Source organism: uncultured Alistipes sp., assembly GCF_949296715.1.
GTDB lineage: Bacteria > Bacteroidota > Bacteroidia > Bacteroidales > Rikenellaceae > Alistipes.
In genome coordinates this window covers 1-112,133 of the sequence record NZ_CASFQD010000015.1, presented here as the reverse complement: position 1 = coordinate 112,133, position 112,133 = coordinate 1, and the positions used below count along the sequence as shown (strand labels likewise).

General features: G+C 62.2%; 83 protein-coding genes, 1 tRNA gene and 2 pseudogenes. 49 read left to right on the top strand and 37 right to left on the bottom strand.

The genetic code is table 11. The features are described from left to right. Positions 1-388: 388 nt before the first annotated feature. The 3 genes from Q1Y33_RS02630 to Q1Y33_RS02620 are packed head-to-tail and all read right to left on the bottom strand — an operon-like array spanning position 389 to position 4,227. A complete protein-coding gene (locus Q1Y33_RS02630) occupies positions 389-1,537 on the bottom strand; it encodes a DUF6043 family protein (RefSeq protein WP_300797972.1) in 1,149 nt (382 codons plus the stop codon). A 46-nt stretch (positions 1,538-1,583) separates the two neighbouring features. After that, positions 1,584-2,915, bottom strand: coding sequence for a tyrosine-type recombinase/integrase (locus tag Q1Y33_RS02625; RefSeq protein ID WP_178243228.1), 1,332 nt, complete (start codon positions 2,913-2,915; stop codon positions 1,584-1,586). A gap of 13 nt (positions 2,916-2,928) precedes the next feature. Further along, positions 2,929-4,227 (bottom strand): site-specific integrase, encoded by a 1,299-nt coding sequence (locus Q1Y33_RS02620; protein WP_300797970.1) that lies wholly within the window; start codon positions 4,225-4,227, stop codon positions 2,929-2,931. A 283-nt stretch (positions 4,228-4,510) separates the two neighbouring features. On the opposite strand from Q1Y33_RS02620, the gene Q1Y33_RS02615 reads away from it, so the two are divergent. From Q1Y33_RS02615 to Q1Y33_RS02605, 3 genes are all read left to right on the top strand, one after another. Then, complete coding sequence (locus tag Q1Y33_RS02615) at positions 4,511-5,185, top strand: hypothetical protein (RefSeq protein WP_300797968.1); 675 nt, start codon at positions 4,511-4,513, stop codon at positions 5,183-5,185. Positions 5,186-5,353: 168 nt separating this feature from the next. Further along, on the top strand, positions 5,354-5,908 hold the full coding sequence (locus tag Q1Y33_RS02610) for a hypothetical protein (RefSeq protein WP_300797965.1): 555 nt from the start codon (positions 5,354-5,356) through the stop codon (positions 5,906-5,908). Positions 5,909-5,921: 13 nt separating this feature from the next. Beyond that, positions 5,922-6,356: a hypothetical protein gene (locus Q1Y33_RS02605; protein WP_300797963.1), complete on the top strand. Its 435-nt coding sequence runs from the start codon at positions 5,922-5,924 to the stop codon at positions 6,354-6,356. 333 nt (positions 6,357-6,689) lie between these two features. On the opposite strand, the gene Q1Y33_RS02600 is transcribed toward Q1Y33_RS02605, so the two are convergent. The 6 genes from Q1Y33_RS02600 to Q1Y33_RS02575 form a co-directional block, all read right to left on the bottom strand. Beyond that, on the bottom strand, positions 6,690-8,009 hold the full coding sequence (locus Q1Y33_RS02600) for an acetyl-CoA hydrolase/transferase C-terminal domain-containing protein (protein WP_300797961.1): 1,320 nt from the start codon (positions 8,007-8,009) through the stop codon (positions 6,690-6,692). A 34-nt stretch (positions 8,010-8,043) separates the two neighbouring features. Next, on the bottom strand, positions 8,044-10,902 hold the full coding sequence (gene infB / locus Q1Y33_RS02595) for a translation initiation factor IF-2 (RefSeq protein WP_300797960.1): 2,859 nt from the start codon (positions 10,900-10,902) through the stop codon (positions 8,044-8,046). Between the two features lie 30 nt (positions 10,903-10,932). Beyond that, positions 10,933-12,165: a transcription termination factor NusA gene (gene nusA / locus Q1Y33_RS02590; protein ID WP_300797959.1), complete on the bottom strand. Its 1,233-nt coding sequence runs from the start codon at positions 12,163-12,165 to the stop codon at positions 10,933-10,935. Between the two features lie 34 nt (positions 12,166-12,199). Further along, on the bottom strand, positions 12,200-12,667 hold the full coding sequence (gene rimP, locus Q1Y33_RS02585; protein WP_300797957.1) for a ribosome assembly cofactor RimP: 468 nt from the start codon (positions 12,665-12,667) through the stop codon (positions 12,200-12,202). A 129-nt stretch (positions 12,668-12,796) separates the two neighbouring features. Further along, a complete protein-coding gene (gene lpxA, locus Q1Y33_RS02580; RefSeq protein ID WP_300797955.1) occupies positions 12,797-13,591 on the bottom strand; it encodes an acyl-ACP--UDP-N-acetylglucosamine O-acyltransferase in 795 nt (264 codons plus the stop codon). A gap of 6 nt (positions 13,592-13,597) precedes the next feature. Next, a complete protein-coding gene (locus Q1Y33_RS02575) occupies positions 13,598-14,989 on the bottom strand; it encodes a bifunctional UDP-3-O-[3-hydroxymyristoyl] N-acetylglucosamine deacetylase/3-hydroxyacyl-ACP dehydratase (RefSeq protein ID WP_300797953.1) in 1,392 nt (463 codons plus the stop codon). 87 nt (positions 14,990-15,076) lie between these two features. Here Q1Y33_RS02575 and Q1Y33_RS02570 point away from each other — a divergent pair, with 87 nt between their 5' ends. Both Q1Y33_RS02570 and Q1Y33_RS02565 read left to right on the top strand, forming a co-directional pair. Next, positions 15,077-15,886, top strand: a complete 810-nt coding sequence (locus Q1Y33_RS02570; RefSeq protein ID WP_300797951.1) for a TonB family protein — start codon at positions 15,077-15,079, stop codon at positions 15,884-15,886. Between the two features lie 947 nt (positions 15,887-16,833). Then, positions 16,834-18,327: a potassium/proton antiporter gene (locus tag Q1Y33_RS02565; protein ID WP_300797950.1), complete on the top strand. Its 1,494-nt coding sequence runs from the start codon at positions 16,834-16,836 to the stop codon at positions 18,325-18,327. A gap of 134 nt (positions 18,328-18,461) precedes the next feature. On the opposite strand, the gene Q1Y33_RS02560 is transcribed toward Q1Y33_RS02565, so the two are convergent. From Q1Y33_RS02560 to Q1Y33_RS02525, 8 genes and pseudogenes are all read right to left on the bottom strand, one after another. After that, positions 18,462-20,180, bottom strand: a complete 1,719-nt coding sequence (locus tag Q1Y33_RS02560) for a fimbrillin family protein (protein ID WP_300797987.1) — start codon at positions 20,178-20,180, stop codon at positions 18,462-18,464. 36 nt (positions 20,181-20,216) lie between these two features. After that, positions 20,217-21,112, bottom strand: a pseudogene (locus Q1Y33_RS02555) (fimbrillin family protein). A gap of 57 nt (positions 21,113-21,169) precedes the next feature. Continuing rightward, the gene (locus Q1Y33_RS02550; RefSeq protein ID WP_300797949.1) at positions 21,170-22,063 is read right to left on the bottom strand and encodes a FimB/Mfa2 family fimbrial subunit; all 894 of its coding nucleotides are present in this window, start codon (positions 22,061-22,063) and stop codon (positions 21,170-21,172) included. Positions 22,064-22,087: 24 nt separating this feature from the next. Continuing rightward, positions 22,088-23,143 (bottom strand): DUF3575 domain-containing protein, encoded by a 1,056-nt coding sequence (locus Q1Y33_RS02545; protein WP_300797947.1) that lies wholly within the window; start codon positions 23,141-23,143, stop codon positions 22,088-22,090. Between the two features lie 180 nt (positions 23,144-23,323). Then, a pseudogene (locus Q1Y33_RS02540) lies at positions 23,324-24,441 on the bottom strand (AraC family transcriptional regulator); the annotation flags it as partial. Between the two features lie 230 nt (positions 24,442-24,671). Then, the gene (locus Q1Y33_RS02535) at positions 24,672-25,082 is read right to left on the bottom strand and encodes a hypothetical protein (RefSeq protein ID WP_300797945.1); all 411 of its coding nucleotides are present in this window, start codon (positions 25,080-25,082) and stop codon (positions 24,672-24,674) included. A 342-nt stretch (positions 25,083-25,424) separates the two neighbouring features. Beyond that, positions 25,425-25,601: a hypothetical protein gene (locus Q1Y33_RS02530; protein WP_300797943.1), complete on the bottom strand. Its 177-nt coding sequence runs from the start codon at positions 25,599-25,601 to the stop codon at positions 25,425-25,427. Positions 25,602-25,765: 164 nt separating this feature from the next. After that, a tRNA-Ala gene (locus Q1Y33_RS02525) sits at positions 25,766-25,839 on the bottom strand. A 174-nt stretch (positions 25,840-26,013) separates the two neighbouring features. On the opposite strand from Q1Y33_RS02525, the gene trxA reads away from it, so the two are divergent. Beyond that, the gene (trxA, locus tag Q1Y33_RS02520) at positions 26,014-26,472 is read left to right on the top strand and encodes a thioredoxin (RefSeq protein ID WP_300797941.1); all 459 of its coding nucleotides are present in this window, start codon (positions 26,014-26,016) and stop codon (positions 26,470-26,472) included. Between the two features lie 220 nt (positions 26,473-26,692). On the opposite strand, the gene Q1Y33_RS02515 is transcribed toward trxA, so the two are convergent. Continuing rightward, positions 26,693-27,724 (bottom strand): 2-oxoacid:ferredoxin oxidoreductase subunit beta, encoded by a 1,032-nt coding sequence (locus Q1Y33_RS02515; RefSeq protein ID WP_300797939.1) that lies wholly within the window; start codon positions 27,722-27,724, stop codon positions 26,693-26,695. Positions 27,725-27,728: 4 nt separating this feature from the next. Further along, positions 27,729-29,573 (bottom strand): 2-oxoacid:acceptor oxidoreductase subunit alpha, encoded by a 1,845-nt coding sequence (locus Q1Y33_RS02510; protein WP_300797937.1) that lies wholly within the window; start codon positions 29,571-29,573, stop codon positions 27,729-27,731. Positions 29,574-30,114: 541 nt separating this feature from the next. Between Q1Y33_RS02510 and Q1Y33_RS02505 the strand changes: the two genes are divergently transcribed. Beyond that, positions 30,115-30,393, top strand: coding sequence for a LysO family transporter (locus tag Q1Y33_RS02505; RefSeq protein ID WP_300797935.1), 279 nt, complete (start codon positions 30,115-30,117; stop codon positions 30,391-30,393). Next, the gene (locus Q1Y33_RS02500) at positions 30,390-31,022 is read left to right on the top strand and encodes a lysine exporter LysO family protein (RefSeq protein ID WP_363322789.1); all 633 of its coding nucleotides are present in this window, start codon (positions 30,390-30,392) and stop codon (positions 31,020-31,022) included. Before Q1Y33_RS02505 ends, Q1Y33_RS02500 begins: the two co-directional genes overlap by 4 nt. 214 nt (positions 31,023-31,236) lie before the next feature. On the opposite strand, the gene Q1Y33_RS02495 is transcribed toward Q1Y33_RS02500, so the two are convergent. The 3 genes from Q1Y33_RS02495 to Q1Y33_RS02485 form a co-directional block, all read right to left on the bottom strand. Then, positions 31,237-32,031 (bottom strand): gluconate 5-dehydrogenase, encoded by a 795-nt coding sequence (locus Q1Y33_RS02495; RefSeq protein ID WP_300797933.1) that lies wholly within the window; start codon positions 32,029-32,031, stop codon positions 31,237-31,239. A 25-nt stretch (positions 32,032-32,056) separates the two neighbouring features. After that, complete coding sequence (gene kduI / locus Q1Y33_RS02490) at positions 32,057-32,899, bottom strand: 5-dehydro-4-deoxy-D-glucuronate isomerase (RefSeq protein ID WP_300797931.1); 843 nt, start codon at positions 32,897-32,899, stop codon at positions 32,057-32,059. Positions 32,900-33,185: 286 nt separating this feature from the next. Continuing rightward, positions 33,186-33,857, bottom strand: coding sequence for a helix-turn-helix domain-containing protein (locus tag Q1Y33_RS02485; RefSeq protein ID WP_300797929.1), 672 nt, complete (start codon positions 33,855-33,857; stop codon positions 33,186-33,188). 140 nt (positions 33,858-33,997) lie between these two features. Here Q1Y33_RS02485 and Q1Y33_RS02480 point away from each other — a divergent pair, with 140 nt between their 5' ends. The 3 genes from Q1Y33_RS02480 (at position 33,998) to Q1Y33_RS02470 (ending at position 37,498) form a co-directional block, all read left to right on the top strand. After that, complete coding sequence (locus Q1Y33_RS02480; protein ID WP_300797927.1) at positions 33,998-34,285, top strand: hypothetical protein; 288 nt, start codon at positions 33,998-34,000, stop codon at positions 34,283-34,285. 684 nt (positions 34,286-34,969) lie between these two features. Next, positions 34,970-36,298: a phage terminase large subunit gene (gene terL / locus Q1Y33_RS02475; RefSeq protein WP_363322788.1), complete on the top strand. Its 1,329-nt coding sequence runs from the start codon at positions 34,970-34,972 to the stop codon at positions 36,296-36,298. A gap of 84 nt (positions 36,299-36,382) precedes the next feature. Then, positions 36,383-37,498: a nitronate monooxygenase gene (locus tag Q1Y33_RS02470; protein ID WP_300797924.1), complete on the top strand. Its 1,116-nt coding sequence runs from the start codon at positions 36,383-36,385 to the stop codon at positions 37,496-37,498. A 207-nt stretch (positions 37,499-37,705) separates the two neighbouring features. Here the strand turns inward: Q1Y33_RS02470 and Q1Y33_RS02465 are convergent, their stop codons facing one another. The 3 genes from Q1Y33_RS02465 to tsaD are packed head-to-tail and all read right to left on the bottom strand — an operon-like array spanning position 37,706 to position 40,190. Continuing rightward, positions 37,706-38,191 (bottom strand): pyridoxamine 5'-phosphate oxidase family protein, encoded by a 486-nt coding sequence (locus Q1Y33_RS02465; RefSeq protein ID WP_300797922.1) that lies wholly within the window; start codon positions 38,189-38,191, stop codon positions 37,706-37,708. A 41-nt stretch (positions 38,192-38,232) separates the two neighbouring features. Then, on the bottom strand, positions 38,233-39,138 hold the full coding sequence (locus Q1Y33_RS02460) for a BACON domain-containing protein (RefSeq protein ID WP_300797920.1): 906 nt from the start codon (positions 39,136-39,138) through the stop codon (positions 38,233-38,235). A 29-nt stretch (positions 39,139-39,167) separates the two neighbouring features. Beyond that, on the bottom strand, positions 39,168-40,190 hold the full coding sequence (gene tsaD / locus Q1Y33_RS02455; RefSeq protein ID WP_300797918.1) for a tRNA (adenosine(37)-N6)-threonylcarbamoyltransferase complex transferase subunit TsaD: 1,023 nt from the start codon (positions 40,188-40,190) through the stop codon (positions 39,168-39,170). Between the two features lie 258 nt (positions 40,191-40,448). Between tsaD and Q1Y33_RS02450 the strand changes: the two genes are divergently transcribed. From Q1Y33_RS02450 to Q1Y33_RS02425, 6 genes are all read left to right on the top strand, one after another. After that, entirely contained in the window at positions 40,449-45,023 is a 4,575-nt protein-coding gene (locus tag Q1Y33_RS02450; RefSeq protein WP_300797916.1) for a translocation/assembly module TamB domain-containing protein, read from the top strand. A 122-nt stretch (positions 45,024-45,145) separates the two neighbouring features. After that, a complete protein-coding gene (locus Q1Y33_RS02445; RefSeq protein ID WP_300797914.1) occupies positions 45,146-45,820 on the top strand; it encodes a MotA/TolQ/ExbB proton channel family protein in 675 nt (224 codons plus the stop codon). Between the two features lie 6 nt (positions 45,821-45,826). Then, positions 45,827-46,234 (top strand): biopolymer transporter ExbD, encoded by a 408-nt coding sequence (locus Q1Y33_RS02440; RefSeq protein ID WP_300797912.1) that lies wholly within the window; start codon positions 45,827-45,829, stop codon positions 46,232-46,234. 3 nt (positions 46,235-46,237) lie between these two features. Then, a complete protein-coding gene (locus tag Q1Y33_RS02435; protein ID WP_300797910.1) occupies positions 46,238-46,918 on the top strand; it encodes a TonB family protein in 681 nt (226 codons plus the stop codon). Between the two features lie 12 nt (positions 46,919-46,930). Continuing rightward, a complete protein-coding gene (locus Q1Y33_RS02430; RefSeq protein WP_300797908.1) occupies positions 46,931-47,443 on the top strand; it encodes a DUF1573 domain-containing protein in 513 nt (170 codons plus the stop codon). A 141-nt stretch (positions 47,444-47,584) separates the two neighbouring features. Beyond that, complete coding sequence (locus tag Q1Y33_RS02425) at positions 47,585-48,892, top strand: amidohydrolase (RefSeq protein WP_300797981.1); 1,308 nt, start codon at positions 47,585-47,587, stop codon at positions 48,890-48,892. A gap of 214 nt (positions 48,893-49,106) precedes the next feature. On the opposite strand, the gene Q1Y33_RS02420 is transcribed toward Q1Y33_RS02425, so the two are convergent. Then, complete coding sequence (locus tag Q1Y33_RS02420; RefSeq protein ID WP_300797906.1) at positions 49,107-51,143, bottom strand: alpha-amylase family glycosyl hydrolase; 2,037 nt, start codon at positions 51,141-51,143, stop codon at positions 49,107-49,109. Positions 51,144-51,235: 92 nt separating this feature from the next. On the opposite strand from Q1Y33_RS02420, the gene Q1Y33_RS02415 reads away from it, so the two are divergent. From Q1Y33_RS02415 to Q1Y33_RS02390, 6 genes are all read left to right on the top strand, one after another. Then, positions 51,236-52,924 (top strand): peptide MFS transporter, encoded by a 1,689-nt coding sequence (locus Q1Y33_RS02415; RefSeq protein WP_300797904.1) that lies wholly within the window; start codon positions 51,236-51,238, stop codon positions 52,922-52,924. 149 nt (positions 52,925-53,073) lie between these two features. Then, on the top strand, positions 53,074-53,703 hold the full coding sequence (locus Q1Y33_RS02410) for a TetR/AcrR family transcriptional regulator (protein WP_300797902.1): 630 nt from the start codon (positions 53,074-53,076) through the stop codon (positions 53,701-53,703). Between the two features lie 19 nt (positions 53,704-53,722). Then, entirely contained in the window at positions 53,723-55,051 is a 1,329-nt protein-coding gene (locus Q1Y33_RS02405; RefSeq protein ID WP_300797900.1) for a TolC family protein, read from the top strand. A 25-nt stretch (positions 55,052-55,076) separates the two neighbouring features. Beyond that, positions 55,077-56,090: an efflux RND transporter periplasmic adaptor subunit gene (locus tag Q1Y33_RS02400; protein ID WP_300797898.1), complete on the top strand. Its 1,014-nt coding sequence runs from the start codon at positions 55,077-55,079 to the stop codon at positions 56,088-56,090. A gap of 55 nt (positions 56,091-56,145) precedes the next feature. Beyond that, positions 56,146-59,289: an efflux RND transporter permease subunit gene (locus Q1Y33_RS02395; protein WP_300797896.1), complete on the top strand. Its 3,144-nt coding sequence runs from the start codon at positions 56,146-56,148 to the stop codon at positions 59,287-59,289. A gap of 14 nt (positions 59,290-59,303) precedes the next feature. After that, positions 59,304-59,597, top strand: coding sequence for a PG0541 family transporter-associated protein (locus Q1Y33_RS02390; protein ID WP_300797894.1), 294 nt, complete (start codon positions 59,304-59,306; stop codon positions 59,595-59,597). Positions 59,598-59,804: 207 nt separating this feature from the next. Here Q1Y33_RS02390 and Q1Y33_RS02385 read toward each other — a convergent pair whose 3' ends face one another. Next, the gene (locus tag Q1Y33_RS02385; RefSeq protein WP_300797892.1) at positions 59,805-61,058 is read right to left on the bottom strand and encodes an AraC family transcriptional regulator; all 1,254 of its coding nucleotides are present in this window, start codon (positions 61,056-61,058) and stop codon (positions 59,805-59,807) included. A 30-nt stretch (positions 61,059-61,088) separates the two neighbouring features. On the opposite strand from Q1Y33_RS02385, the gene Q1Y33_RS02380 reads away from it, so the two are divergent. From Q1Y33_RS02380 to Q1Y33_RS02345, 8 genes are all read left to right on the top strand, one after another. After that, positions 61,089-61,448, top strand: coding sequence for a hypothetical protein (locus Q1Y33_RS02380; RefSeq protein WP_300797890.1), 360 nt, complete (start codon positions 61,089-61,091; stop codon positions 61,446-61,448). A gap of 10 nt (positions 61,449-61,458) precedes the next feature. Beyond that, on the top strand, positions 61,459-62,265 hold the full coding sequence (locus tag Q1Y33_RS02375; protein ID WP_300797888.1) for an MBL fold metallo-hydrolase: 807 nt from the start codon (positions 61,459-61,461) through the stop codon (positions 62,263-62,265). A 4-nt stretch (positions 62,266-62,269) separates the two neighbouring features. Continuing rightward, the gene (locus tag Q1Y33_RS02370) at positions 62,270-63,085 is read left to right on the top strand and encodes an SDR family oxidoreductase (RefSeq protein ID WP_300797886.1); all 816 of its coding nucleotides are present in this window, start codon (positions 62,270-62,272) and stop codon (positions 63,083-63,085) included. Positions 63,086-63,353: 268 nt separating this feature from the next. Further along, positions 63,354-64,544: a glycoside hydrolase family 88 protein gene (locus tag Q1Y33_RS02365; protein ID WP_300797858.1), complete on the top strand. Its 1,191-nt coding sequence runs from the start codon at positions 63,354-63,356 to the stop codon at positions 64,542-64,544. Between the two features lie 30 nt (positions 64,545-64,574). Beyond that, positions 64,575-67,493 carry a heparin-sulfate lyase HepC gene (gene hepC, locus Q1Y33_RS02360; RefSeq protein ID WP_300797856.1) on the top strand — a complete coding sequence of 973 codons (2,919 nt, stop codon included), beginning with the start codon at positions 64,575-64,577 and terminating at the stop codon, positions 67,491-67,493. Between the two features lie 22 nt (positions 67,494-67,515). Beyond that, the gene (locus Q1Y33_RS02355; protein ID WP_300797854.1) at positions 67,516-69,615 is read left to right on the top strand and encodes a surface glycan-binding family protein; all 2,100 of its coding nucleotides are present in this window, start codon (positions 67,516-67,518) and stop codon (positions 69,613-69,615) included. 21 nt (positions 69,616-69,636) lie between these two features. Further along, positions 69,637-72,792 carry a TonB-dependent receptor gene (locus Q1Y33_RS02350; RefSeq protein ID WP_300797979.1) on the top strand — a complete coding sequence of 1,052 codons (3,156 nt, stop codon included), beginning with the start codon at positions 69,637-69,639 and terminating at the stop codon, positions 72,790-72,792. A 13-nt stretch (positions 72,793-72,805) separates the two neighbouring features. Next, complete coding sequence (locus Q1Y33_RS02345; RefSeq protein ID WP_300797853.1) at positions 72,806-74,446, top strand: RagB/SusD family nutrient uptake outer membrane protein; 1,641 nt, start codon at positions 72,806-72,808, stop codon at positions 74,444-74,446. Between the two features lie 427 nt (positions 74,447-74,873). Here the strand turns inward: Q1Y33_RS02345 and Q1Y33_RS02340 are convergent, their stop codons facing one another. From Q1Y33_RS02340 to hepC (Q1Y33_RS02330), 3 genes are read right to left on the bottom strand one after another with little or no spacing between them, the layout of a single operon-like run. Beyond that, on the bottom strand, positions 74,874-76,001 hold the full coding sequence (locus Q1Y33_RS02340; protein WP_300797976.1) for a heparin lyase I family protein: 1,128 nt from the start codon (positions 75,999-76,001) through the stop codon (positions 74,874-74,876). A gap of 48 nt (positions 76,002-76,049) precedes the next feature. Then, positions 76,050-78,059: a heparin-sulfate lyase HepC gene (gene hepC / locus Q1Y33_RS02335; RefSeq protein ID WP_300797850.1), complete on the bottom strand. Its 2,010-nt coding sequence runs from the start codon at positions 78,057-78,059 to the stop codon at positions 76,050-76,052. A 24-nt stretch (positions 78,060-78,083) separates the two neighbouring features. Next, positions 78,084-80,048: a heparin-sulfate lyase HepC gene (gene hepC / locus Q1Y33_RS02330; protein WP_300797848.1), complete on the bottom strand. Its 1,965-nt coding sequence runs from the start codon at positions 80,046-80,048 to the stop codon at positions 78,084-78,086. A gap of 313 nt (positions 80,049-80,361) precedes the next feature. Here hepC (Q1Y33_RS02330) and Q1Y33_RS02325 point away from each other — a divergent pair, with 313 nt between their 5' ends. The 7 genes from Q1Y33_RS02325 (at position 80,362) to Q1Y33_RS02295 (ending at position 94,173) form a co-directional block, all read left to right on the top strand. After that, a complete protein-coding gene (locus Q1Y33_RS02325) occupies positions 80,362-81,777 on the top strand; it encodes a sulfatase-like hydrolase/transferase (RefSeq protein WP_300797846.1) in 1,416 nt (471 codons plus the stop codon). Positions 81,778-81,823: 46 nt separating this feature from the next. Next, entirely contained in the window at positions 81,824-83,491 is a 1,668-nt protein-coding gene (locus tag Q1Y33_RS02320; protein ID WP_300797844.1) for a sulfatase, read from the top strand. 47 nt (positions 83,492-83,538) lie between these two features. Continuing rightward, positions 83,539-85,182, top strand: coding sequence for a Tat pathway signal sequence (locus Q1Y33_RS02315; RefSeq protein WP_300797842.1), 1,644 nt, complete (start codon positions 83,539-83,541; stop codon positions 85,180-85,182). 2 nt (positions 85,183-85,184) lie between these two features. Further along, a complete protein-coding gene (locus Q1Y33_RS02310; protein ID WP_300797841.1) occupies positions 85,185-86,117 on the top strand; it encodes an ROK family protein in 933 nt (310 codons plus the stop codon). Further along, positions 86,114-87,379: an MFS transporter gene (locus Q1Y33_RS02305; RefSeq protein WP_300797839.1), complete on the top strand. Its 1,266-nt coding sequence runs from the start codon at positions 86,114-86,116 to the stop codon at positions 87,377-87,379. The genes Q1Y33_RS02310 and Q1Y33_RS02305 overlap by 4 nt, the downstream gene beginning before the upstream one ends. Next, positions 87,376-89,919 (top strand): DUF4962 domain-containing protein, encoded by a 2,544-nt coding sequence (locus Q1Y33_RS02300; RefSeq protein ID WP_300797837.1) that lies wholly within the window; start codon positions 87,376-87,378, stop codon positions 89,917-89,919. The genes Q1Y33_RS02305 and Q1Y33_RS02300 overlap by 4 nt, the downstream gene beginning before the upstream one ends. Before the next feature lie 198 nt (positions 89,920-90,117). Then, entirely contained in the window at positions 90,118-94,173 is a 4,056-nt protein-coding gene (locus Q1Y33_RS02295; RefSeq protein ID WP_300797835.1) for a two-component regulator propeller domain-containing protein, read from the top strand. Between the two features lie 442 nt (positions 94,174-94,615). Here Q1Y33_RS02295 and Q1Y33_RS02290 read toward each other — a convergent pair whose 3' ends face one another. The 5 genes from Q1Y33_RS02290 to Q1Y33_RS02270 form a co-directional block, all read right to left on the bottom strand. Further along, a complete protein-coding gene (locus Q1Y33_RS02290) occupies positions 94,616-95,557 on the bottom strand; it encodes a ribose-phosphate pyrophosphokinase (RefSeq protein WP_300797833.1) in 942 nt (313 codons plus the stop codon). Between the two features lie 85 nt (positions 95,558-95,642). Then, positions 95,643-96,236 (bottom strand): ribosome biogenesis GTP-binding protein YihA/YsxC, encoded by a 594-nt coding sequence (gene yihA / locus Q1Y33_RS02285; RefSeq protein WP_300797831.1) that lies wholly within the window; start codon positions 96,234-96,236, stop codon positions 95,643-95,645. Positions 96,237-96,312: 76 nt separating this feature from the next. Beyond that, complete coding sequence (locus Q1Y33_RS02280) at positions 96,313-97,908, bottom strand: acyloxyacyl hydrolase (RefSeq protein WP_300797829.1); 1,596 nt, start codon at positions 97,906-97,908, stop codon at positions 96,313-96,315. A 141-nt stretch (positions 97,909-98,049) separates the two neighbouring features. Further along, positions 98,050-98,574 carry a hypothetical protein gene (locus tag Q1Y33_RS02275; protein ID WP_300797827.1) on the bottom strand — a complete coding sequence of 175 codons (525 nt, stop codon included), beginning with the start codon at positions 98,572-98,574 and terminating at the stop codon, positions 98,050-98,052. Between the two features lie 262 nt (positions 98,575-98,836). Next, on the bottom strand, positions 98,837-100,231 hold the full coding sequence (locus Q1Y33_RS02270) for an arginine decarboxylase (RefSeq protein ID WP_300797825.1): 1,395 nt from the start codon (positions 100,229-100,231) through the stop codon (positions 98,837-98,839). Positions 100,232-100,504: 273 nt separating this feature from the next. Between Q1Y33_RS02270 and Q1Y33_RS02265 the strand changes: the two genes are divergently transcribed. Genes Q1Y33_RS02265 through secG form a run of 5 tightly spaced genes read left to right on the top strand, consistent with a single transcriptional unit; the run spans position 100,505 to position 103,974 of the window. After that, positions 100,505-101,293 carry a hypothetical protein gene (locus Q1Y33_RS02265; RefSeq protein WP_300797823.1) on the top strand — a complete coding sequence of 263 codons (789 nt, stop codon included), beginning with the start codon at positions 100,505-100,507 and terminating at the stop codon, positions 101,291-101,293. Further along, the gene (locus Q1Y33_RS02260) at positions 101,290-102,558 is read left to right on the top strand and encodes a sigma-54 dependent transcriptional regulator (protein WP_300797820.1); all 1,269 of its coding nucleotides are present in this window, start codon (positions 101,290-101,292) and stop codon (positions 102,556-102,558) included. Before Q1Y33_RS02265 ends, Q1Y33_RS02260 begins: the two co-directional genes overlap by 4 nt. Before the next feature lie 14 nt (positions 102,559-102,572). Continuing rightward, positions 102,573-103,082, top strand: a complete 510-nt coding sequence (locus tag Q1Y33_RS02255) for an LptE family protein (RefSeq protein WP_300797818.1) — start codon at positions 102,573-102,575, stop codon at positions 103,080-103,082. 13 nt (positions 103,083-103,095) lie between these two features. Further along, positions 103,096-103,581, top strand: a complete 486-nt coding sequence (locus Q1Y33_RS02250) for a hypothetical protein (protein WP_300797974.1) — start codon at positions 103,096-103,098, stop codon at positions 103,579-103,581. An 18-nt stretch (positions 103,582-103,599) separates the two neighbouring features. Further along, entirely contained in the window at positions 103,600-103,974 is a 375-nt protein-coding gene (gene secG / locus Q1Y33_RS02245; protein WP_300797816.1) for a preprotein translocase subunit SecG, read from the top strand. 577 nt (positions 103,975-104,551) lie between these two features. Here secG and cdaA read toward each other — a convergent pair. Together cdaA and Q1Y33_RS02235 are read right to left on the bottom strand one after the other, a co-directional pair. Further along, positions 104,552-105,352 carry a diadenylate cyclase CdaA gene (cdaA, locus tag Q1Y33_RS02240; protein WP_300797814.1) on the bottom strand — a complete coding sequence of 267 codons (801 nt, stop codon included), beginning with the start codon at positions 105,350-105,352 and terminating at the stop codon, positions 104,552-104,554. 305 nt (positions 105,353-105,657) lie between these two features. After that, positions 105,658-106,254 carry an OmpH family outer membrane protein gene (locus Q1Y33_RS02235; protein WP_363322787.1) on the bottom strand — a complete coding sequence of 199 codons (597 nt, stop codon included), beginning with the start codon at positions 106,252-106,254 and terminating at the stop codon, positions 105,658-105,660. Positions 106,255-106,445: 191 nt separating this feature from the next. On the opposite strand from Q1Y33_RS02235, the gene ruvA reads away from it, so the two are divergent. The 6 genes from ruvA to dnaK form a co-directional block, all read left to right on the top strand. Continuing rightward, entirely contained in the window at positions 106,446-107,036 is a 591-nt protein-coding gene (ruvA, locus tag Q1Y33_RS02230; protein WP_300797810.1) for a Holliday junction branch migration protein RuvA, read from the top strand. Between the two features lie 99 nt (positions 107,037-107,135). Next, a complete protein-coding gene (locus tag Q1Y33_RS02225) occupies positions 107,136-107,285 on the top strand; it encodes a hypothetical protein (RefSeq protein ID WP_300797808.1) in 150 nt (49 codons plus the stop codon). A 112-nt stretch (positions 107,286-107,397) separates the two neighbouring features. Then, positions 107,398-108,006 (top strand): FKBP-type peptidyl-prolyl cis-trans isomerase, encoded by a 609-nt coding sequence (locus Q1Y33_RS02220; RefSeq protein WP_300797806.1) that lies wholly within the window; start codon positions 107,398-107,400, stop codon positions 108,004-108,006. A 37-nt stretch (positions 108,007-108,043) separates the two neighbouring features. Further along, positions 108,044-109,564 (top strand): hypothetical protein, encoded by a 1,521-nt coding sequence (locus tag Q1Y33_RS02215; RefSeq protein ID WP_300797804.1) that lies wholly within the window; start codon positions 108,044-108,046, stop codon positions 109,562-109,564. Between the two features lie 171 nt (positions 109,565-109,735). Next, positions 109,736-109,981, top strand: a complete 246-nt coding sequence (locus Q1Y33_RS02210; protein WP_300797802.1) for a DNA-binding protein — start codon at positions 109,736-109,738, stop codon at positions 109,979-109,981. 516 nt (positions 109,982-110,497) lie between these two features. Beyond that, a partial coding sequence (gene dnaK / locus Q1Y33_RS02205; protein WP_300797800.1) for a molecular chaperone DnaK occupies positions 110,498-112,133 on the top strand: 1,636 nt, incomplete at its 3' end.

Here is a 112,133-nt window from a genome sequence, read left to right as displayed (position 1 = left end):
TTTGTATTGAGATAAGTCTCCTCCGCTTCACGCAGTATCGCGGCTCTCTGTTCTTCCTGTTGCGCCATGATGGTACGCTGCACGATGGATTCAGCGAACATTTTAAGGTCAGCGGGAGTAACTTCCAGTTTCACGTTCGCTCCTTGCTCGACCAGACTCTCTATGGTAATCATAAATATCAGTTTTGAAGTTTGTGATGACCATCTTCAAAAGTTCCCTGGTGCCCCGCTTCCGATGGCTTATAAAAGAGAAGCACCGCCAGCCCTCGGGAAAGGATTGACGGTGCAAATGTATGTGTAAATTGAAAGTGGTTGATATATAATGATTTGTCTTAAATTGTCATGACAATATAAATCCGTGTGACAACGTGAAAAGGTTATAATTGGCCTTATTTCTCTGCAATGGCCATCGTGCCTGTACCTGGGATATTACTGATAGCCTGTGCCAATTTCTGGAACAGTTCCCGGTTCTCGTCACTCTCTATCAGGGGTGCCATCTGGTCTTTGCCGTCCTTGATCACATGTTTTGCCGTTCTCAGGAACCCGACCGACTGCCGTATGGCGCTCTCGCTTTTCAATGACGGCAAATCCGTGAACTGCAATGTCAGCCCCATGCTGTACTCCTTGGCTGTATGCATACCGGCAACCAGACCGAGCTCCTTCAATACATAGAACGGTAATGCCTGATGAATGGCACTTGTATTGACGGAAATAAAGTCGCGGATATGATGTAATACAACTTCCTTGTTCTCGTGATCAAGATAATCGGCGAGTGGCCGTTCCTGGATTTTTTTCTTTCCGGCCACGCGTTGTACAACAGGTCCCCTGACGCTGTCTTCGGTCCGGGTTGTAATCGTATCCCTGCTTTCTTCATCGGTTTCCATGTCAGCCGTGATGGTCTGCAAGGCCCATTCGCCGACATGGCCTTTTTCAATGGCGCTGTTCATGGCAAAATACCTGTCCCAGTCTGCCCGGGTTCGGAAACTGTTCCTGATGGATACGTTTATTATCTGCTTGACGACAAGGGAACAACCCAGCCTGTCTGCATTGTCAGCTTTCGGGTTCTTCATCTGTTTCTCTATCATGGAAACCATCGCCTCAAAGCTCTTTCCGTAATACAGCCAGCTCAACACGAGCGGTGCCGAAAGGGTGACACCCGGCTTGGAAGATTTGCCGCTAAAAAAGGATTTTATCCTGCCCCAGAATGTGACCGGCGGAACGTTGTCGGGCAGAGGATTGTTTTCCTCCCTCTGTTTCCTGTACAGATCCACGATCTGCCCGGGTACCGCGTTCTCCGCGAACTGCATGTTTATATTTGCAAGGCCATCCGTACTGTCATCGTTCCAGGACAATTCCCATTCCCGCCTGATACCGGGGAGCTGCCTGAATATGGCTTTGCAGATGGCAAGATACTGCCTCTCGTCACCGTTTGTCATCAGGCGCGAGAAGCGATTGTATTCTTCACGGTGCGTGTTCTTCCACTGGAGAATATCCTCCTTGAATTGTTCGTATGTCAACTTCTGCTCGTCCATATTCATATTGCATTATCGGTGAATGTAAAAGGATATGTGAAAAAAAGAACGGTCAGTCCAGAAGGTTTACCAGCTCTTTCTTCATTTCATCGTCTATCTTGCGGTACCGGGCAAAGGCACGGCTACCTTCAGAGTGCCCGGACATGGAGGCAATCAGGTTCGGGTCCTTGACCTGCTTGTACAGGTTCCCGATGAAGGTCTTCCTCGCCGTGTGGGTGGTGGCCACCTCGTACAATGGTCTTGCCACATCCTCGCGCGTCTTCGGGTCGAGCACCCTGACCATACGGTCGATTCCCACGTATTTGAGAATCTCCTTTATTTTCTTGTTGTAGCCGAAATGCGAGAATCTCGGGAGCAGCGCTTCTTCCAGGTCCTTGTACCTTTCCAGTATATCCAAGGCCTTTTGGTTAAGAGGGACCCGTACCGTGCCCGCGTGCTCCAGCTTGGTCTTCTGGGGGATGTACTCCACGCAACCGTCCACGATATTCGCCTTGGTCAGCCTGTTCAGGTCACTGACACGGCAACCGATCAGGCACTGGAACATGAAGATGTCACGATAGACCGGATAGCTGGCACCCATGCCGCTTAAGTCGGCATAATATACCTTGTCACGTTCTTCAAGTGTCAGGTAGAACGGGTCTCCGTACATGGGCTGCGCGATCTGGTACTGGTCGAAAGGATTATTTCGTGTAAGGCCACGCTTGATGCACCATTTGACGACGGTGCGTATGCGATACAGGCTTCCCGACATGCTGTTCTCGGAACGTACCTGCTCGACATTACGGCGGACCTCGTTCTGGTAAAACACGGGATACATGTCAACGTACTTGTGCTCCTCCTGCAGCCAGAATTTGAAATCCCTTATGTCATCTGCCGTGATGGAGTCAATGCAAAGATGGAAGCCCCTCTGGTGCATGACCTCATGGCGGAAACGCTCGTAACGGAGTACCTTGTTGAGATTGTCAAGATGATGTTTCCGGCTCTCGAACGCGAGTGGGGTCTCGTCAACATATTTTTGTATCTGGTATGACAACAGGTATTCCTCTGCTTTGTTGCCGCCCCTTGCATTGATGTTGGGGTGATGGTATTCTTCTATCAGTCCCTTGAGCCAGTTTCCGTCAACTCCACGGCTGTATTCCCTGGTGATCAGGTGGGTAATTTGCTGGATATCCCTGTCGAAAGCGTTCTTCTTCTCTTCCGAGACAAGAGCCACACGTGGTTTGTAGCCTTGTCTCTCCGGACTCCAATGGTTCGGGTTGATGGACAGCTCGCTCGCGGCCTTTATGTCCACACCACCGATATCCCGGACACGGAAATAGACCCGGGCAAGATCCGTCACGTTGTTTTTCGCCGATGTTTTTCTGATAAATGCTGTTACTTTCATGTATATATCCTCCTCAGTTTATCATTTCCACAAGTTTTCGTTTCATGTCATCATCTATCGTCCGGTAACGCCGGAAGGCCCTGCTGCCTTCCACGTGGCCTGACATGGAGGCAATCAGGTTGGGGTCCGGAACCTGCCTGTACAGGTTACCTACAAAAGTCTTGCGTGCCGTGTGGCTGCTGGCCACCTCGTACAAGGGTTTCTGCACGGTATTGTAGCCGTGCGTGTCAAGAATGGTTACCACGCGGTTGATGCCACAATGTTTCAGCAGTTCCCGTATACCCAGATTGTAAGTGTTGATGGGCTTGAAGGGAAGTAGCTTGCCGGTATTCCCGCTATAGCGTTCCAGTATTCTGACCGCCATTTCATGCAATGGGACCCTGATGGTTTTCGCCTGACACTTCTTGGTCTTTTGAGGCATATACTCCAGAAAACCGTCCTTGATGTTCTCCTTGGTCATCCTGTAGAGATCACCGACACGGCAACCGACATAGCAGTGGAACACGAAAATGTCCCGGATGACAGCCAGTTTCGGGCAGTCGCTCAGGTCCGCGTCGTACAGGACATTCCTCTCTTCCGATGTGAGGTAGAACGGGTCGCCGTAGGTCGGCTCCTTGCATCCATAGACAGCATAGACTTCGTTGTCGGAATACTTCATTCTCTTGCACCAGTGCAGGAACGTGCAGAAAAGGTTCATGATATTGATGACGGTCGTGTTGGAGAGAGGCTTGGGCTTGTGGTTGATGAGCATACGGGGAATATAAAAGTCAGGATACTCCTGGCGGAGCAAGTACTCGTTGGCGACGTACTCCCTGAAGTCGTTCATCTGCCCCAGGGTGACAGTTTCAACGAAGAGAGTGAAGTCTGTATCGCTCAATAATTCACGCCGGTACTCGTGATACCTGGTCATCGTTCGCTCGAAGCGGACGATGTGCTCCTTGGTTCTTTCCGCACCGTCATATTTTTCCAGGTACTCGTGGATGCGGTGGAGCAGGTTCGGGTGATCACGCTCAAAAGCTCGCGTGGGATGCAGGACATCCTCGATGACCTGTTTCATCCATTTGCCGTCAGCCTTCTCCGAGAAGGTCTTTTCCGCTCTCTCGATGATGGCAGCGATCTGTTCGGGCACCCGCTTCTGTTCAATGGCCGTCACGGCAGTCGTTCGCCTGTAACATAAGGTATCGGCATCCCAATACTTGTCATGGACCACGATGGGTGAAACCACTTTGATATCCACGTTCTTCTCCCGTACCCGGAAGCAGATGTTTGAAGTGGTCGCGGAACATTTTTTCAGATAGACGGAAATTTTCATTTGCTATACCTTTTTGATTACATGACAAAGGTAAATAAATTCCCGAATATGTTCCCATATATCCCGAGGAAACTTGCAACGAATTAAGACAAATTAAAAAGTCATTCCCGAATTTGATACCACATAAAATGCAGTATATCAACGGTTATATTTGCACTTGTTTAGCTCTTTTTTTCATTTTGGCCTTTATTCGACTTACCTGATATCAGATATTGCAGTTCCACACTTTCTTTTTGTTGTAATCGCATCACAGGAGTCGGGGTGTACCCTAATTCTTTGTATTATGAGGAAACTCACAGTTTCTTTCGTGCTTGCGGGTATCGCGCTGTTTTCGTGCAGTTACTCGTTTGCTCAACGCGGTACGTCGAAGACCATAACAACGACCCGTTTGGCCGGTGTGCAGGAGACCTTCGAACATACCGAGGCCTTCAGTCTCGAAGTGGGCCATGAAATGCTCGTAACGCCGCTGGTCGCCTCCGTCAAGGTGCTTTCCAAAAACAATGACGGAAAAACGTATGAAAAGGCGACCTTTACCGGTTCGGCCCGGACGGACGTTCCGTCGGGACTGTCCGGAAACGAATACCTCGTCGGCAAGCTGATGGACGGCAAGCAGGTGGCAGCCATCGACGTGAATCTGCTGAAGGCCCAGGCTACGTATGATTTCTGTCGTGAGACGAACGCCGATCTGATCGTGCTTCCGCAGTTCAATATCCGGCACAAAATGCATGCGGTGCAGACAACCGACGTCGACGGCAACCCCGTGCAGGTCGAGGAGCCCGTGGAGCGGGACGGCAAGTATGTGATGATCGTCGAGATGGTCGGTTTCCCCGCGGTCTATACGGGATTCCGCGAAGGCACGCGCAGCGACGGCTGGATCAAGGAGCTGTTCAAGGAGGGACAGATCGGAAACGAAGATGCACTGATCCATGTCGAAGAGACCGTCAGTCGGACAAAGTAGCGACTTTTTCAACAATCATTTATTCACCATCAAAACTTTTGTACCATGAAAAAAACATGTATTCTGCTTCTTGCACTCCTGTGTGCCATTCCTGTCGCAACGTTTGCACAGAAGACGACGGTTACGCGCGTAAATCGCGAAAAAACCTACAAAACCAGCACGCATTCCGTGGATATCTGGTACCAGGGAGAGCTCAATGTCGGCTTTGCCACCAGCGGCAAGCTTACGTGGGAGGATGGCGGCGATACCGAGAAGACCAACTACTCGCGTCCGTTCATCTCGACCGTTCACGGCGTGCGGATCACGCAGTACGGATTTGTCGGCCTGGGTGTCGGCGTGCAGTATGCCTACGGCAAGATGGACCCCGAATACGATGATACTCCGAACTGGGAGACGCTGATGATTCCCGTATTCCTCAATCTGAAGGGGTATTATCCCGTGACGGAGGAGTTCGCGCCCTACATCTCGGTCAGCCTCGGCAGCAGCATTTGCGCCACGTCGTCCTATGGTGATTCCGGCAGTGACTACGATGTATCCTGGAAAACCCGGCTCAAGGGCGGATTTTACGGCGAGTACGGCATCGGATTCAACTACCGGCAGTTTAATTTCGGGTTCGGCCTTCAGCATCAGTCGATGAAGTTTTCCGAAACCTATGACGGCAGCACCGACGACGAGAAGGCCTCGATCAATTCATTTTTCGTCAAGGTAGGTCTGAAATTCTGATTTGCACAAGGAGATGAAACGTTTTTTTGCTTTTCTATTTTGCATGGTCCCGCTCGTCTGGAGCGGCTGCTCGAAGGATGACCAAGCCTCGATCGATGCTTCCAAACTAATTGGAACTTGGGAATTGACCAAAGATTACGACGGAGAGGATGATTATTGGGATGAAGAGTGGGGTGAGGAATATGGTTTTGTTTTGATAAAGAAATTCCAGGCAGATGGAATTATGAAGAAAATCAGGCAAGAATATTATGGCGATTTCTCTACGCGGGACTATCTCTATTCGGTCGAATCAAATAGGCTTATCCTATTGGATATTAGTGATAATTATGATCGGATAGTCTATCGTATTGAGAAACTGACCTCCACCGAACTGATCCTTGCTTATGACTACAGGGGTGACAACGGCAGAACCTGTACGGACAAGGAGTATTATAAACGAATCGACTGACCGGACTGATCTGAATGCATGACAGCTTGTCCGAGTGAAAAATTCTTTGCCGGTTTTATTGTTGTCCTGATGTGAATCGGAGGAGAGGGGGTGAGCGGACAACTTCGATGAAACGACAGAATTTTTCGGATGGCTGATGGCCTGCCGCGGTGCCGCTGCGCCGTGACAGATTGGTTGCTTTTTGGCGGCGGACGGAACCAATATGCGGTTTCGTCCGCTTTTTTGTCTTCCGGTCCGACTCCGGGTACAAGCCTGTCCGGACCGAATGCCTCCATGCAAAAGACGCCTTCCTGCATCCGCAGGAAGGCGTCTTCATGTACTGCACGGAAACAGTTACTTGCCCATGTAGCTCTTGATGTAGTGGTGGTGCGATCCCCAGCGCTCGAATGCCGCACGGTCGAGCTCCTCCTGAGCCGACGGGTGCGCAATCGAGATCAGCAGCCGCGCGCGCTCCTGCATCGTCTTGCCGTAGAGGTCCACGGCACCGAACTCGGTGACGAACCAGTGGATGTGGTTGCGCGTCGTGACGACACCTGCGCCGTCGAGCAGCGTCGGGCAGATCTTCGAGACGCCCTTGTTCGTGATCGAAGGCATGGCGATGATCGCCTTGCCGCCCTTCGAGAGCGAAGCGCCGTAGACGAAGTCGATCTGACCGCCGACGCCCGACCAGAACTTCGTACCCAGCGAGTCGGCGCACACCTGACCCGTGAGGTCCACCTGCAGGGCCGAGTTGATGGCCGTCATGCGGTCGTTCTTCGCGATCACGTAGGGGTCGTTCGTGTAGCCCACGTCCATCATCAGCACGCCCGGGTTGTCGTCGATGAAGTCGTAGACGCGCTGCGAACCCATCAGGAACGTCGAAACCATCTTGCCCGGGTCGGTCTTCTTGGCCTCGCCGTTGATGACGCCCTTCTCGACGAGCGGAAGCACGCCGTCGGCGAACATCTCGGTGTGGATACCCAGGTTCTTGTGGCCGCCCAGCTGCGACAGCACGGCGTTCGGAATGGCGCCGATGCCCATCTGCAGCGTGGCGCCGTCCTCGATCAGCGCGGCGCAGTGCTTGCCGATGGCCGTCTCCACCTCGTTCGGCTCGGAGAAATGGGCCTCCATGAGCGGCGTGTCGTCCTGCACGAAGGTGTCGATCTTCGACATCGGGATCATGGCCTGACCGAAGGCGCGCGGTACGTGCTTGTTCACCACGGCGATGACGTGGTCGGCGCACTCGACGGCCGCCAGCGTGGCGTCGACCGACGTGCCCAGCGAAACGTATCCGTGCTTGTCGGGCGGGCAGACCTGGATCATCGCCACGTTGCACGGCACGGCGCCGCAGCGGTACAGACGCTGCGTCTCGCTCAGGAAGACCGGAATGTAGTCGGCATAGCCGCTCTGGGTCACCTTGCGGACGTTGCCGCCCACGAAGAACGAATCGAGCTGGAAAATACCCTCGAACTTCGGATCGGCATAGGGTGCCGGACCCTCCGTGTGCAGGTGGTGGATGTGGACGTTCTTCAGCTCGCCGGCCTCGCCGCGGGCGCACATGGCGTTGATGAGGCATTGCGGTGCCGATGCAACCGAACTCAAATGCACGTGATCGCCCGACTTGATGACCTTGACGGCCTCCTCCGGCGTGGTAAAGTGAATGGGAGTTAACATACCGTGTAGTTTAGTTTATAGGGTTAGTTGATACTTATTTGCGTTTTACTTCGACCTGTTCGTATCCTTCGACGATATCGCCGACGCGCACGTCGTTGAACGACTCGATGTTCAGACCGCAGTCCTGACCGACCGTCACCTCCTTGACATCGTCCTTGAAGCGCTTGAGCGAGCCCAGACGGCCCGTGTAGATGACGATACCGTCGCGGATGACGCGGATCGGCGTCGTGCGCGTGAGACGTCCTTCGCGGACGATACATCCGGCCACCGTGCCGACCTTCGAAATCTTGAAGATCTCCATCACCTCGACCGACGCGACGATCTCCTCCTTCATCACCGGCTCGAGCATGCCCTCGATGGCATCCTTGATGTCGTTGATCGCATCGTAGATGATCGAGTAGAGGCGGATTTCGATCTCCTCCTTCTCGGCGAGCTTGCGGGCCGAAGCCGAAGGACGCACCTGGAAGCCCACGATGATGGCGTTCGAGGCGGCGGCCAGCAGCACGTCGGACTCCGAAATCTGACCCACGGCCGCGTGGATGACGTTGACCTGCACGCTCTCCTTCGAGAGTTTGATGAGCGAGCCCGACATGGCCTCGATCGATCCGTCGACGTCGCCCTTGACGATGATGTTCAGCTCCTTGAACGAGCCGATGGCGATGCGGCGTCCGATCTCGTCGAGCGTCACGTGCTTCTGCGTCATGATGCCCTGCATGCGCTGCAGCTGCTCGCGCTTGTTGGCGATTTCGCGCGCCGAGCGGTCGTCGTCCATGACATTGAACGTATCGCCGGCCTGCGGAGCGCCGTTCAGACCCAGCACCTGCACGGGTGTCGAGGGGCCTGCTTCGGTGACCTTCTTGCCGTTCTCGTTGAACATCGCCTTCACGCGGCCCGTGTAGGTGCCCGAGAGCACCACGTCGCCGATATGCAGCGTACCGCTCTGCACGAGGATCGTCGAGACGTAGCCGCGGCCCTTGTCGAGCGTCGACTCGATGACCGTGCCCACGGCCTTCTTGTTCGGGTTGGCCTTCAGGTCGAGCATCTCGGCCTCGAGCAGCACCTTCTCGAGCAGCTTGTCGAGGTTGATGCCCTTCTTGGCCGAAATCTCCTGATCCTGGTACTTGCCGCCCCACGACTCGACGAGGTAGTTCATCTGCGAGAGCTGCTCCTTGATGTGGTCGGGGTTGGCGTTGGGCTTGTCGATCTTGTTGATCGCGAAGACCATCGGCACGCCGGCAGCCTGTGCGTGGTTGATTGCCTCGATGGTCTGCGGCATGACGTTGTCGTCGGCCGCCACGATGATGATCGCCACGTCCGTGATCTTCGCACCGCGCGCACGCATGGCCGTGAAGGCTTCGTGGCCCGGCGTATCGAGGAACGTGATCTTCTGACCGTTGAGCTCGACGCTGTAGGCGCCGATGTGCTGCGTGATGCCGCCGGCCTCGCCCTCGATGACGTTCGTCTTGCGGATGTTGTCCAGCAGCGACGTCTTGCCGTGGTCGACGTGTCCCATGACCGTGACGATCGGCGGACGCGGTACGAGGTCCTCCTCCTTGTCGCCCTCGTCGGCGATCGCCTCCTGAATCTCGACGGAGACGAACTCGACCTTGAAGCCGAACTCCTCGGCCACGACCACGAGCGCCTCGGCGTCGAGACGCTGGTTGATCGAAACCATCAGTCCGAGGTTCATGCAGGCCATGATGACCTCCGTGGGCTGGACGTTCATCATCGTCGCCAGCTCGCTCACCGTCACGAACTCCGTGACCTTGAGGATCGAACGTTCCTGTTCCTCGCGTTCGAACTCCTCGTTCATCCGCTCGTGGACGGCCTCGCGCTTCTCCTTGCGGTATTTCGACGCCTTGGTCTTGGCACCCTTGGCCGTCAGGCGGGCCAGCGTGTCCTTCACCTGCTTCGAAACCTCCTCGTCGCTCACCTCGGGGCGCACGATCGGTTTCGGGGCGTTGTTCTTGTTCTTGTTGCGGCGTCCTTCACCCGGCTTGGGCTGGCTGTTCTGGCCGGGGCGGTTCTGTCCGCCGCCCTGTCCGGGACGGTTCTGGCCTCCCTGGCCGCCTTGTCCGCCCTGCTTGCCGCCGCCCTGCGAGCCGCTCTTCTGGGCCTTGCTGACGTCGACCTTCTCCTTCTGCAGGCGCTTGCGCTTGTGCTTGCCGCCCGGGACGAAGCCCGAGACATCCATCGTGCCGAGCACCTGCGGGCCGGTGAGCGTGGCCACCGTCGGACGGAAGATGTTGTCCTTCGGGGCCTCCGGCTGCTGCGGTGCGGCGGGTGCCTCCGCGGCGGGACGGAGCGTCTCGGCGGCGGGTGCCGGTTCGCGGACGACCTCCGGCTCCGGTTTGGGTGCCGGAGCGGCGGGCTTCTCCTCGACGGCCGCCTTCAGCTCCTCGCGCTGCGACGCCGTCTCTTGCGGCGCGGGGGCCGCGGTTACGGGCGCAGCGGGGGCTGCTGCCGGCTTCTTCTCGGCGGAACGGGGCGTCTCGGCGGCGGGGGCCGGCGCTGCGGCGGGTTTCTTGGGTTTGGGCGAGAGGTCGATCTTGCCGAGGAACTTCGGCTGCGGAATCTCGTCCTTGACGCTGATGACGTTGCTCTTGATGACAACCTCCTTCTCCTCCTCGCGCTCGTGCTTCCTCGCTTCGTCGAGCGTGATGGTCGTCTGCTTCTGGGAGATGCGCTCACGCACCGAGTTGCGCGCGCCCGCGGCACTGCGGTTCGATCCGAACTCCTTTTCCAGCACGGCATACGTGGCGGCGTCGACCAGCGTGTTGGGCGACCCGTCGCTCTTGATGCCCTTCTTGTGCAGGAAGTCCGTGATGGTGTTCAGTCCCACGTTGAACTCCTTGGCAACCTGAATGAGCCTTAATTTTCTTTCGTTACCCATATTTGTGTGTTCTCGTTTTTGTCTGTACGGTTACTCTTCGAATTCGGCCTTCAGGATTTCGACAACCTTCTGCGCCTGCTCCAGCTCCAGGTCGGCGCGTGCGGCAATCTCCTCGACGGGCAACTCCAGCACGCTCTTCGCCGTGTCGCAGCCGGCGGCCTTCAGCGCGTCGATGATCCAGCCGTCGATTTCGTCGGCAAATTCGGTGAGCGCCACGTCCTCCTCCTCGACCTCGCGGTAGACGTCGATGTCGTAGCCCGTGAGCATCTTCGCGAGGCGGATGTTCAGACCGCCCTTGCCGATGGCCAGCGATACCTGGTCGGGCTTGAGGTAGACCGAAGCGGTCTTCTTCTCCTCGTCGATGGTAATCGACGAAATCTTCGCGGGGTTCAGCGTGCGCTGGATCATCAGCTGCGGGTTGGCCGTGTAGTTCACCACGTCGATGTTCTCGTTGCGCAGCTCCTTGACAATCGAGTAGATGCGCGATCCCTTCATGCCGACGCAGGCGCCCACGGGGTCGATGCGCTCGTCGTAGGACTCGACGGCCACCTTCGCGCGCTCGCCCGGGATGCGCACAATCTTCTTGATGGTGATAAGCCCGTCGAAAATCTCCGGAACCTCCTGCTCGAAGAGCCGCTCGAGGAACTGGTTGGCCGTGCGCGAGAGAATGATGCGCGGCTGGTTGTTGTTCATCTCCACGGACTTGACAATCGCCTTGATCGTGTCGCCCTTGCGGTAGAAGTCGTTGGGTATCTGCTCGGCCTTCGGGAGAATCAGCTCGTTCTCGTCGTCGTCGAGGATCAGCACCTCCTTCTTCCACACCTGGTAGACCTCGCCCGTGACGATCTCGCCGACCTTGTCCGAGTACTTCTCGTAGAGGTTGGCCTTCTCGAGGTCGAGGATGCGCGAGGCGAGGTTCTGGCGCAGCGACAGCACGGCGCGGCGGCCGAACGACGCGAGCTTGATCTCATCGGCATATTCGTCGCCGATCTCGTAGGTCGGGTCGATGGCCTTGACCTCCGATACGGCGATCTGCATGTTGGGGTTCTCGACGGCGCCGTCCTCCACGACGGTGCGGTTGCGCCAGATTTCGAGGTCGCCCTTCTCGGGGTTGATGATGACGTCGAAATTCTCGTCGGTTTCGTACTGTTTCTGCAGCGCGTGGCGGAAGACATCCTCCAGCACGCCGATCATCGTCGATTTGTCGATGTTCTTCAGCTCCTTGAACTCGGCAAAGTTGCTGATGAGATTGAGATTTTCCATTGCTTGTCGTTTATCTTTTTTTCGGTTTTATGCGTTATTTGAAGTCGAGGTACTCCTTCGTGTATTTGATTTCGTCGTAGCGGTAGCTGCGCGTGACCTTCACCAGCTGCTTGCGCTTCCTGCCCTCGACGGCCTGCTTCTCCTCGTAGGAGAGGGTGATGCCCTCTTCGTCGGCCGCGTCGAGCTTGGCCAGAATCTTCACGCCGCTGGTGAGCAGCACCTCGACCGACCGGCCCACCGTCTTGCGCAGCTGGCGCAGGCACCGCAGCTCGGAGCCGATGCCTGCCGACGTGACGGTCAGCGAGAAATCCTCCTCGTCGCGGTCGAACTGCTCTTCGATGGCGCGGCTCAACGCCACGCAGGCGTCGATGTCCACCGACGTGTCGCTGTCGATCGTCAGCTCGATGTCGTTTCCGGGGGTCGCCGTGCATCCCACCACGAACATGTCCGTGCCTTCGAGGTGTCGCCGGGCCGCTTCGATGATCTTGTCTGTCTCTATCATTGGCTTGGTTTTCAGTCGTGTATCTGTACGAAATAAGGGGACTTTGCGTCCCCTTACCTCGATGCGTCCGTCTTTCGACAATGCAAAGATAGAAAAAAAATCCGATATGCCAATATCCGGACGGAAAATTTATTCCTCTTTCGTATGCGATTCGTAGGGCTTGATGATGCCGCGCTTCGACTCGCGGATGAATTGCAGCAGCTTGTCGCGCTCGGGGCTCTGCGGCACCGTTTGTTCGACCTCGTTGCAGCCGTTCAGGTAGTTCATGCCGCTCTGGAAGAGGATGCGGCACGCCTCGTGGATTTCGGCGATGCGCTCGTGCGTGAAGCCGCGGCGCGAAAGCCCCACGCGGTTGATGCCGGCGAAGCGCATCGTGTCGTTGCGCACGATGACGTAGGGCGGGAGGTCCTGCGTGAGCAGCGCGCCGCCCTGAACCATCGAATGCTCGCCGATGTGCGTCCACTGGTGTACGGCGGCGTGTCCGCCGATGACCACCCAGTCGCCGACATGCACCTCGCCCGCAAGCGAGACGCGGTTGGCGATGACGCAGTGGCTGCCGATCACGCAGTCGTGTCCCACGTGCACGTAGGCCATCAGCAGGTTGTGCGAGCCGATGCGCGTCGTGCCCGTCGACTTGGTGCCGCGGCTGATGGTGACGCACTCGCGGATGTCGTTGTAGTCGCCGATCTCGCAGGTCGTCGTCTCGCCCTCGAACTTCAGGTCCTGGGGCAGGCCCGACACCGATGCGGCGGTGTGGATGCGGCATCCCTTGCCGATGCGGGCTCCGTCGTGGATCACGGCGCCGGGACCGACCCAGCAGTCGTCACCCAGCACGACGTCGCCGGCGATGTAGGCGAAGGGCTCTACCGTTACGTTGTTCCCGAGTTTGGCATCGGGATGGACATAGGCCAGATTGCTTATCATGCGTCTCTATTTTTTGTTTTTGACGATCTGGGCCATCAGCTCGGCCTCGCAGGCGAGCGTCTCGCCGACGAATGCCTTGGCCTCGACGAGTGCCACGCCGCGGCGGATGGGCTCCAGCAGATGGATTTCGAATTGCAGCGTATCGCCCGGCACGACCTTGCGCTTGAACTTCACGCCGTCGATCTTCATGAAATAGGTCGAGTAGTTCTCCGGGTCGGGCACGCTGCGCAGCACCATGATGCCGCTGCACTGGGCCATGGCCTCGACGATCAGCACGCCCGGCATGACGGGCTCCTCGGGGAAGTGTCCCACGAAGAAGGGCTCGTTCATCGTGACGTTCTTGATACCGGCCACGGAGTTCTCGTCGCAGTGGAAGATGCGGTCGACGAGCAGGAACGGCGGGCGGTGCGGCAGCATGCGGCGGATGGCGTTGATGTCGTAGAGCGCCGGTTTGCGGCAGTCGTAGGTGAAGCGGGGCTTCTCACCGGCCTTGCGGATGGCGTGCTTGAGCTGCTTCATGAACTCCGTGTTGGCGAAGTGGCCCGGACGCGTGGCCCACACGCGGCCCTTGATGCGCACGCCCAGCAGGGCGAAGTCGCCCAGCAGGTCGAGCAGCTTGTGGCGCGCCAGCTCGTTGTTGCAGCGCAGCTCGAGGTTGCTCAGGTAGCCGGCCTTGATCTCGATGTCGGGCTTGTTGAAAATCTGCTTGAGGTGGTTGAGCTGCTCCTCCGGAATGGGGTTTTCCACGACGACGATGGCGTTGTCCAGGTCACCGCCCTTGATGAGGTTCATCTTGATGAGCGGCTCGAGCTCGTGCAGGAAGACGAACGTGCGGCACGGTGCGATTTTGTCGGTGTAGTTGTCGCCGGGGTTGAACGTGGCGTACTGGTTGCCGATGACCTTCGAGTTGTAGTCGACGTGTACCGAGACGGAGAACTCGTCGTCGGGGTAGAGGATGATTGCCACGCCCTTCTCGGGAATCGTGTAGACCATCTTTTCGGTGACGTGGTAGTAGTTGCGCTCGGCCTCCTGCTCGACGGTGCCGACCTCGGCGATGGCGGCGGCGTATTCGCGGGCCGACCCGTCCATGATGGGGGTCTCTTGCGCGTCGATGTCGATCAGGGCGTTGTCGACGCCCGAGGTCCAGAGCGCCGACATGATGTGTTCGATGGTGCAGACGCGGTGTCCGCCGGCCTCGATGGTCGTGCCGCGCGACGTGTCGACCACGTTGTCGCAGCTGGCGGGGATTATGGGTTGCCCCTCGATGTCGGTGCGGCGGAATGCGATTCCGAAGCCTGCTTCGGCGGGATTGACGGTCATCGTGACCTTAACTCCCGTATGGAGGCCTTTTCCCGAGAACGAGATGGGAGCCTTGAGCGTTTGTTGTTTGGTTGACATAAGCAGGGTGTTTATTTTATTTGCGCGCAAAGTTAGCAAAAATTCGGTAAAAAACGCTACTTTTGCCCAAAATTCCGACGTACCGCAATGACACAGACCCCGACCGACGAGAAGCGGAAACCCGTGCGGCGTCCGCGCCTCAACCTGCCGTTCGACAACCGGCGGCAGGATGCCGGCACATGGGCATACGAACATCGGATCGGACTGTGCGTGACGTTGATAGCCTATCTTCTGCTGATGATTGTCTTCGTGTCGTCGAAGATTGTCATCGGACGCCGCGCCTCGACGCAGGGCATGTATATCGACGTGGAGACCCTGACCGAGCTCGAGCAGGAGCGCGACCGCCTCGAGGAGGAGGTGCGCCGGCGCCAGGAGCAGCAGCAGACCGTCGACTGGCGGAGCATCCGCAACCGCGTGTCGAACGAGAACGCGCTGCTCGACGAGCAGCTGCGCGACGACCGCGGGACGAACGTCGCGGAGATCAACGATGCGGCGGCCGAGGTGGCCGAGCGCATGCAGGCCAATCGCGAAGCCTACGAGCTGGGGCTGGCCGAGGAGCGGGCCATCTGGGAGCGCCGCGGCCGCGAGCAGGGCAGCGAGGCCCGCGACAGCAAGGCCAAGGGGCGCGTCACGGTATCGTTCTCGCTGGTCAATCCCGTGCGGACGTCGCGGCGGCTCGACATGCCGGTCTACCTGTGCGAAGGGGGCGGCGAGGTGACGGTCTCAATCACGGTGGACCGTGCGGGCAAGGTCGTCGGGGCGAAAATCGTTGAGGGGGGCGACGACTGCATGCGCGAGACGGCGCTGCGGGCCGCCCGCAATTCGTTGTTCAACATCGACCAGTCGGCTCCCGCCCGGCAGCAGGGGACCATCACCTACATCTTTATCCCACAGTAGCCTGCATTATCCCGCAGTAGCCTGCGCGGCAGAGGCCCGTTGCGGCGCCTGCCGCCCGGTTCCGTGCCGATTCCTTATCCGGCACCTGCCGCTATGCCGATACGCCCGGCTGCTCCGGAGGTTTTGCCCGGTTGCTCCGGAAACTCCGCCCGGTCGCTCCGGAGGTTTCGCCCGGTCGCTCCGGAAGCTCTGCCCGGTTGCTCCGGAAACTCCGCCCGGCCGCTCCGGAAGCTCCGCCCGGTCGCTCCGGAGGTTTCGCCCGGTCGCTTCGGAAGCTCCATCCGGTCTCTCCGAACGTTTCGCCCGGTCGCTTCTGATGTTTCGCCCGGCCGCTCCGGAAACTCCACCCGGTCTCTCCGAACGTTTCGCCCAGTCGCTTCGGAAGCTCCGCCCGGCCGCTCCCGAAGCTCTGCCCGGCCGCTCCGGAAGTTTCGCCCGGCCGCTCCCGAAGCTCCGCCCGGTTGCTCCAGAAGCTCCGCTGGCCGCTCCGGAAACTCCGCCCGGGCCCTTCCTCTCTCCCCGTCGATCCGTCGGCCGCTCCGCACCGCCGTTTCTCCCTCCTGCCCGGTCCGTTTGCCCGGCACGTTCCCGGCTCTCCGCGAGGAGGGCGGTTCCGCAATCCGGAACAGATTTAATCCGTTTCCTGCGCGATTTTTGCGGGAAATTTTTTTAACTTTGCATTCGTTGTATCCGCCGCGCTGCGGTGACGCCGCGGCGTCATCCCGTATCGTATCGCTCCCCGAACCGGCCGCTGCCGACCCCGGCATCCGGCTGCTGCGGGAATTTGCGGTCCGTGCGGGGCCTTCCGGGGTCCGATTCCCGCAAAGGGACGGACCGTGCGGAGGACCGTGGCGCAGGAAGGCGGTACGTGGAGGAGGGGCTGACGGAGCCCCCTGAACAGGTGCCCGGGAGACGAAAGGCCCGGAACCGGAAGAATTGAAGACAGAATGGTTATCACAAGTGAAAATTTCGTGCTGGTAGGCGCGCTGCTCCTCTTTGTGGCGGTGCTGGCCGGCAAGGTGGCCCACCGTTTCGGCGCCCCGGCCCTGCTGCTGTTCCTCGGCGTCGGCATGCTCTTCGGCTGGGACTTCATCTCGTACCGCTCGGCCGACATGACGCAGTTTCTGGGCATGGTCGCGCTGTGCGTCATCCTCTTTACGGGAGGCATGGATACGAATTTCGGGGAGATACGGCCCGTAATCGGCCCGGGCATCGTGCTGGCTACGGCCGGAGTGATGATGACGGCCTTCATCCTGGCCGCCTTCGTGTGGCTCGTCGCACCGTGGATCGGCGTGGAGATGCCCTTTGCGCTGGCGCTACTGCTCGCCTCGACCATGTCGTCGACCGATTCGGCCTCGGTCTTCTCGATTCTGCGAAGCAAGAAAACGGGCCTCAAGCAGCACCTCCGCCCCCTGCTCGAGCTCGAGAGCGGTTCGAACGACCCGATGGCCTACATGCTCACCGTGCTGCTCATCGGCGTATTGTCGAGCGGCTCGAGCCATGTGGGGCTGGGCGCGAGCCTGCTCTATTTTCTCGTACAGATGGTCGTCGGCGCCCTGTCGGGCTACCTGATCGGCCGTCTGGCGGTGTGGACCATCAACCGCATCGGGCTGGTGAACCATTCGCTCTATTCGGTGCTGCTGCTGGCCTTCATCTTCTTCTCGTTCGCCTTCACGGACCTGATTCACGGCAACGGCTACCTGGCCGTCTACCTCTCGGGCCTGGTCGTCGGCAACCACAAGATTGTGCAGAAACGCACGCTGACGGTCTTTTTCGACGGTTTCACGTGGCTCATGCAGATTATCATGTTCCTCACGCTGGGCCTTTTCGTCAACAGCAACGAACTGCTCCAGCCCGAGGTGCTGATTCTCGGCGGCGCCGTCGGGGCGTTCATGATTTTCGTGGCCCGTCCCGTGGCGGTCTTCGCCTGCTTGGCGCCCTTCCGCCGCTTTACGGCCAAGGCGCGGCTCTACGTCTCGTGGGTGGGACTGCGCGGTGCCGTGCCGATTCTCTTCGCCATCTATCCGCTTATCGACAATATCGAACATGCCGAACTGCTCTTCAACGTGGTCTTCCTCTCGACAATCATCTCGCTCGTCGTGCAGGGAACGACCGTCAGCGGCATGGCCAACCTGCTGGGGCTGGCCTACGAGGAGAAGGAGTCGGCCTTCGACGTGAACATGCACGAGGACATGAAGTCCGCGCTGACGGAGGTCGAGGTCAACGAGACGATGCTCGAAGGGGGCCATACGCTCAAGGATATCACCCTGCCGGAGAACACACTCGTGATGATGGTCTGCCGCAACGGCGAATACTTCGTGCCGCAGGGCAAGACGGAACTTATGCTGGGCGACAAGCTCCTCGTGATTACGGACCGCAGCGAGGAGCTGGAGTCGACTTACCGCGACATGGGCATCGACGACGTGATGAAGCTTGGATAGAGGCCGGAGCCCGCAACGCAGTCCGGCCGGGTGCAGCCCGCATCGGTCCGTAACGCAACAGCCCGTCCACCGAAAGGTGGACGGGCTGTTGCGTTTGCACGGTTGGCCGGGCGGAACGACCCGGTCATCCGGAATCAGTTTGCCGTTGCCAGCGTCGGCGGGGTCGTCGCCGTGGCGCCCTCGTAGTGACAGTTGCACGGGTTGCCGGAATGGCTGTTGTTCCACGCGTCGATGGCTTCGTTCATGCCTGTCTGGGCATTCTCCCAGGTAACAGCCGTGCCGTCGACCTGCGTGACGTCGCCGCTGCCGTAGCCGATACCCGTTCCGAGGTTGTTGCGCCAGTAGCAGGCGGTCACGATGCCGGCGTAGTTCTCTCCCACCACGCCGCCGACATATAGATTGCCGGAGACGGTGCCCGACGCGGTGCAGTCGGTCAGGGTGCCGGAGTTGTATCCCACCACGCCGCCGACACCGTCGTTTCCGGAGACGGTACCCGAGGTAAAGTGGCAGTTTTTGACGGTGCTGCGTTCCTCAATGTATCCCGCCACGCCGCCGACACAGTTGCCCGTCCCCGTGACATTGCCCGAGGTAAAGTGGCAGTTTTCGACGGTGCCGCCGTCAATGTATCCCGCCACGCCGCCGACATACCAGTTGCCGTTAATTTTCGCCCCTGCAAGCGTCAGGTGCTGCACCGTGCCTTCTTTGCCAACCACGCTGAACAGGCCCACATAATATTGACCCGGGAGGTCGACGGTCAGCCCCGTGATGGTATGGCCGCCGCCGTCGAAGGTGCCGGTGTACCCGACGGATACACCGCTATCATAATAGCCTACCGGTGTCCAGTTGCTCTTCTCGTCGGCCACCGCGGGCAGGGTGATGTCGGCGGTGAGGGTGCAGTTCAGCGTGAGGTCGTTCCGTGCCGCCTCGTTCCACGCCAGCAGACCGTCGGCATTATGGACGGTGTAGGTGTGGGTGGCGGCGTCGTAGGTGTAGCCCGTGTCCTCCTCTGCTGTGCCGTCCTCGCTGCCGCCGTAGCTCCAGTCACCGATGGTGCAGCCCACCAGCGTCAGTCCGGTGGTGTTCACACGGATGATGTAGGTATAGCGGTTGCCCGCCGCCAGCTTGATCTCTTTCTCCGGACGGAAGTTGAAGGTGCCGCCGTTCAAGTCCACCACGATGAATGGCTCGCCTGCCGTGACGGACTGCGGGAGGACGAGGGCCTCGTGGGTGTCGTCCGCGGGGTAGGTGTCGATGGTGGCGGGGTTGCCGTAGAGGGTGGAGAGGTTCGCGAGGCTCACCGTGGCGCCCGAAACGTCGGTGAGGCCGACGCCGGGCTTCAGCTCGACGGTCACGCGCGCCGTGCGGTGGGTAAATTCAAGAGTCGGGTTGTCAAATTCAACCGTCTGCTCCTCGGCAGAGATGAAGTCGCTTCTCTGGAACGCGTCCAGCGTGCTCTGGTCTTCGGCCACCACGACGGCAGGCATCCGTGTGATGTCAGCATCATCGAGGGGCCACCAGGCCGAGACGCTAATCGGTTTGCGGCTCGTCCACCAGAACGGGTCGTTCTCGCGTGAGAGCGTGGCGCTCTTGTAGCCGTCGGCATCGGAGGCCGCCACGGTGTATTCCTTTACCGCGTCGCCCATCTTGAGTGCCACGGTCTGCACGCCCTGCCAGTCGCCGTCGACGGTGGCGCGCGATGCGGGCGTTGCCACGGCGGAGAGCCCGGTGGTCCGAATGACAACCGGGTATTCTCCTTCGGGCAGACGGTAGTCTGCCTCCTCGCTCTTCGTGCAGGCCGCAAGGCCGAGCAACAGGGCAAGGAGCGCCGAAAGCCGATAGAATGTATGTCTGATATTCATATCCCTTATCGTTTATCGGTTCGTATCTGATTACAGGTCGGCATTATATTCGCCGTCGGCCGGTACGTCGTTCCACGCTGCAATCGTGGCTCCGCTGACTTCGAGGTCGCGGTTGTTTATCCTGACCGGATAGGTATAGTTGTTGCCCGCCTTCAGTGCGCCTTCGGGCACGGTGAGCGTGGCATAATATTCCTCGTTGTTGTAATTCACAACCAACGGCAGCGATGCCACCGTCTGCGGGAAGAGAATGACCGACGACGTGAGGCTGCCGCCAGTCAGTTCCATGGCCAGCGATCCGGCCTGCGCCTCGTCGCTTGCGGCGGCAGTACCGTCAGCCGGGTCGAACGTACCGGTGAATTTCACTCCGCCCAGCGTGTATTTGTCGGGCTTGACCCGACTGAAATCCACGCCGTTGCCCGCCTCGAAGGTAAGGGTGATTTGGCTCATGCAGTGGTGGAAGGAGTTGTCCGGGCGCCTTCCTTCGTTTTGTCGGTGAACTCCACCTCCGGGTTGTGGGTGCTGCCCGTGGCTCCCGAGGCAAAGAGGAAGTCGATGGATGGCTGATCCTGTTGCGCCGCGGCGTCCGCCGTGGCGGTTATCTTACCATTCGTCAGTTCGCTGTCATCCTTATAGGGATAGTAGGCGCTGAAGATGTTGTCATTAGTGTTGTTGTAGAAGATGGCCATGCCCTTCGGGACGAAATTGCCGTCCCCTTCCGTCACATAGGGAATGTTCTTGTAGCCCGCACCGGTGATGCCGATGCAGTCGCCGTTGTCCCACGTGGTTCCGCTGGCGCGGGTGGCAGACGTGATGTCGGATATAAACCGGGCGGCTACGGGACCGTTGTCCGGGTTCTCGTCGTTGCCGTTGTTGCAGGCTGCGCATGCCAGCGCACACGCCGCCAAAACCAAAAATCTCGTTTTCATGGTATCTATGCTTTAATTGTTTATTTATCGGTTCTATCGCCGTTTACATCCCGGCATTTACATCTCGGCATTTACTTCTCCGCTCTCGATCTCTTCCCAGCCGTTGATTTCGGCGCCCGGGAACTCCGCCTCTTCGGGCGTCTCCACAAGCGTGCCGCCCAGCGTCAGCGGCTCGGTCTTCTTCGCGTTGAACTCCTTGAGTGCCGCCGTCAGGTCGCTCGTCAGCGTCGTGGGAAGCGGGTTGCCCTCCGCATAGCGGACTTCGCCCTGCAGCTGCTGTGACGTCCCGGCCACACCCAGCAGCCGCACCGTGGCCGTCCACTTGCCGGCATCGTCGCCGGAGGTGATCTTCGTGAAGTCGAGCGCCACGTTCGAAGGGGTGCCGTGGGTGTCGGTGGCGAAGTCCAGCGTCCCGGCCGCCCCCGTCAGGCAGGCGACAATCTCCGTAATGCGGTCGGCGGCGTCGCCCACAGGCTCGACGACGAGGGTCAGCTCACGCGTCTGCTGCCGCATCACGGCCGTGAAGGTGTGGTCCTTGTCCTTCTCGATCTGCACCTGCTGCACGCTGGTGAAGAACCACACCGGCCGCGGCTCGATGAACGACCTCGCAGCAGACCCGTTGCCCGGAACCGTCGCGACGGTGGCCGTGGTGCCGGCGACGGCGATCTTCTCCATGGGGTTCCACGCCGCAAGCGTATACTCTCCCGGCGTGAAAAGCTGCTCGGGAGCGTGCGTGGCCGAGCGCTCCGTACCCGTATAGTCGCCCAGCGACACCATCCACAGCGCCGGCAGGTCGAGACCCGCGCCGCGGCCGCTCCAGTCGACCGTGACCGCAATCTTCCCGTGGTTGGGGTGCGGCGTGTTGTAGAGCGTGTTCTTCACGCAGGAGGTTGCCAGCAGCACGACCGCTGCGGCAACGGTTGAAATCGGTATGAATCGCATGTTTTTCATAATCTTCTAACGTTAAAACAGGTTTCACACAAGACTTACGCCCGCATTCACGGGTCCCCACCAGTTCGTCGTCGCGGCGCCGCGGCGTACCCGGACACCGTCGATGACCACGTATTTGTCGTAGTCGGCATGCAGGCAGCCCAGACCTACCGTGAAATCGAGCGATACGGACTTGCTCAACGGCAGGACGTAACCGCCCGTCACGCCGCCGCCCACGAGATTGCCCTGGCGGCCCGTGTCGGAGAGCTTGTAGTTGAACTGTCCGACCTTGAACATCGCGCCCACGTAGCCGCGCTTCTGCGCACCTATATAATGTCGGGCTTCGGGTGCCACCTCCCACAGTGCATAACGGCGCTCCTTGTCACGCCACGTCAGCGACGTCCAGCTGCCGTTCACCTGCACGCTCCAGCGCTCCGCGATGCGGTACTCGATACCCAGGTCGGGCGTGAGCGTCACCCACCGCAGCAGGTTCGTGCGCACGGAGAGCCCCGTCGTGCGCGGCCCCGCCGCTGCGGCTGCCGGCGTGTCGTCAGGCTCCTCCAGCACGGGCGCAAGGGCCTCGGTCCCGGAGGTCCCGGCAGGCTGCGGCGCCGGCGCGGCGGATGTCTCCTCCGCGGGCTTCGCGGCCGGCTCGGGTGCAGGAGCCGGTGTCGGGGCCGGTTCGGCGGCGGGCTTGGCCGGGATGACGATGCGCACCGTCACGCAGTTCCCGCCCGTCGTGCGGTTCTTCGTCCTGAAGCATGCTTCGGTAAGCCCTCCGCGCAGGATCAGCTCCGTCTTGACGCGGTTGGCGCGGATTTTCGCTATGGCGAGGTCCCCGGATGGGTCGGCGGCCGAACGGCTGCAGCCGACGACCTCCACGGGTATGTCTCCGTTCAGAATGGGGTCGCGGTATCGCGCCACGCAGTCAAGCAGGCGCTCCAGCTCCTCGTCGTTTCCGTTCCAGGGTACATAGAACATGTCATCCCCCGGTACGAAGCGGAACAGGTAGGTGGTGTCGGATTTTGGCTGTGCCGAGGCCGGAAGAGACGTTGTCGTCAGCCCCAGCAGACAGATGAAAAGAAAGATTCGTTTGCCCATATTTTATCTGTTTTTGGTATTCCATTCCGGATTCCGAACAGATAAAATAAGCAAAAATAATCGAGATATTCGCTATATTTTATTACAAAAACTGTGCTATTTGTCGGGATCGCACAATTTTGTTGTTTGGGGCGTTTTTATTTTGTCGTTTGGGCATATTTTTGTCGTTTGGACACTTTTTTCAGCCTGTGCTTTCCGCCATTTTGCAGGCGAACACCCCTCCTTTTCCTTGAATATCCGCATGAAATGGCTCGGAGACATGAATCCCGAATTCTCCGAAATCTCGGCGATGGTCTGCTGCTGCGCCCCGAGCAGCCGCTGCTTCGCATACTCCATGCGAAGCCCGGTGATCCAGTCGCGGAACGAAAGCCCGTATGCCGTTTTGATGTATCCCGAAAGATAGGTGCGGTTCGTGTGCAGAATCTCCGAAAGGTCCTTTATCGTCAGCCCCGGATGCAGATAGCGTCCGTGCGGATCCACTCCCTGATCTTGCCGGCGATTTCGGCGTAGCACGACGGCGCTGCCGGCTCCTTCGGCTCTTCGGGTGCGTCGTCGAGGAACTCCGCTTCGGAGGAGATTTCGGTCTCCATTGCGTTTTCCACCTGCTCGTAGAAGAGCAGGTAGTTCTGATAGCAGTGGAACAGGTAGATATAGAACGGAACGGAGGAGAGAATCCAGATGAAGATGCAGCTGTCGGGCAGGAATGTCAGCAAGCCGCAGCCGACACCGAATATGAGCGCCCAGTAGGTGAAGACGGACAACCACCGGATATAGGCTCCGATGTCGTCCGAATGCGTGTTGTCGAAGAGCCTGACGGCGCGGTGGTAGGCCCGCAGCAGCCTGCGTGCCAGGACAAGCCCGTAGACGACCAGCCACAGGGCCATTGCGAACATCCCGATTCTCTGGATCGTCCCTTCCGGCAGCAGCAGCAGTACGATGGCGGACAGGATGGAAAAGAGGGCCCATTGGCCGATGTGCGTCCACGTGCGGCGCGGGGTGATGTAGAACCGGTCGAGCAGCGAGATGAGGGCCGAACTGAAGAGCCAGTAGCACAGAAAATAGGTGGTCAGGTTGATCAATATGGCGGCATTGACGTTCTGAAACCTGATTTCGAAGAAGAAATGGGCCGAATAGTTGGCGGCAAGCAGCAGCATGGCTGCTCCCATGATCCGCCGGGACCGCAGATAGTTATCGAAGATGGCTTTGTCGGGTGTCCTGGCGAACAGGAAGTAAAAACCGAAAAATAACATCAACGGCAGTGCGATACATAATGAGTAGCTGTACATTAAATGGTTCATGGCGCCCGACTCCGATTTGTTTGCCGTATACAAAGGTATAAAAAATATCGGTTGTGCGGGGCGTGCGCGGATTTTTTGTTCCGGATACGGCCGGGCGGGATTCACATCGGAGTGTCGGTAAAACGGCGGGTCCGGAGGACTTGTCGTCATTCCTGCATGGGGTCCCGACATGGAAAACCCCGACCGAAAGGCCGGGGCGCTCTCTTTATAGAAAAGCTGTCAAACAAATACTACAAAGAGATGGATGATAGTTCGGCTCCCAGTTTATGCAGGGCCTTTTCGATTCGTTTCACCTGGGCTCCCCGCGGCTTGGATTTCCCGTGGGCATAGCTCCAGAGTTGTTTGGGATTGATTCCGGACAAGCGCCCCAAAGCGGCCGGGGTGATGATCCCGGCGTAATACTGGAGCAGCGATTGGGTGTCGAACCTATACACGATCTCGTATTCCCCGTCGAGCCATGCCGGGTATTGATACCCGTCCTTGCGGCTTGATTCGACAAAGTGGCGGATGGATTGTTTCATATCCTCTTTGGCTGCTTCAGCTGTATCGCCCATGCCGGAAAACATCTCGTCGGTACAACGGGCGCTGAATCCGCCGTCGCTGTTCTTTTCAATAACAGCTTCAATCTTTCTTATTGCCATGCTTCTTATACTATCCTTATATGGGAAAAGGCAACCGGTACCCCTCCTATTTTGTTTTTACGGAAGGACCTATTTCAGCCCCATTTCCCGTTTGATTTTTTCAAGCCCGGTATATCCTCTTCTTTGCCTCCGTGAAACGCAGTCAGGGACCTGTCTCCGTCTTTTCTCATGGATCACGTGGCTTCCGCTTTGTCGGACGATTCGCCATCCGTTTGCGAGGATTAGCTTTTGCAATTCGCCCGATTCTATTCCAGTACTTGTTTGACAGTGCAAAGATAGATATTTTTCTATTGTTTGCAAAATATATTAATGGATATTTTTCTATTATTTGTGAAATTGATGCTACAATACCGTCCTGCCGGCCGGATTGATCTTGATGCGCTTGCGTCGCATTTCGCCCCTTGCCGGGTCGAAGGCGTAGAAACTGATATACCAGCAGGAGCCGGTATGCAGCCGTGGATAGGTGTACGAGAGAATTTCGTCGAGCGCTTTGCTTCGCGCGGTTCTGACAAGCGACATTTTTTTACATTTTCGTGCACGGAATCCGGACAAAAATGTAGAAATATTGATATCAGACTATAAGAAGGCGATTCGGTGAAAATGTCCTGTCCCGTTTCTGTCCCGCCCGTTTATGTGAAAACGCTCGCAACTTGTTGATATCCAACAGATTGCGAGCGTTTGAGTGGAGAATACGAGATTCGAACTCGTGACCTCTTGCATGCCATGCAAGCGCTCTAGCCAGCTGAGCTAATCCCCCTTTGCGGGTGCAAATATAAGTCATCTTTTTGATTCCTGCAAGCGTCTGCCGAAAATTAGCCGATTTTTTTTCAACGGATGCGCATGCGGGAAGAATCGCCAACCTTTCCGGCGGTTTGTCCATTTCCCCGACGACGGAAATGTCCGATCTTTGCACTGAAAACAAAAACGAAACATGAAAAACATAAAAACGGCATTCGCGGCGCTCTTCGCCCTGCTCGGTGTAACGGCCTGTGCGCAGAACCGCTCCGGATCGAAAAACGAAACGACTATGAAAGCGATGGAATTGAATGCGGCGGAGTTCCGCAAACTGATTTACGACTACGAGAAGAACCCCACCCGATGGAAGTATGAGGGCGACCTGCCCGCGGTGATCGACTTTTACGCCACGTGGTGCGGACCCTGCAAGATGATGGCGCCCGTGATGGAGACGCTGGCCGACGAATACGAAGGCCGCGTGCGCATCTACAAGGTCGATGTCGACAAGGAGCAGCGGCTCGCGGCCCTGTTCGGCGTGCGGAGCATCCCGACCTTCCTCTTCATCCCGCGCGGCGGTGATCCGCAGCACGCCACCGGCGCCATGGACATCTCACAGATGCGCCGCATCATCGACGAGGTGCTGCTCAAGAAGTAGCCCCTTCCGATGCCGTCGTCCCGGCAGACAAAACGACGAAACGGACCCGAAAAAGCCCGTTTCGTCGTTTTCAGTGTCTGTATCTTCGGGGCTGCGGATGACTTTAGCCCAGCTCCCAGCTCCCGGCTCCTCGCCCCTCGAACCTTGTGGCCGCAGCCCGCGCGTAAACTGCCGTGCCGGGATGTCGGCCGACCCGCGGACCCGCGGAACAAGCAGGTGATTACTCGACCTCCCAGGTCTCGCCCGAGTGGAGCAGCTCGTCCACCGAGTGGATCTTGCTGGCGGCCTTCACCTCCTCGACCTGCCGTTCGACGGCCAGGTCGTAGACGGCGTCGTCCTCCACGGCGCGGATCACGCCGAGCGCCACCGGATAGTCCGGGTACTTCATCGCGGCGAGCATCACGTGCAGCGTCGTGTCGCGCTCGTGTGCGTCGTGCGTCAGGATGTCGTCGATCGTGTAGCCGTCCTGTCCGACGGTCACGACCTTGAGTTTCATGTTCTCGAAGACGAGGCCCTTCTCCCTGTTGGCGCCGAAGAGCATCTTCTCGCCGTGGCGCAGCGTGATCGTGTGCTCGGCGCGCGTAGCCTTGTCGCCGGCGTATGCCGCATGGGTCTTGTCGTTGAAGATCACGCAGTTCTGCAACGCTTCGACCACCGACATGCCCTTGTGCATCGCGGCGGCCACGAGGCACTCCTTCGAGAGGTTGACCTCCATGTCGACCGTGCGGGCGAAGAACGTACCCTTGGCGCCGATGACCAGCTCGCCCGGGTTGAAGGGCTTTTCGACCGTGCCGTAGGGCGAGGTCTTGGTGATCTTGCCCAGCTTCGAGGTGGGGGAGTACTGGCCCTTGGTCAGACCGTAAATCTCGTTGTTGAAGAGGATGACGTTCAGGTCGACGTTGCGGCGGATGGCGTGGATGAAGTGGTTGCCGCCGATGGCCAGCGAGTCGCCGTCACCGGTCGTCACCCACACCGCGAGGCGCGGGTTGGCCACCTTGACGCCCGTCGCCACGGCGTTGGCGCGGCCGTGGATCGAGTGGAAGCCAAAGGTCTTCATGTAGTAGATGAAGCGCGACGAACAGCCGATGCCCGATACGAACGTGAAGAGGTTGTGGGGCGTGTCCGTGCGGTCGGCGATCTCGGGCAGTGCGCGCTGCACGGCGTTCAGGATGGCGTGGTCGCCGCAGCCGGGGCACCAGCGTACCTCCTGGTCGCTTTTGAAATCCGCAGGGGTGTATTTGAAGTCTGCCATGGCGTTATTTCAATAAGGATTCAAATTTGTCGCGAAGCTCGACCACCGTGAAGGGCTGGCCTTCGCACTTGTTGTACTGTTCGTAGCGGAACTCCTGCAGCGAGGAGCGCAGGTAGGAGGCGAACTGCCCTTCGTTCAATTCGCAGACCACGATGCGGCGGAAGCGGGCGAAGATCTCGCGCACGCCGCGCGGCAGCGGGTTGATGTAGTTGAAGTGGCAGAGCGAGACGCGTTTGCCTTCGCGGCGCAGCTCGTCGACGGCATTCTGCAAATGTCCGCGCGTGCCGCCCCAGCCGACAACCAGCAGGTCGCCTTCGGGGTCGCCCCAGACCGTCTGCTCGGGAATGTCCTCGGCGACGCGGGCCACCTTTGCGGCGCGCGTGTCGACCATCTTCTGGTGGTTGGCAGGGTCGTGTGAGATCGAACCCTTGATGCTGTCCTTCTCCAGACCGCCCACGCGGTGCTCAAGGCCCGTCTTGCCGGGGAAGGCCCAGCCGCGCACGAGCTTCTCGTTGCGCACGTAGGGCATGAAGCCGCCTTCGGGGGCCTCGTCGACGATCGGCGGGCAGATCGTCGGGTAGTCCTTCATCGAGGGGATGCGCCACGGCTCCGAGCCGTTGGCGATGAAGCCGTCGGTGAGCAGCACGACGGGCGTCATGTGCTCCATGGCCAGACGTCCCGCCTCGAAGGCGTAGTGGAAGCAGTCGCTCGGCGACGAGGCGGCCACGACGATCACCGGGCACTCACCGTTGCGGCCGTAGAGGACCTGCAGCAGGTCGCTCTGCTCGGTCTTGGTCGGCAGACCCGTCGAGGGGCCGCCGCGCTGTACGTCGACGACGACGAGCGGCAGCTCGGTCATGACGGCCAGGCCCAGCGCCTCGCTCTTGAGCGAAAGACCCGGTCCCGAGGTGGTCGTCACGGCGAAGTTGCCGGCGTAGGCGGCGCCGATGGCCGTGCAGATGCCGGCGATTTCATCCTCGGCCTGTACGGTCTTCACGCCGAGGTCCTTGCGCTTGGCCAGCTCCTCGAGGATGACCGTCGCCGGGGTGATGGGGTACGAACCGCAGAAGAGCGGCAGCCCGGCCTTCTCGGCGGCGGCGCACAGACCCCATGCCGTGGCGACGTTGCCGCTGATGGAGCGGTAGGTGCCCTTTTCGAGCTTGGCCGGCGCCACGCGGTAGTTGTTGGCGAACTGGTGGGTGTTGGCCGCATAGTTGTATCCCGCGTCGATCGCCAGTTTGTTGGCGGCGGCGATGGCGGGGTTCTTTTTGGCGAATTTCGTTTCGAGGTACTTGTAGGCGTGGTCCTCGGGACGCTCGAAGAGCCAGAAGCAGATGCCCAGGGCAAACATGTTCTTGCACTTGACGATGGCCCGGTTGTCGAGTCCCGTCTCCTTGAGCGCCTCGCGCGTCATGGTGGTGATGTCGGGGATGACGACGTTGTACTCGTCGAGCTTGAGCTCGGCAATGGGGTCCGTCGTGGCGAATCCGGCCTTCTTGAGGTGCTCCTCGGTGAGCGAGTCCCCGTCGAGGATCACCGTGGCGCCGGGCTTGAGCCATTTGCGGTTGGCCTTCAGGGCCGCGGGGTTCATGGCCACCAGCACATCGCAGTAGTCACCGGGATTGAGTTCGCGGCGGTTGCCGAAATGGACCTGGAATCCCGAGACGCCCGCGACGGTTCCCTGCGGGGCCCGGATTTCGGCGGGGTAGTCGGGGAAGGTCGAGATGCCGTTTCCCAGCAGCGCCGAAGTGTCGGAGAAGAGCGTGCCCGTGAGCTGCATGCCGTCGCCCGAGTCGCCCGAAAAGCGAATCACGACGTCCTGCAACTCCCGCACCATGTTTTCGTTCATGTTAGTTTTGGGTTTGGTTTTAAAAACGATAACACAAATATATGAATTTATTGTTATATTGCTAATAAAACGCAAAAAATTTTAATGGATTGAAACTTTTTGTGCCGTTTTTTCTTCCGGTGCAGCTGTCGCGGCAGGTTGCGGACGATTGTCTGGTGCCGTGCCGCTGTGAATAAGTAGTGAGGGGTGTTCCGCCCGGGCGCAAGTGTGGCCGATACGGGTGCGGGGGCTTCTGGTATTTGGAAATTTCGCGGCGAATAGCTATCTTTGCAGCCGCAAAAATTTTGGACCATGCGATTCTCGGGTGGACATATCTATTTCGGAGCACGGTGCGTCGTGGCGCGCGCCTTCACGCTCGTGCATGTCCACTGGTTCAGCGGCTTTATCTGACTGGCTTGAACCGCGGCCGGGGCGACGTGTCGCCGGCCGGCGGTGGCTTCTCCCTTTTCGAGTCTTTTTTCATTGTTTCACGGCCGCTTTGAGTGTCTGCGGTCCGGGGCGGATTGCGCTGCGCCCGGCGGCCTCAAAAAGTCAGTCAACCATGTTCCGCATACTGTTGTTTCTGTTGTCGGGAATCGGTGCAGGGTATCTGCTGCGCTGCCGTCCCGTCGTCCGGCTCTCGGGCTATGGCACCCGTGCGGCCGTCGTCGCCCTGCTTTTCGTCTTCGGAGCCTCGATCGGCGCGAACCGCGAGCTCATTGCGTCGCTCTCGCGCTTCGGCCTGCAGGCCGTGGTCTTCGCCCTGCTGGGTGTGACCGGAAGCCTCTGTGCCGTGCGTGTTGCGCGGCGCCTGCTTACCCGGAAAGGAGGTGCGCGATGAAGGGGATGATGGAGTCGCTGCCTGTATTCGCCGCCTTTCTGGCGGGGCTGCTGCTCGGCGTTGCCGGGCTTGTTCCGGCGTGGCTGCTGGCCTCGGGGCTGCCCATGCTGCTGCTCTCTGCGCTGGTCTTTCTGGCCGGCATGGGGCTCGGGGCCGGGGATGACCTGCCGCAGCTGCTGCGCGGGTTCGATTTGCGGTTGCTGCTCCTGCCGCTCTGCACCATTGTCGGGTCGCTGCTCTTCTCGGCCGCCGGGGTGTGGCTCTTTGCCGGGCGGGGGCTGACCGACTGCCTGGCCGTCGGCAGCGGATTCGGCTATTATTCGCTCTCGTCGGTGCTCATCGCCGAGATGAAGAGCGCGACGCTCGGGGTGGACGGAGCTGCCGAACTGGCGACCGTAGCCCTCGTGGCCAATGTGGTCCGCGAGATGGTCGCGCTGCTCTTCCTGCCGCTCTTTGCCCGCTGGGGCGGGCGGCTCGCCCCGATCTCGGTGGCCGGGATCAACTCGATGGATGTCTGCCTGCCGATGATTGTCCGCTGTGCCGGCGACCGGCAGGTCGTGCCGCAGGCGCTGCTGCACGGGATTGTCCTCGAGGTGAGCGTCCCGGTGCTGATCGCCGCCTTCTGCTGACCTGCGGGCGGCGTGTCGCTCCGCCTGCGGGCCTTGCTGCGGCCGCTCCGGGGATAGAAAAAAATGCCGGGACCCGAAAAGGTCCCGGCATGCTGTTGTCGGCAGGGTAGTACGGCTTGCGGCCTCTCTCGTCGGGCCGGATGAAAAGACGGCCCGACGAGAGAGGCCGGCCATTCGGCGCGGCGGGCTGCTCACCCTCTCCCCTGAGGGCCGACTACTGCGGCTGCTTGCCGATGTAGGCCAGAATACCGCCGTCCACGTAGAGGATGTGGCCGTTGACGAAATCCGAAGCGTCCGAAGCGAGGAAGACGGCCGGACCCATCAGGTCTTCGGGCGTGCCCCAGCGGGCAGCCGGCGTCTTCGCTACGATGAACGAGTCGAACGGGTGGCGCGAACCGTCAGCCTGACGCTCGCGCAGCGGTGCGGTCTGCGGCGTGGCGATGTAGCCCGGGCCGATGCCGTTGCACTGGATGTTGTACTCGCCGTACTCCGAGGCGATGTTGCGCGTAAGCATCTTCAGACCGCCCTTTGCGGCAGCATAGGCCGATACGGTCTCGCGGCCCAGCTCCGACATCATCGAGCAGATGTTGATGATCTTGCCGTGGCCCTTCTTGATCATCGACGGAATGACGGCCTTCGATACGATGAACGGACCGTTGAGGTCGATGTCGATCACCTGGCGGAACTCGGCGGCGGTCATCTCCGTCATCGGGATGCGCTTGATGATGCCGGCGTTGTTGACCAGAATGTCGATTACGCCGACCTCCTTCTCGATCTGTGCAACCATGGCGTTGACCTGCTCCTCGTTCGTGACGTCGCAGACGTAGCCCTTGGCCTCGATGCCCTCGGCCTTGTAGGCTGCCAGGCCCTTGTCGACGAGCTCCTGCTTGATGTCGTTGAAGACGATTTTGGCGCCCTGCCGTGCGAAGGCCGTAGCCAGCGCGAATCCGATGCCGTAAGAAGCACCCGTTACGAGTGCCACCTTACCTTCCAATGAAAAGTTTACCATAGGTGTATTGATGTTTTGAATCGGTTTATTTCAGATCGGTGATTTTCGAGAAGTCCTGGTCTCCGTAGTCGAGGTTCTCGCCGCCCATGCCCCAGATGAAGGTGTAGTTGTGCGTGGCGGCGGCGCTGTGGATCGACCACTCGGGCGAGAGCACGGCCTGGTCGCCCTTCATCCAGATGTGGCGCGTCTCGTCGACCTGGCCCATGAAGTGGCAGACGGCCTGGTCCTCGGGTACCTCGAAGTAGAAGTAGGCCTCCATGCGGCGCGAGTGCACGTGGGCCGGCATCGTGTTCCAGACACTGCCCGGGCGCAGTTCGGTCATGCCCATCTGCAGCTGGCACGTCGGCAGTACCTGCGTGACGAGCATCTTGTTGATGTCGCGGTCGTTCGAGTACTCGAGTGAGCCCATGTGCGCCACCACGGCGTCGGCCTTCGTAACCTTCCTGTCGGGGTAGTTGCGGTGGGCCGTCACGGAGTTGAAGTAGAACTTGGCGGGGTGTGCGGCGTCGACGCTTTCGAAGGTCACCTCGCGGTCGCCCGAACCGAGGTAGAGGGCCTCCTTGTAGTCGAGTTCGAAGACGGCATCGCCGGCCTTGACGACGCCCTTGCCGCCGACGTTGAAGATACCCATCTCACGGCGCGTGAGGAAGCAGGGGGCCTTCAGCGGGTCGATGGCCTCGAGCTTGAGCACCTCCTTGACCGGCATGGCGCCGCCCACGAGCATGCGGTCGTACATCGAGTAGACCATGTTGACCTCGTCGGCCGCAAAGACCTTCTCGATGAGGAAGTCGCGGCGCAGACGCGCCGTGTCGTAATGTTTCGCATCCTCGGGATGGGCTGCGTAACGGATTTCGTAGTTGGTTTTCATCGTGTTATGGATTTTTGTTTTCTGGTTTTCTCCTTTGCTTGAAATTGGCTAACCAATTCTATCTTTGCAAAGATAAGAAAAAAATCCGAATTGCGTATGCAAAATCGGATTTAATTTACAGCCATTTGTGCGGTGCCGCACGTCATCCGCGCGACAGGGCCTGCTGTCGTGTTTCACGTTCCGGAGCCGGTCTGTGTGCGGGGGGGATGGGGCCGCTCCGCCCCTATATATATAAGTTGCATTCTCCCGCGGCGGGACGGGCGGTATCCTGCGGAGCCGCCACCGCTCACCGCATGGAGTTCATGCGGATGCTCGCCTTCACGAGCGCCAGGGCCCGGATGCGCGACATGGCCACCTCCTTGTCGGCGTGGTGGGGGTTCTGGCTCACGAGCCTGACGTAGCCTTCGCGGTCGGACTTCTGGATGTATTTGACCGTGACGTACTCCTCGCCGTCCATGTCGATCGAAAGCAGGTACATGTCGCCCCAAAAGATGTCGTTCAGGTCGTGCAGCTGCTTGTAGAGCACGATGTCGCCGCTCTTGAGCAGCGGGTACATCGAGTCGCCGACGATATAGATCGCCCCGTCGCACTTCGGCAGGTTGGGGATGTGGATGAAGTTCACGGGCTTGGTCTGCGAACGGTCCGTGAAGAGCGGCACGAGCCCCGCGGTCCCCTCGATCGAGTAGAGGGGCACGCTCTGCAGCGGCACCGAATTGTCCGTGCGGCGCATGTAGGCCGTCAGGTCGGGCTCGGCGTTGAACATTTCGCCCTCGCCCGTCTCGAGCCACTCGGGATTGACGTTCAATTCCTGAACCAGCATGTTGCGGTTGCGGGCCGACAGCCCCGCCTTGCCCGTCTCGATCATCGAAAGCGCCGCCTTGCCGATGCCAAGTCGCTGTGCTAGTTGCTCCTGCGTCATGCCGAGCTGCTTGCGTATCAACTTTACCCGTTCGTTCATAATTTTCTATTGGAAAATATTATATAAAATATTTTTAACTTTTTTGTACAAAATTCAAAATTTGAACTTATCTTTGTCCTGCAAAGTTAAACAATTTATTCCGATCCGCAAATCGTTTTTGCGAAAAAACATCACGTCCAATGATCTATTCCGTATCACCTGAACTTTACCGGGAGACTGCCGGACGGCTCGTGGAGGCCATCGGTTCGGAGAACTACTTTTCCGGGTCGCTCTGCTTTCCGTTCGACGGGACCGACTGCCGCCTCACGGCGTCGGTGATCGTCTACCGCCGGCGGGTTTCCTACCCCGAGGGCGAGGCGAACGCCGTTGCGGACCTCGTGCCCGTGTGGTGGGAGTTCCACACCGTCGGCGACGGGGGAGAACGGCTCAACGACTTCTCGTTCTCCGAGCTGAAACGCTGGCTGTAGGGCATGCGTGCCCGCCGCGAGGCGGTGCCCGTGGGCCCCTACGTCCTCTTTCCGTCCGCTCATCGCGGTCTCTCCGTTCCGGCCTCTTCCCCTCTGCGGGTTCGGCGCGACCTGCCGGAACCTTTCTGGAAAACCTCCCGCCGCGGCGCCGCGCACCGGGTTTTCACCACTCAATTTTCTCTTTTCATGGACAAACCAACCGTCCCGACCTCTGCGGAGAACCCCTCCGCAGGGGTTTCCGTGTCCGGAAGTCTCCCGGACCCTTCGTCCGCCGCAGTCGCCTCCGGCGCGGCGCCTGCGACCGCTTCCGATGCGGTGCCTGTGGCCGCCTCCGGCGCAGCATCTGCGGCCGCTTCCGATTCCCGACCCGCCCGCAAATCCCGGTCGCGGTCCAAAGCGGCCTCTCAATCCGGGTCTCAATCCAAATCCCGGTCCAAATCCCGAACCCAACCGGAGCCCCGGCCCGATCCCGACACCGGTTCCCGCTCCGCTTCGGGTGTCGGCTCCGGGGATGTTCCCGACCCTGCCTCCGGGCCCATCTCCGCGTCCGAACCGCTCTCCGGACCTGAATCCGGCAGCGCAGGCGGTCCGGTTCAGGCCACCGCGCTGCCCACTTTTGCGGACTTTGCGCAGACGGTCTATCCCTTTCTCGAACTGCAACCCTTCCATCGGGTCTACTACCGCGTGCTGGAGGCCTTTGCGCAGGGGCGCATCCCGCGGCTCATCGTCACCATGCCGCCCCAGCACGGCAAGAGCGTCGGGGCCACGACGCTGCTTCCGGCCTACCTGCTGGGGCTCGATCCCGACTGCCGCGTGGCGATCGCCTCCTACTCCGGGGCGCTGGCCTCGAAGTTCAACCGCCGCGTGCAGCGCATCCTCGACTCGCGCGAGTACGGGGCCTTTTTCCCTGCCACGACAATCAAGCAGGGGACCCGGCCGCCGAGCTACATCCGCACGGCCGACGAGGTCGAGATCATCGGGCGCCGCGGCAGCCTGCTCTCCGTCGGGCGCGAGGGCTCGCTGACGGGCAACCGGGTCGACTGCTTCATCCTCGACGACCTCTACAAGGATGCCATGGAGGCCAACTCGCCGCTCGTGCGCGCCAACTGCTGGGAGTGGTACACCTCGGTCGTCCGCACGCGCATGCACAACCGCTCGCGCGAGCTGGTCGTCTTCACGCGCTGGCACGAGGAGGACCTCATCGGTTCGATCGCGGCACGCGAACCGGTCGAGGCGCTGCACACGTGGGCACAGCTCGATGCGCCGCCTGCCGGGGGCTGGCTCCACCTGAACTTCGAGGCGCTCAAGGCCTCGCCGCCCACGGAGCTGGACCCCCGCGCCGAGGGGGAGGCGCTGTGGGAAGAGCAGCAGGGTGCGGCGCTGCTCGCGGCGAAGCGGCGGCTCGACCCGCTGCAGTTCGAGGCGATGTACCAGGGGCATCCCACGGCCCGCGAAGGGCTACTCTACGGCCTGCACTTCGCCGAGTACGACACCCTGCCGCGCGAGATCGTCCGCCGCGCCAGCTACACCGACACGGCCGACACGGGCGACGACTACCTCTGCTCGCTCGCCTACGTGGTCGACGTCGACGGCGTGATCTACATTACCGACGCCGTCTACACACGCGATCCGATGGAGGTGACCGAGCGGCTCGTCGCCGAGATGTTCGTGCGCTCCGACACGCGGCAGGCGGCCGTCGAGAGCAACAACGGCGGCCGCGGCTTCGCACGCGCCGTGCAGGCGCTGGCGCCCGACGTGCGGGTCGAGTGGTTCCACCAGAGCGGCAACAAGGAGGCCCGCATCCTCTCGAATGCCGCCACGGTACTCCATCTGGTGCGTTTCCCGCGCGGGTGGGCGCTGCGCTGGCCCGAGCTGTACGGTCATCTGACCACCTACCGCCGCACGTTCCGCGCCAACCGCTGGCACGATGCCGCCGACGTCGTCACGGGTATCGTCGAACGCGAAGCGGCCGACCGCAGCCGCCGCCGACTGCGGGGCGTGCGCTTTCTGTGATGTGAATTATTCCGAATGACATAATTTTTCGTCCGGAAATTCCTATCTTTGGGGCCGGTTAGGTTACTAATATCACATACGGACATGAAAGCATTGAAAATCGGCGATTTGCTCGCCCCGGTACCCATTGTGCAGGGCGGCATGGGCGTCGGCATCTCCCTGTCGGGACTCTCGTCGGCCGTGGCGCGCGAGGGCGGTATCGGCGTCATCTCGTCGGCAGGCCTCGGGGCCATCTACAACGACTATTCGAAGGACTATCGCGAAGCCTCGGTCTGGGGACTGAAGCAGGAGCTGCGCAAGGCGCGCGAAGCGACGCGCGGCATCATCGGCGTGAATGTCATGGTCGCCATGTCGAACTTCGCCGACATGGTGCGCACGGCCGTTGCCGAGCGTGCCGACATCATCTTCTCGGGGGCGGGGCTTCCGCTCAACCTGCCGTCGTTTCTGACGGAGGGGGCCCGCACGAAGCTGGCCCCGATTGTCTCGTCGGCGCGGGCTGCGGCGCTGCTCTGCCGCAAGTGGTTCTCGGAGTACCGCTACATCCCCGACGCCATTGTCGTCGAGGGCCCGAAGGCCGGCGGCCACCTCGGCTACAAGGCCGAGCAGATTACCGACGAGCACTATGCGCTCGAGGCGATTGTCCCGGAGGTCGTGGCCGAAGTCCGCGCCTTCGGGGCGGAGCACGGCTGCCACATCCCGGTCATTGCCGGGGGCGGCATCTACACCGGTGAGGACATCTACCGCATCATGGCGCTGGGCGCCGAGGGTGTGCAGCTGGGCACGCGCTTCGTGACGACGGAGGAGTGTGATGCCGATCCGGCCTTCAAGCAGAGCTACATCGACGCCCGGCCCGAGGATATCGAGATTATCCAGAGCCCGGTCGGCATGCCCGGGCGCGCCATCCGCAACTCGTTCCTCGACCGGGTGCGGGAGGGGCTCAAGCGTCCGAAGAACTGCCCGTTCGACTGCATCCGGACGTGCGACGTCACGCACAGCCCCTACTGCATCATGCTGGCACTCTACAACGCCTTCCGCGGGAAGCTCCGCAACGGCTACGCCTTCTGCGGGGCGAATGCGTGGCGGGCCGAGAAGATACAGACCGTGCATGAGCTGATGACCTCGCTGCAGGCCGAGTACGAGGCCTTTGCGGAGAAATGTGCGAACTTCTCCCTGCGCGAACGCCTTTTCGGCCGCAAATAGGAGGACGGAATCTCCCTTTCCCGAAAACGAAAACCCCTGCCGCATCCGAGGCAGGGGTTCTTTCGTATGTCGTTGCGGATGCTGACCGCGTTGTCGCCGCAGCGGCTGCCGCCGGGACGTTTCCGTGCCGGCAGTTTTCGGGTGGGCAATCTTTCCGTGCGGGCGTCTTTTCGGCCGCCCGGTGGCGGAATGCCCGAAGGCGGCGCATCAGAGCGCCACGCGCTTGCATTTGCCGCTGAAGGTGCGGATGTCGAGGCGGATGATCTGCGTGCGGTGGAACGACTTCTCGGCATACTTGCGGCCGATGGCCTTCAGCTCCGGGGCATATTTCGCCACGAGCAGTTCCAGCGCCCGCATGCGCTCCGCTTCGGGCAGCCCGAGGTGCGCCTCGCACTCCGCGACGACGCTTTCGTAGGCCGTCGTGAAGCGTTCGGGCACCACGTGCGTGCGGCCCGTCACGCAGAACGAGACCTGCGGCGCGGCTTCGAGACAGCGCAGCTTCCGCCCCTCGGGGGCGCAGTGGATGTAGAGGCTCCCGTTGCCGTCCCACACGTAGTTCACGGGAATGCCGTAGGCCTTTCCGCCGTCGCACATCGAGAGCACGCCGTATTCGCCCGCGGCAAGAAGCCCGCGCGCTTCGGCTTCGGTCAGCAGCCGGTCCTGGCGGCGCACGCCGCTGTTGTCGTAAATCATCTCCTCCGTCTGTTTGGTGCTGCGGATTCCGTGGCGGGCGGTTACCGTTCGGGTGCGGCGTAGGTCAGCTTGAGCTGCGAGACCTGGGCGTTCTTGGTGTTGAGAATCGTGAGCCGGCAGGGGGTGGCCGTCACGTCGTCGAGCAGCGTGAAGGTCATGCTCATGCCGTCGTCCGAGAAGTCGAGCGCGTGGTTGAGAGCCGCTCCCGTGTCGGTCATAATGTCGAACGAGGGCAGCTCGCCGGCACCCGTCGAATTGACGTAGAGGATGCTCTCCAGGCTCAACCCGTCGATGGCCGGAAACTCCACGTAGGCCCCCTCCTTGCTGAAGTAGAGCGCCTTGTTCGGCTCGGGCGCATCGTAGTACTGTGCCTGGTCGTTCCAATAGAATTTGCCGTTGGCGGCCGCATCGGCGTAGATGGCCAGCGTGTAGCCCTCGAACGTGTATTCGTGGCGTCCCGTGAGGGCGTCGGCCGAGGCCGAGGGGAGGGCCGGGGTCAGGATGTCGGGTCCGGCGGTGAAGTCGAGCGTGAGAGTCACCGGATCGGGTGCCGGGGCGGGCTCGGCGCCCAGCTGGCTTATGCGGATTGTCCGCGGCGTGTCGGCGCCGGAGGCCGTGATTGTGACGCTGCCGAGTTCGCGGGCTTCGGTGTCGGGGTTCGCCTCCGTGGCGCTGATGCGGAGCGTGGCATTGCCCGTGCCGGCCTGCGGGTCGAGTGCGAAGCCGCTGCCCGAGACGGCGGCGCTCCACGTGGCCGTCGTCGTGATGCCGACCGTGGCTGCGACGCCCGATTCGGCACCCAGCGTCACGGCGTCGGCCGAGACCTCGAGCGTAGCCTCGGGACCCTTGTTGTCGTTGTCGTTCTTGTCGTTGCAGGCGGTGGCGGCGACGAGCAGCACCGTCGCAAGCAGCCCCAGCGGGGCGCGCAGGAATCGGGAAAGTCGCATGTCTTCTCTTTTTGGTTGGTCGGTTTGTGTCAGAGCTCCTCGAGACGCGCCACGGGCGAGACGTCGAGCGAGGCGAAATCGCCGTGCTGGTAGCGGTAGTAGCCGGCCATGGCAATCATGGCGGCGTTGTCGGTCGTGAACTTGAATTCCGGGAGGAACGTGCGCCAGCCGCGCCGCTCGCCCATGCGGACGATGCCGTTGCGCAGGCCCGAGTTGGCCGATACGCCGCCTGCGATGGCGATGTCGCGGATGCCCGTCTCCTTCGATGCGCGGACGAGCTTGTCGAGCAGAATCTCCACGATTGTCCCCTGCAGCGAGGCGCACAGGTCGGCCTTGTGCTTCTCGATGAAGTCGGGGTCTCCGGCCACGGCGTCGCGCAGCATGTAGAGGAACGAGGTCTTCAGCCCCGAGAACGAGTAGTCGAAGCCGTCGACGCGCGGGTGGGCGAGGCGGAATGCCTCGGGGCCACCCTCCTTGGCCAGGCGGTCGATGACCGGGCCGCCCGGGTAGGGCAGTCCCATCACCTTGGCGCACTTGTCGAAGGCCTCGCCTGCGGCGTCGTCGATCGTCGTGCCGATAATCTGCATCTCGAGGGGCGAGTCCACGCGCACGATCTGCGTATGTCCGCCGCTGACGAGCAGGCACAGGAACGGGAAGTCGGGGTGGGGCAGCTGCCGGTCGGGCAGGTCGATGAAGTGCGAGAGGATGTGTCCCTGCAGGTGGTTGACCTCGACCATCGGGATGTTGCGGGCAATCGAGAGCCCCTTGGTGAACGACACGCCCACGAGCAGCGAGCCCAGCAGGCCCGGGCCGCGCGTGAAGGCGATGGCGTCGATGTCGGAGGCCGTGAGGCCCGCGTCGCGCAGCGCCGTGTCGACCACGGGGATGATGTTCTGCTGGTGGGCGCGCGAGGCGAGTTCGGGAATGACGCCGCCGTACTTCATGTGTACGGCCTGCGAGGCGATGACGTTCGAGAGCAGCACGTTGTTGCGCAGTACGGCCGCCGAGGTGTCGTCGCACGAGGATTCGATACCGAGTATTGTGATGTCCATATTCTGTTTCGCTCCGAAGTTTTGGGTCGCAGGGCGGGTTTCGGGTCCTGTCCGGCTGCAAAGGTACGAAAATATCGCAATCTGCGACGCCCCGCGCCGTCCGTTTTTTCGGCCGGTCCCGTTTCCGTGGGCGGCAATCGGTGCGGAAGCGGCTCTTTGCGGCAATATCGGGGCTCGGATTTTCATTTTTTCGACGATTTTGGTTAACTTTGCAAGTTAAAAGCCCCGCCCGTGCGCAAAGGAGTCAAAATAGTGGGTATGTTGCTCTCGGCAGCCGTTTTGCTGCTGATGGTCCTTCCCGTGTCGCTCTCGATTCTGCTCGACATCCCCGCCGTGCAGAATTATGTCGTGCAGGTGGCCGTCGGGATTGTTTCGCGGCGGCTCGAGACCACCGTGTCGATCGACCGCGTGGAGGTGGGCCTCTTTTCGCGCGTGCGCGTGTATGGATTCTACGTCGAAGACTACCAGAAGGATACGCTGCTGTATGTGGGACGGCTCGATGCCCATCTCTCCATGACCGGGCTCTTCGGCGGCGGGATCGAGCTGAGCCGCGGCGAAATCGGCGACGCGAAACTCTACCTGCGCGAGACGCCCGAGGGCGAAATGAACATCAAGCAGGTCGTCGCCCGCATGAGCGATCCCGACCGTGAGCGCAAGGGCAACTTCAGGCTGCGCCTGCGCAAGGCCTCCATCGCGGACATGGACCTCTGCCTGGAGCGGCTCGAACACCGCAATCCCCCCTCCGGCATCGACTACGGGCACATGCACCTCTACGGCATCGACGCGCGCGTCGAGGATTTCACAATCGACGGGCAGGCCATCTATGCCTCCGTCGGGGAGCTCTCGGCCCGCGAGCGCAGCGGATTCGTCCTGGAGCGGTTCGCCGGGCGCTTCTACGTGACGAACGGCTGCCTGGGATTCCAGGACGTGCAGATTGTCACGCAGCATTCGAACGTCTCGATTCCCTATATCTCGCTTGTCGGCGACTCGTGGGCCGAATACCGGGACTTCCTCGGCAGCGTGCGCATCGACGGGACGCTGCGCAGCTCGGCCCTCTCGAGCGACGACGTCGCCTGCTTTGCCCCGGCGCTGCGCGACTGGCATCTCTCCTTCTCGGATGTCGACGTCGAAATCGCCGGCGTGGTCTCCGACTTCACGGGGCGGGTCCGCAGCATGCGCATCGGCGGGGAGACGTGGCTCACGGCCGACGCTTCGGTTCGGGGGCTGCCCGACGTGGCTGCCACGCATTTCGATTTGCATGTTCCGCACCTGATCTCTTCGGCCCCGGCCGTGGACCTGCTCTCGTCGGGGGTCGTGCGGCGCGACCTGCCCGACAACCTGATCGAGGTGCTCTCCCGGACGGGACGCGTCGATCTCTCGGCCCGCTTCAAGGGGCTGATTTCGTCGTTCGACGTGCAGGCCGACGCCGAAACCGACGTGGGCAACGTGACCTGCAACGTCACGCTGCGGCCTCTGGCCGGGGGGCGGCGCAGCGTGCGCGGTGTCGTCGCGGCCCGTTCGCTCCGGCTCGGCGAACTGCTCGGGCGCCGCGACTTATTCGACCGGGCCTCCGTCTCGGTGCGGGTCGACGGCTCCGTCGGCCGGGGATCGGCCGAAGCCAACATCGCGGGGGACGTCACGCGCCTCGGCTTCAACGGCTACGTCTACGATTCGCTGCGGCTTGACGGCCGCCTGCGCAACCGTGAATTCAACGGCCGCATCGCATCCCGCGACCCGAACCTCGACTTCGATTTCCTGGGCATGGTCGACTTCAACGATTCGATCCCGCTCTACGACTTTACGATGAACCTCCGCCATGCCGACCTGGCGCGGCTGCATGTCAACCGCCGCGATTCGGTCTCGCAGCTCTCGGCCCGCATCGTGGCCAAGGCGGGCGGGCGTTCGCTCGACGACCTGAACGGCCGCATTCAGGTCACCAATGCCGTCTACCGCTACAACGACAAGCAGTTGGAGGCCCGCAACGTAACCGTCACGGGCGAGAACTCCGCGTCGAGCAAGTTCGTCGAGCTGCGTTCGGACTTCGCCGATGCCACGTTCCGTTCGAAGACCAGCTACCGCGTCGTCTTCGACTACCTGCGGCAGAGCGCCTGGAAATACCTCCCGATGCTCCAGGCGGGCGCCGGGGCCGGGGAGCAGGCGGAGCGCAAGGCCGCCGTGGCGGACGACTATTCGCTACTGTCGGTCAACATCCGCAACTTCAACCCCGTGGCCGATGCCGTGGCGGCGGGGCTGCAGATCGCCGACGGCTCGACCATGCAACTGCTCTTCAATCCGGCGAGCGACCAGCTCTCGTTCCGCGCCTCGTCGGATTACATCGAACGGCGGCGCATGCTGGCCACGCGCCTCTCGGTCAACGCTTCGAATCAGGGCGACTCGCTGACGGTCTACGCCTCGGCCGAGGACCTCTATGCCGGACAGCTGCACCTGCCGCACCTCTCGCTCACGGGCGGTGCGCGGCAGGGCCGCATGGAACTTTCGACGGGCTTCACCGATACGTTGCGCAGCCTCTCGGGCCTGATCGGCCTGCGCGCCGAGATCGTCGAGGAGCCCGAAGGCCGGGTGATGGACCTGCGCATCCTGCCGTCGCACGTCACGCGCGGCGACAACACGTGGCAGATCTTCGCCCGCAGGATACGCATCGACACGGCCCGCGTGGACATCGACCGCTTCTACGTGATGAACCGCGACCAGGAGATGCTGCTCGACGGCATCGCGTCGCGCAGCCGCGAGGATTCGCTGACGCTGCATCTGCACAATTTCGACCTTACGCCCGTTTCGCAGCTTGCCGACCGTCTGGGATATGTCATCGAGGGGCGCACGAGCGGCGGCGCTTCGATGAAGTCCGTATTGCGGGGTGCCGAGGTGACGGCCGATATCGCGATCGACAGCATGCGGGTCAACAGCCTGCCCGCCCCGCCCATGCGGCTCATTTCGCGCTGGGACTTCGCCCGCAACCGTGCGGGGGTCACGGTCACGAACCGCATGCTGGGCGATACGCTGATCCGCGGTTTCTACGATCCGGCGCAGGTGCGCTACTATGCGCGCCTGAATGTCGACAGCCTCGATCTGGCGCTGCTCGACCCGCTGCTCTCGGGGGTGATCTCCTCGACCGGCGGCCTTGCGTCGGCCGATCTGGTGCTGCAGGGGCAGCGCCGCAACGCCGACCTGACGGGCGAAATCCGCATCTCGGACCTGCGCACGACGGTCGACTACACGCAGGTGACCTATACGGCGCCGTCGGCCGTGATGCAGGTGAAGAACAACCTTTTCCGCACCTCCGACGTGTTGATCCTCGATCCGCAGGGCAACCGCGGACGCATGGACCTCGATCTCGACCTGCGGCACCTGTCGAACATCGCCTACGACCTGCGCGTGGCGCCCGAGCGGATGCTCGTGCTCGATACCGACGACGAGGACAACGAATATTTCTACGGCCGGGTCTATGCCACGGGTACGGCGCGCATCTCGGGCGACAAGGGCAACGTGCGCATGGACATCGCCGCCGCGACAGACGACAATTCGTCGTTCTACATGCCGATGTCGAACAAGTCGAACATCTCCTATGCCGATTTCGTGACCTTCCGCCAGCCCGAGCGGGTCGACTCCCTCGACAACGTCATGCGCAAGAAGATGCTCTTCGAGCGCAAGCGGCGCCAGAAGTCCGATGCCGGCAGCCAGATGGCCATCTCGCTGGCGCTGAACGTGCGTCCGAACGTCGAGGCGGAGCTCATGGTGGCGGGCAACGCCGTGAAGGCGCGGGGCGAGGGGATGCTGAACCTGCAGATCAATCCCCGCTCGAATGTCTTTGAGATGTACGGCGACTACACGATCAGCGAGGGGAACTACAACTTCTCGCTGCAGAACATCATCAACAAGCGGTTCGTCATCGAGAGCGGTTCGACGATCCAGTGGGCCGGTTCGCCGACGGATGCCGTGCTCGACATCGACGCCGTCTACAAGCTCAAGGCGTCGCTGCAGCCGCTGTTGCAGACCTCGGTGGGTACGACCGAGGGCGGCAGCGTGGGCAACGACCGGTCGGTGCCCGTGGAGTGCGTGATCCATCTGGGCGAGCACCTGACCAACCCGTCCATCGCCTTCGACGTGCGGGTCCCGGGCTCCGATCCCGAGACGCAGGCCGTGATCTCCAATACGCTCAATACGCCCGAGACGGTCGACCTGCAGTTCCTCTACCTGCTGCTCTTCAACAGCTTCTACGCCGAGAGCGGCACGGGCACGACGGCCGATCTGGGAACGTCGGCCTCCGCGGCCATGAGCATGGAGCTGATGAGCAACATGCTCAGCAACCTGCTTTCGATCGACGATTACAACATCGTGCTGCGCTACCGTCCCCGTTCGGAGCTGTCGAGCGACGAGGTGGACTTCGGCCTGTCGAAAAGCCTCATCAACAACCGGCTGCTCGTCGAGGTCGAGGGCAACTACCTGATCGACAACAAGCAGGCGGTCAACAATTCGGCCATGTCGAACTTCATGGGCGAGGCCTACATCACCTACCTGATCGACCGGGCCGGGGTGCTCAAGCTCAAGGCCTTCACGCAGACGATCGACCGCTTCGACGAGAACCAGGGTCTGCAGGAGACCGGTCTGGGCATCTATTTTAAGGAGGACTTCGACAACTTCCGCGACTTCCGCCAGCGCATCAAGGAGCGCTTCACGAACCGCAAGCGCAAGGAGCGGCGCGAGGCGCGGCGTGCGGCCCGGGCGCTGCGCGAGGAGCAGGAGGGGGCGCAGAGCGAGGGCGACGAACCGCCCGACTACGACCCGATGGAGCCGAGCGAAGAGCTCTATTACTGACATTGCGGATGTCCTGCCCCGGCGGACTGCGGCATACGATTCCGCACGGCAGCGACGTTCTATGATATATAATAAGAAGAGCGAACAGACAACAAACAACAAAATAACAAACGGAAACCATTATGATGACATTTTTGCAGGCTGCCGAAACGGTGGCCGTGAGTGAGGAGACCCGCATGGGTCTGTGGGCCCTCTTTACGAAGGGCGGTTGGCTGATGTGGCCCCTGCTGGCGCTGGGCGGCGTGACGATCTTCATCTTCGTCGAGCGCTTCCTGGCCATCCGCAAGGCTTCGGTGCTGGACATGAACTTCATGAACCGCATCCGCGACTACATCTCCGACGGCAAGATCGCCGTGGCGGTGAACCTCTGCAAGAAGACCGATACGCCGATCGCCCGCATGATCGAGAAGGGCATCGAGCGCATCGGCCGTCCGATGAGCGACGTGCAGTCGGCCATCGAGAACGTGGCGAACCTCGAGGTCTCGAAGCTCGAGAACGGCCTGCCGTTCCTGGCGACGATCGCCGGCGGCGCCCCGATGATCGGCTTCCTCGGCACGGTGCTCGGCATGGTGCAGACCTTCATGGACATGTCGGCCGCGGGCGGCACGGTGGACCTCGGGCTGCTGGCCAGCGGCATGTACGTGGCCATGGTGACGACCGTCGGCGGTCTGATCGTCGGCATCCCGGCCTACTTCGGCTACAACTACCTCGTGGCGCGCATCGAGAAGCTGGTCTTCCAGATGGAGGCCAACTCGATCGCCTTCATGGACATCCTGAATCAACCCGTTCAAAAGTAACAGACCATGGCTATCAAACACGGATCGAAGGTCGACAAGAGCTTTTCGGCCTCGTCGATGACCGACCTGATGTTCCTGCTGCTGCTGTTCCTGCTGATCGCCACGACGCTCATCAACCCCAACGCCCTGAAGCTGATGCTGCCGAAAAGCTCGAACCAGCTCAAGGACAAGGCGATGACCACGGTGTCGATCAAGGACGAGGGGCAGGGACGCTACCGCTATTTCGTCGAGCGGCAGGAGGTCGGATCGCTCGACGGCGTGGAGCAGGCCCTGCGCACGCGCCTCGACGGACAGGCAGAACCGACCGTTTCGCTGCACGCCGAGAAGTCGGTCGTGTGGGACGAGGTGGTCAAGGTGATGAACATCGCCAAGCGCAACGGCTACAAGTTGCAGGCGGCGACACAACCCGAATAAACCATGCATTATTACGATCCGAACGACCGCAGACCCCGGCGCTGGGCGATCATCGCGGCGGCGGCCTACCTGCTGCTGCTGGTGTGCTCGTTTGCGTTCGTGTCGTTCGACTTCAGCCGTCCGGCGCCCGCCGTCGGCGAGATGATGGAGATCGACCTGACCGAACCCGAAGAGCTGCCTGCGCCGGTGAAGCCGGCCGTGGAGCCCCGGATGCATGAGACGGCGGCGCCCGAGGAGCGCACGGCCCAGGCCGACGGGCGCGACGAGGTGACGCAGACGCCCAATCCGCGTGCGCTCTTCAGGATGAGCAAGGGGGGCGTGGACGAGCCCGACAATGCGGGCAACCCGCAGGCGCCCGAGGGCGAGGACAAGGCCTCCGGCACGGGCCGCGGGCTCAATCCCGACGGGCTGGATCAGCTCGACAAGGGGCTGCAGGGCCGCGGACTGGTGGGCGACCTGCCCAAACCGTCGTACCCCGGTTCGAAAAGCGGCAAGATCGTCGTCCGCGTGACGGTGGACGCCACGGGCAAGGTGACGAGCGCCGCCTACGAACCCAAAGGCTCGACCGAGAGCGATGCGGCGCTGATCGATGCGGCCCTTGCCGCGGCGCGCAAGGCGAGGTTCACGGAGAGCCGCGCCGCCGTGCAGGGCGGAACCATAACCTACATCTTCCGGATGGAATAGAATTCGAATCGGATGAAACAGACTTTGCTGACCATAATCTGCTGCCTGCTCTTCGCGGGCGTCCGGGCGCAGGCTTCCGAACCGGCGCCGCAGAAGACCCGCCCGCAGACAAAGAGTGCCGCGGGCTCTGCGGCGGATTCTGCCGGGGAGCAGGCTGCCGGCCCGGTGCTGCACCTCGAGGAGACGGTGTGGAATTTCGGCGATGTGCCCCGCAAGGGCGGCGACGTGTCGCACGACTTCGTCTTCCGCAACGAGGGCACGGCACCGCTGGTCGTGCTGCGCGTCATCACGTCGTGCTCGTGCGTCAAGGCGTCGTTCCCGAAGCGGCCCGTGGCGCCGGGCGGCGAGGGGGTGATCCGCATCACCTACCAGCCCCACAAGAGCGAACCGGGCACCTTCAACAAGGTGATCCGCATCCTGACCAATGTCTCGGACGACGACATCCTCACCGTGCAGGGCTGCTCGATCGAAGGCGGGGCCCGGACCAAAGCCGGAAACGGCAGGGCCGGGGAGAAATACGAATAGACAGGAATAGAGGCGGCGCGACCGTTCCGGCGGCGGGATTCCCTGCCGGCAAAGGGGTCGTCACCCCGTGTGAAACCGGCGGCGGCTCTCCGGCCCCGGTGCAACGGCGCCCGCATGAACGATAAATGACAGAATGATATGATGCCAATACTCTTTACCCAAGCCACCGTGCTGCCGATGACGGCCGCGGGTGACGAACCCCGCACCTTCACGGGATCGGTGGGGATCGTCGGCAACCGCATCGCGCTCGTCACGGCGTCGGATGCTGCGGTGGCTGCCTTCCGTGCCGCACACCCCGACCTGTGCGAGATCGACTGCCGCGGCAAGCTCGTCATGCCGGGCCTTGTCAATACTCACTGCCATGCGGCCATGACGCTGCAGCGCAGCTATGCCGACGATATCTCGCTCATGTCGTGGCTTCACGACTACATCTGGCCCTTCGAGGCGCGGCAGACGCCCGACGACGTGGCGCTGGGCATGGAGCTCGGCATCGCCGAGCTGCTGCTGGGCGGCGTGACGTCGGTCGTCGACATGTACTACTTCCAGGACCGCTGCGTCGAGGTGGCCGAACGCACGGGCATCCGGGCGCTGCTCGGCTGCAACTATTTCGACAGCAACATCGACGAGGTCTTTCCGCAGATCGAACGGGCCGTGGAGCGTGCCGCCGGGTGCGGGCGCGTGCGGATTGCCGTGGCGCCCCACGCCCCCTATACCGTTTCGCCCGAGAACCTGCAGCGGGGCAGGGAACTTTGCGACCGCCACGGCCTGATGATGATGACCCACATCGCCGAGACGCGCGACGAGGTGCGCATCGTGCGCGAACGCTACGGCACGACGCCCGTCGGACATCTCGACCGGCTGGGGCTGCTCTCGCCGCGCTGCATCGGGGCCCACTGCATTTACGTCGACGATGCCGACATCGACATCCTTGCGGCACGGGGCGTTAGCGTATCGCACAACCCGCAGAGCAACATGAAGATTTCGAGCGGCGTGGCCCCCGTCACGCGGATGCTCGAGCGGGGGGCGGTGGTGACGGTCGCCACCGACGGCACCTGCTCGAACAACGACCTGGACATGTGGGAGGAGCTGCGCACGGCGGCCTTCCTGCAGAAGTCGGCCACGGGAAACCCCTGCGCCCTGCCGGCCTGTGAGGCCCTGAAACTGGCCACGGCCAACGGCGCCCGGGCGATGGGGTGTGCCGACGGCGAGCTGGGCGTGCTGCGCGAAGGGGCGCTGGCCGACGTGATCGTCGTCGACCTGCAGAAACCCCACCTGCAACCCGTTCACGACATCGTCTCGAATCTGGTCTACTGCGGCAAGGCCGCCGACGTCGAGACGGTCGTGGTCGACGGGCGCCTCGTCGTCGAGAACCGCCGCCTGCTGCACATCGACCTGCCGTCGCTCTACGAACGGGTCGGCGAGGCCGTGCGGCGCATCACGGCGAAGTGACGGCGGCCGGAGTCCTGTAGGCGCAGTCTGCGGCCCGGTCTGTTCCCGGTAGGTCCGGCCCGCCTCGTGCGTTCCGGCTGATCTCCCGTGGCCCGGCCGACACCGCATGCCTTCCGGCCCGGAAACGGAGCACCCCGGCGATAAATTCGCCGGGGTGCTCCGTCTGTATCTTCTGCCGGGAAGCGGCGCTCCACGGCGGCAGTAGGGGAGGCCGTTACCGTTTGCGCAGGTAGACCGTCGCCGTGCGCGAGGTGTTGTAGATGCGGATGCGCGGGTAGTCGCGGCCGTCGTCGCCGTGGATGTTGAACGAGAAGTGCTCTCCGTCCATCGACTGCCGCTCCTGCCCGCCGAAGCGTTTTTCGTCGGTCGAGAGGATCGGGACATACTTGCCCGGGCCCTGCACCGGCAGTTCGTAGTCGGGAATCGAGGCCGTGGGGTGCCAGTTGAAGACGAAGAGCAGCCGCCCGTGTGAGAAGACCATCGTCTTGTTCTGTTCGTCCATGAGCTGGTTCCAGGCGTAGCCATCGGCGAGCACCTTGTATTTCTTGATGAGGCGGATCATCGCCCGGTCGAACTCCCCGAGCCACGAGTAGCGCAGCAGCCCGTTGCGCGAGAGCGACCACAGGCGCCGGGCGTGGGCATAGCTCCAGCCGTTGCCCTCGCGCGGGAAGTCAATCCACTCGGGGTGTCCGAACTCGTTGCCCATGAAGTTGAGGTAGGCCTGCCCGCCCGTCGAGATGGTCATCAGGCGAATCATCTTGTGCAGCGCCATGCCGCGGTCGATGATGAGGTTTTCGGACGCACGGTCCATGTGGAAGTACATCTCCTTGTCCATCAGGCGGAAGGCGATCGTCTTGTCGCCCACGAGCGCCTGGTCGTGCGACTCGGCGTAGGCCACGGTCTTCACCTCGGGCAGGCGGTTGGTCATTACGGACCACATCTCCCAGATGTTCCACTCCTCGTCGGGAACGTCCTTCAGCAGCTTGATCCAGAAGTCCGGGATGGCCATGCCGAGACGGTAGTCGAAGCCGATGCCGCCGTCGTCGATCGGGCTGCACATGCCCGGCATGCCGCTCACGTCCTCGGCGATGGTCACGGCCGCAGGCCGGAAGTCGTGGATCAGGCGGTTGGCCAGCGTGAGGTAGTCCAGCGCGTCGTTGTTGACCCCGCCGTCGAAGAAGCGGTCGCGGCTGTCGAAGTCGACGTAGCCGTGGTGGTGGTAGATCATCGAGGTCACGCCGTCGAAGCGGAACCCGTCGAAGTGGTACTCGTCGAGCCAGTACTTGACGTTCGAGAGCAGGAAGTGCTGCACCTCGGGGCGCCCGTAGTCGAAGAGCTTGGAGTCCCAGTAGGGCTGGTTGCCCGCCTCGCCCGGCAGCGAGTAGAGGTGGTCCGTGCCGTCGAGTTCGTTGATGCCCTCGTTGAGGTTCTTGACGTAGTGCGCGTGCACGAGGTCCATGATGACCGCCAGGCCCAGTTCGTGGGCGCGGCGCACGAGCTCCTTGAGCTCCTCGGGCGTGCCGAAGCGCGACGACGGTGCGAAGAAACTCGAGACGTGGTAGCCGAACGACCCGTAGTAGGGGTGCTCGGCGATGGCCATCAGCTGCACGGCGTTGTAGCCGTCGCGCTTGATGATCGGGAGGATCTTCTCGGTGAATTCGCGGTAGGTGCCCACGCCTTCGCGCTCCTGCGCCATGCCCACGTGGGCCTCGTAGATGAGCAGGCTGCCGTTCTGCGAGGCGTCGAAGGCGTCGCCGCGCCAGTCGAACGGCTCGGCGGGATTCCAGAACTGCGCCGTGTAGTTCTTCGTCTCGTCGTCCTGCACGACGCGCCAGGCGTAGGCCGGGATGCGGTCGAGCCAGCCGTTGCGGCCGTGGACGTGGAGCTTGTAGAGCGAGCCGTGCGTCAGGCGGTCGCGGTACATCGCCGCGGGGAAGAAGGCGCTCCAAACGCCTGCGGCGTCCTTGTGCATGCGGATTTCGGTGCGCTGCCAGTTGTTGAAGTCGCCGAAGACGTAGACGTCCTCGGCTCCGGGCAGCCACTCGCGCAGCCACCAGCCGTCGAGCGTCTCGTCCCACTGCCAGCCGTAGTAGCGGTAGCCGTTGGCGTAGTCGACGATCGAGCCGGCGCCGCGTTCGATTTCGGCGAGCTTGTCGAGATAGCGTCGGTGACGGTCGGCGATGGCGCCGGCAGCGGGACGCAGCCATTCGTCGCGTTCGACGATCGGGAGTATTTCGGGTGTTTTTTCCATAACAGGGTGGGGTTTTATACAAATATAATCAAAATTTTTCTATATTTGTCCTCGAACTAAACCAGAATCACCTCTAAAACAAAAAAACAACTATGTTCAAAGGACAACCAAAAGGTTTGTACGCCCTCTCTCTCGCCAATACGGGTGAGCGTTTCGGGTACTACACGATGCTTGCGATCTTCACGCTCTTCCTGCAAGCGAAGTTCGGTTATACCGAAGCGGCCACCACCCAGATTTACGGCATCTTCCTCGCCGCGGTCTACTTCATGCCCTTCTTCGGCGGCATTCTGGCCGACAAGTTCGGCTTCGGCAAGATGGTCACGCTGGGTATTTTCGTGATGTTCGGCGGGTATGCGCTGCTCTCCATCCCGACGGGTCCGGGCTTTGCGGGCAAGGCGCTGATGTTCGGGGCACTGGCGCTCATCGCCTGCGGTACGGGCCTTTTCAAGGGTAACCTCCAGGTGCTCGTGGGCAACCTCTACGACGATCCGGCCTACCAGGCCAAGCGCGACAACGCCTTCTCGATCTTCTACATGGCGATCAACATCGGTGCGATGTTCGCGCCGTCGATGGCTACGTGGATCACCAACCACTTCCTCGCGCAGGACGGCCTGGTCTACAACGGTCAGATTCCGGCCCTCGCGCACCAGTACATGGAGCTGGGCGACAAGATGCCGGCCGAGCCGCTGGCCAAGCTCCAGGAACTGGCCGCGTCGATGGGTGCGTCGGCCGCCGATCTGGGCGAGTTCTCGCACCACTACATCGAGAAGCTCTCCGGCGCCTACAACATGGGCTTCGGCGTGGCGTGCATCTCGCTCGTCATCTCCTATCTGATCTATATAGGTTTCCGCAAGACCTTCAAGCATGCCGACGTGACGGCCAAACAGCAGGCTGCCGCCGCTTCGGCCGCCGGTGTCAAGGCCGCCGAGCTGACCCCCGCGCAGACCAAGTCGCGCATCACGGCCCTGATGCTCGTCTTCGCCGTGGTGATCTTCTTCTGGATGGCCTTCCACCAGAACGGCTCGACGATGACTTTTTTCGCCCGCGACTACACGACCTCCGAGGCCACGGGCGTCACGCGCATGGGTTTCGACATCTTCAACCTCGTGCTGGTGCTCGTCGGCGTCTACGGGCTGGTGGGCTTCTTCCAGTCGGACAAGGGACGCGGCAAGCTCATCAGCGCTGCCGCCGTGGCCGTGGCTGCGGGTGCGCTGATCTACCGCTACACGATCACGCCCGATCCGGTGCACATCCTGCCGCAGGAGTTCCAGCAGTTCAACCCCTTCTATGTCGTGGGTCTGACCCCGATCTCGGTGGCCATCTTCACGGCGCTCGCCCGCCGCGGCAAGGAGCCTTCGGCCCCGCGCAAGATCGGACTGGGCATGATCATCGCCGCCGGCGGCTTCCTCATTCTGACGATCGGCTCGCTGGGGCTGATGTCGCCCGCCGAGGTGAAGGCTGCCGGTGCCAGCGACATGTTCGTCTCGCAGAACTGGCTCATCTCGACCTACCTGGTGCTGACCTTCGCCGAGCTGCTCCTCTCGCCGATGGGTATCTCGTTCGTCTCGAAGGTGGCGCCCCCGAAGTACAAGGGCATGATGATGGGCTGCTGGTTCGCCGCCACGGCCATCGGCAACTACGCCACGTCGCTCATCGGCTACCTCTGGGGCAGCGGCATGGCGCTGTGGATGGTCTGGAGCGTGCTGATCGTGCTGTGCCTGCTCTCGGCGCTCTTCATCTTCTCGATCATGCGCAAGCTCGAAAACGCCACGGCCGCCTGACGTGCGCCGCGTGTGCCGAAAAGGCCCGGACGAGACATCGTCCGGGCCTTTTCGCGTGAATCGGGTCCCCGGACGAAATAAACTCGAAAACTTTTTTGGTTTTTTGGGTTTTATTCCTATATTTGTAACGCAACCAATCGATTCGGACCATGACACAGAAAGAACGGATTGTCGAACAGGCCATGCAGATGTTCGTGACGCAGGGAATCCGGGCCGTGCGCATGGATGACATCGCACAGCAGCTGGGCGTGTCGAAGCGGACGCTTTATGAGCTGTTCGGCGACAAGGAGGGGCTGCTCTATCAGGCCCTGACCTGCTATTTCGGCCATACGCGCCGGCGCCGCGAGCAGTTGAGCGCCGGGGCGGGCAACGTGCTCGAGGCCCTCTTCATGGTGCTGGCGGACGTGATGGACACGGCGGGGGAGACGGGCCGCATGTTCGACAACCTGCGGAAGTTCTACCCGGCGGTGTACGACCGCTGCATGAAGGAGGGCTTCATGAAGATGCGCGAGACGCTCCGCCGCATGCTCGGGGAGGGGATCGCCCAGGGGCTCTTCATCGACCGTTTCAACATCGACCTGGCCATCTCGGTGCTCTACTACACGGCTTCGGCCATCGTCACGCGCAAGGACCTGATCCTGCCCGAGGGGCTCTCCGAACGCGAGGTCTTCGTGCAGATCATCAGCAACTTCTTCCGCGGCATCTCGACGGCCCGGGGGCTGGAGCTCGTGGACGACTACCTGAAGCGCTACGATCCCGTGCACAAAGGGAAAATATGAAAGGATAACGACCGACGATATGAGAAAACTGATCTTGAGCCTGATGCTCCTCATCGGGGGGCCTGGCGCCGCGACGGCGCAGCTGCGGCTGACGCTGGCCGGTGCGCTCGACCTGGCGTTGAGCGAGAACCCCACGGTCCGCGTGGCGGAGATGGAGGTGGCGCGCTACGACTACGTGAAGCGCCAGACGTGGGGTGCGCTGCTGCCGCAGGTCTCGGTGAGCGGACAGCTCAACCACAACTTCATCGTGCAGCAGATGTCGAAGGGCTTTTCGCTCGGCAGCGACCCCTATACGACCGTAAGCGGTGCGGTGGACGCCTCGCTGCCGCTCTTCGCGCCGCAGGTCTACCGCATGCTCCGGCTCAACACCGCGCAGATGGCCTCGGCCGTCGAGGCGGCGCGGGCGTCGCGCATCGACCTTGTCGCCGAGGTCAAAAAGGCCTTCTACAACATCCTGCTGGCCGAGCAGTCGCTCGCCGTGCTGCACGAGTCGGAGGCGACCGTGCGCCGCACGGTCGAGGATACGCAGGTGCAGTACGACAACGGCCTGGCCTCGGAGTACGACCTGCTCACGGCCCAGGTGCAGTTGAGCAACCTGCGTCCGGCGATCCTCCAGACCGAGACCTCGATCCGGCTGGCGAAACTTATGCTCAAGATGTACCTCTCGATCCCCGGGGAGGTGGAGATCGAGGCGGTCGGGGAGCTCGACGCGCTGCGCGGCGAGGTGCTCGCCGGGACCGACGGCCTGACGGTCGACCTCGGGGAGAACTCCGACCTGCGGCAGCTCGAACTGCAGGAGGAGATGCTCCGCCTGCAACTACGGGCCGAGAATGCGGGCCGCCTGCCGACGCTTGCGGCCTTCGGCAACTTCACGCTCACGGGCAACAACATGGGTACGGTGAAGTTCGATATGGCGGGCGGCGGCATGTCGAGCGTCAAGGAGGGCTACTTCTGGCAGCATCCCCTCTATGCGGGGGTGCGGCTCTCGGTGCCGCTCTTCTCGGGGCTCGTGAAGGCCAACCGGGCGCGCGAGCTGCGCAACCAGATTGCGCAGCTGGGGCTCCAGCGCGACTATGCGCGGCAGCAGCTCGACGTGCAGGTGCGCTCGGCGCTCAACGACCTGATGACGGCGCGCGAGACGATGTTCGCGCAGGAGAAGACCGTCGAGCAGGCCCGCAAGGCCTACCGCATCTCCGACACGCGCTATCGCGCGGGAGCCGGCACGATTCTCGAGCTCAACTCGGCGCAGCTGGCGCAGACGCAGGCGCAGCTCAACTATTCGCAGGCCATCTACGACTACCTGTCGGCGAAGGCCGAGTACGACCGCATCATCGGGCGGGAACAGTGACGACGAAATGAAACTGCAAGATACCATGAAGCAAATCCTGATTCTGATTGCGGCGGCCGGGGTGCTGACCGCATGCGGGGGCCGGGGCGCCGCCGTTGCCGAGCAGACCGCCGCGGCGGTGCTGACGAAGTCCGTGGCTGCGGATCCGACGCCCGTGCGCCTGACGGAGGTCTTCACCTCGGAGATCGAACCCTTCCGCGAGAACGATATCACGCCGGCGGCCTCGGGCGTGCATATCGACCGCATCCTGGTCGACGTGGGCGACGCCGTGCGGGAGGGCGACCTGCTCGTGACGCTCGACCCGACGCAGTATACGCAGCAGCTCGTGCAGCTGCGCACGATCGAGGACGACTACAACCGCCTGCTGCCCGTCTACGAGGCGGGCGGCATCTCGGCGCAGCAGATTCAGCAGGCGCGGGCCCAGCTCGACGTGCAGCGCGAGGTGGTCGCCAACCTCAAGCGCAACATCGAGTACCGCTCGCCCCTGACGGGCGTGGTCACGGCGCGCAATGCCGAGGCCGGGGACCTGCTCACCGGGCAGCCGATTCTGCACGTGATGCAGATCGACCCGCTGAAGGTGCTGGTCAACATCTCGGAGCAGTACTATCCCGAGGTGAAGGTCGGCATGCCGGTCGACCTGCGGGTGGACATCTTCCCCGACGAGGAGTTCACCGGGACGGTGTCGCTGATCTACCCGGCGCTCGATGCCGCGACGCGCACCTTCCGGGTTGAGGTGCGCGTGCCCAACACGCGGGGGACGCTGCGTCCGGGCATGTACGCCCGCACGACCTTCGACATGGGGGAGAAGCCCGGCACGCTCGTTCCGGACGTTGCCATCCAGAAGCAGGTCGGCACGGCCGAGCGCTACCTCTACGTCATCGTCGGCGATACGGTGGCCGAGCGCCGTTCGGTGGAGGTCGGGCGGCAGATCGGCGACCGTGTGGACATCCTGCGGGGTGTCGCGCCGGGCGAGCAGGTCGCCACGACGGCGCTCTCGCGGCTCTATGACGGCGCTGCGGTCGAGGTGCTCGACGAATAACCCGCCCTCCGCTCACAAGTCGAAACGTAAAATGCGCCCGGGGCGCCCCTGATCCATGAAAATCTACGAAAGTGCCGTTCGCAAACCGATCTCCACGGTCCTGCTCTTCGTCGGCGTGATGGTCTTCGGACTCTTCTCGCTGTCGAGGCTCTCCGTGGACCAGTATCCCGAGATCGAGATACCCCAGATATCGGTCATCACGATGTATCCCGGCGCCAATGCCGCCGACATCGAGACCAACATCACGCGTGTGCTGGAGGACAACCTGAACACGGTGAACAACCTCAAGAAACTGACCTCCAAGTCGCAGGACAACGTCTCGCTCATCAACGTCGAGTTCGAGTACGGCTCCGACCTGAACGAGGGGGCCAACGAAATCCGCGACGTGGTCTCGCGCGTGCAGTCGATGCTGCCCGACGAGGTCGACTACCCGACGATTTTCAAGTTCTCGACCTCGATGATGCCGATTATGATGCTTGCCGTGACGGCCGAGGAGAGCTATCCTGCATTGAGCAAGATTCTCGACGACAAGCTGGTCAACGTCCTGAACCGCGTCGACGGCGTGGGCGCCGTGTCGGTCATCGGGGCGCCGGAGCGTGAGGTGCAGGTCAACGTCGACCCCACGAAGCTCGATGCCTACGGCCTCTCGGTCGAGCAGCTCGGGCAGATCATCGCCGCCGAGAACGTCAACATCCCGAGCGGCACGATCGACATCGGCAACAACACCTTCAACATCAAGGCCGACGGCGAGTTCGACCTTTCGGACGTGCTGCGCAAGGTCGTCGTCTCGAATGCCGGGGGGCGCACGGTGATGCTCACGGACGTGGCCGAGATCCGCGACACGCTCGAGAAGGCGACGATGGACGAACGCGTGAACGGCCAGCGGGGCGTGCGCGTGATGTTCCAGAAGCAGTCGGGCGCCAATACGGTGAACATCGTCCGCGAGATTCAGCGGCGCCTGCCCGCAATCCAGAAGTCGCTGCCCAAGGACGTGAAGATGGAGCTCATCTTCGAGGGATCGCAGGAGATCACCGACGCCATCCACTCGCTCTCGGAGACGGTGCTCTACGCCTTCATCTTCGTGGTGCTCGTCGTGATGGCTTTTCTCGGGCGGTGGCGCGCCACGCTGATTATCTGCATGACGATCCCCGTGTCGCTGATCTGCTCGTTCATCTACCTCTTCGCCACGGGCTCGACGATCAACATCATCTCGCTCTCGTCGCTCTCGATCGCCATCGGCATGGTCGTCGACGACGCCATCGTGGTGCTGGAGAACATCACCACCCACATCGAGCGGGGCTCGAGCCCGAAGGAGGCGGCCATCTACGCCACCAACGAGGTGTGGCTCTCGGTCATCGCCACGACGCTCGTGGTCGTCGCGGTGTTCCTGCCGCTGACGATGGTGCCGGGTATGGCGGGCATCCTCTTCCGCGAGCTGGGCTGGATCGTGACGATCGTGGTCTGCGTCTCGACGACCGCGGCCATCTCGCTCACCCCGATGATGTCGGCCTACATGCTCCGCAGCGAGGGCGGCGTGCACGACTACAGGGGGCTGGGTGTCATCTACAAGCCCGTCGACCGGGCGCTGACGTGGCTCGACGACGCCTATGCGCGGTCGCTCGACTGGGTCGTGCATCACCGCCGCATCTCGGTCTTCTCGATGATGGGGCTCTTCGTCGTCTCGCTGGGGCTCGTCACGCAGGTGCCCACGGAGTTTTTTCCGCCGTCGGACAACAACCGCATCGCGGCGACCGTGGAGCTCGAACAGAACATCTCCGTGGAGTACACCTCGCGCATCGCGCGGCAGATCGACAGCATCCTCTATGCGAAGTATCCCGAAGTCGTGCTCGTCTCGGCCTCGGCCGGAGCGAACTCCTCGGACAACGCCTTTGCGGCGATGCAGACCACCGGTTCGCACATCATCAACTACAACATCCGCCTGACGGACGTCGAGCAGCGCGGGCGGTCGATCTACGTGATTTCGGACCTGCTGCGCAAGGACCTCGACGGGATTCCCGAGATACGCCAGTACACGGTTACGCCCGGCGGCGCGATGGGCGGCATGGTGGGCGGTGCGGCCACGGTGGACATCAAGGTCTTCGGCTACGACATGGACCAGACGAACGCCATCGCGAACGACCTGAAGGAGAAGATGCGGACGCTTCCGGGCGTGCGCGACGTGAAGCTCTCGCGCGACGACCTGCGTCCGGAGTACAACGTCGTCTTCGACCGCGACCGCCTCTCCTATTACGGCATGAACAGCGCCACGGCGTCGCAGGCCGTGCGCAACCGCATCGACGGCCTCGTGGCGTCGAAGTACCGCGAGGACGGCGACGAGTACGACATCGTCGTGCGCTATGCCGAGCCGTTCCGCACGCGCATCGAGGATGTGGAGAACATCACGCTCTACAACGCGCAGGGCCGCCCCGTGAAGCTCCGCGAGGTGGGGCACGTGCAGGAGGAGTTCGCCGCGCCGGAGATCCAGCGCGAGAACCGCCAGCGTGTCATCTCCGTCGAGTCGTCGCTCGGGGCCGGTGTGGCGCTGGGCGACGTGGTGGCCGAGGCGCAGCGGCTCATCGACGGCTATGCCGTGCCGGACGGCGTCGATCTCGAGGTGGGCGGTACGGTCGAGGACCAGGGCGACGCCTTCTCCGACCTGGGCATGCTGCTCATCCTCATCATCCTGCTCGTCTACATCGTCATGGCCACGCAGTTCGAGTCGCTGAAGTTCCCCTTCATCATCATGTTCACCATCCCGTTCGCCTTCACGGGCGTCTTCCTGGCGCTGTGGATGACCTCCACGCCGCTGTCGCTCATCGCCCTGATCGGCGCCATCATGCTCGTGGGCATCGTCACGAAGAACGGCATCGTGATGGTCGACTACATGAACCTGCTCATCGAGCGCGGTTCGGGCGTTTTCGACGCCGTGATTGCCGGCGGCAGAAGCCGTCTGCGTCCGGTGCTCATGACCTCGTTCACGACGATTCTGGGCATGCTGCCGCTGGCCATCGGCACGGGCGCCGGGTCGGAGACGTGGCAGCCGATGGGCATTGCCGTAATCGGCGGCCTGACCTTCTCGACGATTCTGACGCTCTTCATCGTGCCGGCGCTCTATTCGATTCTGGTGAACCGCTCGCAGCGCAAGGCCCGTGAGAAGCAGGCGCGTCTCGCCGCGGCACAGGACACGGACAACCAATAAATGCAAGACAGACCATGAAAGCAGTATTTCTCTCCTATAACCAGGCTCTGACCGACCGGGTGAATGCCATTCTGGACCGGCAGGGCATCCGCGGTTTCACGCGCTGGGCGCTGACCGAGGGCCGCGGCTCGGTCGACGGCGAACCCCACTACGGAACGCACGCCTGGCCCTCGATGAACGCCTCGATTCTGGCCATCGTCGGCGATGAGCAGGTTGCGCCGCTGCTGGAGGCTTTCCGGGAGATGGACGCCGCCACCCGCATGCAGGGTTCGCGCGCCTTTGTCTGGAATATCGAGCAGGCGATGTGAGTGGCGTTGCGGCAGCGCGGAAGCCGGCGGTTCATTTCGGATGAGCCGCCGGCTTCCGTGTGCAGGAGGTGTGACGGGACCTGTGTGACGGGACCTGTGTGACGGGACCTGTGTGGCAGGACCGGTGTGGCGGGACCGATGTGACGGGACCGATGTGACGGGACCGATGTGACGGAACTGGTGTGGCGGGACCGGCCGGTCGGGTTGCTATTCGCTCGGGGCGAACGCCTCGGCCGCATCCGCTTCTCCGGTAGCCTCGGTTGCATCCGTCTTTCCGGCCGCTTCGGCGGCTCCGGAGGCGAGGCCTTCCGCTTCGCCGTGCGGCGCTTCGGCTGCGTGCTGCTCCTGCCATTTTTGGGGCGTCATGCCCTTTTCCCGGGCGAAGGCCCGGTAGAAGGTCGTGGTGCTGCCGAAGCCCGAGAGCAGGGCCAGCTCGTCGATCTTGTAGTTCCGTTCGGTCATCAGCTGCACGGCGTGCTCCACGCGGCGGCGGTTGATGTAGTCGCGGAAGGAGAGCCCCAACTCGTTGTTGAAGAACTGCGAGAGGTGCGTGCGGTTGGTCCCGCATTCGGCGGCCAGGTCCACGATCGTCAGCCCCGGGTTGAGGTAGAGCTGCCGCGTCCCGATGGCCTCGTCGACCTGTCGGCGCAGGTTTTCGATCCGTTCGTTCTTCTCCGAGATGTTCTCCTCGGACTGCGGCTCCGCGGCGGGCTGCGACTGCCAGTAGTTGAGGATGATCTTCGGGATGCGGTACTGCATGATGCAGCTGTATAGCAGGGCCCAGACGCTCAATGACATGGCGAACGTGAAGACGATGTAGACGCCCGATATCGTGAACGAGATGATGCCGACGTAGGAGATCAGGTAGAAGGCCAGAATGCCCGACATCCAGCGCATCCAGCGCAGGTGGATGCGTTCGGTGAAGGAGTATGCCTGGGCGATCTGCTCGGCGTAGAGCAGCGAGAAGCGGACGATGCGGATGAATGCGAAGAGGCAGTATCCGGCGGCGTAGACCGTGTAGAGGAGCAGCACGGTGGGCTGTACGGCGGGCAGGTCATCGACGAGCGACTCCATCGATTCGTAGACCGTGCGCGGCTGGAAGCAGAGCGTCAGGGCATAGATGCCTCCGAGCAGCAGGAAGGGGGCGAGCAGCCGCAGGGCGTAGCGCAAGTCGATTCGTCCGGGCATGACCAGCTCGAAGAAGAAGAGCGACAGCAGCGGCACCGTGAAGAGGTCCGGAAAGGTGAAGGCGGGGCCGAGCACCTCGTAGTTGTAGAAGGGGATGAAGTTGCAGAAGAACTCCTTGACCTGGATCAGGGCCATCCACCCCATGCAGATGGCAAAGAGCAGGTGGGGCTTCGAATTGGTCCTGCGGGCATAGCCCGCCACGCGGATGCAACCCGCCAGGAAGAACATGAGCGACGCCCCGTTGAGAAAATATGTCAGTGCATAGCGATACATCAATAACAAGGTACGAAAAAAATACCGAAAATGAAAATTTTTTTCGCTCCGGGTCTCTCCGGCCGGGGAGATGCGGGCGTCCGCCGGGCCCTGAAAAAAACGGAATGCGGATCGCAACTTCCAGGCGCAGAAAGTATTGCGATTCCGCATCCGTCGGATGGACGTCGCACGGATCGGGACGTCCGGATGGGTTTGTTTTTTGATGGGTGGAACGGTTGCGGGTGTTGCCCCGCTTCCGTACTGCAAAATTATCCGGACGGAGCCTTTCCGATCTCTCAAAACGTATATTTGCGGTTGCAAAAGGTACATAAGACGCTTCCGGCACCGGTCGACACCCCCTTTGCGGTGATTCTTCCGCCCGGCGGTGCGCCGTTGCCATATTTTTATTAAATTTGCCGCCATGAGACTCACATTTCTGGGAACCGGTACTTCGCAGGGCGTGCCCGTCATCGGCTGCCGCTGCGGGGTCTGTGCGTCGCCCGACCCCCGGGACCGGCGCCTGCGCACCTCGGCCATGGTCGAGACGCGCGGCGTGCGGCTGGTCATCGACGCCGGGCCCGATTTCCGCTACCAGATGCTCCGCGCCGGCGTGCGGCACATCGACGGCATCCTGCTGACGCACGAGCACAAGGACCACATCGGCGGTCTGGACGACGTGCGGGCCTTCAATTTCGTTGACTACCCGCCGACGATCCACCGCGTGGACATCTATGCCGCGCCGCGGACGCTGGCGTGCGTGCGCAAGGATTTCGACTACGCCTTCGAGCAGGACAAGTACCGCGGGGCTCCCGAGATCGAACTGCACGAGATCGACACGGAGCGGCCGTTCACGGTCTGCGGGGTGGAGGTCGTGCCCGTGTCGGGCCGCCACTCGGAGCGGTTCACCGTGACGGGCTACCGCATCGGGCCGCTGGCCTACCTGACCGATTTCAAGACGATCGCCGATGCCGAGGTGGAGAAGCTCGCCGGGGTGGACACCCTGGTGGTCAACGCCCTGCGTTTCAAGGAGCATCCGTCGCATTTCAATGTGGCCGAGGCCCTGGCGCTCATCCGCCGCGTTGCGCCGCGTGCGGCCTACCTCACGCACATGTCCCACGAAATCGGGCTGCACGCCGCGACGGAGCCGACGATGCCTCCGGGCGTCCGGCTCGCCTGGGACGGCTTGAGCGTGGAGGTCGGCGGCCGGGAGGAGGAAAATTCAATCTGACACAATGAAAACACTCAAGGAGAAGGTGATCGTGATCACCGGCGCTTCGTCGGGTATCGGCGAGGCAATGGCCCGGGTCTACGCCGCGGAGGGCGCCCGGGTGGTGCTGGGCGCGCGCAGCGTGCAGAAGTTGCAGCTCATCGCGGGGGATATCCGCTCGCGGGGCGGTCAGGCCGTCTACTGCGGCGTGGACGTTACGGTACCCGAGGAGTGCCGCGCGCTCATCGACACGGCCGTGCGCGAATACGGGCGCATCGACGTGCTGATCTGCAATGCGGGGCTCTCGATGCGTGCGATCTTCGACGACGTGGACCTTTCGGTGTTGCACCGGCTCATGGACGTGAATTTCTGGGGCGCGGTCAACTGCTGCAAGTATGCGCTGCCGTATCTGCAGGCGACGAAGGGCTCGATCGTCGGCATCTCGTCGGTGGCGGGACTGCACGGACTGCCCGGCCGCACGGGTTATTCGGCCTCGAAGTACGCCATGACGGGCTTCCTGGAGACGCTGCGCATCGAGAACCTCAAGAAGGGACTGCACGTGATGATCGCCTGCCCGGGCTTCACGGCGTCGAACGTCCGCTTCTCGGCCCTCACGGCCGACGGGTCGCAGCAGGGCGAGACGCCGCGTGACGAGTCGAAGATGATGACGGCCGAGCAGGTGGCCCGCATCGTGGGGCGCGGCATCCTGCGCCGCAAGCGCCTCTGCCTGATGGAGGCCGAGGGGCGCGCGACCCATTTCGTCAAGAAGTTCGCCCCGGCGTTCCTCGACCGGATGTTCTACTGGGTGATGTCCAAAGAGCCGGATTCACCCTTCAAATAACGGTCCGCCGGATACTTTTTCCGCCGCCGAGCGCGGGGGAATCGCACGTGGAGGTGCGGTTCCCCCGCGTTTTGTTGTTTGTACGGACCCCCCGTCACAGGGCCCTCGGAGGCCCGTTTTGGACAAATTCAATATTTGTCTGCACAAAATCGAAGCCTTTTTGAGCGGTTTTGAAAATCAATTATGTAATTCTCGGCCTCTCTCCGGCAGCCTTTCGATATTTTTGTATTGCGATAAAATGTCTAACCTGAACTAATACCGAAACCGAATGAGAAAAAATCTGCTTCCGACTCTCGGCCTGCTGGCCTTTTTCGCCCTGGCCTCCTGCACCGCAGACCGTGATCCGAAAGTCGCCGCCGTGAAACGCGGCATCGACTGCGCGCGTTTCCAGCTCGAACAGGCCGCAGCCGAATTCGACACCCTCCCGGGCTTCCCGCGTTCGCTGATGCCCAAATTCAAGTGCATCGACGCCAAGGACTGGACCAGCGGCTTCTTCCCCGGCTCGCTGTGGCTCTGCTACGGGCTGACGGGCGACGAGACGCTCCATGCCGCCGCGCGCAAGTATACCGAACGGCTGGAGGGAATACAATATTATAAGGGGACGCACGACCTGGGCTTCATGGTCTTCTGCAGCTTCGGCAACCAGCAGCTCATCGAGCACGACGCCCACTCGGCCGAGGTGATCGTCGAGGCCGCCAACAGCCTCATCTCGCGCTGCGACCCGGCCATCGGCCTGATCCGCTCGTGGGACTTCGGCGAGTGGAACTACCCGGTCATCATCGACAACATGATGAACCTGGAGATGCTCTTCTGGGCCTCGAAGCACACCGGAGACCCGAAATACCGCGACGTGGCCGTGCGTCATGCCGACATCACGATGAAAAACCACTTCCGCGAGGACTGCAGTTCGTACCATGTCGTGAGCTACAACGACGACGGCACGGTCGAGAGCCAGGGCACGTTCCAGGGCTATTCGGACTCGTCGGCCTGGGCGCGCGGCCAGGCGTGGGGCCTCTACGGCTATACGATGTGCTACCGTGAGACGGGCGATCGCAGGTATCTCGACCATGCCGAGCGCATCGCCGCCTTCATTATGAACCATCCCGCCACGCCCGAGGACCGCATTCCCTACTGGGACTACAATGCGCCGGACATCCCCGCGGCTCCGCGCGACGCTTCGGCCGCAGCCGTCATGTCGTCGGCACTCTTCGAACTCTCGACGCTCGTTCCCGAGGGGCAAAAGTACTTCGATTATGCCGAGACGCTCCTGATGAACCTCTCGTCGGACGCCTACCTCGCGCAGAAGGGAACCAACGGCGGTTTCATCCTGATGCACAGCGTCGGCCACCTGCCCGCCAACAGCGAGATCGACACGCCGCTCAATTATGCGGACTACTACTACCTCGAGGCGCTGGGCCGCTACCTGAAGCTCCGGGGGCTCGACCCGCAGCAACTCTGATTATCAGTCAACAACCTAAACCAATAGCTTATGAAACGAATCTTTACGAAGATTCCGGTACTTTGTCTTGTCATTGCCGTCCCGTTCTTCACGGGGTGTCTGAGCGATGACCTGATGGGGGCCGGCGGGAGCACGACTACGGAGACAACCGAGACTGCCACTCCCGACAACAGTGTGATCGATGCCCGGGTGTTCGAGGCGCTGGACCTCTCCAAGCCGGGACTCTCCGCCGTGAAGTCCTACTACGAATCGGGCCAGTACTACCTGGCCGCCCAGGCGCTGCTGGAGTACTACCGCAGCCGCACGGACGTCGTCAACGGCAACGTCAACCTCATCGCGCCGACGATCACGGCCGAGGAGCAGGCGTGGGCCGACTATGCGACCGACGGCGAATACCGCTTCTATGTCGAGGGCTACATGGACGGCGACAAACCCTACTCCTATGCCGTTTCGGGCAAGCTGGACTGGACGGCCCAGTCGGCCGACGCCGAACAGCACTACCGCGTGCACCGCTTCCAGTGGATGGCGCCCCAGGGCAAGGCCTACCGCACGTCGCTCGATGAAAAGTACTTCACGGCCTGGGCGAATGTCTATTCGGACTGGCTGGCCAAGTATCCCCGTCCGACGGGCAACATCGACTACGACGGCGATCCCGCTTCGCAGCCCGTCGAGGCCGACCAGGTCGAGATGCTCTATGCGTGGCGCCCGATCGACGTGGCCTACCGTCTGGAGGACCAGTGCGACCTGCTCTACTACTTCATGCAGTCGGCCTCCTTCACGCCGCAGCTCTTCTCGTCGTTCCTCTCGAACGTCGCCGAGCAGGCCGCGCATGTCATGGACAACTATTCGGAGGATGCCGACCTGAAGGCCCGCGAGGCCCATGCGGTCTTCCGCGCCGGTACGATCTTCCCCGAGATGAAGAATGCCGCCGCGTGGGTCGAGAGCGGCTCGGGATCGATGAACCAGGGTATCGACGCCTCGGTCTTCGAGGTGCTGGACCTCGATTACAGCGGTCTGTCGAAGGTGAAGCGGGCCTATGACTCGGGCGACTACTACATGGCGCTCGACGAACTGTTGAGCTACTACCGCTCCCGCACGCACGGCCTGAACCCCAATGTCGACCTTGCGAACACGGCGCCGACGGCCGCCGAGCAGAACTGGGCCGACTACGCGCTCAAGGAGAACGGCTACCGCTTCTATGTCAAGAACTTCTTTGAGGATGCCGATGCGCAGATTCCGTACTCGTACCTCAAGGACGACGGCATCGACTGGACCTACTGGCCGTCGCGCGATCAGGAGCAGCGCTACCAGCTGCACCGCTTCCAGTGGATGGTTCCGCAGGCCAAGACCTACTATGCGACGGGCGACGAGAAGTACGTGCAGAACTGGATCGAGGTCTACGGCGACTGGCTGCGTCAGAATCCCAAGGCCGACATCGACCTTGATTATACGACCTATCCCGAGAACCTGCCCGAGCAGTACCGCAATGCGGGCTGGTCGTGGCGTCCGCTCGACGTGGCGGCGCGCATGTACGACCAGTGCGCCCTGCTGGAGTACTACCAGCAGTCGGAGTCGATCACGGCCGAGTGGCTGGCTACGGTTTACTACCACCTCGACGAGCAGATCAACCACATCGTCAAGAACTACTCGACGACCTCGAACCACCTCATCACGCAGGCCCAGGCCGTGACCTATGCCGGCGTGCTCTTCCCCGAGCTGAAGAACTCGGCGTCGTGGGTCGACAGCGGTTCGGGCGTGCTCAACCGCGAGGTGACGGCACAGTACTTCCCCGACGGCTGGCTCATGGACGGTGACCTGCACTACCACATTTCGAGCATCGAGGATTTCCGCTCGGCGATGCTGCTTGCACAGGTCAACAACCAGGCCGACCGCTTCCCGGCAAGCTACGTCGAGGCGATGCGCAACATGACCGACGTGGTCATGAACATGATCTATCCCGACTATACGGTGCCCAACATGGCCGACACGCGCCGCAACACGTGGACCAAGAGCGTGCTGACGCGCAACCTGAACAACTACTACAACCTCTTCCCCGAGAACCAGCAGATGCTGTGGATGGCCACTTCGGGAGCACAGGGCACGATGCCCGACACGAAGGTCAAGACCTTCCCCGACGGCGGTTACTACGTGATGCGCACGGGCTGGACGATGGACAACATGATGATGGTGCTCCAGAACACGCCCGACGACCCGTCGGAGAAGTGGCACCGCCAGTACGACAACAATACGTTCGAACTGTGGGTCAAGGGACGCAACTTCTTCCCCGATTCGGGCTGCTATACCTACGGAGGCAACTCCTCGTCCAACGCCCAGCGCCGCAAGTATGCCGCATCGACGGCACACAATACGCTGACGCTCAACGGTGAGAACGTCTGGGGCGACGGCCGCATGCTCAAGCAGGAGTCGAAGTCCACGTCGACGTTCGCCTACGAGGTGCTCGTCCTGGAGAACCCGTCGTATTCCGGCCTGACGCACCGCCGCACGGTCTTCATGGTTGATGACAAGTTCTATGTGCTGCTCGACGAGGCCCGCGGCACGGCCGAGGGTACCCTCAACCTGAACTTCAACATCACCGAAGGCTCCGACGCACAGGTCGTGCTCGACGAGCAGGAGGGCGGATTCCACACCGAGTTCGCCGACGGCAACAACCTCCTCGTGCGCACGGCGACGGGCAAAACCGCCTCGCAGTTCAAGAGCATGGAGGGCTTCGTCTCCTATCAGACCGACACCTCTTCGGAGCGTCAGGCCTACCAGATCAATGTCGAGAAGGCGGCTTCGGACGACGTGGTGCGCTTCGCCACGCTGCTGCTGCCCACGGCCGACGCTTCGGCCGAGGAGTGCGCCATGTCGATCGAGGCCGAGACCTCGGGTGCGACGGTGCGCGTGACGGTCGGCGGCAAGACCTACAAGCTCACCTATACGCTGTAACCTCAAAACTCCCTGAATACCTATGAAATCAATGTTTCGAAACATGTGCTTCGCAGCGCTGGCCCTCCTGTGTGTGACGGGCTTCACGGCCTGCGAAAACGATGATACGTCGAGCGGCGGCCTGCAACTGTTCTATCCCACGGTCGTCGACATCGGCCCCTCGATGAATTTCGTCTCGGGTACGCCCACCTACAAGGGTCCCGCGCCCTCGGCTTTCGCCGTGGCGGGCGTCACGCTCGATGACACGGCCGTGGAGACCGGCTGCTTCTCGATCAATGCCGAGAGCGGCGTGGTCACCATCTCCGATACGGACAACCTCACCCCCGGCGTCTACAAGCTGACGCTGACGTGCGTGGCCGGCGGCCGGAATTACCGTTTCAAGGATATCTTCGTCGTGCAGATGGCACCGTCGACGCCCGAGGCGATCGAGGTGAGCTCCGCGACGCTCGAAATCCCCTATGCCGAACTGGCCTCGACGGAGGCTTCGGTGACGGTCAAACCCGTCGGTGAGTCGGTCTCGATCGTCAACTACTCGCTCGTGCAGACCGAAGGCTGCGAATACTTCACCATCTCGAAGGAGGGCGTCATTACCTATAACCGCACCTTCGACGGCGAGGTCATGCCGGGCAACTATCCCCTCGGGATCAAGATCGAGACCTATGCCGGTTCGATGACCTATTCGGACCTGCTGACGGCTCGCATCACGAGCGAACCGCTCGAGGTGCGCTATCCCTCGGCTGCGGGCCGCATGGAGTACAACATGGCATTCCAGAGCACGGCGCCGACGCTGAAGGGCTCGCCCGAAGAGGTGGCCTGGGCCGTCAAGAGCGTCGAGCCCGAGACGGACAAGATACGGATCGACCCGGCGACGGGCGTGATCTCGGTGGAGGCCGGCAACGAACTGCCCATCGACGACGTCTATACGGTCAATCTGACGGTGAGCAACAGCTACGGCTCGACCGACTTCGATGCGGCCTACAAGCTGACCGTCATCGCCTACATCGCGCCGATCGAGGCGTCGACGTTCGCCTACGATCCCGTCGAGGCGATCCAGGGCGGCGAATTCAAGGCGTCGAAGAAGGCCGGATTCGTCGGTGACGAGGTGACCTTCTCGCTGGGCGACCTGCCCGCCGAACTGCAAGGGCAGCTCTCGATTGACGCCGTGACGGGCGACATCTCCGCCGCGAAGGGCCACTCGATTCCGATTGGCACGTTCGAGGTGCCGGTCAAGGCGGCGAACACGAAGGGCGAGGCCGAGACGACGCTTTCGCTCACGGTCAAGGAGAATCCCTACTATTTCACGACAATCCACTACGGCAACAACCTCGGTCTGTCGCCCGCGGAGAACTATGCAAGCCAGTACCGCTGCGCCACGGCCGACGAACTGACGTCGCTCAGGCTCATGCCGACGACCGACGCCAAGCCCGGTACGGAGCTCACGTGGTCGATCAAGATCAAGCACCAGTGCAAGAACTCGACGATCGACAGCTCGACCGGCGAACTCTCGCCCGCGGGCTTCAATGCCAAGAACGGCGGTCTGATTCTCGTGACGGCCACGGCCGGCAAGGGCAAGGTCGGCGAAACGTCGGTGACGGTGCCCGTCTTCTTCTCGTTCGCACAGACGGTCAGCGGTGTGACGATCCACTACACGCCGTTCGTCTTCCAGGTGAACCCGCGCCGCGGCGGCACGTCGGTGGCTCCCGTTGTGACGGGTGTCGAGCCTGCGATGTTCCTGATGGACTACCGCCGCACGTTCAACTACTACAACTTCAACGGTCCCGACTCGCACGTTGACGGACAGCCGAGTGTTGCCGGCAGCTTCATGAACCAGATGTGGACCGCGTACTACACGAGCGTCGGTTCCGCAACTGTCAACACCGGATCGAAAGACCCCGTATCGTACTACTCCAACTCGTCGCGTCTGGGTTCGGCCCTGCTTTACGTCGACCCGACCACCAAGTCGGTCGTAGTCAACGCCAACAAGTGGATCGACGCGAACAACGTGGCGGCCAACGGCGCCTTCCTGGGTCAGATGACCTATGTGACCGACGGCAACCAGGGCGGTGTCAACGGCGGAACGCAGGTCTTCCCGCTCTGGATCTGGTTCGATGAGAAATTTTAAACCTAACTGAACATGAGACTTATGAAATATATGATGAACCGGGCCTTGGGCTTGAGAGGGGTATTCGCCCTTCTCGCCCTGGTCGTGGCCTTCACGGCATCGGCCCAGAACAGGATAACGGGTAAGGTCGTCGACGAGAACGACCAGCCCGCCATCGGAGCCAACGTCGTGGTCAAGGGTACGACACAGGGTGTCTCGACCGACATCAACGGAAAGTACACGCTTTCGGTGCAGAAGGGTGCGGTGCTCGTCTTCTCCTACCTGGGCTACAAGCCCCAGGAGGTGAAGGTCTCGACGCAGACGGCCATCGACATCAAGCTCGAGCCCGAGGCGAACGTCATGGACGAGATCGTCGTCGTGGGTTACGGTGCGCAGCGGCGCAGCGACCTGACGGGTTCCGTCTCCTCGGTGTCGGCCAAGGATGTCGAGGGCTTCAAGTCGGGTTCGGTGATGGAGGCCCTCGGCGGCCAGATCGCCGGTGTGCAGATTACCGCGACGGACGGTACTCCGGGTGCCGGTTTCGACATCAAGGTGCGCGGTGTGGGCTCGGTCAACGGTGACACCTCGCCGCTCTACATCGTCGACGGTTTCCAGGTCGACAACATCGACTACATCGCCAATTCCGACATTCAGTCGATCGAGGTGCTGAAGGACGCCTCCTCGTCGGCCATCTACGGATCGCGCGCCGCCAACGGCGTCGTGATGGTGACCACGAAGTCCGGCAAGAAGGGCCGTCCGGTCGTTTCGTACAACGGTTCGGCCAGCTACCGCGAGATTTCCAAGACGCTCGACCTGCTCTCGCCCTATGAGTTCGTCAAGTTGCAGACCGAGGCGTGGCCCGACAAGTTCTCGACGACCTACTACCGTGCGGGCAACGACGAGGACGGCAATCCCTACCGCTACCAGTCGCTCGACGACTACATCGGCGTCGGCGGCGTCGACTGGCAGAGCGAGACGTTCCGCCCGACGTGGTCGCAGGATCACAACATCTCGATCTCGGGCGGTTCGGACAAGACGACCTACGCATTCTCCTTCTCGGACTACCTCGAGAACGGTATCTTCCGCAACAGCGGCTTCAACAAGATCACCGGCAAGATGCGCATTACGCACCAGGTGTCGAAGTGGCTCACCGTGGACGCCACGGTCAACTACGCCAATACCGACAAGCGCGGTATGGGTACGTCGGGTGACAACGGACGTTTCAACATCCTGGGCCAGATTCTGCGTTACCGTCCCACGGGCGGTCTGCGCATGACCGACGAGGAGCTGCTCCATTCGGCGATCGACCCCCTGGAGCTCGAGTCCTCGGAGTCGCTCTCGCAGGTGAACCCCATCACGCAGGCCGAGTCGGTGGTCGACACGCGCAAGGCCGAGATGTGGTCGGGCAACGTGGCCCTGAACTTCAAACTCGGCAAGGGCTGGACCTTCAAGACGGCCGGTACGTACAATACGACCAATACGCGCTACTACAAGTTCTACATGACCGGATCGAAGGAGGCCTACCGCAACGGCCAGACCCCCTACGGCTCGACGCAGGTGACGCGCAATGTCCGCTGGACGAACTACAACTACCTGACCTACAAGTACTCGCGCAAGAATGGCCACGCCTTTGACGTGATGCTCGGACAGGAGACCGCCTACCAGGGCTCGGAATACGTGCTGGCCGGAGCCACCGACTTCCCGTTCGACAACCTGGGCAACTACAACCTCGGACTGGGCGCCACGCCGAGCACGGCCGATTCGGACCGCTCGGAGAAGATGCTCGTCTCGTTCTTCGCCCGCGGTAACTACAACTACAAGGACCGCTACCTCTTCACGGCGACGATCCGTGCGGACGGTTCGACAGTCTTCTCGAAGAACAACAAGTGGGGTTACTTCCCCTCGTTCTCGGCCGCATGGCGCGTTTCGGAGGAGAAGTTCATGAAACAGCAGGAGGTCATCTCCAACCTCAAGCTGCGTGCCGGATGGGGTATGGTGGGTAACGACCGCATCACCAACTACCTCTCGATGGAGCTCTATTCGCAGGGCAAGTACGGCTACGGCAACAACGTCATCACGGTGCTGTCGCCCAAGCAGCTGGCCAACGAGGACATCAAGTGGGAGGCTTCGCAGAGTACGAACGTCGGTGTGGACCTGGGTCTGTTCAACAACCGCCTGAACGTCACGGCCGACTTCTTCCTCAAGGACACGAAGGACCTGCTCATGGCGGCGAACCTGCCCTACGTGACGGGCTTCGCGTCGCAGTGGCAGAACGTCGGCAAGATCCGCAACAAGGGTATCGAGCTGGCGATCAACACGACGAACATCGCCTCGCGCAGCGGCTTCCGCTGGACGACGGACCTGAACATCTCGTTCATCCGCAACGAACTGCGTGAACTGGCCGACAACGCGAAGGAGATGCAGACCTCGGCCAGCTGGAACAGCGAGTATTCGGGTTACGACTACACGGCCCGCATCGGGCAGTCGCTGGGTCTGATCTACGGCTACGTCTTCGACGGCGTTTACCAGACCTCGGATTTCAACGTCAACGCCGCCACGGGCGAGTATGTGCTGAAGGAGGGTGTGGCCGATATCTCGGACCATGCCGGTGTTGCCGTTGAGCCGGGTATGGTCAAGTACAAGGATGTCGACGGCGACGGCGTCATCACGACCAAGGACCGCACCGTCATCGGCAACGGTACGCCGAAATGGTACGGCGGTATCACCAATACGTTGTCCTACAAGGGTGTCGATTTCAGCTTCATGTTCCAGTTCAACTACGGCAACGACGTCTACAACGCCACGCGCATGTATGCATCGCAGACGCAGGACCAGCGTTCGAACATGATGGCCGAGATCGCCGACCGCTGGACGCCGACCAACGCCTCGAACAAGGTGCCGGCATGGGACGGCTATGTCAAGAACGAGCTCTATTCGCGCTTCATCGAGGATGGTTCGTTCCTGCGACTGAAGAACATGACGCTGGGATACACCTTCCCGCAGCAGTGGACGCGCAAGTTCTACGTCTCGAAGCTGCGCATCTACTTCACGGCCCAGAACCTCTTTGTCGTGACGGGCTATTCGGGCTACGATCCCGAGGTGAGCATGCGTGCCTCGAACCCGATGACGCCGTCGCTCGACTGGGGTGCCTATCCGAAGAGCAAAGTCTATACGTTTGGTGTCGATCTGACCTTCTAAACCGCTAACAATCATGAAAAAGACCTTAATATATCTTCTTCCGGTCCTGTGCCTCGTTCTCGGTGCGTGCTCCGACCTGCTCGACGAGCAGAATTTCACCGAAGTGGGCAAGGACAACTATGTCAACGATGCCACCGAGGCCGAGACCGTGCTCATGGGCATCTACAAGGACATGGCCAATGAATACATGTACTCGTACCACCTGTCGCTGCTCTTCACGATCTCTTCGGACATCGCGCAGTGCGAAGGCAACTCGACGTCGTCGTTCCGTGAGATTCCGACGAACTCGCACAACGCCTCGACGACGCAGATCGCCAATACGTGGCGCCAGCTCTATACGTCGATCTACCACGCCAACCACTTCATCGAGACCATTTCGGAGCGTATCGACGGCTGGAACAGCTCCAACCGCGAACTGGCGACCATCTACCTGGGCGAGGCGCGTGCGCTGCGTGCGCTCTTCTACTTCGAGCTGGTGCGCTGGTACGGCAATGTCGTGCTGATGAAGTCGACGGACGATTCGCGCCGCGTGGCTTCGGAGTTCGAGCAGGCCGATCCGCGCGACGTCTATGCCTTCATCGAGGAGGACCTCAAGTATGCCGCCGAGGTGCTTCCGTGGGCCGTCGACGACACGAAACGTTCGTCGAACGCCTACCGCTTCTCAAAGGGTGCGGCGCTGGGTCTGCTTGCGAAGGTCTACTGCACGTGGGCGGGCTATCCGCTCTATGACACGAGCAAGTGGACCGAGGCGGCCACGGCGGCACGCCGCGTCGTCGAGTCGGGCAAGCACCGCCTGATCCCGAATTACGAGACCGTCTGGACGAACACCTGCAACGGCATCTGGGATGCGGGCGAGAGCCTGATCGAGGTGTCGTTCTACTCGGCAACGGGTCTCGACAGCGACAACACCGCCGGCCGTATCGGCAAGTGGAACGGTGTCATCGCCGATGCCGTCGAGGGCGAGCGCGGCCGCAACGCCGGCAACTGGAAGGTGGTCTACACCTTTACCCGCGAGTGGGAGCAGCACAACGACCCCCGCATGGCGATCTCGATTGCCGACTACAAGTACGACAGCTCGAAGGGCAGTGATCCCGTGACCTACATCTCGACGGTCACCAACCCGACGGAGGAGAATCTCAACAAGCAGCGCCAGCTCTTCACCCCGGGCAAGTGGGATACCGAGAAATACGTGAACTCGGCCAACTACATGATCAACAACGACAAGTCGAACATCAACTGGTACGTGCTCCGCTATTCGGACGTGCTGCTGCTCTTCGCCGAGGCGCTCAACGAGTCGGGCGGTTCGATCGTCGATGCCGTCGATGCCGTGAATGCGGTGCGCCGCCGCGGGTTCGGCGACATGCAGCACGACCTCTCCTACGGACTGTCGCGCGAGGCGTTGCGCGAGGCGATTCGCAAGGAGCGTGCCTACGAGCTTTGCTTCGAGGGTCACCGCAAGCAGGACCTGATCCGCTGGGGCATCTACTACGACACCGTCATTGCGACGGCACAGGAGCTTGTGGACTGGTATTCGAATGCCAACTATGCCGTGGCACGTTACATCATCAAGGGACGTCACGAACTGATGCCCATTCCGCAGCGTGATCTCGACGTGATGCCCAAGTGCCATCAGAATTCCGGTTGGGGCGAGTAGCCTCTCTCTCCAGGACAGCAAAGCGTCGGCTCCCTTGTCGGGGCCGACGCTTTTTTGCCTTTGTGCCTTCTTTGGGGAACTGGCAGGCGGTGCGGCAGGCGGCGAAGAAGACGGTGGTAGAGAAGACGGCGGCGGAGAGAACGCTGGCGGAGAAGACGGTGGCAGGGGTGGACGGCGGCAGAGAGAACGGAGGTGGAGAAGACGGAGGTGGAGAGGACCGGAATGGCTGTCTCTCGGGCAGAAGTTCGCGGGAAGGAAGGAGCGTGAAAGGTAGAGGAGGAAAAGAGGAGAAGAGGAGTGAAGGGCCCGTTTTGCCGGGTTATGAAACGAGACCGGGACCGCCCCTGCAAGGGATGGTCCCGGCCTTTTTGTCGGATATCGCGGCCGGTCGGCCGGGTGGTCCGGGCGGCCCGGATGGCCGGAGCAATCAGCGCTCCTGCTGGCTGAAGGCCGCGAGGTTGTAGCTTACGGGCTCCGTGCTGCCGCCCACGCGGTAGATGCCGAACTTGAAGTAGTAGCCCGCGTCGTCGTTGCGCCCGATGAGGATGCGCTCGTTGTCGACGATGTGCCGCTCGATGCGGCGTCCGCGGTTCCAGGCCATCTTCACGTCGAGGCGGCCCGGGCTTTCGACGGTCTCGGCCTCGCCGCCGTAGCGCGTCCAGTCGATCTCGACTTCGAACGTGACCCAGCAATCCTTCGGAAACTCCCCGAAGGGCAGTTTGTAGGCGATCGTCGAGGCCTTGTACTCCGATGTTACGGGCTGCATGACCTTCGCTTCGGCCGCATTGGCGTTGCAGCGGTCGCTCTTGTCGGTGAACCAGCGGCGGTCGGAGTTGGCCTTGATGTAGAACCAGCCGCCCGAGAAACCGAAGGCCAGCGGCGGATAGCCGCCCTGCTCGATCTTCCAGCCGGTGGGCTCACCGGCCTTCCAGATGCGTTTCCCGCGCTTGTCCGTCGCCTCGACCCGGTGGTAGACCATGTCCTTCCTGATGACGACCGTATCCTCCATTGCGAGGAACTCCGCGACCGGAAGGCGGCGCACCGTGCCGTCGGGAGCCGTCGCAAGCGTGCGGTCGGGCATGCCGTGCCACTGGGCGAAGATCGTCGAGACCTTGCTGTCGAGTGTCGAGGGGATGAAGACGGCGAACGTGTAGCGCCATTTCGACCCCTGTTCGCAGATGCCTTTGCCGTGGTGGTAGACGGTCTTCATGCGTTGCGCCGCGTCATATTCGGCGTCGGTCATGCCGGCGAGGTCCCGGGCCGTGGCATAGCAGTAGGAGAGTTCGGCCCGCCCCTTCGTCTCGCCGGGGGCGTAGCCGCTCAAGGTGTTGTCCTCGCGGCCGAGCGTGAAGCGGTAGGAGGGGAGGCCGTTGTAGAGGCGTGTATGGTCGCGGCAGACGGCCCCCTCCTTGCGGATGCCCACGGCGACCCATTCGCCGTCGATTACCTGGTCGAGGCGCGCGCTGTCGGTCTGGATGTTGACCCTTGCGGTGAGGGGCTCCGATCCCGTGTTGCCGGATGCCGCGCGGGGCTGCTGCGCCGTTGCCGGCAGCATGGCCGACAGCAGCGCGGTGCACAAGAACAATCGTTTCATCGCATGCGGCTATTTTTTCAGCTCGTAGCCGAGTTCGTGGGTGCCGGCACCCACGCGGATCGAGAACTTCAGGCTGTCGCCCGTCGTCGTGTCGCCCGGAACGATGGCGATCGACCCCTTGTGGGCCTCGTCGTCGGGCGTGATGACCGTCACGAAGAGCAGTTCGCCGCCGGCCGGCTTGTGCGCCTCGACCGCGTAGGCCGGGCGTTCGGTCTTCTTGCGGTAGGCGTAGGAGACCCATCCCTCCTCGCGCGTCAGCTGTGCCGGAGCGGTGCAGCGGCTCTTGATGCGGATGTTGTTGCCGTCGCTGAAGAGCGTGCGCAGCGTTCCGTCCTTGCCGAATTCGACCTCTCCGGGGCAGAGGTTGAAGTGTACGCCCGCCATGCCTTCGGCCGTGCCGCGCACCTGGTCGGCGATCACGAGGATGCCGTCCCGGAGCAGGAACATCGAGCGCCGGTGCGTGAGCCCCTCGTAGGAGGCGTTCTCCGTGACGAGCGTCGTCACCTCGTCGGAGGGCTCCCATAACAGCAGCTGCGAGTCGGTGGTCTCGAGGTTGCGGTTGTCGAGCGTGAGCGTGTTGTGCACGCGCGTCTGGCGGAACCAGTCGCGCTGGGCCAGCACTTCGGCGTCGCCGCCGTAGACGTAGCTGCCCGAGTCGGGGAAGAAGTTGCGGCCGCAGTGCCAGTATTCGAAGGTGCCGTTGTCGGGCTGGTTGTGCCAGAAGGCCGGGGGACCCGCCTTGACGATGGCGACCGTGGCGCCGGTGTCCCAGCCGGTGCGCAGCGTGTAGAAGCCCGCATCGGGCAGGGCATACGACAGGTAGTCGGGCAGCGCGCCCTTGCGGCCCTCCGAGGCGAACCACTTGAGCAGGGCATTGTCGGGGAAGACGCGGCTCCAGCGGCGCAGCTGTTGCAGCAGGCTCTTGCGGTCGTGGGCCTTCGTGTCGCCGAACATCGGGTTCGTGTAGTCGGGGAAGAGCAGGTTGCACGTCGCCACGGTCATCTTCTCGACCGTCTGCACGTAGGAGGCGGGAAACTCGTCGCCCATGCCGTTCAGGCGGGCCTGGTCGAGTGCCTTGAGGAAGATGTCGATGGCGGCGATGTGGTAGCCGAAGTCGAGTTCGAACTGCATGCCGTCGGGATATACCTGCACGCCGATCTCGCGGTTGAGGACCTCGATGCCGCTGTGGCGCCACTCGGCGGCGTCGCGGAACTCCGGGAAGTAGGTCCCGGCGAAGATCATGCGCTGGGCCTCGAAGAGCAGGTGGTTGCCCTTTTCGGAGTAGTGGTTGACGACGTAGTCCGCATGCAGGTGGTACATCCGCAGAAAGAGGTTCAGAAACTCGGGCGTGAAGCGCGGCGAGCGGATCGTCAGCGCAAATTCGGTCAGCAGGTCCTGCGCACGCCGCCCGGCCTCCATCGGGCGCCAGGCAAAGCGGATGTTCTCGCGTTCGGCGTCGATCTGCTCCTGCGGTGCACCGGCCGCCTTGAGGCGTTCGACGCCGTCGAGCGGGTTCTTCTTCACCCAGTCGGTGTACTGGTCGATCCAGGCGTCGATGTAGCGGTTGTCGCCCGTCGTGTAGTACATCTTGGCCAGCGGGATGAACCAGTAGTGGCGGTGGAGCTGCCAGCGCAGCTCGTTGTCCTTGACGGGCCAGTAGCGCCAGTCGATGTCGTCGCCGTAGAAGTAGGAGGGCTGGTAGCCCTTGTGGGCGTAGAACTTGTGCTCGAGGGCCTCGTCGGCCATCTTGCGCTCGTCCTTCTTGACGGTGACCTTCTCGAGGTCGAGGCCCGAGAGCTGCACGCCCTGCCGCTTCTGGAAGTACTTGAGCAGCTCCTTGTCGGCCGCGGCGTAGTTGCCCTTGCCGACCGCCTTCTTCACGGCTTCCAGCCCCGGACGCTCCAGGTCGAGCAGTTCGTAGAGCGCCTTGCCGTCGGCGTCGGCCGCCGGCTTCTCCTTGGCCGCGCCCGTCGCCGCCAGGGCGAACAGGGCGCAGAGTGTCATCAGAATTCGTTTCATTTCAGGTATCGTTTAAGGTATCGTTCAGAGTTCGTATTTCAGGTCGTATTTCCTGCCGTCGACCTTCACGCGCAGGGTGCAGCCGCGCTCCGAGAAGCGGCCCCGGAACGACGCCTCGACCGCGTGGGCCGCGGCATTCCCGGCGGGCAGCAGCACGGTGATGAAGCGGACTGCCTCGCCGCTTCTTTTCTGTGTGCGGAAGGCATAGGCGGGGCGCTCGGTGCGCTGGCGGTAGGTGCGCGAGACCCACCCCTCGGTGCGCTCCATGCGTTCGGCGCCGAAGACGCGCAGCAGGAGGTTGTTGCCGTCGTCGAAGCGCGTCGCCACGCTGCAGGACGCCGCATCCTCCGCCGGATCGCACTCCACGAGGTGGTAGTGCAGCGCCACGTCGCCCGCGGCGTCGCCCCACGCCTCGTCGACGATGACGTAGAACGTCCGGTCGACGAAGAAGACCGCGCGCCGGTGCGTGAGCCCCTCGTAGGAGGGGTTCTCCACGACCGCAAGGTCCGTATCGCCCGCGGTGCTCCACCGCAGGCAGCGGCTTGCCGTGCTGTCGAGGTTGCGGTCGTCGAGCGTCAGCGTGTTGTGCACGGCCGTGCGGCGGAACCAGTTGCGCTGGGCCGTCACCTCCTTGTCGCCCGCGTAGACGAAGCTCCCCGAATCGGGGAAGAAGTTGCGGCCGCGGCACCACAGTTCGAAGGTGCCGTTGTCGGGCTGGCAGTGCCAGAAGGCCTGCGGCCCCGCCTTGAGGACCATCACCGTGGCATCCTCCTCCCAGCCGTTGCGCAGGACGTAGAATCCCGACGTGCGGAAGGCCCGCGAACGGTAGTCGGGCGCGGCGCCCTCGCGGCCCTCGGTCGCCAGGCGGCGGATCGCGGCGTTCGCGGGGAAGACCTCGGTCCATTCGCGGTAGGAGGGGAGCACCGACGTGCGGTCGTGCAGCTTCGCGTCGCTGAACATCGGTACCGTATAGTCGGGGAAGGAGTAGTTCATGTGCACGGTGATCATGCGCTCGACCGTGGCGAGGTACTCCGCGGGGAAGTCGCCGCGGTAGCCGTTGGCGTCCATCATCCGCAGCGCCTTGAAGAAGATGTTGATCGATTCGAGGTGGTAGTGCGGGTCGAGCTCGTACTGCATGCCGTCGTCATAGACCTGTTTGCCGATTTCGCGGTTGAGGATTTCGACCCCCGTGGCGCGCCAGCGCGCCGCGTCGCGGAACTCCGGGAAGAAGACCCCGGCGAAGATCAGCCGCTGGGCCTGGAAGAGCAGGTGGTTGCCCGAGGCCGAGAAGTGGCGCGTGATGTGTTCGGCGTGGCGGTGGTAGTTCTCGAGGAAGTGCAGCAGGAAGTCGGCTGTGAAGTGTTCCGAGGGGAGGAAGTAGATGAACTGGTGAATCTGGAACTCCAGCCGGTCGCTCACCTCCAGCGGGCGCCAGGCGAAGTAGACGTTTTCGGCCTCGGTCCAGTTGCAGGCCTTGCGCTCGTCGTACTCGGTCAGGGGGTTCTTGCGCATCCAGTCGAGGTACTCGGCGCACCATTCGGCGGCGTAGCGCTCGTCGTGCGAGAGGCGGTAGGCCTTGCCCATGGGCACCCACCACTTCATGCGGTGGAGCTGCCAGCGCAGCTCGTTGTCCCGGACGGGCCAGTACTGCCAGTCGATATCGTCGCCGTAAAAGTAGGAGGGCTGGTAGCCCGTGTGGACGAAAAAGCGGTGTTCGAGCGCCTCGTCGGCCCAGCGCTGCTCGCCGGGCGTGATGACGATGGCGGCGGTGTCGACGTCGGGGCAGACGACCTCCGTGCGGTGGCGGTAGTAGTCGAGCAGGGCCTCGGCGGCCTGCGCGTCGTCGCCCGCGGCGTGGAGCGCCGCCACGCGTTCCAGTCCGGGACGCGAGAGGTCGAGCAGGGCGAAAAGCGTGGTGTCGGCCTGCGCCCGCGACAGCAGGGGCAGGGCGGCGAACAGAAGTGCGGTCAGCAGTTTCGAGAGTTTCATCCGATCGGGTGTTTTATCCGTAGACAAAGATAGGACAAAGGCGCCGCACCGCTTATCACAAAAGGCGAATCTTTGTACAATATTCTGCAAGGGGATTTCAGTTTTGTGCAACGCGATGCCGAATTTGTAGAATCGGGCCCTGCGGAGGGCCTTCCGGGGCCCTTTTGGGACAAAATTGGGATCGGATTCTACAAAAACGAAAGGCTTTTGCACACGTTTGGCGTTTTTAGGGACAATCCGCGCGCCGCGCACGGCACTTTATGCGTAACTTTGTTTTGCCTTGAAACCGACCTGAACAACACATCATAGACCTATGACCAACCTGAAGAACCGCATCGGGCAGACGGCCTTCGCCTCGTCGCTCGTGACGATGGCCTTCGCGGCCGCCGATGCCGGAGCCGCTCCGGTGCAGAAACCCCGTGCCGGGCAGCGCCCCCACCTCATTGTCATCATGACCGACCAGCAGACCGCCGGAGCCATGTCGTGTGCCGGCAATCCCTGGGTCGAGACCCCTGCGATGGACGCACTGGCCGCCGACGGCGTGCGGTTCACCCGTGCCTACTGCCCCTATCCGTTGAGCGGCCCCTGCCGGGCGTCGATTGTCACGGGCCGCATGCCCTTCGAGGTCGGCGCCACCGACAACGCCGTGCGGCCGCACGCCGAGGATATGGCCCTCGGCATCGGACACCGCATCTCGGCGGCGGGATACGAATGCCTCTATGCCGGCAAGTGGCATGTCCCGGAGGTCAACCTGCCCGACTCGGGCACGGGATTCCGCCGCATCAGCCCGATGCACGACCCGACCCTGGCCGACGCCTGCGACAGGGCCCTCGCGGAGTACGACGGCGCAAAGCCGCTCTTCCTGGTGGCGTCGCTGCTCAATCCCCACGAGATTTGCGAATACGGACGCTTCGAGTCGCTCCACTACGGCCAGCTGCCCGACTTCGCGACGGAGGAGTGTCCCAACCTGCCGGCCAACTTCATGCCTTCGACCTACGAACCCGAGGCGCTGCGGCTCGAGCAGGCCGCCTCGCCCCGCTACCACGACACCTACACCTGCACGCAGGACGACTGGCGCCGCTACCTGTATGCCTACTACCGGCTCGTCGAGCGCGTAGACCGCGAGGTCGGACGCCTCGTCGGGGTGCTCAAGGCCCGCGGGATTTACGACGATGCCGTGATCCTCTTCTGCTCGGACCACGGCGACGGCGTCGCGGCGCACGGCTGGAACCAGAAGTGGGCCCTGTTCGAGGAGTGTATCAACGTCCCGCTGATCGCAAAGGCCCCGAAGGGGCGCGGCGAGACGGGCGTATGCAACGACGAGGCCCTCTCGAACATCGGACTGGACCTCTACGCCACGCTCTGCGACTATGCGGGCGTCGCGCTCGATACGGCGCGTTACCGGGGCCGGAGCCTCCGTCCCGTGGTCGAGGGCCGCACGCGGCGGCTCCACGACGAGGTTTTCGTCGAGACCCTGCTCTCGGGCGTCGGCATCCCGGGCTGGAGCATCGTCTCGTCGCGCTACAAGTATGTCCTCTACCAGTGGGGCCGCAACCGCGAGGCGCTCTACGATTTGGAGGCCGATCCCGGTGAGATGGTCAACCTGGCCGTCGACCGCCGCCATGCGGAGACGCTCGGCGAATTGCGCCGGAAGATGTACGAGTGGGGCGAACGCATCGGCAACCCGAAGCTCGTGCGCAACCTGCGGCCCTTCGTTGCAGACCGGTGATGCCGCGGCATGCCGGTTTCAGAACAGAAATCCAAACCGATCCGATATGAAACACCTCGACCTTATGGCACAGGGCGCGCGTTACGCCGCCGTGCCGCTGACGCTGGCGGCCTTTGCGGGCTGTTCGCAGGCTGAACCCAAGCGTCCCAACATCCTCGTGATGATGACCGACGACCACACCGCCCAGGCGATGAGCTGCTACGGCAGCCTGCTCGTCGAAACCCCGAATCTCGACCGCCTGGCGCGCGAAGGCATGCTCTTCGAGAACTGCTACGTCTCGAATGCCATTTCGGGCCCGTCGCGCGCCTGCATCCTCACGGGCAAGTACAGCCACGTGAACGGCTTTACGGACAACTCGCGCACGTTTGACGGCAACCAGCAGACCTTCCCCAAACTGCTGCACGAGGCCGGTTACCAGACGGCCATGATCGGCAAGTGGCACCTCAATTCCGCACCCCAGGGCTTCGACTTCTGGAGCATCCTCGTGGGACAGGGCGAATACTATGCGCCGCTCTTCATCGAGAACGGTCAGGAGGTTGTCGAGCCGGGCTACGTGACCGACATCATCACCGACAAGGCCATCGACTTCCTGGAGCACCGCGATCCGTCGCGCCCCTTCGCCATGCTTTACTACCACAAGGCGCCGCACCGCAACTGGATGCCGGCGCAGCGCCATCTGGGCATCTTCGACGACAAGGTCTTCCCCGAGCCGGACAACCTGCTGGACGATTACGCGGGACGCGGGAGCGCCGCGCGCGAGCAGGCGATGGAGATCGGCCGCGACATGTGGCCCGAGTGGGACCTGAAGCTGATGACGCCCGAGCAGCTGGCGCAGGACTACGAGCTGGAGCGGTCGGGCGACGCCAACAAGGACGACGTGTCGCGTGCGAACGACTGGCGCAGCAGCGTCATGCAGTACCAGGCGGCCTACAACCGCATGACCGACGCGGAGAAGGCGCGCTGGAACGAGGCCTACGCGCCGCGCATCGCCGAGTGGGAGCAGGTCCGCAAGGGCTCGCAGGAGGAGATCACCCGCTGGAAGTACCAGCAGTACATGAAGGACTACTGCGCCGTCATCAAGGGCGTCGACGAGAATGTCGGTCGCCTGCTGGATTACCTCGAGCAGATCGGCGAACTCGACAACACGATCATCGTCTACACCTCCGACCAGGGCTTCTTCCTCGGTGAGCATGGCTGGTTCGACAAGCGTTTCATGTATGAGGAGTGCCACCGCACGCCGCTGCTCGTGCGCTACCCGAAGGCCGTGCAGGCCGGTACGCGGAGCGACGCGCTGGTCATGAACATCGACCTGGCCCCGACGTTCGTCGACATGGCCTCGATCGAGGTGCCGGCCGACATGCAGGGACGCTCGCTGCGCGAGGTACTGACCTCGGGCGGCAGGACGCCCGAAGCGTGGCGCACGGGGGTCTACTACCACTACTATGAATACCCGTCGTGGCACTCTGTGAAGCGCCACTACGGCATCCGCACGCGCGACTACAAGCTCATCCACTTCTACAACGACGTCGACGAGTGGGAGCTCTACGACTTGAAGAAGGACCCACACGAGATGCACAGCGTCTACGACGATCCGGCCTATGCCGAGATCCGCGCCGGACTGCACGCCCAGCTCGAACAGCTTCAGCAGGAGTGCGGCGACACGGACCCCTGCGAGCGGGAGTACGAATTTTTCCGCGGCGCGGATCAGCTGTGACCGCGCCCCGAACCCTGAACAAACCGACATTAACTGCATAACCTGTTATGGATAGAAGAGATTTTCTGAAGGCTTCGGGCTGGACGCTGCTGGGTCTGGCCGCCGTAAGCTCCTTCCCCGGATGCGCCAAACTCGGTGACAGTGACTCGCTGCCCGACGGCGTGAAGAAAAAGATGCCCTCGCTCAAGGACCTCAAGGTCTTCTGGGGCGACGTGCACAACCACTGCAACGTGACCTACGGCCACGGCGACCTGTCGGACGCCCTCGCGGCGGCCGAGCAGCAGCTCGACTTCGCCTCGGTGACGCCCCATGCCCTGTGGCCCGACATCCCGGGCGAGAACGACCCGCGGCTGGGCTGGGTCATCGGCTATCACACCGAGGCCTTCAAGCGGCTGCGGCGCGGCGGCTACGAGAAGTACCGCCGGGCCGTCGAGGCGGCGAACCGCCCGGACAAGTTCCTCACGTTCGTCTCCTACGAGTGCCACAGCATGGAGCACGGCGACCACGTGGCGCTGTTCCACGATTTCGACGTGCCGCTGGTGGAGTGCACGTCGGTGCCCGACCTCAAGGAGAAGCTCCGCGACTACAAGTGCTACGTGACGCCCCACCACATGGGCTACCAGACGGGCTTCCGCGGCTACAACTGGGCGGCGTTCCGCGAGGATGCGCAGACCCCCTTCGTCGAGATGTTCTCGCGCCACGGCCTGGCCGAGAGCGACACGGGCGACTACAACTACCTGCACGACATGGGTCCGCGCGTCTGGGAGGGCTCGATCCTCTACGGACTGGAGCAGGGCCACAAGTTCGGCCTGATGTGCTCGACGGACCAGCATGCGGGCTATCCGGGCAGTTACGGCGACGGCCGCATCGGCGTCTACGCCCCGGCGCTCGACCGCGACGCCATCTGGGACAACATGGGCCGGCGCCACGTCTGCGGCGTCACGGGCGACAAGATCAAGATTGACTTCCGCATCAACGACGCCGTCGGTGGCGACGTCATCCGTGCGGGCCGCCGCGAGATCTATGTCAACGTCGAGGGGCAGAACCACCTCGACTACGTCGACCTGATCAAGAACGGCGAGTGCATCGCCCGCCTGAATGCCCCGCACCGCACGACGGCTCCCGACGACGAGGTGATCCGCGCGAAGGTGAAGATCAACTTCGGCTGGAACCGCGAGGAGGAGTACGTGCACTGGCAGGGCGAGGTGCGCCTCTCGGAGGGGCGTATCGAGGATATGCAGACCTGCTTCCGCGGTGCGGCCTTCACCTCGCCGCAGCCCGGCGAGACGGAGTTCCACACGCGGGTGAACCGTGTGCTGGAGCGTGACGCGCAGCGCGTGGTGCTCGACATGTACTCCTCGAAGAACCCCAACGTGCTGACCCCGGCCATGCAGGGCGTGATCCTCGACGTCGAGATGCCCCGCACGGGCCGCATCGTCGCCGAGTTCAACGGCCACCGCTACGAGCATACGCTCGACGAACTGCTCGAAGGGGCGCGCGCCCACTTCCTGCGGGGCTGGCTGTCGGAGGCCGTGCAGTTCGAGCGTGCCGCGACCGAATCGGGCTTCGCCGTGGGCCACTACATGGTCGACGAGCGGGCCGAGCGCGATACGGACTATTACTACGTGCGTGTACGCCAGCGCGACGGACAGTGGGGCTGGTCGTCGCCCATCTGGGTGGAGAGGGCCTGACCATGATACGCCATGCGATCGGAATAGACCTCGGCGGTACTTCGGTGAAGTACGCCGTGGTCGACTCCCGCGGCGGTATGCCGTTTGCGGGAGAGCTGCCGACCCGGGCCGGCGAGGGCGCCGAAGCCGTGCTGGAGCAACTGCTCCGCGGGATCGCCGCCTGCCGTGACTATGCGGCGCAGGAGACGCTTGTGCTGGAAGGGGTCGGCATCGGCACCCCGGGCGTGGTTACGGACGACGGCCGCACGGTGCTCGGCGGTGCGGAGAACATCGTCGGCTGGGAGATGGTTCCCCTGGCCGACCGGTTGGAGCAGGCCACGGGGCTGCGGGTCCTGGCGGGCAACGACGCCAACATGATGGCGCTGGGCGAGTCGCTCTTCGGCGCGGGCCGCGGGGCTACGGATGCGCTCTTCGTCACCGTGGGAACGGGCATCGGCTGCGGCCTGATGATCGACGGCCGGCTGTGGCGCGGCTACCGCGGCCGCGGCATGGAGATGGGCCACATCACCGTCAAGTGCGACGGCGAACGGTGCGCCTGCGGCGGGGTGGGGTGCCTCGAACACTACGCCTCGACCTCGGCTCTCGTGCGCCGCTACCGCGAACTGTCCGGATGCGACGGGGCCGACGGCCGCGAGATCGTCGCCCGCTACCGCGAGGGGCTTCCTGCCGCCGTGCAGGCGATGGAGGAGCACTGGATGTACCTCTCGCACGGCATCGCCTCGATGATCAACCTCTTCGCACCGCAGAAGGTGGTCGTCGGAGGCGGCATCTCCGAGGCGGGGGCGTTCTATTTCGAGCATCTCCGCGAATACGTCGCGCGGCAGATGATGTCCGTGTGCGGCGGGGATACGCAGATCGTCCCGGCCGAACTGGGCAACCGCGCCGGAAGCCTTGGCGCCGCAGGTCTGATCCTCAAAGAGACGCTCGGAGCATGAGACGCAACCATGCCCTCGTGGCGCTCATCATGGTCTTCTGGTTCGTGATCTCGTTCATCACGAACATCATCGGGCCGCTGATCCCCGACATCATCGACAACTTCCGCCTGCAGCACCTCGCGCTGGCGGGATTCATCCCCATGTCGTTCTTCCTGGCCTACGGCATCATGTCGATCCCGGCGGGCCTGCTCATCGAGCGCTTCAGCCAGAAGGTCGTGCTGACGGCGGGCTTCGCCCTGCCGCTCGCCGGATCGCTGCTCTTCGCGCTCTTCCCGACCTTCCCCGTGCTGCTCGCCTCGTCGTTCACGATCGGGCTGGGCATGGCCATGTTGCAGACGACGATCAACCCGCTGACCCGCGTGGCGGGCGGTGAGGAGAACTTCGCCTTCTTCTCGGTGATGGGGCAGCTCGTCTTCGGCGCGGCGTCGTTCGTCAGCCCCTTCGTCTATGCCGGGCTGGTCGGGCGCCTCACCTCGGGGGAGCGCCTCACGGGCTTTACCGGCTGGCTGCAGTCGCTCACGCCGGAGTCGCTGCCGTGGGTTTCGCTCTACTGGCTCTTCGCCGTGATTCTCGTCGCGGTGATCGCCGTGGTGCTCGCGGTCCGCTTCCCGCGCCTCGAGCTGCAGGAGAGCGAGCGCAGCGGCGGCCTGCACTCCTACAAGGTGCTGCTGAAGAACCGCTGCGTCTACCTCTTCTTCCTGGGCATGCTCTGCTATACGGCCTCGGAACAGGGCGTCGCCAACTGGATATCGGAGTTCCTGCGCCGCTACCACGGTCTCGACCCGCAGACGGTCGGGGCGCCGGTCGTCGGGCGTTTCTGGGGCTACATGTCCGTCGGGTGCCTGATCGGGCTCTTCGCCCTGAAACTCTGGGATGCGCGCGACGTGCTGAAGGTCTCGGGCGCCCTGGCCCTCGTGTCGCTGCTTGCGGCGCTGTTCGGCAGTGCGGAGGTCGCCGTTGCGGCTTTCCCGGCCGTGGGCTTCTCGATCTCGGTGATGTTCTCGATCGTCATGTCGCTCGGGCTGAACTCCGTGGCCCGCTACCACGGGTCGTTCGCCGGAATCCTCTGCACGGGAATCGCCGGCGGGGCGCTGGGCCCGCTGATCGTGGAGTGGCTGGGCGACCTGGTCGGGCTGCGCGCGGCGCTGCTGTTCGTCTGCCTGACGATCGGATACATCGTCTCGATCGCCTTCTGGGCCCGCCCGCTCATCGAAAACAAACGTTACAAGCTCTCCGAACTCTTCAAAAAGAACCGACAATGAAACGAATCCTGCTGATCGCGCTTCTGTTTGCCGCCACGGATGCCGCGGCGCAGCTCCCGGCGGAGCGACACCTCGACAAACAGGCGCTGCACCCGCGTTACCGTGCCTGGGCAAAGCCGGCCGGAGGGGTTGCCGTGCGTCAGAACCCCGCGCCGCTGCTGTGGCCCGGGTCGGAGGATGCCCCCGGGGCGCTCTACCGTGTGCGGCTGTCGCAGGACAGCACCTTCACCGATGCCACGACCCGCACCGAAGGCCCCTTCGAGTGGGCCGCCTGGGCCGTGCACGAGCCGCTGGACGCCGGACGCTGGTTCTGGCAGTGGTCCGTGACGCTGCCCGACGGCGGGGAGCGCTGGTCGGAGGTCAGCGACTTTACGGTCGACGCCTCGGCCCGCCGCTTCGCCACGCCGACGGCCGCCGAACTGGAGGCCCGGGTCGCCGCCATGCCCCATTTCCGCCTCTACGTACAGCGTGACCGCGTCGGGGAGTTCCGCCGGCAGGCCCGCGACAACGCCGAGGCCCGGGAATTTGTCGAGGCGCAGCGTGTGCGGATCGGCATGGACCTCGTGCCCGTGGCCCCGACGCGGCCGCGCGATACGACGGGCATGTCGCCCTTCCAGAAGCAGTCGATGATCAACTTCATGTACCACAAGTTCGGGGAGGTGGTCACGCAGCCCGCCGTCGACTTCTCGCTGGCCTACCTGCTCACGGGCGAGGAGCCTTTCGCCCGTGAGGCCGTGCGCCATGCGCTGCATGCCGCGGCGCTGCCCGTCGACAGCGACGCCACGTCGGAGGATTTCAACCGCTCGGCCATCATGTACGGCCTGGCCATGGCCTACGATACGGCCTGCGACTTCATGACGCCCGACGAGCGGGCCGCCGTGCTGGCGGCGATCCGCGTGCGCGGCGAACACTTCTACCGCCACTATGTCAAGGATTTCGAGTGCCACTCGATGGACAACCACGTCTGGCAGCACACCTTCCGCAACTTCTTCTTCACGGCCATCGCCACGACGGGCGACCTCCCCGAGGCGGGCAAGTGGCTGCGCTACTGCTACGAGGTGTGGTGCTCGCGTTTCCCGATTCTCGGCGGCGAGGACGGCGGCTGGCACGACGGATGCAGCTATTTCGAGGCCAACCTCGTCACGTTCATCTACGTGCCCTTCGTGCTGTCGCGCCTGACGGGTGTCGACTTCTTCGACATCCCGTGGTACCGCAACCTGCCGGGATTCCTGGTCTACTCCTTCCCGAAGGACTCCTACGCCACGGGCTACGGCGACGATTACGAGAAACTCCGCACGCCGCCCGCCCAGTACATGGGCTTTGCCGATGCGCTGGCCCGCGAGACGGGCAGCGGCGAGGCCCGCTGGTATGCCGACCGGCTGATCGGCGACGATCCCGCGACGCTCCGCCGCGCGCGGACCTTCCGGATCTACCGCATGCTGACCGACTGCAGGATCGACGACGTGCAGCCCGTGGCGCCGCAGCCCATGACCTCGCGCTTCTATCCCGATGCGGGCTTCTCGCTCATGCACACCGACCCGGCCGATGCGGCGAATGACCTGATGGCGACCTTCATCGGTGTGCCGTTCGGTGCCACGGGGCATGCCCATGCCGCCCACAACGGCTTTACGATCAGCTACGGGGGCCGCCAGCTCTTCGGCGGTACGGGCTACTACTCGAACTTCAACGACAAGCATACGCTCATGCACTACCGCACGCGCGGCCACAACACGCTGCTCGTCGACGGACTGGCCCAGTGCATCGGCGAGAACGGCTACGGCTGGCTGCCGCGTTTCGCCGACACCCCGGCGCTGACCTACACGCTGGGCGACGCTACGCATGCCTACGACAAGATGCGCACACCGTTCTGGATCGACCGCATGCAGAAGTCCGGTGTGGACTACACGCCCGAAAACGGCTTCGGGGACCCGGGTGTCACGCGCTTCCGCCGCCACTTCCTATTCCTGAAGCCCGACATCATCGTCATCTACGACGAACTGGAGGCCCGGGAGGCGGTGTCGTGGACCTGGCTGCTGCACAGCCACCACCCGATGACGCGCCTTTCGGAGCAGGCCGTCGAGGCCGGGAACGGGGCCGCGACCGGACGCATGGACCTCTTCACGACGGGGGAGCTGGAGCTGAACCTCACGGATCAATTCTTCTCGCCGGCGGTCAACTGGAAGCAGCGGGCCGGGGCCGACGGCAAACCGCTCGTCTACTCGAACCACTGGCATGCGGAGTTCACGACGGTGCGGAAGAGCCCGTCGCAGCGTTTCCTGGCCCTCTTCCGCATCACGCCCGAGGGGCGGGAGCCGCTGCCCTGTACCTGCGACGGGGCGGAACGCATCGAGGTGGGCGGCTGGGTCATCGAGGCGCAGCTCGACGCCTCGCAGCCCGCACGTCTCACGGTGACGGACGCGCACGGCAATGCCGTACTCTACAACACCGGCGCTTCGACGGTCGGCGGCAGTACGCTCATCCGGCAGCCCGGCGCTCCGGAGCGTGAACTCGTGGACGAGATTCCCGTCTCGGTGCGTTGATGTTCCGGCTGTTCCGACAGTCGGTCGACAGCAAGCGGTCCGGATCGCACAGGCGGTCCGGACCGCCTTTTTTGTCTGCACCGCGGACTTTTTTGAGGAGGTGTATTGCCGAAAGGAACAATTATTCCAGAAAAAAATACTATATTTATACCACCAAGAGCACGATTTTGTGCCATTCTAACCTGACGAACCTTCTCTATGCCGCGCATAAAATACCTCCTGTCCATCCTGGCCGGTTCGCTTGCCCTCCTCGCCCCGGCCCGGGGCCTTGCTGCGACGCCCCGGATCGAATTTTCCACCCTGTCGGTCGATCAGGGCCTCTCGCAGAGCACCGTACTGGCCATTGCGCAGGACCCGCTGGGACGGATATGGATGGGTACGCAGGACGGACTGAACCGCTACGACGGCTATTCGTTCACGGTCTACCGCTACGACGAGACCGATTCCTGCTCGCTGGCCGACAATACCGTCAGCGCCCTGCTGGCCGACGGCGGCCGCCTCTGGGTCGGCACCTCCTCGGGCCTCTCGCTCTATGATGCCGCCACGGAGCGTTTCGAGAATTTCCGGATCGTGGGCCGCAACATGCAGGTCTCGGACATCGCCCTGATTCCCGGCAGCGGCGACCTGCTGCTGGCCACCGACCTCGGCGTGGTGACCTTCGACCGCACGGCCCGGCGTCTGGAGATCAAAACCTACCTTACGGGGATCAACGTCCATACGGTCTGCCCCTCCCGCGACGGCTTTCTGATCGGCACGTCGAACGGTGTCTACTCCTATTCCTCGATCTACGGCAATGCCGTGCGCGTGCTGCCGCAGATGGCCCGCTACGACATCGCCTGCATAGAGCCCGACGGCAAGGGTTTCTGGATCGCCACCTACGGAAACGGGCTCTACCGTCTCGACGGTGCGCTGCATGTCACGGCTCACTATACGGCGGCGAATACGCCGGGGCTGGTTTCGGACTATATCCGCGTGCTGCAGACCGACACCGAAGGGCGGCTCTGGGTCGGGACCTTCGACGGACTTTCGATCCGCGACCCCAAGACGGGATGCTTCACCCGCTACGTCCACTCCTCCGAACCGGGGTCGCTGAGCCACAATTCGATCCGTTCGATCTTCATCGACGGGCAGCACGGCGTCTGGCTCGGCACCTACTACGGCGGGGTGAGCTATTACCATCCGCTGGCCCGGCGTTTCGGGGTCCTGTGCTACGATCCGGCCCGCAATTCGCTGGGCGACAATACGGTGAGCTGCATTGTCGAGGACCCCTCGTCCGGAAAGATGTGGATCGGCACGAACGACGACGGCGTGAATCTCTACGACCGGGAGACGGAGCGCTTCACGGAATTCAACCTTGAAAACCGCGCGCTGCTCTCGAACAACGTCAAGTGCATCCTGCCCGACGGCGACGGCGTCCTCTGGATCGGCACCCATGCCGGCGGCCTGACCCGCATGGAGACGGCTTCGCACCGCACGCGCCACTATCGCATCAACTCCAATATCCCGATCAACAACAGTTGCTATGCACTGCTCGACGGCGGAGACGGCACGCTGTGGGTCGGCACGCTCAACGGCCTGATTGCCTTCGACAAGACGTCGGGAACCTTCAGGCGGCACCTCTGCGCCGATTACGAGCCGCGACTGGCGTCGCTGCAGATCAATACGCTTTTCCGCGATTCGAAGCGCCGCGTGTGGATTGGGTCCAATGCCGGACTGCTCCTCTATGTGCCTCAGACGCGCGAGGTGAGGTCGTTCGACCCGCTGCCTGTCGAGGCGTGCGCGACCCCCCCCCGCCGCGATCTGGCCGTCATGTGCGTTACGGAAGATTCGCAGCACAACATCTGGATCGGGTCGCAGCAGGGGCTCTTCCGCTATAACTGCACCGACAACACCTTCACGCGCTATACCGTTGCCGACGGTCTCCCGAACGACGTCGTTTACGGCATTCTCGAGGACGACCTCGCCCGGCTGTGGCTCTCCACGAACGGCGGTCTCTCGTGCTTCGATCCGCGGCAGGAGACCTTCCGCAACTACACGCGGCGCGACGGCATCGCCAACAACCAGTTCAACCTCTACTCCTATTGCCGCAGCCGCGACGGCGTCTTCTGGTTCGGCGGCATCGGCGGCATCACGCACTTCCGTCCCCACGATCTGGTGGACAACCCCTTTGCGCCCGAAGCCCAGATTGTCGGCGTCGAGGTCGCCGATGCGGCCTCCGACCGCCGCGTGCGCTTCGAGCGCGACTCGCTCGGGCGCGTCACCGTTGCGGCCTTCCCGTCGTGCCGCAACATCTTCTCGGTGCGCTTCGTGGCGGTCAACCCCCTGGCCGGAGGCCGCAATACCTTCTCCTACAAACTCGAGGGGTTCAACACCCGCTGGTACGAAACGTCGAATCTCGAAGCCTCCTATTCGAATCTCAAGCCCGGAAACTACCTCTTCAAGGTCCGCGCTGCGAACAACGACGGCCATTGGAGCGACCGGACCGCGGAGGTCGAAATCCGCGTGCTGCCCATGTGGTGGCAGACCCTCGCCGCGCGCATTCTCTGGGTGCTGCTGGCGCTGGGAGCCGTGGCCGGAGGCATCTATGCCGTGATGGGCCGGATGAAGATGCAGCTGCAGCTGCGGCTGGAGCGCATGGAAAAGAAATCCATCGGCGAGTTGAGCCAGGAGAAGATACGCTTCTACATCAACCTCGCGCACGAACTCCGCACGCCGCTCACGCTCATCATGTCGCCCCTGCAGGAGATCCGCGAACGGGGAACGAACGACAAGTATGTCTCCTCGCGCCTGAACTACATCTACCGCAACAGCCTCAAGCTGCTGCATATCGTCAACCAGTTGCTCGACTACCGCAAGGCCGAGCTGGGCATGTTCAAGATGAAGGTCGCCGTGCAGGACGTGGACGGCATCGTCGCCGAGGTCTTCTCGATGTTCGAGGAGGTGGCGCAGAGCCGCGACATGGACTACATCCTCAGCTCCGACCTGAAGGGAGAACAGCTGCCCGTGGACCGCATGTTCCTCGAGATGATGCTCACGAACCTGCTCTCCAACGCCTTCAAGTTCACGCCCGACGGCGGAATCATCCGCGTGGCGCTGCAGCGCGGGGAGGGGAACTTCAGCCTGACGGTCCGCGACAGCGGCATCGGCATCCCGCCCGCGGAGCAGCAGCGCGTCTTCGAGCGATTCTACCAGATTCATGACTCCCATTCGGGCAGCGGCATCGGCCTGTCGATCGTGCGCCGCATCGTCGAGCTGCATCAGGGCACCATCTCGCTCCGCAGCGAACCGGGAAACTACACCGAATTCAGGATCACGCTGCCCGACGACCTGTCGGTCTATCCCGAGGAGAAGCGGGCCGGCGAGCACGACGTGCGGGGTTCGATCATCCGCGACAGCGAGAAGTTCCTTCCCGAGGAGTGGTCCGATCCGGCACCCGCCGAGTTCGTCTCGGAAGAGGAGACTGACGACCGCAAGCAGGGGCTGATCCTCGTCGCCGAGCACAACCCGGACGTCAGCGGCTATGTCGCCGACCACTTCAAGCCGCGCTACAACGTGCGGATCGTCGGCGACGGAAACGAGGTGCTGGAGCTGCTCAAGCAGCTCGAACCCGACATCATCATCGCCGACAAGCTGCTGCCGGGACTCGACGGGCTGAAGCTCTGCCAGGCTGTGAAGCAGAACATCCGCACGTGCCATATCCCCGTGGTGATTCTTTCGACGGAGGGGAGCGTCGAGGAGCAGATCGCCGCGACGGAGGCCGGAGCCGACGTCTACCTCTCGATGCCGCTGTCGATCTCGCTGCTTTCGGCCAAGGTGAACAACCTGCTGAAGACCCGTTACCGCATGCGGCACAAGTATTCGGACGATACGGAAATCGACCCCGACCAGATCACCTCGAACGCCATGGACGGCGAGTTCCTCAAGAAGGCGATCCGGATCGTCGAGGAGAACATGGACAACGAGGAGTTCTCGTCCAACGACTTCAGCAAGGCGTTGTGCATGAGCCGTTCGAACCTCCACCTGAAGATGAAGTCCGTCACGGGCGAATCGGCCACGAAGTTCATCCGCAAGATACGCTTCAACTACGCCTGCAAACTGCTGCTGGAGCGCAAGCACTCGATTGCGGAGATTTCGGCCATGGTGGGATTCAACTCGCCGTCGTATTTCGCCACGAGCTTCAAGAAGCATGTCGGCTGCCTGCCCACGGAGTATGTGCGGCAGCGCAAGGGCGAGAAGAAGGAGCCGCGGGAGTAGGAGGGCGCAGCCCGGCATGGGCTCTGACAGTAAAACAGGCGCGGAATACATCCCGTGTTCCGCGCCTGTTTTGCGCTGCATTTTCCGGCGGCTTGTTTTGAGACCCTTCCGGTGGTTACCTCTTTTCGGCACCCTTATTTTCAGGCGGCTCCGACTATCCGGCTCCTCCTTTTGACGGTCCCTTCCTCCGGCGCTCCGTTCTCCGGCGACCCCTTTTTGACAGTCCCTTCCTCCGGCGCTCCGTTCTCCGGCGACCCCTTTTTGACAGTCCCTTCCTCCGGCGCTCCGTTCTCCGGCGACCCCTTTTTGATGGTCCCTTCCTCCGGCGCTCCGTTCTCCGGCGCCCCCTTTTTGACGGTCCCTTCCTCCGGCGCTCCGTTCTCCGGCGCCCCCTTTTTGATGGTCCCTTCCTCCGGCCCCCCCCCTCGGCGGCCCCTCGGGGTTATTTGAAGAAGATCGAGGAGATTTCCTTGTAGTTGTGCACGCGCTCGATGACGTCGGCGAAGATGTCGGCGACAGAGAGCACCGTGAACTTGTGCAGGTCCTTGTTGGGGTTGAGCGGAATGGTGTCGGTAACGATCACCTCCTGCAGGGCGCTGTCGTTGATGCGCTCGTAGGCCGGGCCCGAGAGCACGGGGTGGGTGATCGCCGCACGCACGCTCTTCGCACCGCGCGACATGAGCATGTCGGCAGCCATGCAGATTGTGCCGGCCGTGTCAATCATGTCGTCGACAATCAGCACGTTGCGGCCCTCGACCTCACCGATGGCGGTCATCTTGCCCACGACGTTGGCCTTGGCGCGCTCCTTGTGCGAGATGATGATCGGCGTGCCGAGCAGCTTGGCGTAGGTGTTGGCGCGCTTGGCACCGCCCATGTCGGGCGCGGCAATCGAGAGGTCCTCGATCCGCAGGCTCTGGATGTAGGGGATGAAGATGCCGCTGGCGTAGAGCGCGTCGACGGGAATGTCGAAAAATCCCTGAATCTGGTCCGCATGCAGGTCCATCGTCATGATGCGGTCCACACCGGCGGCCATGAGCAGGTTGGCGACGAGCTTGGCGCCGATCGGCACGCGGGGGCGGTCCTTGCGGTCCTGCCGTGCCCACCCGAAGTAGGGGATCACGGCCACGACCTTGTAGGCCGAGGCGCGGCGTGCGGCGTCGATCATCATCAGCAGCTCCATGAGGTTGTCCGAGGGCGGGAAGGTCGACTGGATGATGAAGACCGTGCAGCCGCGGATCGACTCGTTGTAGCAGGGCTGGAATTCGCCGTCGCTGAACTTGAGCACCTCCGATTGTCCGAGCGTGGTGCCGAAGCTCGCGGCGATCTTCTCGGCCAGGTACTCGGAACCGCGGCCGGTGAAAATTTTGATTTTGTGGATTGCCATAACAGCGGATTTTTTAAGGTATTGCAAAGATAGGACAATAGGATGAAAAAACGCCCTTTGCGGGGCGTGAATTTTCAACAAAGAATCAAACTTTCAGACATTCGTCGATGAAGCCGAGGATGGCGTCGCGTCCCGTGGCGTCGGACGACGAGCTGACCAGCATCGGCGGCAGCTCCTCCCACTCTTCGGACAGGGCTGTGCGGTAGCGGTCGACGCTGCGCTGCGCCTGTGCGCGCGAGAGCTTGTCGGCCTTGGTGAAGATCAGGCCGAAGGGCACGCCGTGCTCGCCGAGCAGGCGGATGAAACTCATGTCGATGGCCTGGGGCTCGAGGCGGATGTCGACCAACACGAAGAGGAAGTGCAACTTCTCGCAGCGCAGGACGTAGTCGGTGATGAGTTTCGAGAACTCGCCCCGCTGCGTCTTCGAGGTGCGGGCGTAGCCGTAGCCCGGCAGGTCGACCAGGTACCAGCGGTCGTCGATGCGGAAGTGGTTGATCAGGCGCGTCTTGCCGGGTGTCGCCGAGACCTTGGCGAGCCCCTTGCGGCCGGTGAGCATGTTGATGAGCGACGATTTGCCCACGTTGCTGCGCCCGATGAAGGCGATGTCGCGCAGGTCGTCCTTCGGGACCTGCGTGATCCGCTCCGACGAGCACTTGAATTCGGCTTTGACGATCTGCATGGTGCGGAATTTTTCGGCAAAGATAATGCAACGGATCGGAGCCGCCAAATAAATCGGGCGCGACGTCGCCGCCGGCCTACCGCAGACGCGGGCAGCGGTTGTTGAAGCGGTATCCGACGCCGAGCATCAGGAAGTTGGGGTCGCGGAAGTTCTGCAGGCTGTAGCCGATGTGGAGGTAGGTGCTGCGCGTTGCGGCGATCTTGAGCGTCACGAGCTGGTAGACGGCCGCGAGGTCGCCGCCCTTGTGCAGGACATTGGCGCCGATGCCGATGCCGACGGTGAAGAGCGGCATGACGAACTCGGCGCGGGCCGAGAGGCCGAGGCTCAACTGCCGGTCGGTGCCGGGCTTGTGGAAGGTGTATCCGGGGTCCTCCTCGCCCCAGCCGACGATGTAGTCCTCGGTGTAGACGTTGGCGCTGCCGTCGTAGACGCCGTCGGCGGCGAGGCCCGCGCGGAACCTGTAGCCGAAGTTGTACATCGCGGCGAAGCTGATGCCCGCGACGGGGTAGGCCTCGGGCGAGGGGATCAGCCGACCGTCGAGCCGGACGCCCTTGCGGCGCCACGAGCCGAAGAGCGTGAGGTCGTAGCTCATGTGCCGCGGGAAGGGCGGGCGCGCGGCCTGCGGCTGCGGGGCGGCGCCGGCCGGTGTCCCGAGGTCGCAGGTCAGCCCGATTTTCGTCCCGAGGGTATTGAGCCCCGCATTGGGGAATTTGGTGTTGCCGTTCGAGAAGTGGGTGAGCGTCGGCCCGACGACGAGCCCCACGCGCTGCGAGAGCGCCCAGCGCAGGTAGAAGTCGACGTTGAGGTAGGCGTTCAGGCGCGATCCCGTCATGCCGTTCCAGCTGTTCGTGTCGGGATGGTAGGGATGCCAGCCGAACGAGAGACCGAAATTCCACTCGTAGTTGAGCGTGAGGCGCGGCGCCAGACGGGCGATGCGCGCCCCCTGGAAGAGGTAGACGGCCACGGGGTCGCCCACCTCGCGGTGGCTGCCGAAGTCGTAGCGGGCGATGCCGACGCCCTGGTAGACGTCGCCGTAGATGCGTGCCGCGGCGGTTTCGGGCCGGTATTGCAGCGCATAGCGCAGGTGCGCCGACTGCGCGAAGTCGATCGGCTGCCCGGAGGCGTTGCGCCCGGCCACAAAGGGATTCGACGGGAAGATGTATTCGGGACGGTATTCGATGCCGATCCGATGGATGAACTTTTTGCCCGACGTGCCGCCCGACTGCTCCGTCCCGGCGGTCGGCTCTGCCCCGGCGGCCAGTTTCTCTCCGGCGGGCCGCTCTGCCCCGGCGGTCGGCGCCGTTTCGCCGGCCAGCTCCGTTCCGGCGGTCTGCATCGGTCGGTCGGCCTTTTTCCCGGCTGTCGGCTCCGTTTCGCCGGCCAGCTCTGTTTCGGCGGGTTGTTCTTCCCCGGCGATGCGCTCCGTTGCGGCGGTCGGCTCCGCCCCGGCGGCCAGTTTCTTCCGGGCGGGTTGCTCCGCCCCCGTGACGGGCTTCTGCGCTGCGCCGCGCTGCGTCGTCATCTCTTCGCCCGACGGATCGCCGGACAGTCCGGTTCGGTCTGCGGGCTCCTGCGCCGCGGCGACCGTCCATGCCGTAACGGCCAGCAGGGCCAGCAAGCCCCGGACCATCCGTCTTCCATACGCACCTTTCCTGCTCCTCTGTGGTTCCATTGCGACCGATTTGTTCCGTTTCCGGGTACGAAGGTAGGAAAATTCGGGTTATCCGCGCTCCGCCGGCTGCAAAAAAACGGGCGGAAGAGCACTCTCCGCCCGTAAATCCGCCTTGTCGTGTGGCGTGACGCGGGTGTCCGGTCAGTCGCCGTAGCTGGTGCCGCCGTCTATCGGCGTGATGCGGACGATCCGCCAGCGGCCGTCGATCCACTGCGCCTTCAGCGGAATCTCGATCTGTCGGGTGTCGGTGCGCCACCAGTGGTAGCGGACCATGTACCAGTCGCCGCCGAGCGGCTCGACCGTCAGCGTGGCGAGCGCATCCTCCGTGGTGTCCTGCGCGCGGAGAAGCGGATTGGCGTCCGTGGCCTCCACTTCGCGGTAGAACCACTCGTAGCATTCGGGCGTCAGCATCTCCCGCAGCAGCGTATCGCCCTGGCGGCCGCCGCCGTGGAGCATGTCGTTCAGGTACTCTGCATAGCAGGCCCGGATGGCTTCACTGCCGTCGGCTGCCGGTTGTGCCTGCCCGGCCGGAGCCGGTTGCATCGACTGTGCCGATTGCGTCGGCTGTGCGGCCGGTGCGGCCGGTGCCGTTTGCGCCGATGCGGAGGTGCTGCCGAGCAGCGCAAGCAGCAGCGGCAGGGTGGTCAGGAGTTTGCGTGTCATCATGTCGTGATGGGTTAGTCCGGACAAATGTATAAAAAAAATAGAATGGTCCGCTTCGTGCGGCCCGGATTCGGATTTGTTCGGATGGCGGTACAAAAAACGCCCGGCAGATGCCGGACGTCTTTTTTTATATTATATGGTCGGAGCGGCAGTCGGGCCGTGCAGACCGGCCGGACCGAAGGCGATGGCCGGATCGCGCCGATTGGCCGGACCGAGGACGATGCACCGAAGCGCACCGGTTCGCCCTCGCCCCCCCCCTCTCTTGTCAGTAGCCGAGGATGCGGAGCATCGAACGGTAGGACTGCTCCTTGGCGAACAGGCGCGTGTAGTACTCGTTGTCGGACTTGTCGCGGTCGATGATGACGTGCTTCGGCGCGGGGATCAGGCAGTGCTGGATGCCGCCGAAGCCGCCCAGCGACTCCTGGTAGGCCCCCGTGTGGAAGAAGCCGATGTACTGCGTGTTGCCCTTCTCGAGCTTCGGCAGGAAGATCGCGTTGGTGTGGCACTCCGAGTTGTAGAAGTCTTCGCTGTCGCACGTCAGGCCGCCGAGGAAGACACGCTGGTACTCCTTGTCCCAGTTGTTGATCGCCAGCATGATGTAGCGCTGGTTGATGCCCCACGTGTCGGGCAGCGTGGTGATGAACGACGAGTCGATCATGTACCAGTTCTCGCGGTCGTTCTGCTGCTTCTGGTTGACGATCGAGTAGAGCGCCGCGCCGCTTTCGCCCACGGTGAACGAACCGAACTCGGTGAAGATGTTGGGCTCCTCGATGCCGTTGCGCTGGCAGATGTTCTTGATTTGTGCGACGATCTCCTCGGTGAGGTATTCGTAGTCGTATTCGAAGTTGAGCGAGTTCTTGATCGGGAAGCCGCCGCCGATGTTCAGGCTGTCGAGCTCCGGGCAGATGGCCTTCAGTTCGCAGTAGACGTTCATGCACTTCGACAGCTCGTTCCAGTAGTAGGCCGTGTCCTTGATGCCGGTGTTGATGAAGAAGTGCAGCATCTTGAGCGAGAATTTCTTGCTGTTCTTGAGCTTGGCCTTGTAGAAGTCGACGATGTCGTTGTAGCGGATGCCCAGGCGCGAGGTGTAGAAGTCGAACTTGGGCTCCTCCTCGCAGGCGATGCGGATGCCGACCTTGCACTTCTTGGTGAAGGCGTCCTCGAAGAGGTCTAACTCCTCCTTGTTGTCCAGTACGGGGATCGTGTTGGTGAAGCCCTCGTTGACGAGCTGCGCGATGTTCTCGACATACTGCGGACGCTTGAAGCCGTTGCAGACGATGTAGCGGTCCTTGTCGATGATGCCGCTGTCGTAGAGCGCGTTGATGATGTGGATGTCGTAGGCCGACGAGGTCTCCAGGTGGATGTCGTTCTTCATGGCCTCCTCGAGCACGAACGAGAAATGGCTCGACTTCGTGCAGTAGCAGTAGTTGTACGACCCCTTGTAATCGACCTTGGCCATCGCCACGTTGAACATGCGCTTGGCACGGTTTATCTGCTGCGAAATCTTCGGCAGATAGGTGATCTTCAACGGCGTACCGTACTGTTTGATCAGCTCCATGAGCGGAATGTCGTGGAAATTCAGCTCATTGTCCTCGACCGAAAACTCGTCCTGCGGGAAATCGAACGACTGCTCGATCAGGTCGATGTACTTGTCTTTCATGGCTCGCTTGCTTGGTGTTTGAACAATCCGGCTTCGCTACTTCGCTTTTTTTCGGACAAAGTAGCTCATCCGGATTTTTGGATTTTTCGGAATGCAAAATAGGCGAATATTTTTCGTATAACCAACACTTTGCCGGATTATTTTGAATAATGCGCGCGAGATTTTGGTTTTTACCGCGAAAAACGGTATTTTTGGTGCGGATTTTCAAGGAGGATTTCAATCGTGCTGACCGATCTCATATCTCGATACCTGACTGCTCACAAACGGCTTGTCGTGCCCCAGCTGGGCGCATTCATCGTCAAGGAGACGGATGCCGGTCGCTGCGTGCTCTTTTCGGAGCTGCTGCGGCGCGACGACGGCGTGCTGCGGAAGCTGCTCTGCGACGCGGGCATGAACGAACTGGAGGCGGCGGGCGAAATCGACCGCTTCGTCTTCGAGGTGCGGCACGCCGTGGAGCACGGCGACACCTACCGCATGCGGGGCTTCGGCGAGTTGTCGCCCGGACCCAACGGAACGATTGCCTTCCGCTACGACCCGCAGCCGGATGCGGAGGCGGAGACGGAAACGGCGGAACCCGCCCGCGCGGAGGGCGCCGGGCAGGTTGCGGAGGAGGCATCGGCGGTGCCGTCCGGAACTTCGGCCGACGGGACGGTTCCCGGGGCGGCGGACGGCGGAAGCCCCCGGCGCCGCGGCCCGCTGCAGCCGGGCAAGGTGGCCGAGGCCGTGAAGGCAGCCTTCGCCGAAACGAAGGTCTCGCCCTCGGCAAAGATGAATCCCGACCCGTCGCTGCGGGGCCTGCGCTACGGCAAGCCGCCCAAGACGACCGACGCCTATACCTACGTCGACCAGCCGCCGCGCCGCCGCGCCGACCGCTTCTTCTGGATCGCCATCATCGCTGCGGCCATCGCCGTGGCGGCCATCGCCTTCGGCTACTTCCGCGAGGCGCAGGAGCGGCGTGCCGAGGAGCAGTACCTGCTCGAACTCACCGGCGGCGTGCCGGCCGGGGAGCAGCCCGCCGAAGGGGAGGCATCGCAAACGGACCAAACTACTGACAAGCCATGACGGACCTGACGAGTGTCAAACAGCGCTTCGGCATCATCGGCACGTCGGAACTGCTCGACCGGGCCCTCGACGTGGCCCTGCGCGTGGCGCCGACCGACCTGACGGTGCTCGTCACGGGCGAGAGCGGCGTGGGCAAGGAGTTCTTCCCGCAGGTGATCCACGCCTATTCGGCCCGCAAGCACAACAAATACATCGCCGTGAACTGTGCGGCGATTCCCGAAGGGACGATCGACTCGGAACTCTTCGGCCATGAGAAGGGCTCCTTCACCGGGGCGCTCGAGGCCCGCAAGGGCTACTTCGAGGAGGCCGACGGCGGGACGATCTTCCTGGACGAGGTGGCCGAGCTGCCCCATCCGACGCAGGCGCGCCTGCTGCGCGTGCTGCAGACGGGCGAGTTCATGCGCGTAGGTTCCTCGAAGGTGCAGAAAACCAACGTCCGCGTCGTCGCCGCCACGAACGTCAACCTCCAGGAGGCGATCGTCGCGGGCCGCTTCCGCGAGGACCTCTACTACCGGCTGGCCACCGTGCCCATCACGGTGCCGGCGCTGCGCGAGCGTCCCGAGGACATCCCGCTGCTCTTCCGCCGCTTCGCCGCTGACGTGGCCACGCAGTACCGCATGCCGGCCGTGACGCTCGACGATGCGGCGCGGCAGATGCTCATGAACTACTACTGGCGGGGCAACATCCGCCAGCTGAAGAACGTCGCCGAGCAGATCTCGGCCATCGAGCAGACGCGCGTCATCACGCCCGAGATACTGGCCAAATACCTGCCCGAGCAGCACGCCGGAACGCCCATGGCGGCCGGGACGCCGCCCGTGGACGACGGCATGTCGATCGAGCGCGAACTCCTCTACAAGGTGCTCTTCGACATGCGGGCCGACATCAACGACCTGAAGCGCATGCTCTCCGAACTGATGCGCACGGCCGAGGGGCGGCGTGCCGAGACGGCGCCCGACATCCGGGCCCTGCTGCCGTCGTCGACGCAGGGCGCCGGCTCCTATGCGCCCGTGCAGCACGGTGCCTATGCGCAGGGTACGGTGGGGTATGCCCCCGCGGCGGCCGAGACCGCTCCGGTCTATGTCGAGAGCGAGGAGGTGACCGATGCGCCGCCGCGCGAGAAGACCAAGGCCGACATGCAGCGCGAGCAGATCATCCGCGCGCTGCGCCGCAACAACGGACGCCGCCGCGAGGCCGCGGCCGAACTGTTCATGTCCGAGCGCACGCTCTACCGCAAGATCAAGGAGCTCGGAATCGAGGATTGTTAGACATGATGAAACGTATGAAACTGAAACTGGCCGTCGTGGCCCTCTGTGCCGCCGTGCTGACCGGCTGCGGCGTCGCCATCAAATATTCGCTGTCGGGTGCGTCGATTCCGCCCGATGCCAAGACCTTCTCGGTGGCCTACTTCCCGAACAACGCCCCGATGGTCTCGCCGATCCTCTCGTCGACGCTCACCGAGGCGCTCGTCGACATCTTCTCGCGCCGCACGCGCCTGACGCAGGTAGACGAGGGCGGCGACTTCGCCTTCGAGGGCGAGATCGTCAACTACACCTCGACCACGGCCTCCGTGTCGAGCAGCGAGCAGGCCGTGCTCAACCGTCTGACCATCACCGTGAAGGTGCGTTTCACGAACGCCCTCGACGAGAAGGCGTCGTGGAGCAGGACCTTTTCGGCATTCGAGGATTACGACACCAACATCCTGCTGACCGAGGCCGAGGGTACGCTCATCCCCGAGATCGTCGATCAGCTCGTAACCGACATCTTCCAGGCTTCGGCCTCGAACTGGTAGCCTTTCCGTGATGATGATGCGATTCGGAGAACTTGCCGGAAAGGCGGCGGCCGGAGATGCGGCCGTGAGGGCGGAGCTGGATGCGCTTGTGGCCCGCTGGCCGTGGTTTGCGCCGCTGCGTGCGCTGCGTGCCGCAGTGACGGGAGATGCCGACCCGCGGCTGGAGATTGTGGCGCCGTGGCGTGCGGAGGGCTCCCTGACGCAGGGCGCCGTGGACGTGCAGGCCCTTGCGGCGCTGTCGTCCGACGACGTGATCGACCGCTTCCTGCGCGAGGAGGACCTGCGCATCGTGGCCGACGAGGGGGAGCCTGCCGGCGAGGTGCTGACCGAGGCGCAGCTCGATGACGAAGACGAGGTCGTGAGCGAGGAACTTGCCGAAATCTATCTCGCGCAGGGGCTTCGGGACAAAGCCATAGCGATTTATCGCAAATTAAGTTTGCTAAATCCCGAAAAAAGTATTTACTTTGCCGAGCTTATTGGCAAAATGGAAAAACAATAATCAAAATTCAACGATATTATGTTATACACGATTTGCATTGCACTGATACTGATCGCGAGTGTGCTGGTGATTCTGGCGGTATTGGTGCAGAACCCCAAGAGCGGCATGGCCGCCAACTTCGGTGCTTCGAATCAGGTAATGGGTGTGCGTGAGACCACGAACATGCTCGAGAAATTCACGTGGGCCATGGCGGTTGCGATTTTCGTATTGAGCCTGGTGGCTACGCTCGCCATGGATCGCGGCCTGGTGGCAACGAGCAATATGGAACTCTCGAAGGATGCCGAGGCGCTTCAGGAGCGTGTGCTCGAGGCCGAGATGCCCGCTGCCATGCCGCAGGCCGAGATTCCCGCAGCCGACGCTGCCGCACCCGTTCAGGAGCAGCCCGCCGAATAACCCGGGGGGGGAGAGAGACAGGGAGAGTCGGGAGAGCAGGGAGAGACGGACAAGGCGGACGGGACGAAGGATAGAACGAAACGTCCGGTCGGATGACCGAATCCCGAACCGTTGCCTTAAAAACCAATCGCCGCTTTTCCGAATCCTGTTTCCAAACTGAAACTCCATACCGTATGACCGCGAATCTTTCGCGGTCTTTTTTTGGCCCGAATCGTGCCAGGAAAAACCACTTGCGGCCCAACCAAACCTCCGGGACCCTTTCTGCCGAACGAATGACGCCATGCATCTGTTGCCTGCCACCTGCCCCGCAAAACCTGCCCGGAAACGGCTGTCGCACGGGCCGGGAAGTGCCGGCCGGATACGTATAAGATACCTGAAATAAGATCAGGGGCGGAAGATCAACTCTTCCGCCCTTGACCGTGTTTTGTGCTGCTCCTGACTGCGTTTCGAGCCACCCCTGATCGTGTGTTTCGAGCCGCTCCTGACTGTGTTTCGGTCCGCTCTCGGCCGTGTTTTGTGCGAACCTGAACCGTCCGAGGCCCCGGGCCGCGAACCGCCCGCCCCCTCGGCCGGTGAATTATTCGGCAACCTCCTTGTTGGAACGTTTGCGGGTGTTGAGCGTCAGATAACGCTGCAGGGTCTGCTGCAGCCGCACGGGATCGATGTTGCGGCGCAGCTCGCCGCCCTGTGCAATGGCGATGTGCCCGGTCTCCTCCGATACCACGATGATGATGGCATCCGAAATCTCGCTCATGCCGATGGCTGCGCGGTGGCGCGTGCCGTATGACTTGGGCACGTCGCTCTGCGTCACGGGCAGGATACACTTGGCCGCCACGATGCGGTCGCCCTGAATCAGCACGGCGCCGTCGTGCAGCGGGGCGTTCTTGAAGAAGATGTTTTCGAGCAGCGGCGTGGAAATCTTGGCGTCGAGGGCAATGCCCCCTTCGGCGATGAGCCGCAGGTCGCTCTCCTGGCCGATGACGATCAGTGCCCCGGTCTTCGTCTCGGACATTTCGCGGCAGGCCGTGACGATCGGCATGACGTTGGTCTGGACCTTGTCGTCGCCCGTCGAGAAGATGCGCGAGATGAAGTTGAAGTGCTTTTGCCGCATGCCGATCATCTGGAGGAAGCGGCGCAGCTCGGGCTGGAAGACGATGATCAGCGCGATGGCGCCCACCGAGATCAGTTGTCCGAGGATGGTCGAGAGCAGCTCCATGTTGAGCGTGCGCACCACGACCCAGAGCAGGTAGATGGCGATGATGCCCGAGAGGATATAGGGAGCGTTCGTGCCCTTGGTCATGCGGTAGATCCAGTACATGATCGCGGCCACGAGGATGATGTCGATGAAGTCGATGAATGTGAACGGTACGAAACCCATTGTCTTGCCAAAAATTTGCTGTTGCAAATGTATAAAAAAATACCGATTCCGCGGGATTGCGGAACCGGTATTTTCTTGCAGTCGTTTTTCGGGAGGCGGATTGTCGCGGCCCCCGGGCCGGTATCGGGCTGTTGTCGGGCCGTTTCTGCTTCGGCGTGTTTTCGTGCCGGCTGTTTCTGCGCCGGGCTGTTTCCGTGCTTGGGTCCGTTTCCGTGCCTGGGTTCGTTTTCTCGTGCCGGGCTCTTCGTTCGCGGCTCCCGGACTGCGGTATCGGCCCGCAGCAGTTCGCCCCCCCCTCCGGAAGGTTATTTCTTGTTGGCCTTCTTGTCGGCGGCGTAGAGCTCGTTGACCTTCTGCAGGACGATCGGCGTGATGTCGAGCGTCGTGTCGGCGTCGATCAGCGCCGAAGCGTTGATGATGAGCTTGTACTTCTTTTCGGTCTCGCCGTTGATGGCCTGCACGGCGCGGTGCAGCAGGTCCTGCGCACGGTTCGTGAAGACGAAGTTCTCCTCGTCGAGCGCCTGGGCCTCCTTCTGTGCCGAGCTCTGGTAGGCGGCGACGCGCTTTTCGATGCTCTGCTGCTGGTTCTGTGCGTCGATCGTCGTGATGAGGCCCTTCTGGTACTTTTCCTGCAGGGCGGCTGCCTCGGCCTGGAGGTTCTTCTCCTTCTGTGCCCAGCTCTTCTGTGCCTTCTGCGTCTTCTCCTGCAGGGCGGCACCCTCGTTCAGGTAGAGGTCGCTCTGTGCCAGCACGGCCTCGACCTGGATGTAGGCGATGTCATTCGTGATGGCTTCCTGCGCCTTCTCCTCGGCGATGACCTCTACGGGCTGCTCGGCCGGCTTCGAATCGCAGGCCGTCAGCGCCACGGCTGCGGCCAGTGCCATAAAAAGCGTCTTTTTCATGTCGGATATGCGTTGTTTGGTTAAATATTCTGCCTTTGAGGCACAAAGGTAAAAAAAAATCTTTATTTTTGCTTGGTTCGATATAAAATTATCGGACTGTGCGGAGCGGCTCCGCACCGCGGCCTGCGGACTTCCCGCAGGGACGGGGCGGCAGCGTTTCCGAAATGTTTGTTTCTAACTGATTGACAGAGATGTACGAATATATTTCCGGCCGTGTTGCCGAAGTGGCTCCGACCTATGCCGTCATCGACGCCGGCGGGGTGGGGTATTATCTCAACATTTCGCTCGAGACCTTCTCGGCCGTCGAGCACGCCGCCGAGGCGAAACTCTACGTACATTATATCGTGCGCGAGGATGCGCAGCTGCTCTACGGCTTCGCCACGAAGATCGAGCGCGAGCTCTTCCGCCTGCTGTTGAGCGTCTCGGGCGTGGGCGGCAATACGGCGCGCATGATCCTCTCGACCTACTCGCCGCACGAACTGCAGGGCATCATCTCCACGGGCAATGCCGTGCTGCTGAAGAACGTCAAGGGCCTGGGACTGAAGACCGCGCAGAAGATCATCGTCGAGTTGAGCGGCAAGCTCACGACGCTGGCCGTGCAGACCGACATCACGGGCATGCCGGCCACCGCCTCCGATGCGGCCTTCGACGAGGCCCTCGCGGCGCTGGTGATGCTGGGCTTCGCCCGCACGGCGGCCGAGAAGGTGCTGCGGGCGGTGGCGCGCGAGGCTCCCGGCGCCTCGGTCGAGGAGATGGTCCGAATGGCCTTGAAAAGGTTGTGAAAGGACCTTATTCCGCGAAAACCGTCCGGCAGCGTTTGGTTTGGTCGAATATTTGCCTTATCTTCGCGGCCTGACTGATTCAGACGCCGCAATACGATTATGGGAGACGTACCATTTGGATTCATCATCATCCTGCTCAGCTTTTTTGTCGGGGCCGTTGCCCTGACAATCGGCCTGCATCTGGTGAAACAGAAGCGGCTGCAGCGGCTCAAGGACCCCCACAAGGACCATCTGCGTTCCAGAGGATAGCGAGGCTGTCCTCTTTTTTTTGCCCTGCGGCGGGCGTTTCGGACAATTAAAGCCGTTTTTTTGCGTTTGATGCTGTGATATCGGATTTGTTTTTGTAAATTTGCACGATTGCATGCCGATGAAAGGAATCTGGAACATCATCCTGCTCTGTGCGTTTGTCGCACCGCTGTGCAGCGCCTGCTCCCAGGAGGAGGATGTGCTGCCCACGCAGCGTGACAAGATCGTCAGCTTCCTGGAGGGTTCGCACCAGCCGCAGCTCGTCCCCGAAAACGAGGTGGAGGCCGGAACCGAGGACCCCTACTACTCGACGCACGGGAATACGGTCTACCGCTATATCCGCGACGTCTACGATCCGGAGCGGGTGAACCGCCCCGAGGTCAGGGGCTCGTCGGTCGTGACGATCACCTTCCGCATGTACGTCTTCACCTATTCGACGATTCCCGATACGCGGCTCCCCGAGTTCACGAACGATCCCGAGCTGCAGTCGGCCTACGTGGCGGCGGGGCTCAACGTGCAGGAGTGGTCTTTCGCGCCGCTGGCGATCGATCTGCGGCGCGACAACATACTAAAAGGCCTCCGTTATGCGTTGGTCGGATGTCGCGAGGGGGACCGTGTGGAGGCCTACATGACCTACAACATGGCCTACGGCGACGCCTATTTCAGTTTCATCCCGAAGGAGAGCCCCGTCTGCTTCACCTTTACGGTGGAGAGCGTGGAGTGACCCGCGGACCAAAAATTAAAGAGAACACAACCAAGATATGAAGTTCATCACACGTATCATGAGCCTTTCGGCGCTCGTCGTGCTGCTGGCATCCTGCGCCAGGGAGGCGACCGAATCGTATGACAAGTTCGAGACGATGGCCCTCGGGGCCTGGATGGAGAAGTACCATCCCGAACTGGTGAACAACCTTCAGGAGGAGGGCGGATACTACGTCGACGTGCTCGAGGCCGGAGATATGGACGCCAAGCCGATCAACGATACGATCTGCTGGGTGAAGTTCGACTTCTCGGGCCGCGACCTGGCGGGCAACATCATCCTCACGCGCCGTGCGACGGATGCCAAGCTGGCCGGGTCGTTCACCAAATACACCCACTACGTGCCCTATTACCGCTATTGCGGCGAGTACAACACGAGCATGCTCGAGGGTACGCATCTGGCCATGCGCAACACGCTCACGCTCGATCCGGCGTATGCCGCCGCGCGCGGCCTCGATACGGAATTGCAGCTCCGCCCCGGGTCGAAGGTCACGCTCTACCTGCCGTCGCGTGTCGTGGGCAGCGTCTCGGGCACGGGCGGTTACGAAGGTCAGTCCGACTATACGTTGAGCTCGGGCAAGCCCTTCATCATCACGATGGAGATTTGCGGCACGGTCAAAAACCCGCTGGAGACCGAGGGTACGCAGGTCGACGACTTCTGCAAGCTGGCCGCGAACGGCGGGCTGCGCATCTACAGCAACGACGAGGAGGATGCCGAGTCGGTTCCGATGCCCGAAGACCCCGAAGACGAGAACCATCCCTACCATATCGCCGAGCGGTGGGTGAGCGTCAACGACACCATTCCGCAGGTCTATGTCAATCTGCGCTACAATCCCGCTACGGATCACATTACCTATCCGGCGCCGTACAGCGCGCCCTACGAGCCCTACAACGCCTTCGAGGCCACGCAGGAGAAGATCCGCCAGGCACTCGTCGAGCGGTTCCATCCCGATGAGGAGGAGCCTTACGGCGGGGTCGAGTCGCTGACCGACTCGGTGAAGCTCGACGGCACGGCGAAAGTCTGGTATGTCGAGCGGCTGCTCGACGGCTTCGTCGTCAACACGAACATCGACGAGGTGAAGGAGATCATCTACGGCGATGTCGCCAGCAAGGGGTCGGCCGAAGACTATTCGCCGAACGACAACGAAAAGACCGGAGCCTGGTACTATTCGATTCCGAACCTGCGCTACGGCCAGTGGGCCGCCGTCATCACGACGTCGACCTACGCCTACGGCGCGACGGGCGTGAGCGGCACGTCGACATCGTCGTCATCCTCTTCGTCGTCAAGCTATTACTACGACTACCTGAACTACTACAACTACTACAACAGCTATTACGGCAACAGCTATTACAACAGCTATTACAACAACTACTACTACAACTACTACAACAGCTACTACTACAACAACTATTACTACGGCGATACGGGTTCGTCGACCACGACGACGACCACGACGATCACGACCGAAGTGCCGCCCTATACGCCGGTGCTCTACGAGTTCTACATCGAGCCGAACGACTGACGGAGGTGCACCGGACGGATTTGCGGACCGCATTTCTCTGAAAAAGAGGGCGGTCCGTCTTTTTTCGGGTCTGTTACGTTTTTATGACACTTTTTCAGGCAGAAATTTTGCAGTTCCGCAAAAAAGTATTAATTTAGTGATGCAGAAATTTCAACCAAAAACTCAACGGATATGATTATCACATTTAACGAGTTGCGCCGTATCAAGGACAGACTGCCGAGCGGCAGTTCGCAGCGCATTGCAGATGAATTGGGAATTGACGTCGAGGCTGTCCGCAACTATTTCGGGGGCAAGCATGAGGCGAAGGAGTGTGTGGGCGTTCATTTCGAACCCGGACCGGACGGCGGCGTGGTCACGTTGGACGATACGACGATTCTCGACGTTGCAATGCGCATCCTCGGCGAACAGAACAAGTAATATATATGGTAGTCCGGTCCCGACCGGAACGGAGCCTGCGGTGACGCAGGCTCTTTTTTTGCGGACTTTTTCATACCTTTTCAGCCTTTTTCGGGCTTTGGCGGAGAGGCGTGTGGGAGTATGTGGCGGGGCATCGGGTGCGGCCCTGGGGCAGCGGCGGCAGGAGCGCCACGGGTACGCCACGGCTATGCCACGGGTACGGCATGGGTGCGACATACGGCACGGTACGTGTGAGACATGAGGTGTGCCGGCAGGTGCGGCATACGGGCGTGGCAAAGGGGCACAGGCCCGAACGGAGGTTGCGGCAGGGGGGGCGGCAGTGGGCATTGCGGTGCCGTTCTGCCAAAATGCCGCATGTCGGACCGTCAAAATGCCGTTCGGAGCGCCGATCCTGCCATTCTGCTGACAATTTGGCAGAATTTGCCGATTGGTACGACCTTTGTTTGCGTATAGGCGTCGCCGGTCGAGGAGCCGGCGGGAAAAACGAAAAACAAACAATTAAATACAAATAGCATTATGGCAAAGATTATCGGTATCGATTTAGGAACTACGAACTCCTGCGTGGCAGTGATGGAGGGCAACGAGCCCGTCGTGATCCCCAACTCCGAGGGACACCGCACGACCCCTTCGGTCGTGGCATTCACGGGTGACGGCGAGCGCAAGGTCGGCGATCCGGCCAAGCGTCAGGCCATCACGAACCCCAAGCGCACGGTCTTTTCGATCAAGCGTTTCATGGGTGAGCGTTACGATCAGGTGACCGCCGACATCGCCCGCGCTCCCTATCAGATCGTCAAGGGCGACAACAACACCCCGCGTGTGGACATCGACGGACGCCAGTACACGCCGCAGGAGATTTCGGCCATCATTCTCCAGAAGATGAAGAAGACGGCCGAGGATTACCTGGGTCAGGAGGTTTCGGAGGCCGTCATCACGGTCCCGGCCTACTTCTCCGACTCGCAGCGTCAGGCTACGAAGGAGGCGGGCGAGATCGCCGGTCTGAAGGTACGCCGTATCATCAACGAGCCTACGGCCGCCGCACTGGCCTACGGTCTGGACAAGAAGTCGAGCGACATGAAGATTGCCGTCTACGACCTCGGTGGCGGTACGTTCGATATCTCGATTCTGGAGCTGGGCGACGGCGTCTTCGAGGTGAAGTCGACCAACGGCGATACGCACCTGGGCGGTGACGACTTCGACCACGTGCTGATTGACTACATGGCCGAGTCGTTCAAGGCCGAGCACGGCATCGACCTGCGTCAGGACCCGATGGCGCTGCAGCGTCTGAAGGAGGCTGCCGAGAAGGCCAAGATCGAGCTGTCGTCCTCGACGACCACGGAGATCAACCTGCCGTACATCATGCCGGTGAACGGCATTCCGCAGCACCTCGTCATGACGCTCACGCGTGCCAAGTTCGAGCAGCTGTGCGACCATCTGATCCGCAAGACCATCGAGCCCTGCAAGCTGGCGCTGCGTGACGCCGGTCTGGACGCTTCGCAGATCAACGAGGTGATTCTCGTGGGCGGTTCGACGCGTATCCCGGCCATCCAGAAGATTGTCGAGGAGTTCTTCGGCAAGACCCCGAACAAGTCGGTCAACCCCGACGAGGTCGTAGCCATCGGCGCCGCCATCCAGGGCGGTGTGCTGACGGGCGAGGTGAAGGACGTGCTGCTGCTCGACGTGACGCCGCTGTCGCTCGGTATCGAGACGCTGGGCGGTGTGATGACGAAGCTCATCGACGCCAACACGACAATCCCGACGCGCAAGTCGGAGGTCTTCTCGACGGCGGCCGACAACCAGCCTTCGGTGGAGATCAACGTCTGCCAGGGCGAGCGTCCGCTGGCCCGCGACAACAAGTCGATCGGCCGCTTCCACCTCGACGGCATTCCGGCCGCACCGCGTGGCGTGCCGCAGATCGAGGTGACGTTCGATATCGACGCCAACGGTATCCTGAACGTCTCGGCCAAGGACAAGGGTACGGGCAAGGAGCAGAAGATCCGCATCGAGGCATCGTCGGGTCTGACCGAGCAGGAGATCCAGCGCATGCGTGACGAAGCGAAGGCCACCGAGGCGAAGGACAAGGCCGAGAAGGAGCGTATCGACAAGATCATCGCCGCCGACTCGCACATCTTCACCACGGAGAAGCAGCTCAAGG

Excerpts from the sequence above, each read along its gene's own strand:
- Q1Y33_RS02450 (WP_300797916.1), top strand. The coding sequence starts at position 40,449 with ATGTTGCTCTCGGCAGCCGTTTTGCTGCTGATGGTCCTTCCCGTGTCG.
- Q1Y33_RS02320 (WP_300797844.1), top strand. The coding sequence starts at position 81,824 with ATGAAACACCTCGACCTTATGGCACAGGGCGCGCGTTACGCCGCCGTG.
- Q1Y33_RS02435 (WP_300797910.1), top strand. The coding sequence starts at position 46,238 with ATGCATTATTACGATCCGAACGACCGCAGACCCCGGCGCTGGGCGATC.
- hepC (WP_300797848.1), bottom strand. The coding sequence starts at position 80,048 with ATGAAACTCTCGAAACTGCTGACCGCACTTCTGTTCGCCGCCCTGCCC.
- Q1Y33_RS02370 (WP_300797886.1), top strand. The coding sequence starts at position 62,270 with ATGAAAACACTCAAGGAGAAGGTGATCGTGATCACCGGCGCTTCGTCG.
- Q1Y33_RS02255 (WP_300797818.1), top strand. The coding sequence starts at position 102,573 with ATGAAACTGAAACTGGCCGTCGTGGCCCTCTGTGCCGCCGTGCTGACC.
- Q1Y33_RS02570 (WP_300797951.1), top strand. The coding sequence starts at position 15,077 with ATGACACAGACCCCGACCGACGAGAAGCGGAAACCCGTGCGGCGTCCG.
- Q1Y33_RS02355 (WP_300797854.1), top strand. The coding sequence starts at position 67,516 with ATGAAATCAATGTTTCGAAACATGTGCTTCGCAGCGCTGGCCCTCCTG.
- Q1Y33_RS02465 (WP_300797922.1), bottom strand. The coding sequence starts at position 38,191 with ATGATTTACGACAACAGCGGCGTGCGCCGCCAGGACCGGCTGCTGACC.
- Q1Y33_RS02415 (WP_300797904.1), top strand. The coding sequence starts at position 51,236 with ATGTTCAAAGGACAACCAAAAGGTTTGTACGCCCTCTCTCTCGCCAAT.
- Q1Y33_RS02390 (WP_300797894.1), top strand. The coding sequence starts at position 59,304 with ATGAAAGCAGTATTTCTCTCCTATAACCAGGCTCTGACCGACCGGGTG.
- Q1Y33_RS02270 (WP_300797825.1), bottom strand. The coding sequence starts at position 100,231 with ATGAAAGACAAGTACATCGACCTGATCGAGCAGTCGTTCGATTTCCCG.
- ruvA (WP_300797810.1), top strand. The coding sequence starts at position 106,446 with ATGTACGAATATATTTCCGGCCGTGTTGCCGAAGTGGCTCCGACCTAT.
- Q1Y33_RS02495 (WP_300797933.1), bottom strand. The coding sequence starts at position 32,031 with ATGGTAAACTTTTCATTGGAAGGTAAGGTGGCACTCGTAACGGGTGCT.
- Q1Y33_RS02510 (WP_300797937.1), bottom strand. The coding sequence starts at position 29,573 with ATGAACGAAAACATGGTGCGGGAGTTGCAGGACGTCGTGATTCGCTTT.
- Q1Y33_RS02625 (WP_178243228.1), bottom strand. The coding sequence starts at position 2,915 with ATGAAAGTAACAGCATTTATCAGAAAAACATCGGCGAAAAACAACGTG.
- infB (WP_300797960.1), bottom strand. The coding sequence starts at position 10,902 with ATGGGTAACGAAAGAAAATTAAGGCTCATTCAGGTTGCCAAGGAGTTC.
- Q1Y33_RS02460 (WP_300797920.1), bottom strand. The coding sequence starts at position 39,138 with ATGCGACTTTCCCGATTCCTGCGCGCCCCGCTGGGGCTGCTTGCGACG.
- Q1Y33_RS02310 (WP_300797841.1), top strand. The coding sequence starts at position 85,185 with ATGATACGCCATGCGATCGGAATAGACCTCGGCGGTACTTCGGTGAAG.
- Q1Y33_RS02345 (WP_300797853.1), top strand. The coding sequence starts at position 72,806 with ATGAAAAAGACCTTAATATATCTTCTTCCGGTCCTGTGCCTCGTTCTC.
- Q1Y33_RS02375 (WP_300797888.1), top strand. The coding sequence starts at position 61,459 with ATGAGACTCACATTTCTGGGAACCGGTACTTCGCAGGGCGTGCCCGTC.
- Q1Y33_RS02480 (WP_300797927.1), top strand. The coding sequence starts at position 33,998 with ATGATCTATTCCGTATCACCTGAACTTTACCGGGAGACTGCCGGACGG.
- rimP (WP_300797957.1), bottom strand. The coding sequence starts at position 12,667 with ATGATAGAGACAGACAAGATCATCGAAGCGGCCCGGCGACACCTCGAA.
- Q1Y33_RS02405 (WP_300797900.1), top strand. The coding sequence starts at position 53,723 with ATGAGAAAACTGATCTTGAGCCTGATGCTCCTCATCGGGGGGCCTGGC.
- Q1Y33_RS02410 (WP_300797902.1), top strand. The coding sequence starts at position 53,074 with ATGACACAGAAAGAACGGATTGTCGAACAGGCCATGCAGATGTTCGTG.
- Q1Y33_RS02400 (WP_300797898.1), top strand. The coding sequence starts at position 55,077 with ATGAAGCAAATCCTGATTCTGATTGCGGCGGCCGGGGTGCTGACCGCA.
- Q1Y33_RS02630 (WP_300797972.1), bottom strand. The coding sequence starts at position 1,537 with ATGAATATGGACGAGCAGAAGTTGACATACGAACAATTCAAGGAGGAT.
- Q1Y33_RS02530 (WP_300797943.1), bottom strand. The coding sequence starts at position 25,601 with ATGTCGCTTGTCAGAACCGCGCGAAGCAAAGCGCTCGACGAAATTCTC.
- Q1Y33_RS02470 (WP_300797924.1), top strand. The coding sequence starts at position 36,383 with ATGAAAGCATTGAAAATCGGCGATTTGCTCGCCCCGGTACCCATTGTG.
- trxA (WP_300797941.1), top strand. The coding sequence starts at position 26,014 with ATGAAAAACATAAAAACGGCATTCGCGGCGCTCTTCGCCCTGCTCGGT.
- Q1Y33_RS02515 (WP_300797939.1), bottom strand. The coding sequence starts at position 27,724 with ATGGCAGACTTCAAATACACCCCTGCGGATTTCAAAAGCGACCAGGAG.
- Q1Y33_RS02340 (WP_300797976.1), bottom strand. The coding sequence starts at position 76,001 with ATGCTGCCGGCAACGGCGCAGCAGCCCCGCGCGGCATCCGGCAACACG.
- tsaD (WP_300797918.1), bottom strand. The coding sequence starts at position 40,190 with ATGGACATCACAATACTCGGTATCGAATCCTCGTGCGACGACACCTCG.
- Q1Y33_RS02425 (WP_300797981.1), top strand. The coding sequence starts at position 47,585 with ATGCCAATACTCTTTACCCAAGCCACCGTGCTGCCGATGACGGCCGCG.
- Q1Y33_RS02365 (WP_300797858.1), top strand. The coding sequence starts at position 63,354 with ATGAGAAAAAATCTGCTTCCGACTCTCGGCCTGCTGGCCTTTTTCGCC.
- Q1Y33_RS02545 (WP_300797947.1), bottom strand. The coding sequence starts at position 23,143 with ATGGGCAAACGAATCTTTCTTTTCATCTGTCTGCTGGGGCTGACGACA.
- Q1Y33_RS02500 (WP_363322789.1), top strand. The coding sequence starts at position 30,390 with ATGAAGGGGATGATGGAGTCGCTGCCTGTATTCGCCGCCTTTCTGGCG.
- Q1Y33_RS02420 (WP_300797906.1), bottom strand. The coding sequence starts at position 51,143 with ATGGAAAAAACACCCGAAATACTCCCGATCGTCGAACGCGACGAATGG.
- Q1Y33_RS02380 (WP_300797890.1), top strand. The coding sequence starts at position 61,089 with ATGAAAATTTTTTTCGCTCCGGGTCTCTCCGGCCGGGGAGATGCGGGC.
- Q1Y33_RS02260 (WP_300797820.1), top strand. The coding sequence starts at position 101,290 with ATGACGGACCTGACGAGTGTCAAACAGCGCTTCGGCATCATCGGCACG.
- Q1Y33_RS02485 (WP_300797929.1), bottom strand. The coding sequence starts at position 33,857 with ATGAACGAACGGGTAAAGTTGATACGCAAGCAGCTCGGCATGACGCAG.
- yihA (WP_300797831.1), bottom strand. The coding sequence starts at position 96,236 with ATGCAGATCGTCAAAGCCGAATTCAAGTGCTCGTCGGAGCGGATCACG.
- Q1Y33_RS02440 (WP_300797912.1), top strand. The coding sequence starts at position 45,827 with ATGGCTATCAAACACGGATCGAAGGTCGACAAGAGCTTTTCGGCCTCG.
- Q1Y33_RS02215 (WP_300797804.1), top strand. The coding sequence starts at position 108,044 with ATGAAGTTCATCACACGTATCATGAGCCTTTCGGCGCTCGTCGTGCTG.
- Q1Y33_RS02235 (WP_363322787.1), bottom strand. The coding sequence starts at position 106,254 with ATGAAAAAGACGCTTTTTATGGCACTGGCCGCAGCCGTGGCGCTGACG.
- Q1Y33_RS02305 (WP_300797839.1), top strand. The coding sequence starts at position 86,114 with ATGAGACGCAACCATGCCCTCGTGGCGCTCATCATGGTCTTCTGGTTC.
- Q1Y33_RS02620 (WP_300797970.1), bottom strand. The coding sequence starts at position 4,227 with ATGAAAATTTCCGTCTATCTGAAAAAATGTTCCGCGACCACTTCAAAC.
- kduI (WP_300797931.1), bottom strand. The coding sequence starts at position 32,899 with ATGAAAACCAACTACGAAATCCGTTACGCAGCCCATCCCGAGGATGCG.
- Q1Y33_RS02350 (WP_300797979.1), top strand. The coding sequence starts at position 69,637 with ATGAAATATATGATGAACCGGGCCTTGGGCTTGAGAGGGGTATTCGCC.
- hepC (WP_300797856.1), top strand. The coding sequence starts at position 64,575 with ATGAAACGAATCTTTACGAAGATTCCGGTACTTTGTCTTGTCATTGCC.
- Q1Y33_RS02575 (WP_300797953.1), bottom strand. The coding sequence starts at position 14,989 with ATGTCAACCAAACAACAAACGCTCAAGGCTCCCATCTCGTTCTCGGGA.
- Q1Y33_RS02605 (WP_300797963.1), top strand. The coding sequence starts at position 5,922 with ATGAAACGTTTTTTTGCTTTTCTATTTTGCATGGTCCCGCTCGTCTGG.
- Q1Y33_RS02600 (WP_300797961.1), bottom strand. The coding sequence starts at position 8,009 with ATGTTAACTCCCATTCACTTTACCACGCCGGAGGAGGCCGTCAAGGTC.
- nusA (WP_300797959.1), bottom strand. The coding sequence starts at position 12,165 with ATGGAAAATCTCAATCTCATCAGCAACTTTGCCGAGTTCAAGGAGCTG.
- secG (WP_300797816.1), top strand. The coding sequence starts at position 103,600 with ATGTTATACACGATTTGCATTGCACTGATACTGATCGCGAGTGTGCTG.
- Q1Y33_RS02280 (WP_300797829.1), bottom strand. The coding sequence starts at position 97,908 with ATGGAACCACAGAGGAGCAGGAAAGGTGCGTATGGAAGACGGATGGTC.
- hepC (WP_300797850.1), bottom strand. The coding sequence starts at position 78,059 with ATGAAACGAATTCTGATGACACTCTGCGCCCTGTTCGCCCTGGCGGCG.
- Q1Y33_RS02385 (WP_300797892.1), bottom strand. The coding sequence starts at position 61,058 with ATGTATCGCTATGCACTGACATATTTTCTCAACGGGGCGTCGCTCATG.
- Q1Y33_RS02295 (WP_300797835.1), top strand. The coding sequence starts at position 90,118 with ATGCCGCGCATAAAATACCTCCTGTCCATCCTGGCCGGTTCGCTTGCC.
- Q1Y33_RS02210 (WP_300797802.1), top strand. The coding sequence starts at position 109,736 with ATGATTATCACATTTAACGAGTTGCGCCGTATCAAGGACAGACTGCCG.
- Q1Y33_RS02565 (WP_300797950.1), top strand. The coding sequence starts at position 16,834 with ATGGTTATCACAAGTGAAAATTTCGTGCTGGTAGGCGCGCTGCTCCTC.
- Q1Y33_RS02250 (WP_300797974.1), top strand. The coding sequence starts at position 103,096 with ATGATGCGATTCGGAGAACTTGCCGGAAAGGCGGCGGCCGGAGATGCG.
- Q1Y33_RS02445 (WP_300797914.1), top strand. The coding sequence starts at position 45,146 with ATGATGACATTTTTGCAGGCTGCCGAAACGGTGGCCGTGAGTGAGGAG.
- Q1Y33_RS02290 (WP_300797833.1), bottom strand. The coding sequence starts at position 95,557 with ATGGCAATCCACAAAATCAAAATTTTCACCGGCCGCGGTTCCGAGTAC.
- Q1Y33_RS02300 (WP_300797837.1), top strand. The coding sequence starts at position 87,376 with ATGAAACGAATCCTGCTGATCGCGCTTCTGTTTGCCGCCACGGATGCC.
- Q1Y33_RS02550 (WP_300797949.1), bottom strand. The coding sequence starts at position 22,063 with ATGAAAAACATGCGATTCATACCGATTTCAACCGTTGCCGCAGCGGTC.
- Q1Y33_RS02615 (WP_300797968.1), top strand. The coding sequence starts at position 4,511 with ATGAGGAAACTCACAGTTTCTTTCGTGCTTGCGGGTATCGCGCTGTTT.
- Q1Y33_RS02315 (WP_300797842.1), top strand. The coding sequence starts at position 83,539 with ATGGATAGAAGAGATTTTCTGAAGGCTTCGGGCTGGACGCTGCTGGGT.
- Q1Y33_RS02535 (WP_300797945.1), bottom strand. The coding sequence starts at position 25,082 with ATGGCAATAAGAAAGATTGAAGCTGTTATTGAAAAGAACAGCGACGGC.
- cdaA (WP_300797814.1), bottom strand. The coding sequence starts at position 105,352 with ATGGGTTTCGTACCGTTCACATTCATCGACTTCATCGACATCATCCTC.
- Q1Y33_RS02220 (WP_300797806.1), top strand. The coding sequence starts at position 107,398 with ATGCCGATGAAAGGAATCTGGAACATCATCCTGCTCTGTGCGTTTGTC.
- Q1Y33_RS02395 (WP_300797896.1), top strand. The coding sequence starts at position 56,146 with ATGAAAATCTACGAAAGTGCCGTTCGCAAACCGATCTCCACGGTCCTG.
- Q1Y33_RS02325 (WP_300797846.1), top strand. The coding sequence starts at position 80,362 with ATGACCAACCTGAAGAACCGCATCGGGCAGACGGCCTTCGCCTCGTCG.
- Q1Y33_RS02505 (WP_300797935.1), top strand. The coding sequence starts at position 30,115 with ATGTTCCGCATACTGTTGTTTCTGTTGTCGGGAATCGGTGCAGGGTAT.
- Q1Y33_RS02275 (WP_300797827.1), bottom strand. The coding sequence starts at position 98,574 with ATGATGACACGCAAACTCCTGACCACCCTGCCGCTGCTGCTTGCGCTG.
- Q1Y33_RS02225 (WP_300797808.1), top strand. The coding sequence starts at position 107,136 with ATGGGAGACGTACCATTTGGATTCATCATCATCCTGCTCAGCTTTTTT.
- Q1Y33_RS02430 (WP_300797908.1), top strand. The coding sequence starts at position 46,931 with ATGAAACAGACTTTGCTGACCATAATCTGCTGCCTGCTCTTCGCGGGC.
- lpxA (WP_300797955.1), bottom strand. The coding sequence starts at position 13,591 with ATGATAAGCAATCTGGCCTATGTCCATCCCGATGCCAAACTCGGGAAC.